Origin of the sequence: Roseovarius sp. MMSF_3350 (assembly GCF_030733425.1) — a bacterium.
Taxonomy (GTDB): domain Bacteria; phylum Pseudomonadota; class Alphaproteobacteria; order Rhodobacterales; family Rhodobacteraceae; genus Roseovarius.
The window spans coordinates 53,685-166,533 of record NZ_JASHIZ010000002.1 but is presented as its reverse complement, the minus strand read 5'-3'; the positions used below and the strand labels follow the sequence as shown (position 1 = coordinate 166,533).

At 64.1% G+C, this 112,849-nt stretch carries 107 protein-coding genes, 1 tRNA gene and 2 pseudogenes (2 of these 110 only partly in view); 53 read left to right on the top strand and 57 right to left on the bottom strand.

Translation table 11 applies throughout. The features are described from left to right. From RBB31_RS03385 to RBB31_RS03370, 4 genes are all read left to right on the top strand, one after another. Window positions 1–781, top strand: the 3' portion of a protein-coding gene (locus RBB31_RS03385; protein ID WP_306127840.1) for an ABC transporter permease. The gene continues 140 nt to the left of window position 1, outside the view; only the last 781 of its 921 coding nucleotides appear in the window; its start codon lies off the left edge, out of view; its stop codon occupies window positions 779–781. Between the two features lie 28 nt (window positions 782–809). After that, window positions 810–1,883, top strand: coding sequence for a BMP family ABC transporter substrate-binding protein (locus tag RBB31_RS03380; RefSeq protein ID WP_306127839.1), 1,074 nt, complete (start codon window positions 810–812; stop codon window positions 1,881–1,883). 177 nt (window positions 1,884–2,060) lie between these two features. Beyond that, window positions 2,061–2,720, top strand: a complete 660-nt coding sequence (locus RBB31_RS03375; RefSeq protein ID WP_306127838.1) for a DUF938 domain-containing protein — start codon at window positions 2,061–2,063, stop codon at window positions 2,718–2,720. Beyond that, window positions 2,717–3,463, top strand: a complete 747-nt coding sequence (locus RBB31_RS03370; RefSeq protein ID WP_306127837.1) for a GH25 family lysozyme — start codon at window positions 2,717–2,719, stop codon at window positions 3,461–3,463. Before RBB31_RS03375 ends, RBB31_RS03370 begins: the two co-directional genes overlap by 4 nt. A gap of 174 nt (window positions 3,464–3,637) precedes the next feature. Here the strand turns inward: RBB31_RS03370 and RBB31_RS03365 are convergent, their stop codons facing one another. The 4 genes from RBB31_RS03365 to RBB31_RS03350 all read right to left on the bottom strand — a co-directional run bounded on the left by RBB31_RS03365 (window position 3,638) and on the right by RBB31_RS03350 (window position 10,893). Continuing rightward, the gene (locus RBB31_RS03365) at window positions 3,638–6,145 is read right to left on the bottom strand and encodes an FAD-dependent oxidoreductase (protein ID WP_306127836.1); all 2,508 of its coding nucleotides are present in this window, start codon (window positions 6,143–6,145) and stop codon (window positions 3,638–3,640) included. A 152-nt stretch (window positions 6,146–6,297) separates the two neighbouring features. Further along, window positions 6,298–8,004 carry a hypothetical protein gene (locus tag RBB31_RS03360; RefSeq protein WP_306127835.1) on the bottom strand — a complete coding sequence of 569 codons (1,707 nt, stop codon included), beginning with the start codon at window positions 8,002–8,004 and terminating at the stop codon, window positions 6,298–6,300. An 88-nt stretch (window positions 8,005–8,092) separates the two neighbouring features. Continuing rightward, window positions 8,093–9,871, bottom strand: a complete 1,779-nt coding sequence (ggt, locus tag RBB31_RS03355) for a gamma-glutamyltransferase (RefSeq protein ID WP_306127834.1) — start codon at window positions 9,869–9,871, stop codon at window positions 8,093–8,095. Window positions 9,872–9,906: 35 nt separating this feature from the next. Continuing rightward, complete coding sequence (locus tag RBB31_RS03350; RefSeq protein ID WP_306127833.1) at window positions 9,907–10,893, bottom strand: D-glycerate dehydrogenase; 987 nt, start codon at window positions 10,891–10,893, stop codon at window positions 9,907–9,909. Window positions 10,894–10,998: 105 nt separating this feature from the next. Between RBB31_RS03350 and RBB31_RS03345 the strand changes: the two genes are divergently transcribed. The 7 genes and pseudogenes from RBB31_RS03345 (at window position 10,999) to RBB31_RS03315 (ending at window position 17,369) form a co-directional block, all read left to right on the top strand. Beyond that, window positions 10,999–11,502 (top strand): SH3 domain-containing protein, encoded by a 504-nt coding sequence (locus tag RBB31_RS03345; RefSeq protein WP_371931287.1) that lies wholly within the window; start codon window positions 10,999–11,001, stop codon window positions 11,500–11,502. Between the two features lie 95 nt (window positions 11,503–11,597). Further along, a tRNA-Gln gene (locus RBB31_RS03340) sits at window positions 11,598–11,672 on the top strand. Then, window positions 11,672–12,142 (top strand): hypothetical protein, encoded by a 471-nt coding sequence (locus tag RBB31_RS03335; protein WP_306127832.1) that lies wholly within the window; start codon window positions 11,672–11,674, stop codon window positions 12,140–12,142. Before RBB31_RS03340 ends, RBB31_RS03335 begins: the two co-directional genes overlap by 1 nt. A 391-nt stretch (window positions 12,143–12,533) precedes the next feature. Further along, complete coding sequence (locus RBB31_RS03330) at window positions 12,534–12,947, top strand: hypothetical protein (RefSeq protein ID WP_306127831.1); 414 nt, start codon at window positions 12,534–12,536, stop codon at window positions 12,945–12,947. A 28-nt stretch (window positions 12,948–12,975) separates the two neighbouring features. Further along, a complete protein-coding gene (locus RBB31_RS03325; protein WP_306127830.1) occupies window positions 12,976–14,187 on the top strand; it encodes a tyrosine-type recombinase/integrase in 1,212 nt (403 codons plus the stop codon). 62 nt (window positions 14,188–14,249) lie between these two features. Beyond that, a pseudogene (gene istA, locus RBB31_RS03320) lies at window positions 14,250–14,952 on the top strand (IS21 family transposase); the annotation flags it as partial. Window positions 14,953–15,920: 968 nt separating this feature from the next. Beyond that, entirely contained in the window at window positions 15,921–17,369 is a 1,449-nt protein-coding gene (locus tag RBB31_RS03315) for a fused MFS/spermidine synthase (protein ID WP_306127984.1), read from the top strand. Between the two features lie 361 nt (window positions 17,370–17,730). Here the strand turns inward: RBB31_RS03315 and RBB31_RS03310 are convergent, their stop codons facing one another. Beyond that, the gene (locus tag RBB31_RS03310) at window positions 17,731–18,606 is read right to left on the bottom strand and encodes a bile acid:sodium symporter family protein (RefSeq protein ID WP_306127829.1); all 876 of its coding nucleotides are present in this window, start codon (window positions 18,604–18,606) and stop codon (window positions 17,731–17,733) included. Window positions 18,607–18,739: 133 nt separating this feature from the next. Between RBB31_RS03310 and RBB31_RS03305 the strand changes: the two genes are divergently transcribed. The 15 genes and pseudogenes from RBB31_RS03305 (at window position 18,740) to RBB31_RS03235 (ending at window position 32,095) form a co-directional block, all read left to right on the top strand. Further along, window positions 18,740–19,288 (top strand): carboxymuconolactone decarboxylase family protein, encoded by a 549-nt coding sequence (locus RBB31_RS03305; RefSeq protein WP_306127828.1) that lies wholly within the window; start codon window positions 18,740–18,742, stop codon window positions 19,286–19,288. An 87-nt stretch (window positions 19,289–19,375) separates the two neighbouring features. Further along, entirely contained in the window at window positions 19,376–19,789 is a 414-nt protein-coding gene (locus tag RBB31_RS03300) for a nuclear transport factor 2 family protein (RefSeq protein ID WP_306127827.1), read from the top strand. Window positions 19,790–19,891: 102 nt separating this feature from the next. After that, window positions 19,892–20,869 (top strand): AraC family transcriptional regulator, encoded by a 978-nt coding sequence (locus RBB31_RS03295; RefSeq protein ID WP_306127826.1) that lies wholly within the window; start codon window positions 19,892–19,894, stop codon window positions 20,867–20,869. Window positions 20,870–21,694: 825 nt separating this feature from the next. Next, window positions 21,695–22,564 carry a cysteine hydrolase gene (locus RBB31_RS03290; protein ID WP_306127825.1) on the top strand — a complete coding sequence of 290 codons (870 nt, stop codon included), beginning with the start codon at window positions 21,695–21,697 and terminating at the stop codon, window positions 22,562–22,564. Window positions 22,565–22,611: 47 nt separating this feature from the next. Beyond that, complete coding sequence (locus RBB31_RS03285; RefSeq protein WP_306127823.1) at window positions 22,612–23,091, top strand: YHS domain-containing (seleno)protein; 480 nt, start codon at window positions 22,612–22,614, stop codon at window positions 23,089–23,091. An 81-nt stretch (window positions 23,092–23,172) separates the two neighbouring features. Then, window positions 23,173–23,880 carry an FMN-dependent NADH-azoreductase gene (locus RBB31_RS03280; RefSeq protein ID WP_306127822.1) on the top strand — a complete coding sequence of 236 codons (708 nt, stop codon included), beginning with the start codon at window positions 23,173–23,175 and terminating at the stop codon, window positions 23,878–23,880. Then, window positions 23,877–24,005 (top strand): hypothetical protein, encoded by a 129-nt coding sequence (locus RBB31_RS03275; RefSeq protein ID WP_306127821.1) that lies wholly within the window; start codon window positions 23,877–23,879, stop codon window positions 24,003–24,005. Before RBB31_RS03280 ends, RBB31_RS03275 begins: the two co-directional genes overlap by 4 nt. Before the next feature lie 36 nt (window positions 24,006–24,041). After that, complete coding sequence (locus tag RBB31_RS03270; protein ID WP_306127820.1) at window positions 24,042–24,230, top strand: hypothetical protein; 189 nt, start codon at window positions 24,042–24,044, stop codon at window positions 24,228–24,230. 618 nt (window positions 24,231–24,848) lie between these two features. Next, window positions 24,849–25,871 carry a glycosyltransferase family 2 protein gene (locus RBB31_RS03265; RefSeq protein WP_306127819.1) on the top strand — a complete coding sequence of 341 codons (1,023 nt, stop codon included), beginning with the start codon at window positions 24,849–24,851 and terminating at the stop codon, window positions 25,869–25,871. After that, window positions 25,855–26,592, top strand: a complete 738-nt coding sequence (locus RBB31_RS03260; RefSeq protein WP_306127818.1) for a class I SAM-dependent methyltransferase — start codon at window positions 25,855–25,857, stop codon at window positions 26,590–26,592. Before RBB31_RS03265 ends, RBB31_RS03260 begins: the two co-directional genes overlap by 17 nt. Further along, window positions 26,589–27,524, top strand: a complete 936-nt coding sequence (locus RBB31_RS03255) for a hypothetical protein (RefSeq protein WP_306127817.1) — start codon at window positions 26,589–26,591, stop codon at window positions 27,522–27,524. The genes RBB31_RS03260 and RBB31_RS03255 overlap by 4 nt, the downstream gene beginning before the upstream one ends. 4 nt (window positions 27,525–27,528) lie before the next feature. Next, entirely contained in the window at window positions 27,529–29,124 is a 1,596-nt protein-coding gene (locus RBB31_RS03250; protein WP_306127816.1) for a hypothetical protein, read from the top strand. A 612-nt stretch (window positions 29,125–29,736) separates the two neighbouring features. After that, a complete protein-coding gene (locus RBB31_RS03245) occupies window positions 29,737–31,293 on the top strand; it encodes a trimethylamine methyltransferase family protein (RefSeq protein WP_306127815.1) in 1,557 nt (518 codons plus the stop codon). 66 nt (window positions 31,294–31,359) lie between these two features. Then, window positions 31,360–31,632 (top strand): annotated as a pseudogene (locus RBB31_RS03240) (SDR family NAD(P)-dependent oxidoreductase); the annotation flags it as partial. A 55-nt stretch (window positions 31,633–31,687) separates the two neighbouring features. Next, on the top strand, window positions 31,688–32,095 hold the full coding sequence (locus RBB31_RS03235; protein WP_306127814.1) for an SDR family NAD(P)-dependent oxidoreductase: 408 nt from the start codon (window positions 31,688–31,690) through the stop codon (window positions 32,093–32,095). 28 nt (window positions 32,096–32,123) lie between these two features. Here RBB31_RS03235 and RBB31_RS03230 read toward each other — a convergent pair whose 3' ends face one another. Genes RBB31_RS03230 through RBB31_RS03215 form a run of 4 tightly spaced genes read right to left on the bottom strand, consistent with a single transcriptional unit; the run spans window position 32,124 to window position 36,595 of the window. Further along, a complete protein-coding gene (locus RBB31_RS03230) occupies window positions 32,124–33,464 on the bottom strand; it encodes an FAD-binding oxidoreductase (RefSeq protein ID WP_306127813.1) in 1,341 nt (446 codons plus the stop codon). Continuing rightward, window positions 33,461–34,957, bottom strand: coding sequence for an aldehyde dehydrogenase (locus RBB31_RS03225; RefSeq protein WP_306127812.1), 1,497 nt, complete (start codon window positions 34,955–34,957; stop codon window positions 33,461–33,463). Before RBB31_RS03225 ends, RBB31_RS03230 begins: the two co-directional genes overlap by 4 nt. After that, on the bottom strand, window positions 34,954–35,877 hold the full coding sequence (locus tag RBB31_RS03220; RefSeq protein ID WP_306127811.1) for a dihydrodipicolinate synthase family protein: 924 nt from the start codon (window positions 35,875–35,877) through the stop codon (window positions 34,954–34,956). The genes RBB31_RS03225 and RBB31_RS03220 overlap by 4 nt, the downstream gene beginning before the upstream one ends. Before the next feature lie 7 nt (window positions 35,878–35,884). Then, complete coding sequence (locus RBB31_RS03215; protein WP_306127810.1) at window positions 35,885–36,595, bottom strand: GntR family transcriptional regulator; 711 nt, start codon at window positions 36,593–36,595, stop codon at window positions 35,885–35,887. Between the two features lie 202 nt (window positions 36,596–36,797). Here RBB31_RS03215 and RBB31_RS03210 point away from each other — a divergent pair, with 202 nt between their 5' ends. Then, on the top strand, window positions 36,798–37,745 hold the full coding sequence (locus RBB31_RS03210; protein ID WP_306127809.1) for a GlxA family transcriptional regulator: 948 nt from the start codon (window positions 36,798–36,800) through the stop codon (window positions 37,743–37,745). A gap of 254 nt (window positions 37,746–37,999) precedes the next feature. Here RBB31_RS03210 and RBB31_RS03205 read toward each other — a convergent pair whose 3' ends face one another. The 3 genes from RBB31_RS03205 to RBB31_RS03195 form a co-directional block, all read right to left on the bottom strand. Beyond that, window positions 38,000–38,191, bottom strand: a complete 192-nt coding sequence (locus RBB31_RS03205; RefSeq protein ID WP_306127807.1) for a hypothetical protein — start codon at window positions 38,189–38,191, stop codon at window positions 38,000–38,002. A 96-nt stretch (window positions 38,192–38,287) separates the two neighbouring features. Further along, complete coding sequence (locus tag RBB31_RS03200; RefSeq protein ID WP_306127806.1) at window positions 38,288–38,752, bottom strand: nuclear transport factor 2 family protein; 465 nt, start codon at window positions 38,750–38,752, stop codon at window positions 38,288–38,290. Between the two features lie 86 nt (window positions 38,753–38,838). Further along, entirely contained in the window at window positions 38,839–39,387 is a 549-nt protein-coding gene (locus RBB31_RS03195) for a carboxymuconolactone decarboxylase family protein (protein WP_306127805.1), read from the bottom strand. A 173-nt stretch (window positions 39,388–39,560) separates the two neighbouring features. Here RBB31_RS03195 and RBB31_RS03190 point away from each other — a divergent pair, with 173 nt between their 5' ends. The 4 genes from RBB31_RS03190 to RBB31_RS03175 all read left to right on the top strand — a co-directional run bounded on the left by RBB31_RS03190 (window position 39,561) and on the right by RBB31_RS03175 (window position 41,374). Next, window positions 39,561–40,145: a TetR/AcrR family transcriptional regulator gene (locus RBB31_RS03190; RefSeq protein WP_306127804.1), complete on the top strand. Its 585-nt coding sequence runs from the start codon at window positions 39,561–39,563 to the stop codon at window positions 40,143–40,145. Between the two features lie 310 nt (window positions 40,146–40,455). Beyond that, on the top strand, window positions 40,456–40,662 hold the full coding sequence (locus tag RBB31_RS03185; protein ID WP_306127803.1) for a cold-shock protein: 207 nt from the start codon (window positions 40,456–40,458) through the stop codon (window positions 40,660–40,662). Continuing rightward, the gene (locus RBB31_RS03180) at window positions 40,659–40,895 is read left to right on the top strand and encodes a hypothetical protein (RefSeq protein ID WP_306127802.1); all 237 of its coding nucleotides are present in this window, start codon (window positions 40,659–40,661) and stop codon (window positions 40,893–40,895) included. Before RBB31_RS03185 ends, RBB31_RS03180 begins: the two co-directional genes overlap by 4 nt. Before the next feature lie 317 nt (window positions 40,896–41,212). Next, window positions 41,213–41,374, top strand: a complete 162-nt coding sequence (locus RBB31_RS03175) for a hypothetical protein (RefSeq protein ID WP_306127801.1) — start codon at window positions 41,213–41,215, stop codon at window positions 41,372–41,374. Window positions 41,375–41,714: 340 nt separating this feature from the next. Here the strand turns inward: RBB31_RS03175 and RBB31_RS03170 are convergent, their stop codons facing one another. After that, a complete protein-coding gene (locus tag RBB31_RS03170) occupies window positions 41,715–42,608 on the bottom strand; it encodes a LysR family transcriptional regulator (protein WP_306127800.1) in 894 nt (297 codons plus the stop codon). A gap of 97 nt (window positions 42,609–42,705) precedes the next feature. Between RBB31_RS03170 and RBB31_RS03165 the strand changes: the two genes are divergently transcribed. Continuing rightward, window positions 42,706–43,431 (top strand): NAD(P)H-dependent oxidoreductase, encoded by a 726-nt coding sequence (locus RBB31_RS03165; protein WP_306127799.1) that lies wholly within the window; start codon window positions 42,706–42,708, stop codon window positions 43,429–43,431. Window positions 43,432–43,610: 179 nt separating this feature from the next. On the opposite strand, the gene RBB31_RS03160 is transcribed toward RBB31_RS03165, so the two are convergent. From RBB31_RS03160 to RBB31_RS03125, 8 genes are all read right to left on the bottom strand, one after another. Then, window positions 43,611–44,168 (bottom strand): DUF5946 family protein, encoded by a 558-nt coding sequence (locus tag RBB31_RS03160; protein ID WP_306127798.1) that lies wholly within the window; start codon window positions 44,166–44,168, stop codon window positions 43,611–43,613. 12 nt (window positions 44,169–44,180) lie between these two features. Then, window positions 44,181–44,441, bottom strand: coding sequence for a PhzF family phenazine biosynthesis protein (locus RBB31_RS03155; protein WP_306127797.1), 261 nt, complete (start codon window positions 44,439–44,441; stop codon window positions 44,181–44,183). A gap of 40 nt (window positions 44,442–44,481) precedes the next feature. Continuing rightward, window positions 44,482–44,799, bottom strand: coding sequence for a hypothetical protein (locus tag RBB31_RS03150; protein WP_306127796.1), 318 nt, complete (start codon window positions 44,797–44,799; stop codon window positions 44,482–44,484). A 93-nt stretch (window positions 44,800–44,892) separates the two neighbouring features. Continuing rightward, window positions 44,893–45,570, bottom strand: a complete 678-nt coding sequence (locus RBB31_RS03145; protein ID WP_306127795.1) for a GNAT family N-acetyltransferase — start codon at window positions 45,568–45,570, stop codon at window positions 44,893–44,895. An 8-nt stretch (window positions 45,571–45,578) separates the two neighbouring features. Continuing rightward, complete coding sequence (locus RBB31_RS03140) at window positions 45,579–46,100, bottom strand: GNAT family N-acetyltransferase (RefSeq protein WP_306127794.1); 522 nt, start codon at window positions 46,098–46,100, stop codon at window positions 45,579–45,581. 189 nt (window positions 46,101–46,289) lie between these two features. Beyond that, window positions 46,290–46,874 (bottom strand): GNAT family N-acetyltransferase, encoded by a 585-nt coding sequence (locus RBB31_RS03135; RefSeq protein WP_306127793.1) that lies wholly within the window; start codon window positions 46,872–46,874, stop codon window positions 46,290–46,292. A 102-nt stretch (window positions 46,875–46,976) separates the two neighbouring features. Further along, window positions 46,977–47,885 carry a homocysteine S-methyltransferase family protein gene (locus RBB31_RS03130; RefSeq protein ID WP_306127792.1) on the bottom strand — a complete coding sequence of 303 codons (909 nt, stop codon included), beginning with the start codon at window positions 47,883–47,885 and terminating at the stop codon, window positions 46,977–46,979. A gap of 47 nt (window positions 47,886–47,932) precedes the next feature. Then, window positions 47,933–48,097 (bottom strand): hypothetical protein, encoded by a 165-nt coding sequence (locus RBB31_RS03125; RefSeq protein WP_306127791.1) that lies wholly within the window; start codon window positions 48,095–48,097, stop codon window positions 47,933–47,935. Between the two features lie 91 nt (window positions 48,098–48,188). On the opposite strand from RBB31_RS03125, the gene RBB31_RS03120 reads away from it, so the two are divergent. Further along, window positions 48,189–51,785, top strand: a complete 3,597-nt coding sequence (locus RBB31_RS03120; RefSeq protein WP_306127790.1) for an AAA family ATPase — start codon at window positions 48,189–48,191, stop codon at window positions 51,783–51,785. A gap of 290 nt (window positions 51,786–52,075) precedes the next feature. Further along, window positions 52,076–52,519, top strand: a complete 444-nt coding sequence (locus RBB31_RS03115) for an ASCH domain-containing protein (RefSeq protein ID WP_306127789.1) — start codon at window positions 52,076–52,078, stop codon at window positions 52,517–52,519. A 168-nt stretch (window positions 52,520–52,687) separates the two neighbouring features. Here RBB31_RS03115 and RBB31_RS03110 read toward each other — a convergent pair whose 3' ends face one another. Further along, a complete protein-coding gene (locus tag RBB31_RS03110; RefSeq protein ID WP_306127788.1) occupies window positions 52,688–53,155 on the bottom strand; it encodes a hypothetical protein in 468 nt (155 codons plus the stop codon). A 216-nt stretch (window positions 53,156–53,371) separates the two neighbouring features. Continuing rightward, window positions 53,372–53,659 (bottom strand): hypothetical protein, encoded by a 288-nt coding sequence (locus RBB31_RS03105; RefSeq protein ID WP_306127787.1) that lies wholly within the window; start codon window positions 53,657–53,659, stop codon window positions 53,372–53,374. 503 nt (window positions 53,660–54,162) lie between these two features. On the opposite strand from RBB31_RS03105, the gene RBB31_RS03100 reads away from it, so the two are divergent. Further along, a complete protein-coding gene (locus RBB31_RS03100; protein WP_306127786.1) occupies window positions 54,163–55,530 on the top strand; it encodes an FAD-containing oxidoreductase in 1,368 nt (455 codons plus the stop codon). A gap of 79 nt (window positions 55,531–55,609) precedes the next feature. Here RBB31_RS03100 and RBB31_RS03095 read toward each other — a convergent pair whose 3' ends face one another. The 4 genes from RBB31_RS03095 to RBB31_RS03080 form a co-directional block, all read right to left on the bottom strand. Further along, window positions 55,610–57,895, bottom strand: coding sequence for a xanthine dehydrogenase family protein molybdopterin-binding subunit (locus RBB31_RS03095; RefSeq protein WP_306127785.1), 2,286 nt, complete (start codon window positions 57,893–57,895; stop codon window positions 55,610–55,612). Beyond that, a complete protein-coding gene (locus tag RBB31_RS03090; RefSeq protein ID WP_306127784.1) occupies window positions 57,895–58,353 on the bottom strand; it encodes a (2Fe-2S)-binding protein in 459 nt (152 codons plus the stop codon). The genes RBB31_RS03095 and RBB31_RS03090 overlap by 1 nt, the downstream gene beginning before the upstream one ends. A 552-nt stretch (window positions 58,354–58,905) precedes the next feature. Beyond that, entirely contained in the window at window positions 58,906–59,346 is a 441-nt protein-coding gene (locus tag RBB31_RS03085; RefSeq protein ID WP_306127783.1) for a hypothetical protein, read from the bottom strand. 130 nt (window positions 59,347–59,476) lie between these two features. After that, entirely contained in the window at window positions 59,477–61,135 is a 1,659-nt protein-coding gene (locus RBB31_RS03080) for an NAD+ synthase (RefSeq protein ID WP_306127782.1), read from the bottom strand. A 161-nt stretch (window positions 61,136–61,296) separates the two neighbouring features. On the opposite strand from RBB31_RS03080, the gene RBB31_RS03075 reads away from it, so the two are divergent. After that, window positions 61,297–62,919 carry a 2-isopropylmalate synthase gene (locus RBB31_RS03075; RefSeq protein ID WP_371931283.1) on the top strand — a complete coding sequence of 541 codons (1,623 nt, stop codon included), beginning with the start codon at window positions 61,297–61,299 and terminating at the stop codon, window positions 62,917–62,919. Window positions 62,920–63,348: 429 nt separating this feature from the next. Here RBB31_RS03075 and RBB31_RS03070 read toward each other — a convergent pair whose 3' ends face one another. Continuing rightward, window positions 63,349–64,878 carry a cryptochrome/photolyase family protein gene (locus RBB31_RS03070; RefSeq protein ID WP_306127781.1) on the bottom strand — a complete coding sequence of 510 codons (1,530 nt, stop codon included), beginning with the start codon at window positions 64,876–64,878 and terminating at the stop codon, window positions 63,349–63,351. Then, window positions 64,872–65,537: an SDR family NAD(P)-dependent oxidoreductase gene (locus RBB31_RS03065; RefSeq protein WP_306127780.1), complete on the bottom strand. Its 666-nt coding sequence runs from the start codon at window positions 65,535–65,537 to the stop codon at window positions 64,872–64,874. Before RBB31_RS03065 ends, RBB31_RS03070 begins: the two co-directional genes overlap by 7 nt. Before the next feature lie 266 nt (window positions 65,538–65,803). On the opposite strand from RBB31_RS03065, the gene RBB31_RS03060 reads away from it, so the two are divergent. Beyond that, window positions 65,804–67,369, top strand: coding sequence for a 2-isopropylmalate synthase (locus RBB31_RS03060; protein ID WP_306127779.1), 1,566 nt, complete (start codon window positions 65,804–65,806; stop codon window positions 67,367–67,369). Window positions 67,370–67,524: 155 nt separating this feature from the next. Here the strand turns inward: RBB31_RS03060 and RBB31_RS03055 are convergent, their stop codons facing one another. Continuing rightward, the gene (locus RBB31_RS03055; protein WP_306127778.1) at window positions 67,525–68,547 is read right to left on the bottom strand and encodes a Fe(3+) ABC transporter substrate-binding protein; all 1,023 of its coding nucleotides are present in this window, start codon (window positions 68,545–68,547) and stop codon (window positions 67,525–67,527) included. 199 nt (window positions 68,548–68,746) lie between these two features. Here RBB31_RS03055 and RBB31_RS03050 point away from each other — a divergent pair, with 199 nt between their 5' ends. Beyond that, complete coding sequence (locus tag RBB31_RS03050) at window positions 68,747–70,645, top strand: acyl-CoA synthetase (protein ID WP_306127777.1); 1,899 nt, start codon at window positions 68,747–68,749, stop codon at window positions 70,643–70,645. A gap of 9 nt (window positions 70,646–70,654) precedes the next feature. Here RBB31_RS03050 and RBB31_RS03045 read toward each other — a convergent pair whose 3' ends face one another. The 7 genes from RBB31_RS03045 to RBB31_RS03015 all read right to left on the bottom strand — a co-directional run bounded on the left by RBB31_RS03045 (window position 70,655) and on the right by RBB31_RS03015 (window position 77,041). Beyond that, window positions 70,655–71,329, bottom strand: a complete 675-nt coding sequence (locus tag RBB31_RS03045) for a nitroreductase (RefSeq protein WP_306127776.1) — start codon at window positions 71,327–71,329, stop codon at window positions 70,655–70,657. After that, on the bottom strand, window positions 71,326–72,429 hold the full coding sequence (locus tag RBB31_RS03040; protein ID WP_306127775.1) for a TFIIB-type zinc finger domain-containing protein: 1,104 nt from the start codon (window positions 72,427–72,429) through the stop codon (window positions 71,326–71,328). The genes RBB31_RS03045 and RBB31_RS03040 overlap by 4 nt, the downstream gene beginning before the upstream one ends. A gap of 82 nt (window positions 72,430–72,511) precedes the next feature. Next, window positions 72,512–73,642, bottom strand: coding sequence for an SPFH domain-containing protein (locus RBB31_RS03035; protein WP_306127774.1), 1,131 nt, complete (start codon window positions 73,640–73,642; stop codon window positions 72,512–72,514). A gap of 98 nt (window positions 73,643–73,740) precedes the next feature. Further along, complete coding sequence (locus RBB31_RS03030; protein ID WP_306127773.1) at window positions 73,741–74,682, bottom strand: DUF2927 domain-containing protein; 942 nt, start codon at window positions 74,680–74,682, stop codon at window positions 73,741–73,743. 24 nt (window positions 74,683–74,706) lie between these two features. Further along, entirely contained in the window at window positions 74,707–75,903 is a 1,197-nt protein-coding gene (locus RBB31_RS03025; RefSeq protein ID WP_306127772.1) for a toxic anion resistance protein, read from the bottom strand. Window positions 75,904–75,905: 2 nt separating this feature from the next. Continuing rightward, window positions 75,906–76,820, bottom strand: coding sequence for a 5-bromo-4-chloroindolyl phosphate hydrolysis family protein (locus RBB31_RS03020; protein ID WP_306127771.1), 915 nt, complete (start codon window positions 76,818–76,820; stop codon window positions 75,906–75,908). Between the two features lie 5 nt (window positions 76,821–76,825). After that, complete coding sequence (locus RBB31_RS03015; protein ID WP_306127770.1) at window positions 76,826–77,041, bottom strand: hypothetical protein; 216 nt, start codon at window positions 77,039–77,041, stop codon at window positions 76,826–76,828. A gap of 263 nt (window positions 77,042–77,304) precedes the next feature. Between RBB31_RS03015 and RBB31_RS03010 the strand changes: the two genes are divergently transcribed. Further along, window positions 77,305–79,269: a cache domain-containing protein gene (locus tag RBB31_RS03010; RefSeq protein ID WP_306127769.1), complete on the top strand. Its 1,965-nt coding sequence runs from the start codon at window positions 77,305–77,307 to the stop codon at window positions 79,267–79,269. A gap of 21 nt (window positions 79,270–79,290) precedes the next feature. Here the strand turns inward: RBB31_RS03010 and RBB31_RS03005 are convergent, their stop codons facing one another. From RBB31_RS03005 to RBB31_RS02960, 10 genes are all read right to left on the bottom strand, one after another. Next, window positions 79,291–80,673 (bottom strand): sigma-54 dependent transcriptional regulator, encoded by a 1,383-nt coding sequence (locus tag RBB31_RS03005; protein ID WP_306127768.1) that lies wholly within the window; start codon window positions 80,671–80,673, stop codon window positions 79,291–79,293. 3 nt (window positions 80,674–80,676) lie between these two features. Further along, on the bottom strand, window positions 80,677–80,808 hold the full coding sequence (locus RBB31_RS03000; protein ID WP_306127767.1) for a hypothetical protein: 132 nt from the start codon (window positions 80,806–80,808) through the stop codon (window positions 80,677–80,679). 28 nt (window positions 80,809–80,836) lie between these two features. Further along, window positions 80,837–82,129, bottom strand: coding sequence for a c-type cytochrome (locus RBB31_RS02995; RefSeq protein WP_306127766.1), 1,293 nt, complete (start codon window positions 82,127–82,129; stop codon window positions 80,837–80,839). Then, window positions 82,130–83,362 (bottom strand): formate dehydrogenase subunit gamma, encoded by a 1,233-nt coding sequence (locus tag RBB31_RS02990; protein ID WP_306127765.1) that lies wholly within the window; start codon window positions 83,360–83,362, stop codon window positions 82,130–82,132. It abuts the gene before it with no gap. Between the two features lie 211 nt (window positions 83,363–83,573). Continuing rightward, window positions 83,574–84,167: a formate dehydrogenase FDH3 subunit beta gene (gene fdh3B / locus RBB31_RS02985; RefSeq protein ID WP_103762212.1), complete on the bottom strand. Its 594-nt coding sequence runs from the start codon at window positions 84,165–84,167 to the stop codon at window positions 83,574–83,576. A 12-nt stretch (window positions 84,168–84,179) separates the two neighbouring features. Beyond that, window positions 84,180–87,284, bottom strand: a complete 3,105-nt coding sequence (locus RBB31_RS02980; RefSeq protein WP_306127764.1) for a formate dehydrogenase subunit alpha — start codon at window positions 87,282–87,284, stop codon at window positions 84,180–84,182. A 112-nt stretch (window positions 87,285–87,396) separates the two neighbouring features. Next, on the bottom strand, window positions 87,397–87,585 hold the full coding sequence (locus RBB31_RS02975) for a ubiquinol-cytochrome c reductase iron-sulfur subunit N-terminal domain-containing protein (RefSeq protein WP_057795128.1): 189 nt from the start codon (window positions 87,583–87,585) through the stop codon (window positions 87,397–87,399). Between the two features lie 41 nt (window positions 87,586–87,626). Then, window positions 87,627–88,244 carry a molecular chaperone gene (locus RBB31_RS02970; protein ID WP_306127763.1) on the bottom strand — a complete coding sequence of 206 codons (618 nt, stop codon included), beginning with the start codon at window positions 88,242–88,244 and terminating at the stop codon, window positions 87,627–87,629. A 17-nt stretch (window positions 88,245–88,261) separates the two neighbouring features. Then, entirely contained in the window at window positions 88,262–88,894 is a 633-nt protein-coding gene (locus RBB31_RS02965) for a DUF3306 domain-containing protein (protein ID WP_306127762.1), read from the bottom strand. After that, entirely contained in the window at window positions 88,891–89,457 is a 567-nt protein-coding gene (locus RBB31_RS02960) for a DUF3305 domain-containing protein (protein WP_306127761.1), read from the bottom strand. The genes RBB31_RS02965 and RBB31_RS02960 overlap by 4 nt, the downstream gene beginning before the upstream one ends. Window positions 89,458–89,599: 142 nt before the next feature. On the opposite strand from RBB31_RS02960, the gene RBB31_RS02955 reads away from it, so the two are divergent. Next, window positions 89,600–89,821, top strand: a complete 222-nt coding sequence (locus tag RBB31_RS02955; protein WP_306127760.1) for a hypothetical protein — start codon at window positions 89,600–89,602, stop codon at window positions 89,819–89,821. Continuing rightward, the gene (locus RBB31_RS02950; protein ID WP_306127759.1) at window positions 89,814–91,772 is read left to right on the top strand and encodes a 4Fe-4S binding protein; all 1,959 of its coding nucleotides are present in this window, start codon (window positions 89,814–89,816) and stop codon (window positions 91,770–91,772) included. Before RBB31_RS02955 ends, RBB31_RS02950 begins: the two co-directional genes overlap by 8 nt. Here RBB31_RS02950 and RBB31_RS02945 read toward each other — a convergent pair. Further along, window positions 91,766–92,518, bottom strand: coding sequence for a hypothetical protein (locus tag RBB31_RS02945; protein WP_306127758.1), 753 nt, complete (start codon window positions 92,516–92,518; stop codon window positions 91,766–91,768). The two genes, RBB31_RS02950 and RBB31_RS02945, sit on opposite strands and share 7 nt — an antisense overlap. Before the next feature lie 72 nt (window positions 92,519–92,590). On the opposite strand from RBB31_RS02945, the gene RBB31_RS02940 reads away from it, so the two are divergent. The 4 genes from RBB31_RS02940 to RBB31_RS02925 are packed head-to-tail and all read left to right on the top strand — an operon-like array spanning window position 92,591 to window position 95,035. Then, window positions 92,591–92,782, top strand: a complete 192-nt coding sequence (locus RBB31_RS02940) for a DUF6494 family protein (protein WP_306127757.1) — start codon at window positions 92,591–92,593, stop codon at window positions 92,780–92,782. A 2-nt stretch (window positions 92,783–92,784) separates the two neighbouring features. Continuing rightward, the gene (apbC, locus tag RBB31_RS02935; protein WP_306127756.1) at window positions 92,785–93,852 is read left to right on the top strand and encodes an iron-sulfur cluster carrier protein ApbC; all 1,068 of its coding nucleotides are present in this window, start codon (window positions 92,785–92,787) and stop codon (window positions 93,850–93,852) included. Next, complete coding sequence (locus RBB31_RS02930) at window positions 93,849–94,559, top strand: biotin/lipoate--protein ligase family protein (RefSeq protein ID WP_306127755.1); 711 nt, start codon at window positions 93,849–93,851, stop codon at window positions 94,557–94,559. Before apbC ends, RBB31_RS02930 begins: the two co-directional genes overlap by 4 nt. Beyond that, window positions 94,556–95,035 carry a DUF6505 family protein gene (locus RBB31_RS02925; protein WP_306127754.1) on the top strand — a complete coding sequence of 160 codons (480 nt, stop codon included), beginning with the start codon at window positions 94,556–94,558 and terminating at the stop codon, window positions 95,033–95,035. Before RBB31_RS02930 ends, RBB31_RS02925 begins: the two co-directional genes overlap by 4 nt. 162 nt (window positions 95,036–95,197) lie before the next feature. On the opposite strand, the gene RBB31_RS02920 is transcribed toward RBB31_RS02925, so the two are convergent. Together RBB31_RS02920 and RBB31_RS02915 are read right to left on the bottom strand one after the other, a co-directional pair. Then, window positions 95,198–96,628: an FAD-binding oxidoreductase gene (locus RBB31_RS02920; RefSeq protein WP_306127753.1), complete on the bottom strand. Its 1,431-nt coding sequence runs from the start codon at window positions 96,626–96,628 to the stop codon at window positions 95,198–95,200. A 31-nt stretch (window positions 96,629–96,659) separates the two neighbouring features. Beyond that, the gene (locus RBB31_RS02915) at window positions 96,660–98,624 is read right to left on the bottom strand and encodes an AsmA family protein (RefSeq protein ID WP_306127752.1); all 1,965 of its coding nucleotides are present in this window, start codon (window positions 98,622–98,624) and stop codon (window positions 96,660–96,662) included. Between the two features lie 101 nt (window positions 98,625–98,725). Here RBB31_RS02915 and rimO point away from each other — a divergent pair, with 101 nt between their 5' ends. The 4 genes from rimO (at window position 98,726) to RBB31_RS02895 (ending at window position 102,971) form a co-directional block, all read left to right on the top strand. After that, a complete protein-coding gene (gene rimO, locus RBB31_RS02910; RefSeq protein WP_306127751.1) occupies window positions 98,726–100,114 on the top strand; it encodes a 30S ribosomal protein S12 methylthiotransferase RimO in 1,389 nt (462 codons plus the stop codon). Next, the gene (locus RBB31_RS02905) at window positions 100,111–101,469 is read left to right on the top strand and encodes a biosynthetic peptidoglycan transglycosylase (RefSeq protein WP_306127750.1); all 1,359 of its coding nucleotides are present in this window, start codon (window positions 100,111–100,113) and stop codon (window positions 101,467–101,469) included. Before rimO ends, RBB31_RS02905 begins: the two co-directional genes overlap by 4 nt. A 171-nt stretch (window positions 101,470–101,640) precedes the next feature. Continuing rightward, window positions 101,641–102,147, top strand: coding sequence for a hypothetical protein (locus RBB31_RS02900; protein WP_306127749.1), 507 nt, complete (start codon window positions 101,641–101,643; stop codon window positions 102,145–102,147). Between the two features lie 125 nt (window positions 102,148–102,272). After that, window positions 102,273–102,971, top strand: a complete 699-nt coding sequence (locus tag RBB31_RS02895) for a hemolysin III family protein (RefSeq protein WP_306127748.1) — start codon at window positions 102,273–102,275, stop codon at window positions 102,969–102,971. A gap of 94 nt (window positions 102,972–103,065) precedes the next feature. On the opposite strand, the gene RBB31_RS02890 is transcribed toward RBB31_RS02895, so the two are convergent. From RBB31_RS02890 to RBB31_RS02880, 3 genes are all read right to left on the bottom strand, one after another. Beyond that, complete coding sequence (locus RBB31_RS02890) at window positions 103,066–103,332, bottom strand: DUF6455 family protein (protein WP_306127747.1); 267 nt, start codon at window positions 103,330–103,332, stop codon at window positions 103,066–103,068. Between the two features lie 115 nt (window positions 103,333–103,447). Continuing rightward, window positions 103,448–103,807: a YigZ family protein gene (locus RBB31_RS02885; protein ID WP_306127746.1), complete on the bottom strand. Its 360-nt coding sequence runs from the start codon at window positions 103,805–103,807 to the stop codon at window positions 103,448–103,450. 9 nt (window positions 103,808–103,816) lie between these two features. Further along, a complete protein-coding gene (locus RBB31_RS02880; RefSeq protein WP_306127745.1) occupies window positions 103,817–104,527 on the bottom strand; it encodes a M48 family metalloprotease in 711 nt (236 codons plus the stop codon). Between the two features lie 128 nt (window positions 104,528–104,655). On the opposite strand from RBB31_RS02880, the gene RBB31_RS02875 reads away from it, so the two are divergent. The 3 genes from RBB31_RS02875 (at window position 104,656) to RBB31_RS02865 (ending at window position 106,305) form a co-directional block, all read left to right on the top strand. Then, window positions 104,656–104,895, top strand: a complete 240-nt coding sequence (locus tag RBB31_RS02875; RefSeq protein ID WP_306127744.1) for a hypothetical protein — start codon at window positions 104,656–104,658, stop codon at window positions 104,893–104,895. A gap of 139 nt (window positions 104,896–105,034) precedes the next feature. Continuing rightward, window positions 105,035–105,613: a nitroreductase family protein gene (locus tag RBB31_RS02870; RefSeq protein WP_306127743.1), complete on the top strand. Its 579-nt coding sequence runs from the start codon at window positions 105,035–105,037 to the stop codon at window positions 105,611–105,613. After that, on the top strand, window positions 105,610–106,305 hold the full coding sequence (locus tag RBB31_RS02865; protein WP_306127742.1) for an EI24 domain-containing protein: 696 nt from the start codon (window positions 105,610–105,612) through the stop codon (window positions 106,303–106,305). The genes RBB31_RS02870 and RBB31_RS02865 overlap by 4 nt, the downstream gene beginning before the upstream one ends. A gap of 11 nt (window positions 106,306–106,316) precedes the next feature. Here the strand turns inward: RBB31_RS02865 and RBB31_RS02860 are convergent, their stop codons facing one another. The 4 genes from RBB31_RS02860 to RBB31_RS02845 all read right to left on the bottom strand — a co-directional run bounded on the left by RBB31_RS02860 (window position 106,317) and on the right by RBB31_RS02845 (window position 112,034). Next, a complete protein-coding gene (locus tag RBB31_RS02860; RefSeq protein ID WP_306127741.1) occupies window positions 106,317–106,889 on the bottom strand; it encodes a hypothetical protein in 573 nt (190 codons plus the stop codon). Window positions 106,890–106,990: 101 nt separating this feature from the next. Continuing rightward, window positions 106,991–110,062, bottom strand: a complete 3,072-nt coding sequence (locus RBB31_RS02855) for an efflux RND transporter permease subunit (protein WP_306127740.1) — start codon at window positions 110,060–110,062, stop codon at window positions 106,991–106,993. Continuing rightward, window positions 110,059–111,177 carry an efflux RND transporter periplasmic adaptor subunit gene (locus RBB31_RS02850; RefSeq protein ID WP_306127739.1) on the bottom strand — a complete coding sequence of 373 codons (1,119 nt, stop codon included), beginning with the start codon at window positions 111,175–111,177 and terminating at the stop codon, window positions 110,059–110,061. Before RBB31_RS02850 ends, RBB31_RS02855 begins: the two co-directional genes overlap by 4 nt. A gap of 233 nt (window positions 111,178–111,410) precedes the next feature. Next, window positions 111,411–112,034: a helix-turn-helix domain-containing protein gene (locus RBB31_RS02845; protein WP_306127738.1), complete on the bottom strand. Its 624-nt coding sequence runs from the start codon at window positions 112,032–112,034 to the stop codon at window positions 111,411–111,413. Between the two features lie 67 nt (window positions 112,035–112,101). On the opposite strand from RBB31_RS02845, the gene RBB31_RS02840 reads away from it, so the two are divergent. Then, window positions 112,102–112,849, top strand: partial view of a class I adenylate-forming enzyme family protein gene (locus tag RBB31_RS02840; RefSeq protein ID WP_306127982.1) — the start only. 779 nt of this gene lie beyond the right edge of the window; 748 of the gene's 1,527 nt are visible here — the first part of the coding sequence; the start codon lies at window positions 112,102–112,104; the stop codon falls past the right edge of the window.

The following is a 112,849-nucleotide window of genomic DNA, read 5'->3' as shown; positions in this document are numbered from 1 at the left end:
CACCGGCGCGATCTGCGGTTTCGCCATCGCGGTCAACACCGGCTCGCCATTCGTGGGCTTCGTGGCAGCCGCCCTTGGCGGGGCGGTGCTGGCGCTGCTCTTCGGCTTTCTGACCCAGTTCGCCCTGGCCAACCAGGTCGCCTCGGGCCTTGCCCTCACGCTTTTCGGCCTCGGGCTCAGCGCTCTGCTGGGCCAGGGCTACCAGGGCATCAAGCCGCCGCCCACGCGCGCGCTCGATATCCCCGTCCTGTCGGACCTGCCCATCGTCGGCCCCATCCTCTTTTCCCACGACCTCATGGTCTATCTCGCCCTCGCCCTTGTGGCGGCCGTCTGGGCGATGCTGAAATACACGAGGCTGGGCCTGATCCTGCGCGCGGTGGGCGAGAACCACGACGCCGCCCACGCGCTGGGCTACAAGGTCGTGCGCGTCCGCCTGCTGGCGATCCTTTTCGGCGGCGCCTGCGCGGGGCTGGGCGGCGCCTACCTCTCCCTCGTGCGCGTGCCGCAATGGACCGAAGGCATGACCGCCGGATACGGCTGGATCGCGCTGGCCCTCGTCGTCTTCGCCAGTTGGAAGGCCGGCCGCGTCCTATTAGGTGCCTGGCTCTTCGGCGGCATTTCGGTGCTGCAACTCAACCTTCAGCCCACCGGCATCCCGATCCCGGCGGAATACCTTTCCATGTCGCCCTACTTGATCACCATTCTCGTGCTGGTCATCATGTCGGGCGACAAATCCCGCGCGCCCGGCTCGCTGGGCCGCATGTTCCATGCCTCCGAGTGAGGCCAACCACACCAACAGGGAGATCTCAATGACCCTCACCCGCATCCTCGGCGCCGCCGCCCTGACGCTCGGCCTCGCCCTGCCCGCGCTGGCGCAGGACAAGACCAAGGTCGGCTTCATCTACGTCGGCCCCGTCGGCGACGGCGGCTGGACCTATGAACACGACCAGGGCCGCCTCGCGGTCGAGGAACACTTCGGCGACCAGGTCGAAACCGTGTTCCGCGAAAGCGTGCCCGAAGGCGCCGATGCCGAGCGGGCCATCACCCAGATGGCCCTGCAGGGCGCGGACCTGATCTTCACCACCTCCTTCGGCTTCATGGACGCCACCATGGCCGTCGCGCAGAAATTCCCGGACGTGAAGTTCGAGCACGCCACCGGCTTCAAGACCGCAGACAACGTCTCGGTCTACTCCGCCCGCTTCTACGAGGGCCGCGCGATCCAGGGCCATATCGCCGGCAAGATGACGGAGTCGAACATCATCGGCTACATCGCCTCCTTCCCCATCCCCGAGGTGATCCGCGGCATCAACGCCGCCTATATCCACGCGCGCAAGGTGAACCCGGAGGTCGAGTTCAAGGTGATCTGGGCCTACACCTGGTTCGACCCCCCGAAAGAGGCCGACGCGGCCACCGCCCTCATCGACCAGGGCGCCGACGTGATCCTGCAACATACCGACTCGACCGCACCGCAGGCCGCGGCGGAAAAGGCCGGTGACGTCATCACCTTCGGTCAGGCCTCCGACATGGCCGAGTACAAGCCCACGCCGCGCGTCAGTTCCATCATCGACAACTGGGCGCCCTACTACATCGCCCGCACCCAGGCCGTGATCGACGGCACCTGGGAAAGCACCGAGACATGGGACGGCATCGCCCCCGGCATGGTCGAGATCGGCGAGATCACCGACGCGGTGCCGGCGGACGTGAGAGAAGAGGCGCTGGCGATGATAGAGGCCATCGCGGCGGGCGAATACCACCCCTTCACCGGCCCGCTGAACAAGCAGGACGGCACGCCCTGGCTGGCCGATGGCGAAGTGGCCGATGACGCCACGCTGCTGGGCATGGATTTCTTCGTCGAAGGTCTCACCGCCGAGATCCCGAACTAAACGTCAAAGCCCCGCCCTACCCGGCGGGGCGTCTCAAAGGGTGGGTGAAACCCACGCGCCTTGCCGTCTGCAGACACCGGCGATCATTCCGCGCCGACCCGTCCCGGGCCTGACCCGGGACCTCTGGCTGTCGGAATCCCCCTTGCACCCCGCACCGATCCCGTCCCAACTGTCATTATGACCGACACGCCGCCCCGCATCTCCGTCGCCCACCAGGGGACAGGCGCACGCCTGCACGCCCCCGCCGCCGAACGCAACGCCGACGCGATCCTCGACCTGTTGCGCTCCCATGCTCCCGCCTCTGGCACCGCGCTGGAAATCGCCTCCGGCACCGGCCAGCACGTCACCCATTTCGCAACCCATCTGCCCGGCCTCATCTGGCAGCCGACCGAGATCGTCGAAGAACGCCGCGCCTCCATCGCCGCATGGTCCACCGACGCACCCGAGGGCACCATACGGCCGCCTGTCCACCTCGACGCCACCCAACCCGGCTGGTCCGCCACCCACAACGGCTTTGACCTCATCCTGCTGGTCAACCTCCTGCACCTGGTCTCGACCTCCGCCGCCCGAACTCTCATCGCCGAGGCATCCCGCGCCCTCTCCCCAACGGGCCGTTTCATCGTCTACGGCCCGTTCCTGCGCAACGGCCGGGCCACGTCCGAAGGCGATGCGCGTTTCGATGCCGCCATCCGCGCCGATCACCCGGAAGCGGGCTACAAGAACGACACCGACATGTTACGTTGGGCGCACGAGTCAGGGCTGGCCGTCGCCGCACGCACCGAAATGCCGGCCAACAACCTGGCCCTTGTAATGGTACGATCACAGGAGACGTCATGATCCGGTTTCTCGTCGCGGCGCTGGCCTTTTGCATCCTCACCCTGACAGCCGCCTGCGCCGGGCCGCGCTTCGGCGACAACGACCCCGTTGAGTGGGATGGCCCGCCGCCCTGGAACTACGACATTCACGGCATAGACGTCTCCCGCTTCCAGAACGATATCGACTGGGCCAGCGTCCGCCAGTCCGGCATCGAATTCGCCTTCATCAAGGCCACCGAGGGCGGCGACCGCCTCGACCCCAAGTTCGCCCAAAACTGGAGCGGCGCGGCCCGGGCCGGCGTCGCCCGCGGCGCCTATCACTTCTACTATTTCTGCACCCCGCCCGAGGTGCAGGCCCGCTGGTTCATCCGCAACGTCCCGAATGAGGGGGGCGCCCTGCCCCCGGTGATCGACCTGGAATGGAACCCCTATTCACCGACCTGCACCACCCGCCCGCCGGGGGCCGAGGTCCGCCGCCAGGCCCGCGTCTTCATGGACATCCTCGAGCGGCACTACGGCCAGCGCCCGATCATCTACACCACGCTCGAATTCTACCGCCAGACCGGCATCGGCCAGCTGAACGAGGAGTTCTGGCTGCGCTCCACCGCCCGCACGCTCGCCACCACCTATCCCGGCCAAAGCTGGAGCTTTTGGCAATATACCGGCACCGGCGTGGTGCCGGGCGTCGGCGGCGGCGTCGACATCAACGTCTTCGCCGGCAACCGCGCCACCTGGCAGCGCTGGCTTCGGGCGCGCACCCGCTGACGGCCTACCCCGTCCCGGGCCTGACCCGGGACCTCCAGGGCGAAATCCACCGGTCCGTCCCGAACGCTCCATTAAGAAACGCGCCGGCGCGAAAGGCACCGACGCGTTACCACTGAAATACCGACGTGATACCGACACGGGTTTCAGCCGTTAACACCCCGGGTCGCGCACCCCTCACCCATCCTTGCGGATGGTCTCGTTCTTCGGATCGTAGGGGCTGTCGCAGGTCACGGTCGCGTCCCACAGCTTGTCGAACATCTTGACCTTCAGCCTGGTGCCCTCCACCGCCAGATCAGGCGTGACATATCCCATCCCGATCGACTTGCCGAAATGCACCGAATACCCGCCCGAGGTCAGCCGCCCGACCCGCGTGCCGTCCTCGGTATAGAGCACCTCGCGACCCCACGGATCGGCATCCTGCGGCCCGTCGATCAGCAGAGTGCAGCACTTCGAGCGGACACCCGTCTCCTGCAATTTATCCTTGCCGTGGAAGTCCTTGTCCAGATCGACAAAGCGCGGCAGATCGGCCTCCAGCGGGGTCGCATCGCGGCCCAGCTCGTTGCCGAAGGCGCGATAGGATTTCTCCTGCCGCAGCCAGTTCTGCGCGCGGGCACCGACCAGCTTCATCCCGTGTTTCTCGCCCGCCTTTTCCAGCAGGTCGAACAGGTAGTTCTGCATCTCCATCGGATGATGCAGCTCCCATCCCAGCTCGCCGGTATAGGCCACGCGGATCGCCTTCACCGGACACATGCCCAGCTCGATCTCGCGGCACGACAGCCACGGAAAACGCTTGTTGTTCAAGGCCGTAGCCGGATCGGCGTCCTTGATGACCTCGTTCAGCACATCGCGCGATTTCGGCCCCGCGATGGCGAACACACCCCATTGGCTGGTGACGTCCTGGATCTCGATATACCCGAACTCCTCGGCCTTCTCTTCGGCCGCCTTGCGCAGGTAATCGGCGTCGTATTCCGTCCAGGCCCCTGCCGAGACACAATAATACGCATTCTCACCGGTTCGGACGATGGTGTATTCCGTGCGCGTCGTGCCATGATCGGTCAGCGCATAGGTCAGGTTGATGCGGCCCACCTTGGGCAGCTTGTTGCAGGTGAACCAATCGAGGAATGCCGTCGCTCCGGGCCCCTTCACCACGTGCTTGGTAAATGCCGTCGCATCGATCAGGCCCACACCATTTCGCACCGCCTCTGCCTCGGCCTTGGTGTGCTCCCACCAGCCGCCGCGACGGAAGGACCGCGCATCGTGGTCAAAGCTGTCCGGCGCATCCAAGGGCCCGAAATAGTTGGGTCTTTCCCAGCCGTTGACGAACCCGAACTGCGCGCCGCGTGCCTTTTGCCGGTCATAGGCGGGCGCCGTGCGCAGCGGGCGGCAAGCGGGCCGCTCCTCGTCCGGATGGTGCAGGATATAGACGTGCTCGTAGGCTTCCTCGTTCTTGCGCGCGGCGAACTCGGTCGTCATCCAGCCCGAGGAATACCGCTTGGGATCAAGGCTCGCCATGTCGATCTCGGCCTCGCCCTCGACCATCAGCTGCGCCAGGTAATACCCGGTGCCGCCCGCGGCGGTGATGCCAAAGCTGAAGCCCTCGGCCAGCCACATGTTGCGAAGCCCCGGCGCGGGACCGACCAGCGGGTTGCCATCGGGTGTATAGCAGATCGGGCCGTTGTAATCGTCTTTCAAACCAACGGTTTCCGTCGACGGGATCCGGTGGATCATCGACATGTATTCTTCCTCGATCCGCTCCAGATCCAGCGGGAAGAGGTCGGCGCGGAACGTGTCCGGCACCGAATATTCGAACCGTGCCGGCGCGTTCAGCTCGTAAGGGCCAAGGATCCAGCCGCCACGCTCTTCGCGGACGTACCACTTGGCGTCGGCATCGCGCAGAACCGGGTGCTCTTCGCCGCCGTCCTGGCGGTACTTGACCAGTTCGGCATCAGGCTCCGTGACGATGAACTGGTGTTCCACCGGGATTGCCGGCATCTTGATGCCCAGCATCCGCGCGGTGCGCTGCGCGTGGTTGCCGCTGGCGGTCACAACATGCTCTGCCGACACGACAATCTGCTCTTCCGAGGGCACCAGGTTGCCGCCCTTCTCGATCATCTTGGTTAGCGTGACATCCCAGTGATCGCCCTTCCATTCAAAGCCGTCGGCCTGCCACTTGCGCTCGATCATCACGCCGCGCTGACGCGCGCCCTTGGCCATCGCCATGGTGACGTCCGCGGGGTTGATGTAGCCATCGGTCGGGTGATAGATCGCACCTTCCAGATCGTCGGTATTGACCAGCGGCCAGCGCTCCTTGATCTGCGCGGGCGTCATCCACTCATAGGGCACGCCACAGGTCTCGGCGGTCGAGGCGTAAAGCATATATTCATCCATACGCTCTTTGCTCTGCGCCATGCGCAAGTTGCCCACGACCGAGAACCCGGCGTTCAGTCCGGTCTCTTCTTCCAGCGTCTTGTAGAACTTGATCGAGTAGTCATGAATATGCGTCGTCGCATAGGACATGTTGAAATAGGGCAAGAGGCCCGCGGCGTGCCAGGTCGAGCCGGAGGTCAACTCGTCGCGCTCGATCAGCATGACGTCTTCCCAGCCTGCGCGGGCCAGATGATAGGCAATCGAGGTTCCGACGGCTCCGCCGCCGACGATCAGTGCTTTGACTTGGGTCTTCATGCCATCCGACTCCCTTGGCAGGTCTGCTGGCGTGCGTTTTATCACGCCTGTAAACGTGCGGCGGGTCCATCCGACATGTCACGGAACAAAAACGACGCACCGCCCCCATCCTCGGGTACGGTGCGTTCAGGTTTCGTTAAGACAGGTCGGATTTAGTCGCAGAAGCTTCCGACGCAGCGCTGCCCGGAACCGGCCTTGCCGTTCGACAGCTCCAGCCGCTTGGGCTTGACCGCCGGTTCTTCGCGTTGTGGGACCGGCGATGCGCCTTCCTCACCGCCTGTGACCTCGCTGATCAGCTTGGACAGCAGGCCGTTGGGTTGCACCCCCTTCGACGTGTCGCATTCCAGCCGCAGCGCGCCCATGTCGAAGCTGCAACTGCCCTGCGGCAGATCGTGCTTGCTCTCGAACCCCGAAGCAGCGATCGCCATTCCCGCCTCCATCTCCTCGTCCGTGGCGTTGCGGGCCGACCGGAACGACTCGAACGCGACAAGATCGATAGCTTTCGAGAAAATCTTGCCCGCCTCGCGGTCGCTTTGCGCTTCGTCGACCTGCATCAGGATCTTGCCGCCGGCCGAGGCTTCCATATCCCGCGCCCGGTTGGCGGCGGCAATCGCCGCCGTGTCGGGTGCATCTGACGATTGTCCGGGCGTGGCCGGCATGGTTGCGGCACCGCCCAGCGCGGCAAGCTCGGCCTGCAGTTCGGGCGACATTTCCGGTTCGGGTGCGTTGGCGGCGCGGGCGGCGGCGGCGGCGGTCTCGGCATCCGCCACCATCATCACGGTGTCGACCATCTGCGTGACCTCGTCCTGCACCTCCTCGGCGGATTTGCCCGCCATGACGGCCTCGCGCCCACGATAAAACCCCAGCTCGATCAGTCCGCTCAGGTCCGTGACCTTGCCCCCGGTGATATCGACAGCCCCGTCAGCACCTCCAAGACGCATCGAATAGGCGTTCAGAACCAAGGCGCCCGTGTCAATGTTCTCGATCTTGTATTGCGCCTCCCGCGCCCGCAGCCCCAGGAAATCCGATTTCAGGCGGTGCAGTTCCAAGCTCAGTGCGACCGGGTCGATATCTTCCGGCAAAGCGACATCGTTCCCGACGCTGGGCACTGGGCGCGGCAGCAGGTTGTTCAGGCCATCATAGTCGATCCGGCTCAGGATTTCCTCGGTCGCTTCGCTCGACGCGTTGGCGTGAACCCTCAGGTGAACCTCATGGCCGAACCCGATCGACCCTTCGAGGTAGCGGAAGTGATAGGGCCGCTTGCCGTCATGTCCCAGCTTCTCGGTCAGTCCGAAACCACCGTTGACACCATAACCCACGTTGCGTTCGAAGGCATCCATCATGACGCCGTCCATTGCGCTGGCCACGATACCGATAAGGGAATTCGAGCTGGGCCGCTCCACCAGCCGCACCTCGACGAACACGGTTTCCGTGCCGCGTTGGTAGATCCAGGATTGCTCGGCGCGCTCCTTCAGTTGCTTGACGTGGTCGCGGGCGTTCATTTGCTGAAGAAAACCCTTGCCGGTAGAGCTGCTCATCGCTCCGTCCAGCCCGGCCTCCGGCGGCAGGATCGCGCTGTCGTCCCCCTCCAGCAGGGCACGCCGTTCCCATCCCTCGGGCGCGGCGGGCAGGTAGACCTGCCCCCCCTGGCGCCAGCGGCTCTTGCGCTCTCGTTCGGCCTGTTCGGCCAGTTTCTCTTCCTTTGCTGAGGTGAACCTGTTCGGGATCGTTTCGATATAGGCGCCGGGCGTCATCTGCCCCAGCGAAAAGCCGGCTTTGTTGGACTGGTCGTAGTAATCGACACCGGCCAGGATGGTGCCGGCAGTCAGAACGAACCCGATGGAATAAGCGTTGATCATAACCTGCTCCGCAAAGTGTTTTGCAGGTGGTCATGCCAGCCAATTCGGGCAGGATTGGGATGGCTGCGGGGCGATTTCCCGGCGCGATCTATTCGCCCAGGGCAATACCTTCGCGCCGCGGATCGGCCCCGCCTTGCAAGCTGTCCCCGATGGAGATCGCGTGCAGGCCCGAGACAAGGACCTGAGGCGCCATTTCGAACCCCAGCGCCTCAAGCCCCGGCAACAGTTCCATCGCCGGCGTGCCCGCCTCGATGTCATAGGTGCCGAACCTGTTGACAAGATGGGGCAAATCTATCGCCGCCTGCACGTCGAGACCCCAGTCCAGATGCGCGATGATCGTCTTGGCGACGTAGCCGATAATGCGGCTGCCGCCGGGGCTGCCCACGGCCAGCACGGGCGCGCCATCCTCCATCACGATGGTCGGCGCCATGGACGAGCGCGGCCGCTTCCCCGGTTCGACGCGGTTCGCGATCGGCCTCCCGTTCTCATGACTTTCAAAGGAGAAATCCGTCAACTCGTTGTTAAGCAGGAACCCCCGCACCATCAGGCGCGAGCCAAAAGCGTTCTCGATCGTCGTGGTCATCGAGGCCACGTTGCCGAAGCGGTCTACGATCGAGACGTGCGAGGTAGACGGAAGCTCGATCGAGACATCATCCGCGAAATCGAGCGCATGATCGAACTCCGGCTCCCCGGGCACGACCTCTTGCAACGCCGTGTCGCGCTCCAGAAGTTCGGCACGATCCGCCAGGTAACCTGCGTCCAGCAACCCCTTCACCGGAACCGGCACGTAATCGCTGTCGGCCATGTAGCGGCCCCGGTCGGCAAAGGCGAGGCGGCTGGCATCACCTATGAGCCGCCAGGCCTCGACGCTGCCCGGCCCGAGCGCCCCGATGTCGAATGGCTCCAGCAACCCCAGTATCTGCCCGACGGTCAACGCGCCCGAGGATGGCGGCCCCATCCCGCAGACATCGAAGCCACGGTAAGGCGCGCAGACCGCCGGACGCTCCTTTACGCGGTAGATCGCAAGGTCGACCGCCGACATCACGCCGGGATTGCCTTGCGCATTGGCGACGGTGGCGACGATGTCGGCCGCGATGTCGCCCGTGTAAAACGGCGCTGCGCCCTCTTCGGCAAAGCGTCGCAAGCTGTCGGCATAAGCCTGGTTCTTCAATAGGTCACCGGGTTGTACGCGCTGTCCATCGGGGAAGAAATAGTCGCGCGTCGCCTCGAACCTGAAAAGGCGAATGGCGTCCTGGGCCACCATCGCGGCCAGCCGCGGCGATACCTCGAACCCGTCCTCGGCCAGCGCGATGGCTTCCGTAAACAGGCTTTCCCACGCGGCGTTTCCCCATTTGGCATGCGCCTCGGAAAGAAGTGCAGGCGTACCCGGAACACCCACCGACCGGCCCCCCACGACCGCATCGTAGAACGAAAGCGGCTCGCCCGCCTCATCCTGGAACAGTGTCGGTGTCGCAGCCAGGGGTGCAGTTTCCCGGCCGTCGAGCGTTGTCAGTCCGCCGCTTTGTGCATCGTACCAAACCAGGAACGCCCCGCCGCCCAGGCCGGAACTTTGCGGTTCCACAAGGCCCAACACCAGTTGCACCGCCACCAGCGCATCCGCCGCAGTGCCGCCCTCGCGCAATACCCGCGCTCCGGCCTCGACCGCCAGCGGGTTGGCCGCGGCCACCATCCACTCCTGCGCCTCGACCGGGCGCCCGGCTTCTTTCGCCTCCAGCGCCGCCGCTCCGGTATCGGAGGTTACGACCGCGCCCACGCCTTCGCCCTCGGGCTGGAATGCGTCGGCGGCCTGCTGGGCCGCCGCCATCCCGGCGAGACACAAGGCAAGACTGACAAGAAGCAGGCGCATGGACACTCTCCGGAGTTTCCGGCCCCAGCGGGGCCCTACAGCATCGACGGCACAACCTGGTCGGGCGGGCGGTGGCCGTCGTCGAAAGTCTTGATGTTCAGCAGAACCTTCTCGCCCATCTCCAGCCGTCCTTCGACCGTGGCCGATCCCATATGCGGCAACAGGACCACGTTCTTCAGCTCTCGCAGGCGCGGATTGATCGCGCTTGCGTTCTCGTACACGTCCAGACCCGCGCCCGCGATCTCTCCGGCACGCAGCATCCGCGTCAGGGCGTTCTCGTCCACTACTTCTCCCCGGCTGGTATTGACCAGAACCGCGTCCGGCTTCATCAATTTCAGCCGCCGCGCGTTCATCAGGTGAAAGGTCGACGGCGTATGCGGGCAGTTGACGCTGAGCACGTCCATGCGAGCCACCATCTGATCGAGGCTTTCCCAGTAGGTCGCACCAAGCTCGTCCTCGATCTCGGACCGCAGGCGATGCCGGTTGTGATAATGCACCTGCATGCCGAATGCCGCGGCCCGCCGCGCCACCGCCTGCCCGATCCGCCCCATGCCCAGGATACCCAGGCGTCGTCCGGCGATGCGCCCGCCCAGCATGGCGGTCGGGGACCAGCCGGGCCAGTCCTCTTTCTGCATCATCGACAGCCCTTCGGGAATGCGCCGCGTCACGCTCAGGATCAGCGCCATGGTCATGTCGGCAGTGTCATCGGTCAGAACGCCGGGCGTGTTCGACACGAGGATGCCCCGCTGGCGCGCGGTATGAACATCGATGTGGTCGACCCCCGCGCCGTAATTCGCAATCAGCTTCAACCGCTCGCCCGCCTGACCGATCAGCCCGCCGTCGATCTGATCGCTCAGCGTCGGCACCAGCACATCCGCCTTCCGGACCGCCTCGACGAGAGCCTCGCGGCTCATCGGCGTGTCATCCTCGCGCAGCGTGACGTCGAACAGTTCCTGCATGCGTCGCTCTACGACTTCCGGCAGGCGTCGCGTAACGACAACACTCAGTCGACCAGATGGCATGTAGCGTCTCCCCCGTCTTCCAATACGCGCTTTCTTCTGTACAGTGACGCAGGACGCCTCGGGGCACAAGAACCCCGGGTCAGATGAGTGAGCAGTATTGACACCATGAAACGGTTTTCCGCCTTGATCGGTGCCGCCATGATCGCGGCGCTGGGAGTGCCCGCCGTCGCTCAGGAAACAGAGCGCGGGCCTGTGACCAACCTACCCCTGCCGCGCTTCGTGTCGATGAAGGCCGCCGAAGGCAACGTGCGCCGCGGCCCCAGCCTGACGCACCGTATCGACTGGGTGTTCAAGCGCAGGGATCTGCCACTTGAAATCACCGCCGAACATGGCCACTGGCGCCGCGTGCGCGACCGCGACGGCCAGGGTGGCTGGATCCACTATTCGCTTTTGTCGGGCACCCGCACCGTGATCGTCGAGGACGAACTGGTCGATCTTCAATCCAAGCCCGATCCGGACGCGATGACCGTGGCGCAGCTGGAAATGGGCGTGGTGGCGCGCATAGATCGTTGCGCGATCGACTGGTGCAGGCTGATGGCCGGCGGCTACCGCGGCTGGGCCCGCAAGTCGGCCCTCTGGGGCGTGGAGCCGGATGAAATTCTGGAGTGAGTCCGCAAGATCGGACAATCCCTGTCAAGCCGCCAAATAAATTCAACTCGGGCCTTGAACCACGCGAAAGAGCAGAGTAATTAGCGCGGCACTGTTGGGGTGTAGCCAAGTGGTAAGGCAGCGGTTTTTGGTACCGTGTACCGTAGGTTCGAATCCTACCACCCCAGCCATGAACCAGAAAAAACCCAACGAAATCAACGCTTCTCGCACGCCCTGTACGTGCAATCTCGCTTCCCCGCCCGAGCCATTGGTTTTTCGCATCTCGAAAAATCCGCCGAGGTCCGCAGCATGCGTGAACCCGGCCCTGCATTCCGTAGCGTCACCTACCATCGAAACGGACAACCGTAGCACCGAATTTTCTTCAGTTTTTCTTTCTTCGGTTTTTCCGTCCCGGAACGTGCATAGCCATGTCCTGCCCGATCCGGCGTCGGAGCCCCTGCCCGCCGCCGCCACGGACAGGGAGACAGGCATGCAGAACATCATCGACGCAACGCAGTTGAGCGACCGCGAACAGGCGCAAGTCCTACGCGAGATCGTGCGCCTCGATATCTCGCGCATGGTTCGGGATACGGCTGATCCCGACATCGACATCGAAGCCCGCATTGATGCGCTTGAGGCCGGATGCGCGAGCCTGCGCTAGGCCATGCGGACCCATGATTTTTCGGAAGCACGTTGCGCCGTCAAAGACGCTGCCAATCAGCTGAACCTGATCCTTCGCTTTCCCTTGGCACCCGCCTTCGCCCGAACCGTCTGCGCGACACGACGCAGCCTTATGAAGCTCGAGATCGAGGTCTTCGAGGATGGCAAGGGTCCCCTCGAAGGCGCCACCGACGGGCGAGGCCGCCACGACATCACGGTCAAAAACGGAAAGATCCCCAGCGCGGTGCGGATATCCGATGCACTGGCCGGCGCGCTCAGGTCGCGGCCGGAGGAAATGGGTCGCAAGCTCACAGTTACGGCCGAGTTGCTAATCGCTTACGCTGCGATATCCGGCTCGAACGGCTGCCAGCACTCATCGACTCATTTCTGGTGTGGCTCAGCCGCCTGCCGGCGATGCACGGCCGGGCGCACGGCAAGAACCGCTATACGAAAAGCACTTCCGAAAAACCCTTCTGTCGAAACAGGAGGAGATCGACGCAGCCGACCAGGCCGATGCCCGCCTCTACGAGTCCTACGCGGCACGCGACGACATCTCGCAGGCACAGAAACGCGCCGAGTTGAGCGACAAGTTGGAGCCGCGCGTGACGCACACGAATCTCGAGCGCCACCTCGACCGTATCCACCAGCTTCTCGACAGCGCGCGCGAGCAGTGTGGCTATGTTGGCGAAGTTCGTGTCACCACGTACCCAAAACTTACCAAGCTCATGAAAAAGGACAGCGAAAGACGCAAGGACCTGAACCCGCTCTACATTCGCAAAACGCGTCCAAAGATTCGGCTCCGCTAGTCCCGGGCAGCGGATCAAGACATTGCTGATGTCGCCGCTGTACCGGGGATGCATGAGCCGGACGTCATGTAGTCGGTCTGGCCGCTACATCTATCGCGACGGGCTCTACTGGATCCCGCTCATCTTGTTGACCATGGGCACACGCCCCTCGGAAGTCCTGCAGCTCAAAAAGTGCGACCTGGTCCAGCGCGAGGTCTGGTGCCTCCGTCTCTGCTGGTCCGACGAACAGTACGGGAAGACCGTCGAAAGCCAGCGCATCGTGCCGGTGCCACAGGTCCTCATCGACCCCGGGTTCATCGACTGGATCGTGGCTCTTGAAAAACCAACGGACCTGCTTTTCCCAGAAATGTGCGAGAGCATGACGAAACCGCAGGAGATCCTGTCAAAGCGCATGTTGGCGATCCGCAAGCGCCTTGGGATCGCGAGTTACAACGAAGATCTCTACGCACTTCGCAGAACCCTTTCCTCGGCGCTCTGGGTTGGCGGTGTTCCCCTCGCCGATCGACAGATGATCATCGGTCACGTCTCATCGACGATGATCGGGAAGCACTACACTGAAGCCAACATGTCGGAACTCAAGGAACACCTTGATCGGGCGGATCACAAGATCGTTGTCGGTTACTCCGCCCCTCATCGTCGCCCGGTGATCGAGGACTGCCAGCTCGTTGCCGGTCGGCTCGCCAGAACCGAGGTCGTGTTCGACGACGATGGTGTGCTGGGCGCCCTACGGATCCTGCGCGACAGCGATGGGGCGCAGATCGAGGCAATCGCGATCGCGGGCGCAGAAATGCCTGCGCGACCGAACTTGCGGAATCTGAAGACGCTTGATTGGGCAAACGCGCCCAATGCCGTTGCGGACGTGCTTTCGGAGTACAACATCATCCCGAACGAGAACGAAGAGGCGCGTTTGGCGTTCGAGCACCTCCTGGCGTTATCCACGGCGACGAGCGAAACGAAGCTTTCCGATCAGCCAGGCAAGGCGAAAAAGCGACTAAGTCGCAAGTCGACCGACAAATCTGCCCCCCCTCTCGCATCGAAAACCTCAAACAGGCAAGGACGGTGGAACACGCGAGCGCGTGATCAACAACTGGCCCACAAGCCGAAGCCGGAGCTTTGCGGCAAGCCGTATCAGCCCAGTTACTGCTCATCTGCATCGACTGAATACCCTGCCGCACGACAGCCTCTTGAAAAATGTTTCGTCAGCAGCGAGCCGGATCAATGTCCTGTTGGATGTCACTGAGAACTGACCCATGTGAACCATGCCCTCGACGGGATTTGTCGGGGTTTTTCGGAGTGATCGACATGGGATTATTGAGCGTCATTCGACGTTGGGCATTGCGAGACAAGATGCCGATCCGCGAGATTGCGCGGCGCACTGGGCTGTCTCGCAACACCATCAAGAAGTATTTGCGGGCGAGGACTGTTGAAGCCCAGTTCCAGAAACCGGCGCGGCCGAGCAAGCTGGACCCGTATGCCGAGAAGCTGGCTGATGACCGAGCAGCGCAAGTCGCGCAAGGACCGGCGCACCGCCAAGCAGATGCACGCTGATCTGGTTCAATTTGGCTATGACGGCTCGTATGAGAGGGTCGCAGCCTTTGTGCGGAGTTGGAAAGGAGACCGGCAACGCGCGCAGCTGACGACGGATCGCGGGACATTCGTGCCGCGGGTGTTCCAGCCTGGCGAGGCGTTCCAGTTCGATTGGAGCGAGGGCTGGGCCCAGGTCGGCGGCGAGCGCATCAAGTTGCAGGTGGCTCACATCAAGCTGTCGCACAGCCGGGAATTTCTGGTCAGGGCCTATTTGTTGCAGACGCATGAGATGCTGTTCGACGCGCACTGGCACGCCTTCCGGGTCTTTGAAGGCGTGCCTGGCCGCGGGATCTACGATAACATAAAGACGGCGGTGGATCGTGTGGGCGCTGGCAAGAAGCGCGATGTGAATGTGCGGTTCCTCTCCATGACCAGCCACTATGTCTTCGAGCCTGAGTTCTGCAATCCAGCTTCGGGATGATCAGGATTTTCGCGTTTCTGCGGCGCAGGAAAGATCTTGGCCAGTTTGCGGAGGTTCTGGGCAGTGGCGGCGAGGAGGAATTCGTCATTTGCGCCGCATGGGCCACGTAATCGGACCCTGTCACAAGTCTGAGCGCTTGTCGGTGCGAGTCAAACGTGTCGCAGCCTTCGGAAGGAAAAAAGGGATGACCCGTGAGCCATCCCTTTCGCACCCTCAAGGGCATGATTGCAAGGCGGCTGGTTACCCAGACCTGTCCTGACCCCTTACGGGGGCTGATCACCTGAAGTTGCGCCGCTAAGCGACGATCCAAGCCAAAGGCTCCATGCCTTGTTTTTCAGCCGCCTATGCGGCGGCTACCTGTGCCGGAGCCCTGAAGGGGAGATAGGATCGGGCGGCGTGCCGCCAAAACCCATCTCCGCAACCGCCTGTGCGGCGGCTCAAGTGACCCCTCTCGGAGCCTGATCAGAAGATGAGTGCGATCCGCGCGGGGCGGAAACCCGATCTTCCCTCCGCCTGTTCGGCGGATAGAACCTTCAGCGTGTCGCTGTCGGCTTCGTCTTTTCAGCCGCCGACTCGGCGGCTACCTGGGCCGGAGCCCTGAGAGGAAGATGGGATCGGGCAGCGTGCCGCCAAAACGACTTCCGGTATTCTACGTCCGTGCGTGAGCATGGTGTTCAAGATCAAGGACGTGCGGCGCGAAATTCTCAGCTTGCGATTTGGAATCAGCCATTCTGCGGTGATCTGTCGGCTTGCGCGTACTAAGACGGCCCTGAGCAGTCATTGGCAGGCTCGAGACGCCATGTCCGCTGTGCTGATCAGAAATGCGTCGCTGCATCCTGGTCGCTTACAATGAGACCGTGATCGACACCAACTTCACGGGGGCCTTGCCCTATGTGTATGACACACAGTACCCGTCCACCTGGACGACAGACTGAGCCCGCACCACATCGCCCCCGGAGGCCACCATCCGTTTCTCCATCACCATCCTTCTGATCCTCGTCCTGTCCGCCGTCGGCCTGACATACGAGATCGCCGCCGGTCGTGTCCTCGCGCCCTTCTTCGGAACCTCGCTCCTGACCTGGACCACTGTCATCGCCACGGTGCTTGGCGGCTTCTCTCTCGGCAGCGCCCTGGGCGGCTTCGTGGCAGAACGTCCCCGGGCCGTTGCAATTGGGAATGTCCGCGCCGCGCTGATCGCAACGGCGGTTCTCATGGCCGTGTCGCCGACGCTGCTCAGTGCATTCCATGCCTCCGGCGCGCGGGGCACCTGGGGGATGATCATCACCGTGCTCGTTGTCTTCTTCCCGGCCTCGGTCGCCGTGACCCTGCCGTCACCGCTGCTGGCCAAGTTCGCCATCGAGGCGCGGCCGGGCCGCGAGGGCTCGTCGCTGGGCATCGTCATGGCCGCCGGATCGGTCGGCGCGATCTTTGGTGCCATCCTCGCCGGCTTCGTCACGCTTCCGCTGATCGGCTCGACCATGACCTTCGCCGCCTGCGGTGCGGCGGCGCTCCTCTGCCTGCCGTTCCTTCGTGGAGGGAAGCCGGGCGACAAGGGCATCACCGTAGCCGCCGTCGGGTTCGTCGCCTTCGCGGGGATTGCAGCCCCCCCGTCATGCCAGTTCGAGTCCGGTCTGTCCTGCCTCCATGTGGAAAAGCGCGGGCCGGAGGTGCGGCTGATCTCGGACGGCATCATGCAAGCCTCCGAACGGCGCGTGCCGCCCGGCGCCGCGGACAATACCGTCGGACTCGGGCTCAGATACACCGAGTGGCTCTGGTCCCGGATGCAGCGCGACCTCGGCACCGCACCGTCGGTTCTGTTCATCGGTGGCGGGGGCTACACGCTCCCCACGAAGCTACTGGAGACACGCCCGGATGCGACCGCCGTGGCCGTCGAAATTGACCCACTGGTGACCGAGGTCGTGCGAACGCACATGCCCCGCGCCAGCGAGATGATTGCCCGGGCCGGTTACGATGCTTCCGGTTCCGCCGAAGCCACCAACGGGCGCCTCGGCCTCGTGCATGCCGATGGCCGAGTCTACCTGAACGAGACGGAACGACGCTTCGACGCCGTGGTGATGGACGCGTTCTCCTCGAACTCCGTTCCCGCGCACCTGGTCACCTTGGAGACCTTCGCCCGCCTGCGCGACATTGTCGACGGGCCAATATATGTGAACTTGATCGATACCGAGGACGGCCCGCTGGCGCGTGGGGTCAACGCGATCCTGCGGGACCTTTTCCCCCATGTGGAGGTCGTCAACGGTGCGTTGAACCAGCGCGATCGGGGGAACATCTTGTTCGTTGCGTCTGACACGCCGGTGCGCCCCTTGGCGGGGCTCCCGGAAGGATACAGGCGAACGACCATTTCGGACGCCCGGGCGTTCACCGACGACCGAGGGTGGACTGGGCATCGTTAAAGACGGTTTACCTAAAGTGATCAGATAGATACCGGATTCGTCCACGGAAGCAGCGAAAGTCGGGAATCCACCCTCCTGGCGGATCGAACGGCCCTGACCTGCCGTTCATGGACCGTCTTTACGCCGCGGCGCAGCCTTGGCATTGCTGCCATTGGTGCGTCGCGCAGCATTATTACGTGTTCGATGGCGGGACCGCGGACTTTCATGAAGTTCGCCGCAGTCGCTCGACCCGCACTGCAAACGCGAAGCCGTTCGGAAGCAAGGGCGGGCAATAGACCTTCTCTGCGACCTGATCCAATTACCGCTGCTTTTCTCGGAAGTCGACTCTTGACCGGATAGCCACTCGTTCGATGTTCCGCCCTCAAACGCGCTGCCATGCGCGCGAGAGCAGGATGACCACCGGAAAGGTCATTGCATAGGTCAGCGCGCCATAGACCACCGAAGGTGTCGAGAAGAGCGGAAAACCCGCCGTATCGCCCCACAGCATCGCCCCTGCGGCAAGCCCCAGCCCGCTGTTCTGCACACCTGTCTCGACGGCGATGGTTGTCCGTTGCGGCTCGGACAGACCGCCGACCTGCCCAACGGCGAGACCAAGGCCCAGAAGGAGGAAGGTCAGAAGCGCAAGCTGCCACCCGATCAGGATCAGGCCGGATTGCAACGTGTCGGCGACTTCCATGAAGGACCAGCCGATGATCGCGATGAACACGGCGAAGCAGATGCGGAAGATGGCAGGCTCGTGCGGTTCGACGACGCGGGGCGCGAGGTGGCGTATCGCCATGCCCAGAAGGACGGGAACCGTGACGACCGCCACGACGCGCAACGTGAGATCCCCGAATTCGACCCCGAGCGCCTCTATGCCAAGGAAATGACCCGCCGCCAGCAGGGACAGCCCCGGCAGGGTCGCCGCCGCAAGGAAGTTGCTGACCGCCGTAAGAGAAACGGACAGGGCCACATCACCGCCGGCGATCCGCGTCAGCAGGTTGCTCATCGCGGCGCCGGGGCAGAGCGTGAGGAGCACGATGCCAAGGGCGAGGTCCGCATCCTGTTGCTGCGCCGAGACGAACAGGAAACCCACCACAGGAACCAGAACGATCTGACTCGCCACCCCGAGAAAGAGTGCCTTCGGCCGTTTCAAAGAGGACCGGAAGTCGGCGACCGTCAGGCCGAGGCCAAGCGCGAACATCATCACGAAGACCGCGATGGGAACAGCTACATCGATGATCGTGTCGGTCGTCACGGCTTTGGCCCTCAATGCGTGCATATCACAGCCGGCGTGGCAGATCGAGCCAAACGCTTGGCAGAGCATGCCAATACGATGGCGAGGTCCATCCTTACATTCGGGACATTGAACCAAATGGAGAAACCCCAGCATGTCCCGCATCCAGCTTCCCGCCTCGATCGACGCCGCGCCAGCCGCCGCCCAACCCCTCCTCGAGGGGGTCAGGAAGATGCTCGGCAGTGTCCCGAACCTGTTCCGCCTCACCGCGAACAGCCCCGCCGCGCTCGAGGGCTATCTCGGGCTGAGCGGTGCGCTCGCGAAGGGCATCCTGACACCGCAGACCCGTGAGCGGATCGCGCTGGCGGTCGCAGAGATCAACGGCTGCGACTACTGCCTGTCGGCGCACACCTACCTTGCAAAGACCCTAGCAAAGCTCGACGAAGCAGAGATCGCCGCGAACCGCGCCGGCGGCTCCTCGGACGCGAAGGCCGATGCGGCCGTACGCTTCGCGGCCAAACTTGTGCGCGAACGCGGACAGGTCTCCGACGCCGACGTCTCGGCGGTGAAGATGGCGGGCTACAGCGACGCCGAGATCGTCGAGATCGTCGCACATGTCGCGCTCAATACCCTCACCAATTACCTCAATGAGGCGTTCGACACGCCCATCGACTTCCCGGTCGTCAGCGCCACGGCGGCGTGACGCCGCGGACGCCCCGGTCGCACTTCCCCCGCTCCCCCCGCCCCCGCGACCGGGGCGCACTCTGCTCTCCAACAGAAGGTCTTACGGATGACACGCCCCCCGTTGCCGCCTTTCGACGACGTCTCGGCCCGGATCAAGGTGCGGCTGGCCGAAGACGCCTGGAACAGCCGCGAACCCGAACCTGTGTCGCTCGCCTACACGCCTGACAGCCAGTGGCGGAACCGGGCGGAGATATTCGCGGGGCGCGACCTGATCGTCGAATTTCTGACCCGCAAATGGCCGCTCGAGTTGGAGTGCCGCCTAATTAAGGAACTCTGGGCTTATCGCGGCAACCTGATCGCCGTGCGATTCGCCTACAAGTATCGCGACGACAGCGGCGTCTGGTTCCGCGCCTACGGCAACGAGAACTGGGAGTTCAACATCGACGGTCTGATGCGGCGGCGTGTTGCGTCGATCAACGATATTCCCAAAGGCCTCCCCGAGCGTGAATTAAGTGCCTGAATGAAGCGGTGGTTTGTCAGGCATCATGGAAAGACTGGTTTTCACGACGCTTTCGGCTTAGCTTTGGCCATGCCGAGCGTGACAGCCGCATTTGCGCGCGCGATGGCCCAAGCGGCCGGGATGACGCTGAGAGATGACGGGGCTCTTGTCTCCGGCGGAGTGGTCGTGCGCCGTTTGCCGCAGCCGACGGACGGCAGGCTTGCAGATACTGACTATTTCGATCTTCTGGATTGGATCCGTCGTCAGCATGAAGACGAGGTCGCGCTGCTCGAAGCCTATGCCAAGGTAATCCGCGTCGACGATATCGGCGTGCTCGGGCTGTCGATGAAGACGGCGCCGACGCTGCGCGCCTCGCTGGAACGCGTGGAACGTTACTGGCGGGTGGTTACCGACACCGCGGTCTACCGCCTGGACGACTCCGGCGACCCAGCATGTCTCCTCTTCGAGGCGCGCACGGGGCATCACCCGGTGCTCGAATTTCGCAACGAAGGCGCATTGGCCGGATCTGCGCACAACATGCGCCAGATCGTGGAAGGCCAATTGGTCCTCGAACATGTCTCGTTCCGCCACGCGTGCCGCAGCGATCCGGATCGCTATGCCGCGCATTTCGGTTGCCCTGTCCACTTCGAGGCGGATCGTAACGCCATAGCCTTCAAGCCCGAAATGCTCGACCTGCCGAATCGGCTGGGCGATGCGGCGGTGTCGGACTTCCTGACCGCCCATCTCGAGACGGAGATCGGCTCGCTCAGGGGCGACCCCTCGCTCCGGGCGGCCCTTCTACGTCGCCTGACACCGGCGCTCAGCAACGGCGTCCCGCAGGCGGGGGAGGTCGCGCGCGACATGGGGCTGAGCGAACGCACGCTCTACCGTCGCCTCGCCGAAGAGGGGCTGACCTTCCGTGACGTGCTCATCGAGGCGCAATCCTCGCTCGCCCAGGAGCTTCTGAGGGACAGCACGAGTTCCATCGCCGAGATTGCGTTCCTCACCGGATTTTCCGAGCAAAGCACATTCAGCCGAGCGTTCAAGCGCTGGGTCGGACAGGCCCCCGCGCAGTTCCGGCAGCAGTTCCCGGTTCCTTAGCGCCATCCGGCCGCTTCGGTCCTTGCGGGATTGGGCATGACATTGGCGGAGCCGGCCTCGATCAAGACCGGTGCCCAGGCGCGCCCGAGCCTCCCGCCTCCGCCGACATCCGGGAAACTTGCATGACAGAGCGCAACGACCAAAGCCCGCGCCGCGCGGTCGAGGATAGGGTCACGCCCGCCCCCGTCCGGATGGCCGCCGCCAAGGACGAGGCTGAGCGGTCAAATCGCATTGGCAGACCCGGCCATGCGCTTGGCAGGGTCGGCCAATACCGGATGCGCCCAATTCCCTTACGTAAGGCCATCGAACTTGGATAGGTCGGGACCCGGCACCCCCGGCTCCTCCTCTGCGTCAACCGAGAGGCCATTGCCATGACTGACATTAAAAGTACGACCCATACTCTGGCAACGCTGCGTGACAATCGCCGGTCTGCAGTTCGTTCAAAGCGCCCAAGCGGCACAGGCGAAATGACACACATGGTGCTGATCACAATCGCCACCGGCCTTCTGACCGGCGTCCTGACCTTCCCGATAACGATGCCGGGCAGGACCTTTGCGAAACCGTTGACCGACATCGACACGACCAATGTCGGCCCCGCCTTCGAGCCACCGGACTGTCACCCTCCCGGCCTCGAAGCGACCGGCCTATCGGCTTGGATCTCAGGCGTGCCGCCCCACAGAGCGACACGGTGCCTGCCCGGACACGGCCGGTTCCCGGCCACGAGACGCAAGACCGCCCCTGGCGCGGAACGCCTCGACCCTACCACCCCAAGCGGGGCGCCCACTGGCGCGCCGTCAACACCCACCACCAGAATGGAGCCTTGAAATGGACCACGATCACTCTCATGACCAGACCCACGTCTGCGGCTGCGATGTAACCCCCGAGCGGGTAGACATGGCACGCAGGCGCCTTATCGCCGGGGCCGCGGGCGGGGCCGCTGCCGGGGCCGCCGCCGCTATCGGCGCTTCGGCCAGTGCCGCAACGCCGGAGGCACGTGCGCACTACGCCGATCCTGACGAGCCAGGTCTGCCGCAAGTCGACATGGACATCGCTCCGGGCCGAACTGCCCTCGTTGTCACCGATCCCCAGATTGATTTCCTGTCCGAGGACGGCGTCACATGGGGCGTCGTCGGCGAAAGCGTGACAGAACAGGGCACGGTCGACAATATCGAACGGCTGTTCGCGGCCGCCAAGACCGCCGGGATGCCGGTCTTCATCTCGCCGCATTACTACTACCCGCACGACCACAAGTGGCAGTTCGAGGGAACCCTGGAAAAGACCATGCACTCCATTGGCATGTTCGACCGGCTCGGCCCCCTGAATCTCGACAATTTCGAAGGCTCCGGCGCCGACTGGATGCCACAGTACAAAAAGTACATCGAGGACGGCGAGACCATCGTCTGCTCGCCGCACAAGGTTTACAGCCCCGCTCAGAACGACCTGAACTTGCAGTTGCGCAAGCGCGGGATCGACAAGGTGATCCTTGCGGGCATGTCCGCGAACCTCTGCACCCAGGCGCATCTTTACGAGCTGCTGGAGCTCGGCTTTGAGGTCGCCGTCGTGCGCGATGCCACGGCCGGCGCCAAGGTGCCCGAAGGCGATGGCTACCTCGCCGCGATCATCAACTTCCGGATGGTGGCGAACGGTGTCTGGTGGACCGACGAGGCCGTCGAACGCATCGGCAACTCCGCCTGATGCACCCCGAACAAGAACCCTACCTTCCCTCAGAAAGGATCTTTTCCATGAGACCCTCCTTTTTCCTCAAGGCTTTGTCCTTGTCCATCGCGATTTCGACCGCCGCCCTCGCGGCAGATGAAGCCAACGTCGGCAATGGCTTGACACTCAACGGCAATCCGCTCGGCATGCACGGGGTCGATCCCGTGTCCATGTTCGAAAGCAGCGCTCCGACACAAGGAAACGCTGTCCATACGTCGACCTATGACGGCGTGGACTACTACTTCACGTCCGCGGAGGCCAAAGCAAGTTTCGATGCTGCGCCGGAGCGATATCTTCCCCAGTTCGGCGGCTTCTGCGCCTTCGGTGTCCAAGTCGGCAAGAAGCTCGACGGCGACGTTCGTTACGCGGATATCGTCGAGGGGAAGCTTTATCTCTTCGTGAACGCCGCGACCCTCGAGAAATACCTCGAAGATCCGGAGGCGGTTATCGCCGGCGCCAACGCCAAATGGCCCGGTATTGTGAATACGCCTGTGAGCGATCTCTGATCCAGGCAACCCGAAAAACCTGGCGGCTCGCGCAGATGCCCGGGCCGTCCCCTCTCTTCTCGGAAACTTCAGGAGAACGCGATGACAACCCTGCTTCGCATCGATGCCAGCGCACAACGGCAAGACCGTTCGCTGACGCGTATGCTGACAAATCTATTCACGACCGAATTCTTGCATGCCAATCCGGACGCAGAGGTGATCGCCCGTGATATCGGACAGGATCCGGTTCCAGCGATTGATTACCGATTCATCCACGCAGCCTTCACCCCGCCCGAGGCCCGCGAAGACTGGATGACCGAGCGGCTGGCCCTTTCAGATGCCCTGATCGACGAGGTGGTGGCTGCGGATATCATCGTTCTGGGGGTGCCCATGTACAATTACGGGATGCCCGCCGCGCTGAAAGGCTGGATTGACCACGTTGCACGGATCGGTCGAACCTTCTCGTTCGATCTGGGACGTGGCGACTTCCCCATCGAACCGATCCTGAAGGACAAGCAGCTCGTCGTGCTGTCGTCCCGGGGCGAGTTCGGTTTTGAGCCCGGCGGGTCACGGGCGCACCTGAACGCACTGGATCCCGCCATTGCTGCCTGCGCGCATTACTTTGGTGTCGACGTCGCAGACATCCAAACCGTTGCCATTGAATATCAGGAGTTCAAGGACGCACGGCATGACCGTTCGGTCAGCGCTGCCAAAGAAGCGACGCGTGCACTTGCACAGCAGTTTGGCAGACCTGCCAAAGAAACGACGTTTCACCCGACTGACCAACCCAGAAAAAGGGCGAACCAATGACAGGCATTCCTACCCACACGATCGCGTCCGCTCCTGCAGAGGCAAAACCGATCCTGCAGGCTGCGCTGAACGGGTACGGCTTCGTGCCCAACCTCTACGCCACCATGGCGGAGGCTCCGGCATAAAATGCGTTTGTCAACCAGGACATTTCGAGTCGCTTATTGTTTCTTGACTACTTCGAAGATGGGTTGCCGGCCTTCGAGGACATCGCGAACGATGTCGGGCGCAAGGAACGCGAGACCGATCAGTTGCTGTATGCGGCGGTTCGAGGTGTCCTCGCTGGCTGCGATCTCGGAGAAAGTCTCTCCGGCCTTGATCCGGCAGAAGAACTGTGCCGGACTTTTCAATGACGTGTTCGGAAGCGGACCCTGGGTTAAAATCACTTTGCTGGGTCTGATTTGGCAATCGTCAAAGCTCTCGCAACAAGGATGCTCTCGGAACTCAGCTGATTATTGCCTGTGCAGGTGAACGCCCAAATGCGCCCAAGTGGGAAAGCACCTCTGCTTCGAACCTTCGAAGGCAACGGTACTTCGTCCTTGTGCCAGATACGCCGACTTTTGACAGCTCGGGGAAAATCCCCAACAATTCTGAGCGAGACGCGCGAGCCATGCTGCTCAAAGCGACATCTCCGGGATGAAGACGTTCAGTCAGGATCCCGTTCGATCTGACAACCTCATAACCACCTAGCAAGAAATGCCAATACTCAACGCGTGCGTTGCACCCGCATCACGCGCCTCACGTTCAGGTACATGAGAACCTCAACGGCTGTTGCTCCAGGGCGCATTCCAAGAAATCGTTAGCGGTCGTATTTGAAACACCTCGCAGACAAAAGGTGTTCACAATTCCCGGGTACTTTGGAAACAGTAAAGAATTAGGGAGACGACCGTGGTCAATGCTCAACCCAATGCCCACTCAAAATGGTTCTGCGCCTGGTCGCAGTCACTTCCGACCGTCGGAGGCGCGGCGCAATGAACGCAACTTTCGTACCGAGCCTGCTGGGTGAGGACGCGCGCAGGCGCGTGATCAGCGTCGTGGTCCCGTTCCTAAACGAGCGCGACACGCTCAAGACACTCGTTGCCCGTGTATCAGATGTGCTCCGGACCCAAGGCGAGGCATTCGAGATTATCCTCGTCGATGACGGAAGTACCGACGGCAGCGGGGTTGAGGCTGCGGACTTGGAGCGGCGGTGCCCGCCCGTTTGCCTGATCACGCTGAAACGGAATTTCGGCAAGGCAGCCGCGCTGTCGGCCGGGCTGTCGGCGGCTCGCGGAGACGTTATCGTGACTATGGACGCGGACCTGCAGGACCTGCCCGAGGAACTGCCCGGCTTCCTCGCGGAAATCGACGCAGGCTTCGACGTGGTCAGCGGCTGGAAGCGCAAGCGCCATGATCCGCTCTCCAAGACCTTGCCTTCCAAAGTCTTCAACTTCGTGCTGTCCAGAGCCTTCTCGCTGCGGCTGCATGACTTCAACTGCGGCTTCAAAGCATACACGCGCGAGGCGGCGAATTATCTGCAACGTCGCTTATATGGCGATCTGCATCGCTTCACCCCAGCGCTACTGCACAGCGCGGGCTTCCGTATCACAGAGCTTCCGGTCAAGCACGAGCCCCGGCGGTTCGGCCACTCGAAGTTCGGCTCGGGGCGGCTGATGCGAGGGCTGCTCGACCTGCTTACGGTGGTCCTGCTTACGCGCTACCGCTCGCGTCCGCTGCATTTCTTCGGCGGGATTGGTTTGGGTTTCGGCGCCCTAGGCGTTCTGGGCCTCGTCTATTTGACGGCGCTGTGGTTCCTCGGGCTGGGGCCGATCGGGGATAGGCCTCTCTTGCTGTTCAGTATCCTTTCGACGCTGGCGGGGCTTCAATTGATCGGGGTCGGCCTCATTGGCGAGCTGGTCGTTGTCTCCAAAGGGCATCAGGACGCCCCCTACGTGCTCGACGAACGCCGCGCAGTCGCCCATCGGGAAGAAGAGAACAATGCAACTGCTTGCTGAAGCCTACACGCACACGCTCCACAGTGCGCGGCCCCTCGCCGAGAGGCTTGGGCTCCTCAATTGGCTCGAGGCTCGTGGTCGAGAGCATCAGCGCGCGCTCTGGCTGAGGACGCTGTTCGAAATCTACCGGGTCGAGGGTCTCGTCGCTTTGGATTTGTGCTGGTGGACGTTCGCTGCTCAGGACGCCGTTGCAGCCCATCTGGCTGCACGGCCACGAGCTCGGGTGTTCGAGTATGGCAGCGGCGCAAGCACCGTCTGGCTCGCGCGGCGTGCCGCCGAGGTTCATTCAGTCGAGCACGACCCGTCCTGGGCTGAGGTTATGCGCATGCAGTTGGCCGACGTTCCCAATGTTCGCCTCCGCGCCATCCCGCCGACGCCGCGCCACGCCGCGATCGCCGAGGCGCCTTCCGGTCGCCGCGGCTATGCCGCCGTGGACTTTGCCGACTACGTCCGCGAAATAGACGAGGTGACTGGGACATTCGACCTTATCGTGATCGACGGTCGCAGCCGGGCGGCCTGCCTCGACCATGCCCACGATCGCCTAGCACCTGATGGCCTCATCGTGTTCGACGACCCACACCGCGCCCGGTACCGCGCCGCGCTCGCGTCTTGCAACCTCGACGTTAGGCATCTGCGCGGCCTGAAGCCGTGCCTGCCCTATCGCGATGACACCGCTCTCCTGTGCCGTCCCGGGCAAGCAAACCACAGGTTCGCCGCATGAGCATGCGGACGTGGCTTCGCTGGCTCGGCGCAGGGCTGGTCGTGCTTTCTTTCTGCCTTCTGCTGCGGGAACTGATGCTGTTCGGCCCGGAAGCCCTGCAAATCGCGGCCGAGCCAGGCCAGCTGGCGCTCGCGCTTGGCGCATCCCTCGGCTATGCCGTCCTTCTGACTCTGCCGGCCGCAGCGTGGAGCTGTGTGCTTCGCGAGGGTGACGACGCAGCGTTCGTCTCCAGGGCGGCCGTGATCATCTACGCCCGTTGCAACGTCCTGAAATACCTGCCTGGAAACGTCTTCCACTTCGGCGGGCGGCAGTTGATGGCGCGCCGGGCGGGATGGAGCCATCGCAGCGCCCTTGTGGCTACGGCGGTGGAGATTGTGGCGCTGCCGCTAGCGGCTGGGGGCGTCGCCCTGATCGCCTTAGCGCTGTCGGGCCCGTATGGGTCCGGCGACCTCTCCCGCGACCTATTCGGCGCGCTTGGAACTGTCGAATTGACGCCAGCCGCAGCGGCGCTGGGGCTCATCCTCGCCGGCTTTGCGGCGGCGGTGATCGTGGCGGTGGCCCGTCGTCTGGGCGTTGCGGCGACGTCGCTCACTGCGATGGCCGCGCTCGAAATCGCATTCTTCGCGGCGAGCGCTGCCCTGGTCGCTGGGATAGCGGCGGCGATGAACGCCACCGGGCCGGCCGACCTGCCCGTTATCGCCGCAGCCTACCTCGTGGGCTGGATCGCCGGCTTCTTGGTTCCCGGCGCCCCCGGCGGAATCGGCGTGCGCGAAGCAGTTTTTCTGTATCTCGTGGCTGCAACGGTTGCGGCACCAACCGCCCTGGCCCTCGCGCTTCTCACGCGTCTGGTGACCACGCTAGGTGATCTGTGGTTCTCTCTTCTGGCGAATGCATCGGACCTGCCTGGCACCGCGATCCGGAATGGAGGATAGATCGATGAACGTGTCCGAAACATTCCGCGTCGGCCCTGGAGGCTACATGCCCGCGATGCTCGTATCCGCTTGGATCCGGCCGATCTTTCTGCTCGCCGTACTGGGTGCGGCGCTGTCGCCGATGCTTCTGTACCCGCTGGGCATTTCCGGCGATTACCCAAACCATCTGGCGCGCGTTTACATCGAGCACCGCCTCGCCGGATCTGCGGCCTTGCAGGAGCATTTCACGGTCGAATGGGGCATCTATCCGGATCTGGCTATGGATCTGTTCATGCGCCCCCTCATGGCGGTGATGGATCCCTATTCTGCGGGAGCGCTGTTCAACGTCCTGTCCGTAGCGATGCTGCCGCTCGGTGTGGCGCTCCTTTCGTTAGTGACTACGGGACGCGTCGGCCTTCCCGTGGCAGCAGCTGTCCTGCTGATCTACGGCAAACCGCTGGCGTGGGGCTTCATCAACTTCGTCTTTTCGTCCGGGCTGGCCCTTTGCCTGCTCGCCCTGTGGATCTGGCTGCGCCCGGGATGGCGCCGCACCGCGCTATTCGTGCTCCTGATGCCCGTGCTTTTCTTCAGCCATATCCTTGGCTTCTTGCTGTTCGGCTTCCTGATGCTGGCCTATGAAATTGGCCAGTTCGCGGCCAGCGCGCGCGGGCGACTTCCGCAGTTCGCCACCCGCTTGATCTTGCGCGACGGGCTGATCGCCGTTGTACCGCTCGTGCTGTTCGCGGCGAGCTTTCCGGACCGGCTGACGGGCCTGGACACGGAGATCGCCGGCTTCGGTGGCTTGCAGAGTCGCCTGGAGGCATTCGTGGCGCCTTTCGATTACGACAGCTCGCATGTCTCGGTCGAGGGGAAATCGCTGTTCGTCTGCGTCGGCCTGCTGCTGGTGATTGCGTTCCGCCGTGGCTGGATGACGTTGGCGCCCTCGCTGCGGCCTGTCTTCCTTGCAAGCGTCCTGCTCGTCTTGGCAGTCCCTGCGGCCTTTCTGGGGATCTCGTTCCTGCATATCCGATTCGGGGCAATTCCGGTGGCGATCCTGCTGGCCGGCGCTTCCCTGACCCCGGCTGGACGGTCTCGCGCGGTCCCCTTGTGCGCGGCCTTCTTGGGCCTCTTTGCGCTCCAGCAAGTCTTCGTCCATGACAGAATGGCTGATCTCGACCGCACGCAAGGAGAGATCCGGGCGGCGGTTGCCGAACTGCCGGAGGGCGCGCGCGTGCTCATCGGAAGGGATTCCTTAACGCGGGACGTCTATCGCCTGCAGCATGCGCCAGCCTTAGTCGTGATCGAGACCGATGGTTACGTAGCGAACCTGTTCACCAACACCTCGCCTGTCGGCGTCAACGCGCGCACGATGCCGCCGCACCGACCCCAAGCCTGGCCGCTCGACCGAAACCAGCTTGTGCACGGGGCTCGCCACGATCCGCCGACGACCGCCACGTCGGATGGCATCCAAGATGACTTCTACCACGGGTGGCCGCAGAAATTCGACGCGCTGCTCTGGTTCACGGAACCGGGCGGACCAGGGCCGGGTTTCCCGCAGTTGAACCTGGTTGCCAGCAATAAGATGTTCCGCCTTTTCGAGATCCCATCGGGCGATTGGTAGAGACCGTCGAGAACGCGGTGGTAACGGGGCGGGCCGTCAGAACGGAATTTGCAAGCGCCGCGCCTAAGCGGTCTCAGCGTCGCGAGAACTGACCAATGTGACCAATTCCGGCATGATCCCAGTCGGGAACTGGTGATTACTACAAAAGCGCCAAGTGCGATGAAGACTAGTTTCGGGTGCGACATGAATAGGTCCGAGTGTATGGCCGGTACGCGGCGCGCGGGTCGATCTCGAAGAGATGGTCATGGGGATATGACGACCCAGAAAGCGAAGTCATTAACGCAGGTAGCGTAGCTTTAAGTTCCACAACAACCGCGACGCGTGCGCGAATAGGGACTGCGAGCGAGGGCACTACCGCTCGAAACGGAAAGCAAGTCCAGTGGATTGTCGGACGAAGACGGGCGCAGTTCGCGGGCGCAGCGAAGAGCACCTAGGGCGGTGTCCGGACTTTCTCTGCGCTTGGTTCGAACGTCCGATCTTTGCGTATCGTCGAAATCTTGTCCGCCGGCTTCGTGCAGTGCGAGCATGTCGTTTCTCGCACCGACATTTCGGAATCGTCCGCAACTCGCCGCTGGAGGTGAGTCAGTGTCTCTCCAACGAGGAGGCACAGCCATGAACATAGAATCCACCAGGACCCGTTTCCGCGCTGGGGGGCGCTCCGCCAGGCGCACACTGCGTGCGACACGCGATCTTGCGATGCTTCCGGGGCTGACCAACCGGCTTCCGCAATGCGAGGTGATGGACCCAGAGCATGTCGAGAAGATCGATAATGCTTCCATGGACATCTTGGAGACGGTCGGCGTCGTGTTCCGCGATGACATCGCGCTCCGAGACTGGAAGGAGGTGGGCGCCAGGGTCGACGGCGAGCGCGTCTACCTCGACCGCGGACTGGTTCGAGAGCTGATAGCGTCGATCCCCTCGGAATTCACCTATCATGCCCGCAATCCTGCGCACAACGTGCGTCTTGGCGGGCGCCACTCGGTGTTCGTGCCGATGACAGGGGCGCCCTACTTGCGGGACCTGGACGATGTCCGGCGGAACCCGACGCTCGACGATCTCGCCATGTTTCACAAGCTCAGCCACATGAGCCCGGCGCTGCATTCGACCGCGCATCATATCGTGGAGCCCTACGACCATCCGATCAGCCAGCGGCACCTGCGCATCACCTATTCGTCGATGAAGCATTCGGACAAGATGTTCATGGGCATGACGACATCGCCCAGAAACGCCGAGGACGTCATGGAGATGTGCGCGATCCTCTTTGGCGAGGAGTTCATGGACACCCATCCTGTCACCACCGGCAACTGCAACGGCAATTCTCCCCTCGTCTGGGACGAGACGATGCTCGGCGCGATGCGGGCCTTCTGCCGGCGCAAACAACCAGTGCTCTGCTCGCCCTTCGTACTGGTCGGCGCCAATACACCGGCCTCGGTGGCTGCTTCGGTGGCGCAACTCAACGCAGAGGCGCTCAGCGCGCTGGCCTACACCCAGGTCATCCGCAAGGGCGCACCGGCGATCTATGGGCATTACCTGTCGACGGTGTCGATGAAGTCTGGCGCACCGATGGCCGGCACGCCCGAGATCAGCCTCATGAACTTCATGATCGGCCAGATGGCCCGGTTCTACGGTGTGCCATGGCGGACCTCGAGCAACCTCGGCGGAGCGAAGACCTTCGACGCCCAAGCGGGTTACGAGAGCGCCACGACGCTGTCGGCGGTGATGCACGCGGGCGCGAACTACATCTGGCACAGCGCGGGCTGGAACGAGGCGGGCATGCATTGCTCGGTCGCCAAGTTCGTGGTGGATGCCGAACAATGCGCGATGGCCTACCGGATGGCCGAAGGGCCGAAGTGGGACGATTTCGACCAGGCGCTGGCAGCCATTCCGGATGTCGGCCCCGGCGGGCACTACCTCGGTCATCCGCATACGCAGGAGAACTTCCAGACGGCCTATTTCATGCCGGAGTTGTTCGACAACAACTCGATCGAGCAGTGGGTGGCCGACGGCTCGAAGGAGATCACACAGCGCGCCCTTGAATTCGCCCTGAAACTGCTGAGCGAATATCAGGAGCCTGCGTTGGACGAAGCGAAAAACGAAGCCCTGCTCGATTACATCGCACGACGCGAGCGCGAGATACCCGCGGTCGATGCGCTCAACCAGGAGTACTGAAAGGTTGCGGTCAAAGACGGCAAACAGGCCTTGCGGGCCTTGGATGATGCCGGGCATACCGACAGCATGAAACGTTTCGAGGAGAAGGTCACGCTGGTTACCGGCGGGCGCAGTGGTATCGGGCAGGCCATCGCCCGGCGCCTGGCCGAGGAAGGCGCAAAAGTCTTCACGGCACAACGGCGCGACGATCCTGAGTTCGACTCTGTCGCGATGGACCTTCTGGACCCGCAAGGCCCGGCCGCGGCGGTCGAAGAGGTAATAGCGCGCGCAGGGCGCCTCGACGTGCTGGTCAACAGCGCCGGCATGATGCAAGAGGCGCGGGTCGAGGATATGACTGTCGAGGACTGGCAGCGCACCCTCACGGTCAACCTGACCGCACCCTTCGTGACGATCCGTGCCCGCGCTTCCACATCTTCGGTCGACCCGTGGCACCATCGTCAATGTCGGTTCCATCGAGGGGCTGGGGAGCAACCCGAACCACGCCGCCTATTCCGCCTCCAAGGCCGGGCTGCACGGACTGACCCGGTCTGTCGCTGTGGATCACGGGGCCGAGGGCATCCGCTGCAACGCCGTGGCCCCGGGCTGGATCGAGACGGAGCTGAATGCGGGGATGGTCGGTGCCGCCGGCGATGCGGAGGCCTTCCGTGCGGGGCTGGGGCGCATCCATCCCGTGGGACGGACGGGGCGTCCCGAGGAGGTTGCCGCCCTTGTCGCCTTCCTTGCAGCAGAGGAAAGCGGGTTCATCACTGGGCAGGTCTACACGGTGGACGGGGGACGAATGGTGCAGTTGTGTCTGCCGTGAATCCGTTAAACGGTGGGTAGCATAGCCTTCACTCCTCCCGCGCGCGCCACTCCTTCAGCCGCAGCACCGCGTTCGCCCCGATCTGCCGAAACGGCTGTGGGGGGAGGCGTCTCGGCCGCTCCTCGGCTCCGAAATGCTCGGTGACAAAGCTTGTCTGCCCCACAGACATTTCTGCCGCTGCAATGCCGGTAAGGGTGCCGCGGGTCGTGCCAAGGCCATTCTGGACACAGCCCGAGTAGATGCCGTCATCGAGCTGCCGCGTCACCGAGACGCCGTTCAGGGTAAGGCAGAGATGTCCGGCCCAGGCGTGCTCCATCTCCATCCCGGCGAGTTGCGGAAACCGCTGATCGAACTTGCGGCGCATGGCCCGGGCGGCATGGGCGAGGTCGGCGCTTGTCGGTCGCATGTTCGGGCGCAGCGTCGCGCAGGTGCGCACAACCAGCCTGTTGCCGCCCTGTCCGCTGTCGATCCGGCGCACCGTCGTGCCCATCGGGTCTGCCGGCGTGATCCCCCATCTTGGCTTCCCGCCAAGTCGCTTCAGCGCCGCTTCATCCAGCTCCGGGGTCATCACGGCGTAGAGGAAGAGCTGCATGAGCCGTCCCGTCTCGAACCCGAAGCTTTCGAGGTGGCCGTTGACTGTCAGGATGACCCGCGGCGTGGTGATCGTGCCGCGGGGTGTCTGCACCTGCCAGTCTGACCCGACGCGCTCGAACCCGGTGCCCGGCGTTTCTTCGCAGATGTCCACGCCCTGTTCACGCAAGCCCGCCACCAGGCCGCGGATGTAGCCGGCGGGTTGGAGCATTACCGTGCCGGGCGAATAGAGGCCGGAGCGGTAGTGGCCGGACCCGGTCATCTCGCGCATGGCTTGTGCGTCGAGCATCTCGCAGCTTTCGCCGAGCGTGCGGAGATGGCTTTCATAGCTGGCGTTATGGGCTTCGGCGGCCGCGCTCACCGCGCCGTTCACCTTCCCTGCCCGGTCAAAGAAGTTCCGGTCGATCCCGTATTCCTCGACCGCCTCGCCCGCGAACCGGATCGCGTGACGGTTGAGGTCGATCATAACCCGGTCATCTCCCTCGCCCGCGTAGTCATCGGACTGCAGGTCATGCGGCAGGTCGATCATGAAGCCGGAGTTCCGGCCCGCAGCACCTTCGGCAACGCGCCCGGCTTCGAGCATCACGATCCGCGCACCGGGTTGAAGCTGCAAGAGGCGCCGTGCCGCCGAAAGACCGGCGAAGCCTGCGCCGACCACGACGAAATCCGCGGTGCGGTCGCCCTCCAGCATACGCGCCGGGGGCTGCGGCCCGAGGATCGTGTTCCACGCCGCCGGCCCGAGTTGGACTGGCAGACGCCGGGCACGATGGGCGATCAATCGACGGCCTCGTCTTCGTCGTCGGAGAGGTCGATCCAGATCGTTTTCAGTTGCGTGTACTGGTCGTGCGCGTGAATGGAGTTGTCCCGCCCGCCGAAGCCCGACTGCTTGTAGCCGCCGAAGGGGGTGGAGATGTCGCCCTCGCCGAAGCTGTTCACGGTCACGGTCCCGGCCCGCAGCATCCGTGCCCCCCGGATCGCCCGCTTTGCATTGGCCGTGAAGAGCGAGGCCGCCAGTCCGAAGTCGGTATCGTTGGCCACCCGGATCGCCTCGTCGAAGCTGCCGACGGTGATGACCGAAAGGACCGGCCCGAAGATCTCCTCGCGGGCCAGCGCGTCGTCGCTGGACGCCACCTCGACCACGGTTGCCTCGACAAAGCCGTTTTCCGCCTTTCCGCCGAGCACCACCGTCTCGGCCTGTTCAAGATATCCGCAGACCTTCCTGAAATGCGCCTGTGAGACGAGCGCGCCCAGCCGGACTTCCGGATCCAGCGGATCGCCGGTGTTCCACTGCCTGGCGTGGTGCGCGATGCGATCCAGAAGCTCCGCCTTGATGTCCGCGTGCACGATCAGGCGGGAGGCGGCCGAGCAGTTCTCGCCCATGTTCCAGAAGGCGCCGTTGACCACATGCGCGGCCACCCGGTCCAGATTGTCGGCATCCTCCATCACGACCGCGGGATTCTTGCCGCCCATCTCGAGCACGACTTCATTGGCGTTGCTTTCCGCGGAATAGCCGAGGAAGCGCTTGCCGGTGACCGTCGAGCCGGTGAAGGAGACCATGTCGATGTCCATGTTCCGCCCGATCGGCTCGCCCACCTCCGCGCCGCCGCCCGGCAGGACGTTGAGCACCCCGCGCGGCAGCCCCGCCTCGGCCGCCAGTTCGGCGAGCCGCAGCGCGGTGAGCGGCGTTTCCTCGGCAGGCTTCAGCACGATGGAACAGCCGGCCGCCAGTGCGGGCGCGATCTTCCACGCCATCATCAGCAGCGGGAAGTTCCACGGCAGGACAAGGCCCACCACACCGATCGGTTCCCGCACGACCAGGGCGATGTGATCGTCCGAGGCCGGGGCGACCTGATCGTAGATCTTATCAATCAGCTCCGCGTGCCACTTGATGCAGTGGATGGTCTCGGGCACATCCACGGTCTCGCAGTCGTAGATGGTCTTTCCGCTGTCGAGGCTCTCCATCACCGCCAGTTCGCGGGCATTTCTGGTCATCAGCTTCGCGAGCCGGATCAGCACGTCCTTGCGTTCCGACGGGTGCAGCCGCGACCAGCGGCCATCCTCGAAGGCCTCGCGCGCCTTCGCGACGGCGAAATCCACGTCTTCAGCGCCACAGGACGCGACCTGCGCAAGCTCCTCGCCCGTCGCCGGATTCACCGTGGCGAAGACCCGGCCCGAGATCGCGGAACGGTAACCACCATCGATGAACGCCATGCTCGGCAGGTCGAGGCCCGCGGCGATCGCCTGGTATTCGTCTTTCGTCAGCAAGCTCATGTCGTGCCCTCCGCTCGGATGTCGGCGATCGTCCTTTTCAGCACGCGGGTCACCTGTTCCAGCGCGCGTTTGTCGTCCTTGTTCAATCCCTTCAGCGGCGGGCGCACGACCGAACAGTCGATGCCGGTCATCGTCACGCCGTGCTTGATCGTCTGGATGAACTTCCCGCCCTGCTCGAGCACCCGCATCAGCGGCATCATCGCCGACATGATCCGCCGCCCCTTGGCGAAGTCGCCCTCGACCACGCAGGCCTCGTAAAGTGCGATGTGTTCTGCCGGCAGGAAGTTTGACCCGCCGCAGACCCAGAAGGGTGCACCCCAGGCGAAGAATTCCAGCGCCTGGTCATCCATGCCGCAGCCCAGTTGAATATGCGGGTAATCCCGCGCCAGCAGGTGCACGCGATTGATGTCGCCGGAGCTTTCCTTGATGCCGCAGAAGTTGCGGGAGCGGCCGACGCGGTCGAGAAACTCCTCGCCCATCATGGTGCCGGTGCGGTGCGGGTAGTTGTAGAGCATGATCGGCAGATCCGCCGCCTTGTCGATCGCCAGCGCATTCAGTGCGTTCTCTCGGTCGGTGGGCACGGAATAGGGCGGCGATGCCAGCAGGATCGCATCCGCCCCCATCCCGCGCGTGGCCTGGGCCAGTGCGATGGAGTCCGAGGTCAGCATCGCCCCGGTTCCGACGATCACCGGCACCCGGCCCGCAGCCCTTTCAACGGTGAATTTCGCGATCTCGATCCGCTCCGCCACGGTCTGGGCGTAGTTCTCGCCCGTGGAGCCGCCGGTGATGAGGCCGTGCACGCCCTGGGAAATCAGCCACTCGATGACGTCGGCGAGTGCGTCCCAGCGAACGGACCTGTCCTCAGCGAAGGGTGTGACGACGGGCGTGTAGATGCCGTCAAATCTGAATATTGCAGTCATGTCTGCATCATCCGGTTGTCGTCCGCGGCAGATCTCCGAGCGGGATGTCGAGGCTGCCGGGCATCACGAAAAGCTCGATCTGCCCGCGCGACAGGCTCCAATGTTCGTCCGCCAGCCGACCGGCCCGCTCCTCGTCTCGCGCCTCGATGGCGTCGATGATCTCGTCATGCTGCTGACAGGCCTTGTCGAGGTCCCCGGCCATCTCGTTGGATTGCGGCCGGTAGAATGTCGTGCCGATCCGGGCATGGTCGATCAGAAGCCGATGAAAGGACGGCAGCAGGTAGATATTGCCCGCCATCTCGCCGGTGATCTCGTGAAATCGGTTGTTTGCCAGGGCGCGGTCGACGGCAGTGCCCTTGCGCAAGGACCGGCGAAACTCGTCCTGCGCCTGCTTCAGCGCCTCGATCTGCGCAGGTTGGGCGTTCTGGGCCGCCAGCCGCAAAACGGCACCGTAGATCATGGGCGCTGTCACGAAGAAATCCCGCAGGGTCGAGAAGGACATGTCGGTCACGCGGGCAGAACGATTTTCGCGCAGCATAACGAGACCTTCCCCCGCGAGCTGCCGCAGCGTTTCGCGCAGGGGCGTGCGCGACAGCGAAAATTTCGCGGAAAGCTTGGCTTCATCGATGTCCGCACCGGGCGCGATTCGCGTGGAGAGGATCTCGGTGCGAAGGTACTCGTAGAGCATGGCTTTCGTCGATTTGATGTCGGGTGTCACTGTCCTTCTCCTTCGTTCCCGATGTTCGCCGGTCCCGGACCGACGCCAACGTCGCAATCAAGCTATACTGATCGTATAATCATTGTATAAAGTAAAGCGACATACATGATACAAAATCGACGGCCCGTCCTTGGGATAGATTATGCCGAAAGTAGGGCGGGTGCCGTTTCAGCCCGTAACATCACGCTTCAAGGGACCAGCCATGGGCGCGCAACACTTCGTCTTTCTCCTCGTCGAGAAACATACGCACCTGACACTCGCCTGCGCGATTGAACCTCTTCGCATCGCGAACATGATCCGCGGTGAAACCCTTTACTCTTGGTCCTATGCCTCTGAGGACGGCGTCTCGTCCCAGGCGTCCAACGGCTCCGTGACCCTCGTTCAGCATTCGTTCCGAAACCTTCCGAAATGCGACCGGCTGTTCGTGATCCCGGGGCTCGGCATGACCGAGTTCATCACGCCGGCACTGTTGACAAGTCTGCGCAAGGCCCGCTCCACCGGGGTCCGGGTCGGTGCGCTGTGTTCGGGCGCATGGATCTTGGCCGAGGCCGGGTTCCTGAACGGAATGAAGGCGGCCATCCATTGGGAGTACCACGACGCCTTCACCGAAAAATTCCCTGACGTCGCACTTGTCCGCAGCGTCTTCGTAGCCGACGAGAAACACGTGACGGCATCTGGCGGCACGGCAACTGCGGACCTCATGTTGAACCTGATTGACCAGGATCATGGCTATGACCTGTCGGTCGCCGTGTCGGACATGATGGTCTACGCAGGGGCTCGGGAGGCGTCCGTCGATCAGAGGATTTCCCTCCAGTCGCGCATCGGAATGCGCAACCCCCACGTCGCCCGCGCCGTCGAGATCATGCGCGCCGCCTTGGAGGAGCCGGTCTCGCCCGTGGCAATAGCGGAGGATCTCGACATTTCCGTCCGGCAACTGGAGCGCCTCTTCGGGCGGTACTTCAACACCAGCCCCAGCCGCTACTACATGGAGTTGCGGCTTGATCGCGCCCGCAACCTGCTATTGCAGACGGAGATGTCGATCTCCGAAATCGCGATCGCCAGCGGCTTCCAGAGCGTCGGCCACTTCACTCGTCTCTACCGCAGGTCCTTCGGCTCCACCCCAAGCGCCCAAAGAGGGCGGATGGCATGAAAACGGCCTGCTCCGACACTCACGCGCTGTAGAACGCGACATTCGGCATCAAGCACTGGCCCTCCTACGTGAGACGCGATGAGGTTACGCATCGGGTCTGCTGGAATCAGGAAGATTTCGGGCAACGAGGAAAGCCTCTGTCGCGTCAAAAGACACAGATCAGCCGTTCACGGCACGGGGGTCACGCCGCGTAGGAGAGTGCGATGTCCGCGTTCCTTGGGTCCAATTGGCAAGGGGGCGCTGCCGGAAACGGGTCAATCGGTCGGAAAATCGGCCAATGACAGCGCGCAGGCAGCTCTCATGGTCTCGGGGCTATCGGCGACGGTTTGGGCGGCGCGTTCCACGAGGGCCGGACCGGCCTCGGTGAGGGCTGGCGAGACCGCAAGGCTGCTGGCGGCAATCGCCAGAGCCAGGGTGGAAATGCGAAGCATGTAAGTGGTTTTCATTCTACTAAGACCTTCTGGCTGAAAATAATGGTTGCGGCCGGGCGTGGCCCGGCTGGCGCGCCGATGCCGTGAAAAACGCATGGCACCGCGCTTGTCTCAGAGTCCCAGGTCCGAAAGACCCGGATGATCGTCGGGCCGCCGTCCGAGCGGCCAGTGAAACAGCCGTGCGTCCTCGGTGATGGGCAATTCGTTGATCGAGGCGATGCGCCGTTGCATCAGGCCGTCCGGAGCGAAGTCCCAGTTCTCGTTGCCATAGGCGCGGAACCATGATCCGCTGTCATCGCGGTATTCATAGGCGAAGCGTACGGCGATCCGGTTGCCCTGATGGGCCCAGAGTTCCTTGATCAGCCGATACCCCAGTTCGCTTGCCCATTTGCGGGTCAGAAACTCCGTGATGCGCTCGCGGCCCTGAAAGATCTCGGCACGGTTGCGCCATTGACAGTCGGGCGTGTAGGCCAGCGCGACCTTTTCCGGGTCGCGGCTGTTCCAGCCATCTTCGGCCATGCGGACCTTGGTGATGGCGGCGCTTTCGTCGAAGGGCGGAAAAGGAGGACGTGTCATGGACTAACTCCGTTACGATGGAATTCTGGTGCCCCGGCAGGGGACAGGTTGGGATCCGTGGGAAGGATGCCGGGGCGCCTCCGGGGTCAGGCCACCTTGGCGTTGACGACCGGGAAGTCGATCGGCGTGTCGAGCGCCGAATTCAGGTAATTGGTCAGCGTGTTGAGCGCGACATGAGCCACGATCTCGACGATTTCAGCCTCCGAGTATCCCGCGGCCTTGATGGCCGAGACATCGTTCTCGGACACATGGCCGCGCGCGTTCACGAGGGCGGTGGCAAAGCGGATGGCGGCATCTGCCTTTTCATCCTCAGACCCGCCGCCCCGGTTCGCGGCGATCTCCGCCTCGTCGAGCTTGGCCACGTGAGTGGCGAGATAGGTATGGGCGGCAAGGCAGTAGTCGCAGCCGTTGATCTGCGCCACGGCCAGCGCGATACCCTCGCGGGTTCGGGCATCGAGGCTGCCCTTGGCGAGCGCGCCGTTGAGGCCGAGATAGCCTTCGAGCGCGGCAGGGCTGTTGGCGGTAATGCGGAACAGGTTCGGCACGCTGCCGAGCATTTTCTTGACGGCTTCGAGAAGGGGTTGTGCTGCGGCCGGAGCGGTTTCGATCGAAGCGGGAAGTGCGATACGGGTCATGTGGTTGTCTCACTCTATTCTGGTTCGAATGTTCAAATTACATACAGACAGGTCTGTTTATTGCAAGTCTCGAAATAGCGTCGGATTTGTCGGCGCGTCACCGCTCCAAGACTTGTAAAACACAGGAATCCCTGCCACATATATACAGAACAGTCTGAATATGTTAGGTTATAATGCCAAAGTCTCGTCGCGACGATCTTGTAGAAACCGCCCTGAAACTTTTTTACGCGGGCGGCTTCAATGCCACCGGGATCGACAAGATCCTGGAGGAATCCGGCGTCGCGAAGATGACGCTGTACAACCATTTCCGATCCAAGGACGAACTGATTCTCGCGGTTTTGCACCGGCGTGACGAACAGTTTCGCAATTGGCTGATGGGCGAGATGGAAAAGGCCTCGCCCGAGCCGCGCGCGCGTCTGCTGGCAATGTTCGACGCGTTGGAGACCTGGTTCGAGGGACGCGCGTTCAGGGGGATGGGATTTCACGGCTGCGCCTTCATCAACGTATCCGGCGAATTCAGCGACCAGTCACATCCCGCCCATCGCGTCGCCGCCGAGCACAAGCGCAGCATCCTGGAATATCTCGAACGGCAGTGTGCCAGCGCCGGAGCCCCGGACCCGGTAAAGCTGGCCGAGCAATTGGCCCTGCTCAAGGAGGGTGCCATCGCCACCGCCCATGTGCGCGGCATGCCCGACGCGGCGCAGATCGCCAAGGAAATGGCCGCGCGGATGATCGATGCAGCCCTCGCCGAGGCATAGTTGCCGCCAGTGAAGGCAGCCCTGGCTTTTAGATTTCTACACTTTCAAAGATTTCCAGAGCGTCCTCGAGCTCACCCCGAGATACTGGTCGCTGACCGCAATACCCAAGATGGCAGCATCAACTGGCGAATAGAGGGTCGCCCAGCCCAATGCGGCTTGTATTTCGTGCGTCGCAGGCTTACTTGTAAGATGCTTATGTTGTTCTCTCGAACCGCTGCTTCCGTTTACCCGGCTCTCAGTTGATCGATTCAGTCTGACTATGCCGGGCTGCCGCATCCTGTGGGCAGCACCCAAACAGGAGTACACGGATATGGCCAATGGCACCGTGAAATGGTTCAACTCAACCAAAGGTTTCGGATTCATTCAGCCGGAGAGCGGCGGCAAGGATGTGTTCGTTCACATCTCCGAGCTGGAGCGCGCTGGCATCCGCGGTCTGGATGACGGCCAGAAGGTCAAGTTCGAGACCGAGACCGGCCGTGACGGGCGCGAGTCCGCCAGCGCGCTGGAAATCGCATGAGCTTTTCCCTCGAGGACGTCTTCAAAGAGGTCCCGCCGCAAACCGGCAATGGCGGGCGGCACCTGACGCCTTCCAGCGTTTTCAAGAACGCGCCAGTTGCGCCAGTCACCCGGCTGGACAAGACCACAGCGGCGGCCAGAGAGATACTGGAAGCCGAGGCCAACGAACGGGTGGAAAAGAGCGCCAAGCTCAAACTAGCCCGAGAGGCACGCGACGCAGGGCTTTCCCGGTAAGGGATCGCCCGCGGTCGCGCGTCCCCTGATCGTGCCAAAAACGCTTCCGACCGGCTCACGCGATGGTCGGGAGCGGCGAACACACCGCAATCGGAGCAGCCTCTGCTACTGACAACGCACCGGCTGCTGGTTTGGGCCTCACCGAGACCTTTGCCGAAGACCGGGATCACGGCCCCGACGCGGGGCGTGATCGGGACGCGTGGTCAGAAAATTCGACAAAACGCGCCGCACGCTGCGCCGCGATGACCAGGCACGGCAGCTCCGGTTCCCGTGCGAACCCGGGCAGCTTCAACACATTCAAATGAAAGTGGAAAAAAATGGGATATTCGACCCCGAAGAAACAACTGGACCTGAAGGAATTTCTGAGCGAGCCGGCCAAGAAGTTGCCTTTCCGAAAGTTCGGCATGCGCAGCGCGCCGTTCAAGCCCGGAACAGGGTCCAAAAGCCGCGCGGCGCAGACCGACTCCACCGAAAGCTGAGCCCGGCAGGCCTAGCGTTAGCGGCAGCGGCTGGCGCATTTCCGCGTTCATCAAGGAGTTCTGACAGCGATGCAGGACAACCGTCGCGACGGACAGAGCCCGGTGTTTTTGCGCGCCTTTACCTCGGTCTCGGTTCAAACGCTTCCCACCGCTTAGACCCGAGAAAAGCTGCCAATGCAGCAATGCAGGCTGCGACTGAAGCATCTTGATGATAGAGCGAAGGTCCGGAATGGGCCCTGAGCGACGTCCGCTGCTGCCTGCCGGATGTCCGACCTGCTGCGACGCCGCATGACGGCTTTGAGCCCCTCTTGCAAATTACCTGGACAGCAGGGAACGGCCGCTACTCGGAGCCGTCAATCGTTTCAACCAACTCTGCCCGTGCGGTGCCGAAGAAATCGAGCACGGCGCGAATGCGGGCGGTATAGCGAAGGTCGGGATGGGTCAGCATCCAAAGGTCCGCGGCGAGGTCTTCGACCTCCATAAGGCGTTGCAGGTCAGCATCCGGTTCGGCCAGATAGCACGGTAGAAGCGCGACGCCGATGCCGGCACGGACCGCAGCATGCATACCCAGGACGCTATCCATCCTGCAGATGCAAGATCGTTCACACCCGCGCTTTCGCATCCATAGGTGAAGCTGAGGATAGGCCATCGACGTGCTCGGGCCGATCCAAGGCAGGCCTGACAATTCCCGTCGATCGACCTCGCCGAGGCCAAGCGACCGCGCCCCGTAGATGGCTTGCCGGATTCGGCCGAGGCGGCGTCCGACCAAGTGCTCCTCGGGCGACGCCGCGGGCCGGATTGCAATATCCGCCTCCCGAACGGAGAGATCGGCAATCTCGTTCGATACAGCGACCTCGAGCACGATCTCGGGTTCCGAATGCCGCAAACGGGCAATCTGAGGTGCCAGCAGGCCGTGTAGAAGCGTGTCGGTCGTCGCCAGGCGCACGATACCCGAGGGCCTCAGATCGCGGCCCGCCACGCGACGTTCGGTCACGATGGCGAGGTCTTCCATCTCGCGCGCGGTCTTCGCGACTTCTTCCCCTGCGGCCGTCAGGCGATACCCCGTGCGAAATCGCTCGAAGAGCCGCACGCCAAGCTTCTCCTCGACCGCGTTGATCCTGCGGAACATGGTCGGATGGCTCGACCCGGCAAGATGCGCCGCGCCTGAAAGCGAGCCCGCTTCCGCGATCCGAAGAACGGTCTGGTAGTCGTTCCAGTCGAGCCGGTTGTTCATCTGTGAAATCCCGATATGCAATATTTTTAGGCGACATAACACGAATGAAAGCCCAGTGTCAGGTCAAGCTCCGTAAAGGATCAAGGAAGACACCCAGATGCACACCCATATCGTTCATGCTCATCCCGAGCCGGCCTCATACAACGGCGCCCTCACGCGAGCGGCCGAGACCACGCTCGAGCATCAGGGCGCCACCGTCACGACAAGTGACCTTTACGGATCGGGCTTCGACCCGGTCGAGAGCGCGCAGCACTACGCGGACCGCGTGCAGTCGGACCGGTTCGCGCCCCTTGCCGAGCAACGCCACGCCTGGCACGCCGACAGCTTGCCCGAAGATGTCCTGAAGGAGATCGGCCATCTCGAACGCGCGGATCTCGTCATCCTTCAGTTCCCGCTCTGGTGGCATGGCCCGCCTGCGATCCTCAAAGGGTGGATGGACCGCGTCTTCGTGAGTGGAGGGCTCTACACCAGCCGGATGCGCTACGGCACGGGCTACTTCAAGGGACGACGCGCCCTCGTATCCGTGACCACCGGCGCGCCGCGCGCCGCCTTCGGCCCAGCAAGCCGGGGCGGAGATTTCGAAACGATGCTCTGGCCAGTACAGTATTCGTTGCACTACATGGGCTTCTCGGTTCTGCCGCCGTTCATTTCCTATGGAGTGCAGGGGCATGGCTACAGCTACGAAGACCAAAGCAGCCTGGAAGAGAGGCTGAGGGGAAACCTCGCAGCCTGGTCTTCACACCTCACAGATCTGGGGGACGTCGAACCGCTTTGGTTCCCTGACTGGCCCGACTGGAACGAGGACGGCAGCGCAACCGGTTAGGGGCGCCCATCGCCGGGTCCGTAGGCTGGGAGCGATTTCAATCAAATCCGCGTATCGGTTCATGCCACCACTTTCCGCGCAGACACATAACACGGCGATGTCCCGCGTATGGTTCAGGCGCTGATTCCAAAGCGCCAGCTCTTCTTCGAAGAATCTACGATGACCTTCCTCGAATGGCGTCAGTTCTTCCGTCGCGTCGAGGGCAGACGCTTGGCCCGAGGCTTCAAATCCCCTCTTCTCTCGGCAATCCATTCTCGAATGTACGCGTGGTGCCCGGCCCAGTCGTTCCACGTCGCGGCAGCCCAATCGCGGACCTTCCCGGCGTGATGCGCTGAGCCGGCGAATGGCGCAACATCCGCAGCGGTCACGGTGAAGCGCGCCGGCGGCTGCAGTTGTTTCAGGGTCTCCTTGTACTTCGAGAGGCCGAGCATCACGTCGTTCGTCTCACGAGGGGGGCGCGGATCAGCGAGTTGCAGGCACAGACGTGCAAGGTGCAGACCGACGGATTGGATCCGGCGTCTGTCACTGCCCTCTCCCGGGTGCTGAACCGCGTAGGTATCGACGGTCAGGCGATGCGTGTCACGAAGTGACGGCTGGCTATACTCCGGCGCAAGAATGCGGTTGAACCGTTCGAAACAGGCCGGCGAGGATGTCATGTAGGCATGAACCGGGCCATCGCTGTCCCTGAGGACTGCGCCGCAACCGGCGCATCGGGAGGTGTCGGTGTGCCTGCTCATCTCGGCCGCCTTTCAGGGAAACTCGGCCTCGGGCGAGAAGTAGCGCACCCTCCACGGGCCGTCGCTCTGCTGGGCGGCAAAGACGGTTTCGGAGTAGCCGACCTGGGCCGCGAGATGCTGCATTTCGGCAACCGCGGGCAATGCGTCCGCGATCATCACGCCGGCGGGGTTGCCACCGGTTTCACCAAGAGAGAATGCCGCATAACGCCTGATCGCGGAAAGCGGGTCGAACTGGCCGTCGGAGGCGTCGATCGTTTTTTCAGTAAGCTTCATAGAAATCGTTCCTTTGTGAGTGTGTCGAAAAGCCGGGATGTCAATCGGATGCGCATGCCTGTTCTCTTCGCGAAAGACGCCATCCCCAAATGCCGGTCACGAAAATTCCGACATTTCCCGCAAGGTCCAAAAGCATCCAAGTGTTCAGAACCGGCTCGATCAGCCAGAACCAGATATTGAAGGCAAAGAAGGGGACCGAACCGACCAGCCCGAAGACGAGGAAAGTCGTGGGAGTAAATCGGGCGGTGGCAATGATCGTGCCGCACAGCACCGCCTGCGCGCCGAAACAGCCCATCAGGAAACGGGCTCGTTCGGTCGCGGTCGCGAGCTCGGGGCGGAAGGTGACGCGCACCACCATACCCGGAAACAAAAGGCACCACGCGCCCAGGAAAAGAAAAATCGCGGCAAGACAGATTTGCAGCGTTCCGGAGGTCATCGGGTTATTCCTTGTTCAGTCTTCGGCGGTAATTTGTGTGTCGGTGCTGCCGACATGACTGTCGGCCACGGCGCGGCGACGAACCGACATACCCTCGGCTCGCTCCCCTGTGATGCTTCGGGTCATGAGAAGCGCGTCACCTTCCGCGTAGTGCAAATCCGGGTGCGGAACGATGGGCCGCCGATCCGCGACGCGGAAACCGACGCGCTGATAAAAGTCGACTGCGCGCGTGTTTCGCTCGAAGCAGATGAGTGACAGGCGCGGCAGGGCGCGGGTGAAAGCCAAGGCCTCGACACAGTCGAGAAGCGCGACTCCGATCCCGTGAGATCGGAACGGAGCGTGCACGGCAAGGCCGGAAATGTAGAGAGAGCCCGGATCTTCCAGCGCCGCGTAGGGAGCGAGCACCGGGTCCGTTTCCGGTTCCTCTGCGTCCGTTTCCGGCATCTCGAAGGCGTGGACCATTCCGACGATCTGTTCGCCCAAAGTCGCAAGCAGGCAGTTCTGATAGGAAAAGGTGGTTCCGGTACGGGCATAGCGGGCGGCACCGACCGCTTCGAGCGTCGTGCCTTTTCCGGCCAGCCTGCGCCAGATATATGTCGCCAGCCCGTCCGACGAGATGAGAAAGAGCCGGGCGATCTCGGCGGCATCGCGTTGTTCGGCCTGCCGGATCTCGAATTGCGTGTTTGTCTCCATGAGTCTGCCTAACCTTGATCCCGTGACCGCGATGGCGATGGTATGTCGCGCGACACTCTGATGCGCATGTGAAAATTGTGGATCCGGGAGCCGCCAATCTCGTGCTCTTGGCGTGAGACGCAGGTGAAGCCGGCCTTCTCGAACACGGGACGCGCCAATTCGCTGGCGTCGGAAAACACGTTGGGAATTCCGGCCTCCCGTGCGTGTTTCAACAGCGTTGCGACAAGCGCAGAGCCGATGCCGCGACCCGCGTGATCAGGATCCATATATAGAAACCGGATGTGGCCGGTGTCGGCCAGGTCTCCGAACCCGATCGGCTCATTCGCCCCATCGGCCGCGACAACGGCGTGCCGACCGTCGGTGTAGAGCTGGTGCAACGTAATGGCGTCCGGCGCGATGGACAGCCATGCCGCGACCTGGTCAACCCCATAGGCACGCGGTCCCAGGTGAAGCACGGCCTTGCAATAGATTGCGGCGAGGGCTTCCGCGTCGGAGCTTTCGTAGGGCCGCAGCGTCAGTCCTGATGTCATCGCGGTTGCCTCACCGCCGGGTGGATCGGCGGACACCCCGCCAGGGGGCCCGTGCCGGCGTTCCGGCTCTCAGGAACGCGCCCGGGCGCGATCGGCCAGCAGCCCCTTCGTGGCAGGCGAGGCCTGTCACGGTGGCCCGCCCGGCCAAGATACTGTAGAGCGTGTAAGACGGTCATGGCAGTGCTCCTTCTACCGGGGTTTGCGGACCATCGTTGTCAGCGGTGGGCAATCGACTATCCTGATTTCTGCCGTCGCCTCGAACCCGTGGCGGGCATAGAGTGCGCGATTGCGCTCGGTCGTCGCCTCGAGATAGGCAGGCACGCCGGTGCGGTCGCAGACCTCGAGCACGGGACGCAGTAGCGCCGTGCCATGCCCCCTGCCCTGCATCTCGGGTCGCGTGCCGAAGACGGGCAGATACCAGTGCGGCTCTTCCGGATGATGTGCGCCCATTTCCTCGATCACGGCGAAAACGTCTGCTTGACGATGCGCCGGAATGGATCGTTCGACAAGCGCGCCCAAGGCTGCCTCGTCCGGTTCGGAGCCGGGCCGAACCCAAAGCGCCGCGGCGGCCGTGTTGAGGGTCAAGGTTCCCTCCGCGAAGGCGGGCGCGCCAAGGGCGGCGGCGAAGTCGGGAAAGTATCGCTGGTAATCCGCGTCATCCGGGTAGAGCCATCGCACAGGCGGGTCCTGTTCAAATGCGCTACGGATGATGGAAAGCGCTTGGTCGCCGGGCGTGGCCGAGATGGCGTGCGGCGCCAGTGTCGTCTGTATCATTGTCCTGTCCTTTGACCGGCCCTTTGCGGTTGAAGGTGCCGGCAGGTGCCGGCACCCCATATCATCAGAGGCGGTTCAGGGTGAAGCGCGGTCAGGTTCGGGTCAGGCGGCGTGGATCCCCACGCAGCAATCGGCCATCGCCTCGACATGACGGTGATCGGTCCCGCAGCAGCCGCCCAGAACCGTGAGGTTGGGCAGCAGGCGACGCAGCCGGGCATAGTCGCGGCCCAGCTCGGCCGGATTCCCGGCGTCGAGTTCCTCGGCCTCGTCCAGCTCCGCATGGCTAAGGCGAGAGGCGTTGGCGCGCACGCCACCGATCCGCTTCAGCCAGCCGGAGCCGGCCTCCAGCGCCCCGCGGAAATGGTCGGGATGGGCGCAGTTGACCATGAAGTAGGCGGCGGCGCAGTCGGTGCGCGCATCCGTTTCCTCGAAGGCGCGGCCCAACGGGGTGCCGTCGGGCAGACGGCCGTCGGTCTCCACCGTATAGGCCACGACCACCGGCAGCCCGGCCTTCTTCGCGGCCCGGGTCACGCCGATGCCTTCGGCGACCGTCGATAGTGTCACGGCGGTCACCATGTCCGCGTCGGTCTGGGCGAACCAGCCGATCTGTTCGGCGTGGTAGTCCTCGGCCTCGGCAGCGGTCATGGCGGTGTCGGGCCGGTAGCCGTCGCCGCGCGGGCCGATGTTGCCCGAGATCACCATCGGCCGGACCGACCCGCAGGCTCCGCGCAGATCGGACAGCAAGCCGATCGCCGCACGGTTGATCCGCGCAAGGTCCTCGGGGCTGTGCCCCAGCTGCGCACCCCAGTCGCGGCTGGCGCGCCAGGTCGGAGCCTCCAGCAGGAAGCCGGTGCCGTGGTCCGCGGCGATTGCGATGTGGCGGCGGTAGTAACGCTCCAGCGTCTCACGCCCCTCGGCCGTCTCCATCAGCGGGTAGGCGGCGAAGGCCGGCAGATCGAGGCCATCATGGAAGATCAGCGTCGTTTCCAGGCCGGAATCGGTCAGCAGCATAGTATTATTCAGCTGAGGAAGATTATTGCGATGGGTGGTCATGTGGGTCAACATAGGTTCGAATTTTGAGGAAGCGGCGGAAGACCGGTCGTCTCGTCGAGGGGGTCGATCCGCGGCAGCCCGAACATGCGTGTGATCAGGTCGATGAAAAACTTTGGCTTTTCTGTTCCGGGCGTAATTTCGGATCTTCGGGTTGCAGTGAATTTTGTCATGAGTCGGTTCTTTCAAATTTTCTGATGAGACGGCTTTTGCCCGGTCTGCGTGAATTCAACCGGGGGGCTGGCCGTGAAAGGTGCGTGAAAAATGAGTCTCCGGCTCGAATGTCTGGGCGGTTTCGCGATGACGCGGGACGGTGCGAAGGTACCGCTGAGCGCCCGCAAGCCCCGTATGCTGGCCGGGTTACTGGCGGTTGCGCGGCACCGGACAATGACGCGGCAGCGGCTGGCCGCCTTGTTGTGGGAGGACAGTGACGCCGAACAGGCGCGGGTCAGCCTGCGCCAGGCACTGGCGCAGATCCGCCGTGCCGGGGGCGATGGCTGGATCGAGACGGAGGCCGAGGAGTTGCGCCTTGGTTCGGGCGTGTCATCCGACCTCGACGCGTTTCAGGAGGCACTGGCGCGCGATGATATGGCAGAGGCGGCGCGCCTCTATCGCGGGCCGTTTCTGGAAGGCCTCGACGCGACTGCCTCGGACCTTGCGCAGGCCATCGCGGAGCATCGCGCGAGGCTCGCGACCCTCGCCACGGAGGCGCTGTCACGAGAACTCGATCGCGCGGGCGACGGACCGGAGGCCGCGGCGCTGGCGCATCGGCTGCTGGGACTGGATCCGCTCGACGAGGCGGCACATCGGCGGCTGATGCAACTGGATGCGGCGCGCGGCATGCGCGGGGCAGTGCGGACACGGTATGAAACCTTGGAAGCCGCGCTGCGGCGCGATCTTGGCGCGGCGCCGGCGGCGGAGACCCGCGCCCTCTATGATCGGCTGCGTCGGGGCGCTGGCGCTGCGCCCAGCTCGCCGGGCCCGGATACAACGATCGACACGACGGATACCGCCCCGCCCGGCACGACCTTCCTGCTGATCTGCATGGAGGCGGAGAGCGCGGCCGATCTTGCCCGGCTGCGCGCCAGGGCGGAAGCCGACGGTGCGGTGGAATTGGAGTCCGGGCCGGGCGAGGTGGCGCTCCTCTTCACCGACCGGGCCTTGCGCGACGTGTCGAACACGGCGCTGCAACTGGCTGCCAGCGCGGGCCAGGCGCTGTCCTTCGGGCTCATCGCTCAGGACGCTGCCGCACAGGCAACGCCCCGGTCCCATGCCCGGGCGCGGCGGCTCGCGGCGACGGCGGAGCCCGGTGAGGTTCTCGTGACTGCGGACCTGGCACCGCGTCTTGGCCTGGCAGTCGAGGCGGGCCAGCGCGCCGTCGCCCTGCGCCCGGGCGCGATGCGCAAACGCCCTGACCTGCCGATCGTAGGGCGGGAGACGGAACTGGCGCAGATCGAGGCCGCGATCGCATCGGCCCAGACGGCGAAGACCGGCCTGACAATCCACCTGGCCGGGGAGGCCGGGATCGGCAAGAGTCGCCTGACCACGGAAATCGCCCGCAGCGTCGGCCAGTCCGGGATGCCAGTCACATCCGCCGGGTTCGAGGCGTTCTCTGCCGGATCGCGCCACCTGGCGCAGCGGATAATGGCGGGCCTGCGGGACCTTGCGAAGCCGGTTGACGCGTCCTCGATTGATCAGGCGGTCTGGTCGTGGCTGCACGATGCGGACCCATGCAACGAGGTGGAATTGCGGATGAGCGCGCTCGCGCCCGAGGTGCAGCAAGCGCGGATCGTCGAGGTTCTGGCCGCCGCGCTGACCCGCGCGGCGCAGCCCTCGGGTCTGCTTGTCGTGATCGAGGATTGTCATTGGCGGCCCATGGGCGCGGGCGATTTCATACTCGACCTGATCAGGCAGCTTCAGGACAGTCGCACCGTCGTTCTTCTGACCGAACGGCCGGGACCACGCAGCCTTGACCGGAGGCTGGCGGTCCGCGCGCGGTCGGGGCTGGTGCGGGTCACCTTGCCACCGCTACCAAAGGCGACGGCCCGCGACCTCGTCCGTGCCGTTGCGCCCGACATCGCCGCTCCAGAAGCGGCTATCGAAAGGGCCGCAGGGCATCCGCTGTTCCTGATCCGCCTGCTCGAGGCGAAGTGGAGCGACGGCGCGCTCCCCGCCAGTGTCACCGAACTGGTGCAGGAACAGGTCGAACGCCTGCCCGAGGCCGAGCGGGACGGATTGCGGCAGGCGGCGATCCTCGGCGTCAATTTCGACCCGGCGGATGCCGCCGCGATTTTTCCCGCCACTGCACTGCTGCGATCCAGCGGGGACCTGTTGCACGAGACCGAAACCGGATTGGCCTTCGGTCACGACCTCATCCATCTGGCGATCTACGAGTCCATTCCCGAGCAGACGCGCGGGGATTGGCACGAGCGGGCGGCGGCCCATTTCCGGGGGGCAGCACCGTTCAGCTGGGCCAATCACGCATTGCGGGCGACGGACGACATCGATGCGGGCCACGCGGCCGTGGCAGCCGCGAACGCCATGGTCGCAGCGCGCCGCTTTTCGGCCGCCATCCCCTATATCGAGTCCGGCCTCGCGCGCGACTGCGATCCCGAATCCCGGGCCGAGCTGCATTCCTGCCGCGCCAGCATCCGTCGCATCCGGGGCGACATGGCCGGGGCGCTGGAGGATTACCGCACCGCCCATGCATTCGCCACCCGGGCCGAGACCCATGTGGCCATGCTGACCCGCCAGGCGCTGGTCCTGCATCGCGTGGGCCGTGGGGAAGAGGCAGACCTCGCCCTCGACGCGGCGGAGGAGATCGCCGATGCCAGCGGGCTTGCCGGCGCGGCCCGGGCGGAGATTCACGAACAGCGCGGCAACCGCGCCTTCGTGCGTGGCGATCATGTTGCCTGTCGGACGCATCACGCCGCCGCCCTGGCCGTGGCCGAAGCGGCGGGCGATCCGCGCGGCATCGCCCGCGGCCACGGCGGGCTCGGCGACGCGGCCTATGCCTCGGGCCGGTTCGCCGAGGCCTATCATCACTTCTCCAGGGTCATCGAAACAGCCGAAAGCGCCGGGCTCGGGCTGGTGCGCGAGGAATACCTGTTCATGCGCGGCTTTGCCCGGTTCTTTGCCGACCCCGGCCCGCATGCCTTTCTTCTAGCGGATGTCGCCGTCGACAGCGCCATCCAGTGCGGGGCCGCCCGCACCCAGTCCGTCGCTCGCGAGGTCCGGGCCGAGATGCGGTTGGTCGCCGGAAATCTGGACGGCATGCAGGACGACATCGACGCCATCGACAAGCTGATTTCGGTCCGCAAGGAAAGCCGCATCTCGGCTGATGTCGACATCCTGCGCGTCCAGCTGGCCCTGCGACGGGGCGATCCGTCCACCGCCCGGCGCCTGCTCGCGCCGCTGCTGGTGGGGGCGGAGACCAATGCCGACATCGGCGCGACGGCTTTCGGGCTGAGCGCGCTTCTGGCCCGGACGCGAAAGGAACGCGACGCCGCTCTGGCCCTCGGCCGGACGTGCAGCGCGCACTACGCGCTGTCCCATTCCTTCGTCTGGTTTCACGCCTCGGCGCTGGAATGCGCCGTCCTCGACCGGGATCAGGCGTTGGCCAGGCGGCATATGGATGCGCTGACCGCATTCGCAGGCGACGCCCCCGGCAGCCTGATGGAGGCCTATGTGCGAACCGCCGAACTGGCGCTTTGGCCCGCCACCGCCAGCGATCGCCGCGCCCATGCCGACTGGCTGCGGGAGCGCTGCCTTTCCGGCATCGCCGAGGTCCTGCTGGAGGCCGAGCCCCGCCCCCTGCCCGGGATCGAGACCGAACCGCCGCCTCCGGCCGGCGCACCGTGACGGCATGGTCTGGAAGTCTTGCCTCGACAGGGAAACCGCAGCGCCCGATCGGCATGCCGTTCGGGCCGGCGAGTACGTCAGCCACGTCGCAGTCGATCGCTTCGCCGACAACAGGCTGATCGGTCATGAAGTTTATCGCCACCGTCACCCGGCACGCGGCGGAACCGACAGGAAATCAGCAGTGACCACGCCAAGGCAGGGCGTTGTAGCGTTGCACGACGAACATCATTGTGATCGAGAGGAACGAGGTGCCCCCGGTGGGGCGCGATTGCCCTGAAAGGCGTTACGAGATGGAAAAGAAAGTCGAGGAGTTCTGGCACCGCTTTCTGGCGAGTGACGCGGCAGCCGGTTTCGACAACCCGGTTTTGTATGACGTGATGCGGATAGGTTCCTCCGCCGCCTCGGCCGAGCACGGGGCTTCGGTCGTCCTTTCTGGCCAGAAGACAGCAACCTCTTCGCCGCCCAGCGAATACCCGTCCCGCGAGGCATGGCCGTACGTGGGGGCCTTGAGCGTGCTCCTGCGAGGGGACTCCGCGCCGGTCGCCGTCATCAAGACGACGGAGGTCGTGCTGCGCCGGCTCGGCGATCTGGACAACGACTTTGCGCAGGATTACGGGGAATGGGACGGCACCGCGAAAACCCTGCGAAAGAACCTCGCCGAATTCTACGAATGCGACGAGAACCAGGATCTGATCTGCGAACGCTTTAGGGTCGTCTTCCGGACAGATACATGAGGCGAGAAGAGGTCCCTAGCAGACCTCCGCAACGGACGTCCCGTCCTCCGCTTGCTTGACGACGAGCGCTTTCTGCGAGCCCGTGAACTTCGACGCATTATGCGGTTCCGCTTATCTCCCAGGCGGAAACAGCGCGGCAAGGAAAGACAAGAACATGTTCGATCTAGGTCATCCAGGCCTTCCGAGCCCTTCGATCATGTGAGTGACGCACGCCTCGATCGGCAGGAGGGCGGTCGCGTAGCCCTCTTGCGCGACGATGCGATCTGCCGACTTGGTCAGGACGGCGGCTTCATCGGGGGCTTGATCTTGCAGGCGCGACGCCATTTCACGCAGGAGCTTCATCCGTATCAAAGGCAAGTCCACCGCGTCTGCTTCGGCGAGAACCTTCCGGAGGATCGCAATTGATCCGGCGTCATGGTGGGGCGCTGCGCAGGCGAGCGCGGCTCGCGCACTGATCTTAGCTATGGTTGCAAGCCTTTGTTCCTCAGACTGCAGGAGTCGTTGCAACGTCTTGGCGGCCGGTTCCGGGTTTTCGGAGTTCAACGCAAGTTCGGCCAATTCTGCCTCGGTCCATGCAATGAAGGCAGGCAATTCGGCTTTTTTGGCGATTGCGTGCGCCGTTGTAGACGCCTGCATCGCCTTTCGGTATCGCCGACCATCGCACAGACCGCCGCGACCGCGCGGCAGGCAATCATGCGGTCTACGAGGTGGGGTTTTCCCATCGCGGTCGTAGCGCAGCTTTCGACATGGGCCCAAGCGGCCGCCCCGTTCCCAAGGGCCGCGTGGATGCGCGCAAGGTGGAACTGAAGCATCACGAAACGCGTATGGATCATCCCGTCGAGGGCGTGCCGCCTATCGTCCCAGGCGTCGAGGTGTTCGACAATAGCTGTCCTGGCCGCCCACATCTTGCCCTGTAGCAGAATGGATATAGGCGCGGTGGATCGAGATATGCGCAAGCCGCAGGTCATTGCCCAGTTTCCGCGCGATCGTCTCGGCCTGTTCGAGGCCAGCCACCATCCGTTTCTTCTGCGCCAAGCGCCACAACAGCGCCCGCCGCCATGTCAGAATGTCGGCCTCAAGCCTCAACACGTCATCGCTTGACGGAGAACCCGATATGGCGCGCAGCGCGATGTCCGTCATCCGGTTTGCCAGCGCGTAGGAGGATCGTTCAGCAGCAGACCTTGCGGCGCGCATCGCGAACTCTATTGCGCGATCCGGGAGCTGCCCGCATTCCGCGTGGCGTGCGAGAACCGCGTCGTCGAGACCTCTCGCGCTGCTCCCCTCGTCGTGGATTCGCACGATCCCCGCGTGAAGCGCCACGCGGCGACTTTGTGGAATGCCGATCAGCCAGACGCTGGGTGCGGTGCGGCTGCAGGCCGGTGACGAGACGGGGGCGATCCGACGCCATGGAAGGGCAATGCTCCCCACCTATTGGCGCTTCGCCGATTCGGCTCTATCGTGCCACGGCGCAACTTGCCGAAATAGGAGTTGAACGATGCGGCGCGTCTCCCGTTTCAGCCAGGCGGCCGAACTGCATCGGGCGCCTGCTACAGTGCGGCACCCGCAGTTGCCGAGCGACCGGTCCGATCTGTTGGTCGAACTCGTCAGGACGATCCCTGCTGCTTTGGCCGGGCGGTGACGGTGTGACCCGTTCATTCGATGCCGTGATCGTCGGCTCCGGCCAGGCGGGCCCGCCTCTTGCAGCGCGTCTGACGGCAGCCGGAATGAGCGTCGCGCTGATCGAGCGAAAGCGCGTCGGCGGCACATGTGTGAATGCCGGATGTACGCCGACCAAGACCCTCGTGGCCTCCGCGCGTACCGCGCATGTGGTTCGGCGGGCAGCGGAGTTTGGCATCGGCACCACGCCGCCGCAGGTCGACATGCACCAGGTTCGGGCGCGGATGCGCAGCGTCGTCGGGGCCTCGCGCGACGGACTCGAGTCCTGGTTGACCGGAATGGAGGGCCTGACGCTGTTCCGAGGACAGGCTCGGTTTGTGGCGCCGGGGTCGGTCGAGGTGGATGGCGAGATCCTGAACGCACCCCGGATATTTCTCAATGTCGGCGCCCGTCCCTCCCGGCCGGATATACCCGGCATGAACGAGTTGCCGCACCTCACCAGCACCACGATCCTCGAACTCGACCGCGTGCCCAAGCACCTGGTGATTGTCGGCGGAAGTTACATCGGTCTCGAATTCGCGCAGATGTATCGCCGCTTCGGCGCCGAGGTGACGGTCGTCGAGCGCGCACCGGCACTGATCCCGCGCGAAGATCCGGAAGTGTCGGAAGCGATACGGGGCATACTGGAGGCAGAGGGCATCCAGGTACGGCTTGACGCGGACTGCATAAAACTCGCTCCGGGCCCCGAGGGTGTCTGCGTTCACATAGGCTGTGCCGAGGGTGCGCCCGAGGTGCACGGGACGGATGTGCTGCTCGCGGTCGGCCGGACGCCCAACACCGACGACCTCGGCCTGGACGCCGCGGGCCTTTCCACCGATGCGCGCGGCTTCGTGCCGGTGAACGAGCGGCTGGAAACCGCGGTGTCCGGCATCTGGGCGCTCGGCGATTGCAATGGCCGGGGCGCCTTCACGCATACCAGTTGGAACGACTATGAAATCGTCGCTGCGAACCTCCTCGAGGGTGCCGACCGCAAGGTCTCGGACCGGGTGCCGGGTTACGCCCTTTACATCGACCCGCCGCTCGGGCGGGCGGGCCTGACCGAGGCGCAGGCGCGTTCCGCCGGACACAGGGTTCGGACCGCCACCCGCCCGATGACCCGCGTTGGCCGCGCCGTCGAAAAGGGCGAGACGCAGGGGTTGATGAAAGCGGTCGTCGACGCTGATACGGGCGCGATACTCGGCGCCGCGATACTCGGCCCCGGCGGTGACGAGGCGATCCACGGGGTTCTCGACCTGATGACCGCCGGCATTCCGGCGGACAGCCTGGTGCGGGCGGTGCCGATCCACCCCACTGTCTCCGAACTCCTGCCGACGCTGTTTGGAGATCTGAACTGACGTCGACTGTCGCCTTTCGCCCGTAAACGCCGAAGACTTTGAAAATCGTGGTTTTCAATCCATTTTCCGCATCGCCACCTCAACTGCGGAGTTGATCGGCCACCGGCAGGCGGCGGATGCGATGCCCGGTGGCGGCGAAAATGGCATTTGTGATGGCCGGGACCACTGGAGGCAAGCCCGGTTCGCCCACACCCCCCAGGGGCTGATCGTAGCCGCCCGAGGACGCCAGATGCACGTTTATCTCGCGTGGCGCGACCTCCATGCGCGGGATCAGATAGCTGTCGAAATTGCCTTGCTGCGCACGCCCGTCATGAAATGTCATTTCGGTCGTGAGGGCCTGACCCACACCCATGACCACCGCGCCTTCCATCTGCGAGCGGATGCGGTCGGGGTTTACATTTGCGCCGCAGTCGATGGCGATCTCGACCCGCGGTATATGCACCTCGCCGTCCTTGACATCGACCTCGGCTGCCACGGCGACATGGCTGGCGAAGCTGTAATGCGCCGCCAGTCCCAAGCCCCGGCCCGAACGCATCTCGCGGCCCCATCCGATTGCCTCTGCCACCGTCTCGGTCACCTTGCGCAGGCGACCCGTGTCGATGGGATAGCGGTCGGGGTTCTCGCCATAGTTCCAGACATCGCCGATCTCGCTCGGGTCGATCAGGCGGGCGGGCCCGATCACCTCGAGCAGATAGTCGCGAGGATCGCGGCCCGCCGCATCGGCCAATTCCGCGATAAACGACTGGATGGCAAAGGCATGCGGGATGTTGGACACCGACCGATACCATCCGATCCGCACGTGGGCCGGGGCCTGCGGGTTTTCGGCCCGGACATTGGGGATGTCCAGCGGCATGTTGGTCAGGCCCATTCCCAGCTCAAAGGGCAACTTCTCCTTCGGATCGGGGGCGAAGATCGACCCGATCGTGGGGGCGGCGGTGCGGTGCAGCCAAGCGACGGCCTTGCCGGCATGGTCCAGCCCCGCTTCCAGCCGCTCGACCGAAACGGTGTGATAGTAGCTGTGATGCAGATCGTCCTCGCGCGTCCAGGTCAGTTTGACCGGGGTCCCCATCTCGCGGCTGAGGATCGCGGCCTCCAGCACGAAATCGGGCTTGGACTTGCGCCCGAAACCGCCGCCCAGCAGCGTGACGTTCACCGTCACGTCCTCCTCGGGCAACTCCATCTGTTCCGCCAGACGTAGACGCGTGACCTGGGGAGCCTGCACGCAGGCCCAGACCTCGCAGGTTCCGTCACGGACATCGGCCACGGCGGCGGGCGGCTCCATCGGCGCCTGCGCCAGATGGGGGATGTAGTATTCCGCCACCACCCGGGTCGGCGCCGCGGTCAGCGCGGTCTCGACATCGCCCCGGTTCAGGATCAGCTTGCCGTCGCTGGTCTGCACCGCCGCCTCAAGCTCGGTTTTATACTCTTCCGAGGAATAGCTGCCATGGGGCCCGTCATCCCATTCGATGACCAGTGCCTCGCGGCCCTTGATCGCGGCCCAGGTGCTGCGGGCGATGACCGCCACGCCACCCAGCGGCCGGAACTCGGCGGGGATTGCGGGCGGGTCCAGACGGACGACCCGTTCGACTCCGGCCACCTGCAGGGCGGCGCTTTCATCCACGCTGGAGATGCGACCGCCAAAGACCGGCGGGCGGGCGATGACCGCATAGAGCATCCCCTCGCGGCGGACATCGATCCCGTAGGTCGCCGTACCGCGCGTTATGTCATTGTTGTCGACCAGCCCGATGTCGCCTTTCCCAACATAGTGGAAGGTTGCCGGATCCTTCAGGCGCACCCCCTCGCGGTCGGGAACTGGCAGGGCGGCGGCGGCGGCGGCCAGTTCGCCATAGCCCATGCGGCGGTCCGATCCCTCGTGGCGCACAAAGTGCCCCTCGGCGCGCACCTCGGCCACGGGCACATCCCAGGCATCGGCAGCGGCCTGTTCCAGCATTGCACGGGCCGAGGCCCCGGCACGGCGCATGGGATCGAAGAAATGGCGCAGGCTGCGCGATCCGTCGGTGTCCTGGTTGCCAAAGCGCGACTCGTCGCCCGGGGCCTGGGTCACGCGGACTTTGTCCCAGTCCGCCTCCAACTCCTCGGCCACGACCATGGCAATCGAGGTACGCACCCCCTGTCCCATTTCGGCGCGGTGGATGGTCACGGTGACGATGCCGGCCTCGTCGATCGAGACAAAGACGTTGGGGTCGTCGCGCCATCCGTTCGGCATCGCATCGGCGCCGAACTCGGCAGACGCCTCCTGCGCGAGACCGCGGGCGGCCAGGCCCACGGCCAGAACAAGACTGCCGGCACCCAGGCCCAGCAACAAAGAACGGCGGCTGACATTCGCAATGCGGGTTGTTTGCATCATTTTGTCCTCGCCTGTGCGGCCTGCTTGATCGCGGCCCGTATGCGCGGATAAGTGCCGCAGCGGCAGAGGTTCGCGCTCATCACCGCGTCAATGTCTTCGTCAGTCGGCTCGGGCGTGGAATCGACCAGCGCCGCCGCCTGCATGATCTGCCCGGCTTGGCAGTATCCGCATTGCGACACGTTCAGATCGCGCCAGGCCACCTGCACCGGATGATCGCCGTTCTCGGTCAGACCCTCGATGGTGCTCACGTCGGAACCTTCGGCCATCGAGATGGGAGTGATGCAGGCGAAGGTCGCATAGCCGTCCAGATGGATCGTGCAGGCGCCGCATTGGGCCATGCCGCAGCCGAACTTGGTACCGGTCAGTCCCAGTTCGTCGCGCAGATACCACAGCAATGGCATTTCGCGGTCGCCATCGAAACTGTGCTCCGTTCCGTTCACGGTAAGGGTGATCATTATGCTTTCCTCGCTTTCAGGATGCGTGTCGTTGCCGGGCCGCCAGGCTGACCGCAATCGCCGGTGAGGCAACAGCCGCGGGTGCGTCAATCGCCAAGGCGCCGCGAAGTACGGTTGGGTATTCGACGCCGAGGATGGAGTGTCGTTGCCGATTGTCGGCTGGCGCAGTTCACTCACCCTAGCTGGCGCGCTCGAGGCCTGCGTCGCAGGACTTGCTGCGCAAGCGCCGATATTGCGGTGTTCATGCTGCAAACCCGGATCATCGGGCAAGAATTAACGACAATGGCAATGTCAGGGGCACCGACGTTGCATCCCGCGATGTGCGTCTCGGCGAAGCGTGCCAGCCTCAGCGACAATCTTTCCCAAGTCGGCAACCAGATCCCAGGAAGCGCCGCTCGTTGACATGCTGGCAGCAATGGCGGGTTCCCGGCCGTGGTTCGCAGCCAACCACCCCATCGCCGGCCTGACCCAGTTCTCGAGGCACGGCCTCCGATGGCGCCAGCGCCCTCGGCTCCCAGGCCAAACCGCTCATGAGCAGGCCACCGTCGCCCCTCACTCCAGCGGTGCCAGCGCCACTTCGTAGCGGATCGTCGCCGCCACCGGCGCCGCCCCGTCGGCCACGCGCGGCTCGTCCGTATAGCCCGTAAGCCGCAGGAAACTGCCCTCGACAGTCGCCGTCACAACGTTGTCCCCGGTCATCTCGTGAGCGGTCAGCGTGCCGTCGCCGCCATCAGCCCCCATCGCCAACGGCGCGTCATAGCCCTGGTCGTCAAAGATCTCCGCCGAAAGCAACCGCATCTCGCCGCCCTGCTCCAGCAGCGTGACCTGCACCATCGGGCGTCCGGGCGTGCCGTCCTCGTCGACCATGCGCCCCACGGCATTGATCGACAGCGACGCGCCCACAATCATCCGCTGCTTCGCATAAGCCCGCTCGCGCTCGACGTCATAGGGAATGACCACCTCCATCGTCTCGCCATCCAGCGTGACAGTCATGTTTCCGATCGTCTCTTAGTCGTCGCCCAGCTCCGCCGCGGGTGAAAAAACGTGTCAAATCAAGGTCCCGCGCAAAAGAACAATGCGCGGGCCGTAACAGACACCTCTGGACCACGCGAAACCGGCGGCGTCAGCCCCCGTCCCGCCACCGGTTCACGATAGGATAACGCCGGTCCAGCCAGAACGCCCGCTTCGACAGCCGCGTGCCCGGCGCCGACTGGAACCGCTTGTACTCGCTGATGTAGATCAGGTGCTCCACCCGCGCCGCATCGTCGCGGTCGAACCCCGCCTTGACGCAATCCTCGATCGACCCGTCCTCGTCCACCAGGATCTGCAATATCCCGTCCAGAACCGGGTAGTCCGGCAGGCTGTCACTGTCCTTCTGGTCCTCGCGCAGCTCCGCACTGGGCGGCTTGGTGATGATGTTGCCGGGGATAACCTCGCCCGCGGGTCCCATCATCCAGTCCCGGTGATTGGCGTTCCGCCACCGGCACACATCGAACACCCGCGTCTTGTACAGATCCTTGATCGGGTTGTACCCGCCCGCCATGTCGCCATAGATCGTGGCATAGCCGACCGCCACCTCCGACTTGTTGCCGGTGGTCAACAGCATCTCTCCGAACTTGTTGGAAAGCGCCATCAACAACAGCCCGCGAAGCCGCGACTGGATGTTCTCCTCGGTGATCCCGGCGTCGGTCCCCTGAAAGAGCGGCGCCAGCGTGTTCGTGATCGCCGCCCGCCCCTCGGCGATAGGCACGAAATCATACCGCGCGCCCAGCGCCTCTGCGCACGCCTTGGCATCGTCGAGCGAGCCTTGCGAGGTATATTCCGACGGCAGCATCACGCAGCGAACGTTCTCCGCCCCCAGCGCATCCACCGCGATGGTCGCGACAATCGCACTGTCCACGCCCCCCGACAGGCCCAGCAGCACCTTGCCGAACCCCGTCTTGCGCATGTAATCCCGCAGGGCCAGCACCATCGCGTGGTAATCCGTCTCCAGCGTGTCGGGTATATGCGCCAGCGCCCCCGTCTCGATCCGCCAGCCGTCGTCGCCCCGCACCAGGTCGATATGCGCGATATCCTCCTGCATCAGCGGCATCTGCACCGCCAGCCCCCCTCCGGGGTTCAGCGCGAACGTACCGCCATCGAAAACTTGGTCGTCCTGTGCGCCCACCAGGTTCAGGTAGATCAGCGGCAACCCGGTCTCCACCACCCGGTTCACCATCAACATGTGCCGAAGCTCCAGCTTGCCGCGGTAGTAGGGCGACCCGTTGGGGATCAGCAGAAACTCCGCCCCCGTCTCGGCCAGCGTCTCGGGCACGTCCTCGTGCCAGCTGTCCTCGCAGATGGGGCTGCCGATGCGCACGCCGTTCACCGCATAGGGCCCCATCACGTCGCCCTGCGCATACAGCCTCACCTCGTCGAACACAGTCTCGTTGGGCAGGTGATGCTTCAGCACGCAGGCGGTGATACTGCCGCCCTTCAGGATGTAATAGGCATTGTAAAGCTCCGCGCCTTCCAGCGCAGGACCGCCGATTGCCAGCGCGGGGCCGACGGCGCACTCCTGCGCCAACGCCTCGATCGTGGCGATCGCCGCCTGGTGAAACACCGGCTTCTTGATCAGGTCCTGCGTGTTGTAGCCGGTGATGAACATCTCGGGCAGCGCCACAAGGTCGGCCCCGGCGTCGCGGCCCGCCTCCCACGCCTTGCGCGCCAGCGCGGCGTTGCCCTCAAGGTCGCCCACCGTGGCGTTCAGCTGTGCCAATGTCACGCGAAACCGATCCGCCATGCGCCTCAAACCCTCGCAATTCATCGCTCCCTCTCGATTTAACAGAGTGACGCGCGAGGGAAAGCCGAAACCGGGAAAAGCCGTTGTCAGCCCTGCCCGCGTCAATTACGTTCTCTTGGACCCATTGGGGGGTTGTCTCGAACCGGGGTGAGTGGGCAGACATGCAAAGCAGAACCGTCACATCTATCGTCCTCGCCGCGATGCTGGGGCTGTCCGGCCCCGCCCTCGCGCAGGAGGACGACGTCCAGACCAAGCAGTATGACGATGGCGGCATCTACGAGGGCACGTTCCGCAACGGGCTTCAGCACGGCACCGGCACCTATACGCTTCCCAACGGCTATGAATATTCCGGCGAGTGGGTCGATGGCGAGATCCGCGGCACCGGCACCGCCCGCTTCCCCAATGGCTCGGTCTACGAGGGCGAGTTCGCCAAGGGCAAGCCCGAGGGCGTGGGCAAGATCACCTTCTCAGACGGCGGCACATACGAGGGCACCTGGGAAGACGGCAAGATCACCGGCGAGGGCGTGGCGGTCTATGCCAACGGCGTCCGCTACGAGGGCGGCTTCCGCAACGCCCAGCACCACGGCCGCGGCCGCATGGAAAGCCCCGGCGGCTATATCTACGACGGAGACTGGGTCAACGGCGTCAAGGAAGGCACGGCGACCATCACCTACCCCGACGGTGCAGTCTATGAAGGCGAGGTCAAGCGCGGCGCCCGCGACGGCGAAGGCACGCTGACCATGCCCGACGGGCTGATCTACGAAGGCACCTGGTCCGAAGGGCAGATCAACGGCACCGGCAAGCTCACCCAGCCCAACGGCGATGTCTACGAAGGCGATCTCGTTGCCGGCCGCCGCGAGGGCCAGGGCCGCGTGGTCTACAACAACGGCGATGTCTACGAGGGCGAGTTTGCCGATGACAGCCGCCACGGACAGGGCACCTTCACAGGCTCCGACGGCTACCGCTACGAAGGCTCCTGGGTTGCCGGCAAGATCTCTGGCGAAGGCACCGTCACCTATCCCGACGGCTCGGTGTATGAAGGTCAGTTTCGCGACGACCTCGCCAATGGCGTGGGCAAGGTCACCTATCCCGACGGCTCCACCTACGAGGGCGAGTGGTCCGGTGGCGTGATCGACGGCACGGGCAAGGCGACCTACCCCAACGGTCTCGTCTACGAGGGCGAGTTCGAGAATGCCAAGAACCACGGCCAGGGCGTGATGACCTATCCTGACGGCTACCGCTACGAAGGCGCTTGGCAGGATGGCCAGCGGCATGGTCAGGGCACCGCCACCTATGCCGACGGCACGGTCTACGTAGGCGAGTTCCGCGAGGGCCAGCGCCACGGCACCGGCAAGATCACCATGCCCGACGGCTTCGTCTACGAAGGCGAGTGGCGGAACGGCGAGATCTCGGGCCAGGGCGTGGCGACCTACACCAACGGCGACGTCTACGAGGGGACGTTCGAGAACGGCAAACGGCAGGGCACCGGCACCATGCGCTACGCCACGGGCGAAGAGGCGACCGGCGAATGGTCCGACGGTGCGCTGGCCGAGCAAACCACCATCGTGACCGATGAGGAGGCCGCGGCCGAGCCGCCCGCCACCGAGGCCACACCCGAGGCCTCCGGCGAAGAAACCGGCCCAACGTCATCCGATGTCGCCGACCCCACCCCCGAGACACAGACAGAGGCGGAGACGGAGACGGAGTCAGAGGCCACGACCGACACGGAACCCGAGCCCGAGACCGAAGGCACCGACGACGAGACCACCGGAGAGAACAACTGACCCCGCGCGCCCGTCCCGGACTTGATCCGGGACCTCCACGCCGCGCGCGACACAGCCCCAAGTGATCCCGGCTCAAGCCCGGGATGCCGCGATGTCCCCCGACTAATAAACCGCAAACTCCGCACGCCCCGTTAACCCACCAAACCACAAGGCTCGCACCGCCGCTGTACCCCCGGGATACCGGCACGCGAACCCACGCGCCGTTTCCCCCGCCCCGGTTCCCGTCCATATCCCGATCAAAGGTCAAGCGCCGGCGTAGGGTGGGTGAAAACCCACGCGTCACCCGGTTAACAAACCACAAACACCGCGCGCCCCGTTAACCCGCCAAATCGCGGAAATACGCACCGTCGCCATACCACCCGAATACCGACGCAATACCGACGTCCGGTTCGCCCGGAACTCCGCCCCGTTAACCCGTGATTCGCCCCCTCACACCACCTCGCCCGCATCCAGCCGGTCCAGGATCCGTTTCGCCCCCTTCAGGACAGCCTCCTTGCGGTCATCCTTCATCCGGTCCCAGGTGGCATACATCTGCGCCATCCGCGGATTGCTGGCGAACTTCTCCCGGTGGCGCACAAGAAAGTCCCAATACAACAGGTTGAAAGGACACGCTTTTTCGCCCGTCCTTTCCTTCACCGAATAGGCACAGGATCCGCAATAATCCGACATCTTGTCGATGTAATTGCCCGAACTGACATAAGGCTTCGACGCGATGATGCCGTCATCCGCGAACTGGCTCATCCCGATCGTGTTCGGCGCCTCCACCCATTCATAGGCATCATGGTAAACCGCCAGGTACCATTCATGCACCTGGTACGGGTCCACCCCTGCCAACAAGGCAAAATTGCCTGTCACCATCAGCCTTTGAATGTGATGCGCATAGGCCGATTCCCGTGTCTGATCAACGGCATGGCCGACACAGTTCATATGCGTCTCGCCCCCCCAATACATCCACGGCAAGTCCCTCGAATGCCCCAACGCATTGCGCGTCACATAGTCCGGACCCTCCCGAAAATAGATCCCCCGCACGTATTCCCGCCATCCGATGATCTGCCGGATGAACCCCTCCGCGGCGTTGATCGGCACATTCCCGGCTTTCCATTCCTCTTCCACACGGGTGCAGATTTCCACAGGATCCAGCAATCCGATGTTCAAATACTGAGATAACAGCGAATGGTGCAGGAACCGGTCGTCCTGCAGCATCGCGTCCTGGTAATCGCCGAAACAGTCCAGCAGGTTCTTGGCGAAATGGTCCAGCGCCCGCAGCGCCTGGCTGCGGGTCACTGCATAAGTAAAAGGGCGCAATACACCGAAATTGCTGCCGAATTTCTCCTCGACCAGATCGAGCACCTCCTCGGTGACCTCGTCCGGCGTAAACGCCATAGGCTTCGAGCGCAGCATGTCCCCCGAGGCCGGCTTGCGGTTCTCGTGGTCGTAATTCCATTTCTCTCCTGCCGGCTCATCCCCTTCCATCATCAGCCCCGTCTTTCGGCGCATTTCGCGATAAAAATACTCCATCCTCAAAGACTTGCGGCCCTCAGCCCAAGAATTGAATTCGCCCAGCGAGGCCACGAAACGGTCGTCCGGCAGCACCGTGACCTTCAACGGCGCATTCTGCAGCGCCTCGACCAGCCGCCACTCCCCCGGCTGGGTGGCGATCACCTCGGTCGTGTCATGCTCTTGCCCGCGCCGCATCAACTCGCCGACGATGGACTTCGACGTGCCTTCTTGGCCCAGCCGTGCATAGGCAACGTGCCAGCCATCCTCCTGAAGTTCCTCGGCAAAATGGCGCATGGCCGAGAAGATCAGCGCGATCTTCTTAGGGTGATGCCCGACGTAGCTGGCCTCGTCCGCGACCTCCGCCATGACCACGAGGTCGCTCTCCTTGTCCGCCTCGCGCAGCGCCGACAGCCTCTGGCTCAGCTGGTCCCCCAGCACCAGGATCAGCCGCTTCACCACGGCACCGCCTCCCCGGCCCAGTCATAGAATTGCCCTGTATTCTCGGGCGTTAGCCGCGCCAGCACATCCAAAAGGTTCTTCGCCGCCTCCTCGGGCGTCACCGTATTATGTCCCACCGCGAACTTCTCGGTCAGCGCCGTCTCAACGGTTCCGGGATGCAACGCCACGCAGATCGACTGCTTGTGCGTCCGCGCCAGTTCGATCGCCCCACCGTGGATCATCTGGTTCACCGCCGCCTTGGCGGTGCGATAGCTGTACCACCCGCCAAGGCCGTTATCCCCGATCGACCCCACCCGCGCCGACAATGCGGCAAACCGGCATTCCCGGTCGCGCGGCAATAGCCTTACCGCATGCTTCAGCACCAGCGCCGGGCCTACGCAGTTCACCCGAAACTGCGCCTCCATCGCCTCTGCGGTCAATTCTTTCAATGACTTCTCCGGCCCGCGCCCGTCCAATTCCAGAGCGCCTGTGGCGACAAAAACGAGGTCGAACTCTTCCTCGAGCGCCCCCAGATGCGCTTCGACAGATGCCTCGTCCGTCACGTCCAGACTATCGCCAGACCGTGACAGCCCGGTCACCCGCACGTCGCGCTTTTCCAACTCCAACACCAGCGCGGATCCGATCCCGCCCGAAGCGCCTATCACCAATGCATCTTTCATGACGCCAAGAGCTAGCGGGCGGCTGAGACCCTTCAAGGCGCAAATCACCGTCAGATCGGGGGTTTTCAACGTCGCTCATCGTGCCTATGCTCTGCGTCATGTCTACGCGCCGCCATATCCTCGGCCCCGCAAGCCCCGCCCCGGCGGCTTGCCTTTCCGCGCGTCTGCTCCTAAGCCGCCTCTGAGCGTGCCCTGATCCGGCGCGACCGCTCAGAGGAGTAGCCTTTCGCGCCACACAGGCTTAGGAAAAACACACGAGACATGACATGACCAACTCCGAACAGAACCGCGTGGTGATCTTCGACACCACCCTGCGCGACGGCGAACAATCCCCCGGCGCCACCATGACCCATGCCGAAAAGCTGGAGATCGCCGGCCTGCTGGACGAGATGGGCGTCGACATCATCGAGGCCGGCTTTCCCATCGCGTCCGAGGGCGACTTCAGGGCCGTCTCAGAGATCGCCAAGAATGCGAAGAACAGCGTGATCTGCGGCCTCGCGCGCGCCAACCTCAAGGATATCGACCGCTGCTGGGACGCGGTGAGGCACGCCAGCCAGCCCCGGATCCATACTTTCATCGGCACCTCGCCCCTGCACCGCGCCATCCCGAACCTCAACAAGGACGAAATGGCCGAGCGCATCCACGAGACGGTCACCCACGCCCGCAACCTCTGCGACAACGTGCAATGGTCCCCGATGGATGCGACGCGGACGGAATGGGATTACCTCGCCCGCGTGGTCGAGATCGCCATCAATGCCGGGGCCACCACGATCAACATCCCCGATACCGTGGGCTACACCGCGCCCGTCGAAAGCGCCGATCTGATCCGCCGCCTGATCGCCGAGGTGCCGGGCGCAGACGAGGTGATTTTCGCAACCCATTGCCACAACGATCTCGGGATGGCTACGGCCAATTCGCTGGCCGCCGTCGAGGGCGGCGCGCGCCAAATCGAGTGCACGATCAACGGGTTGGGCGAACGCGCGGGCAACACCGCGCTGGAAGAAGTGGTGATGGCGATGAAGGTCCGCAACGACATCATCCCTTACCACACCCGCATCGACAGCACGAAGATCATGCACCTGTCGCGCCGGGTCGCCACCGTGTCGGGGTTCCAGGTCCAGCCCAACAAGGCCATCGTCGGCAAGAACGCCTTTGCCCACGAATCCGGCATCCACCAGGACGGCATGCTCAAGAACGCCGAGACGTTCGAGATCATGCGACCTGAGGATGTGGGCCTGACCGAGACCAATATCGTCATGGGCAAGCATTCCGGCCGCGCCGCCCTGCGCTCGAAGCTCAAGAACCTCGGGATCGACCTGGCCGAGAACCAGCTTGGCGATGTCTTTGTCCGGTTCAAGGAACTGGCCGACCGCAAGAAAGAGGTGTTCGACGAAGATCTGATCGCGCTGGTCACCGCCGGTGAGGATGCCGAGAACGACCGCCTCGTGCTGAAATCCCTGCGCGTCGTGTGCGGCACCGGGGGACAGGCCGAGGCCGAGATGGTCATGTCCATCGACGGCAAAGAGAAATCCGCGACGCAACAGGGCGACGGCCCCGTCGATGCCACCTTCAAGGCCGTGCGCGAGTTGCACCCCAATGACGCGCACTTGTCGCTCTATCAGGTTCACGCCGTGACCGAAGGCACCGACGCGCAGGCCACGGTCTCGGTCCGGCTTGAGGAAGGCGGCAATATCGCCACGGGCCAGTCGGCCGATACCGACACCGTCGTCGCCAGTGCCAAGGCCTACATCAACGCCCTCAACCGCCTGTTGACCCGTCGTGCGAAACTTGGCGAGGACGAAAAGGAAGTCAGCTACAAGGACGTCAGCTGACCAAGGCGCCTCGCCCGGATCAGACCCGGGCGAGGATGCGACGACGCAAGGATCTGGCGAAGGTCTCCCCGCTGGTATCGATCAACCAGTGTTCCGCCAAAGCAGAACGGCGCCCCCTCTTGGGGACGCCGCCTTAACAACACTGCTCGAAAATATCAGTCCCAGCCGACTTCGTTAAACAGTTCCTGCGCCTTGGCCGCGTTTCGGCTGAAGGCCGCGGTGGGCGTGGTTTCGTCTGCCTTGAACTCGCCCAGGCGCTCGGTCGTGGGGGTGCCCGGCGCGTCCTCGACTGCAGGGTATTCGTGGTTGCCCGTGGCAAGGTTGGTCTGCGCCGTATCGCTGGTGAAGAATTCCATCAGCTTCAATGCGTTTTCCGGGTTCGGCGCTGTCTTCAGCATCGCCGCCGTGGACAGGTTCACGTGCGTGCCGCGATCGTCCTGGTTAGGCCAGACCCAGCCGATATTGTCGATGCCGTCGCTCAGGCCCTCGACGTCGGATTCGAAACCGCGCACGAAGTAATAGTGGTTGCCCACCGCCACTTCGCACTCGCCCGACACGATGCCGCGCAGCTGGTCGGTGTCGCCGCCTTGCGGCTCGCGCGCCATGTTGTTGACGATGCCCTGCGCCCATTCCTTGGCCGCTTCCTCGCCCTGCGTTTCGATGATCGAGGCCATCAGCGACTGGTTGTAAATGTTCGAGGAGGACCGGATGCAGATCTTGCCTTCCCACGCGGGATCGGCCAGCTCTTCATAGGTCTGCGGCGGGTTTTCCACCTTTTCCTTGTCGTAATAGATGATCCGCGCGCGCTGCGCGATCCCGTACCACAGGTTCTCGGGATGCTCGAGGTGATCGGGAATGCGGTCTTCGATGGTCTGCGATTCGTAGGCCGCCAGCAAGTCCAGTTCCTCGGCGCGCGCCATGCGGCCCGCGTCCACGGTGATCAGCACGTCGGCGGGGCTGTTCTCGCCTTCCGCTTCCAGCCGCGCGATCAGTTCGTCGGCATCGGCCTCGATCCGGTTCACGGTGATGCCGGTCTCCTCGGTGAACGCGTCATAGAGCGCTTCGTCGGTGTCGTAGTGGCGCGAGGAATACACGTTGACCTCCTGCGCGAGGGCGGGCGCTGTCACGCCTGTCAGGGCCAGCGCGGCAACGAGTGAACGGGATGTCAGATAAGCCATCGAGAAACAGCCTTTCTTTTTCTGAGTGAATTTGTAGGCAATTGATGAATATTCCGACAAAAAGAGTCAAGACATGTTTTTTACGCGGCGACGAAGCGCCAACCAAACGCAGCGTAAAACTTGCACGTCCCGCAATTCGTGATCATGCTGCCCGGATGGGAGAAACGGCGCAACCAGATGCGCCGCGGGAGGAGACAACATGACATTTTCCACACGTCAGGACGTGATTGGTATTCAGGAAGAAATGCCGTGGGAGGCACGCGATGTGCCCAAGACGGTGTACCGGATGCTGGCCGATACCGCGACGGCATTTCCAGATCGGCCGGCCGTCAGTTACCAGCTTCTGTCGGGTCCGACTGACAAGGCGCAAACCCTCACTTGGTCAGAGTTCCATGGGCGTGTCTGCCAGGCCGCCAACCTGTTTCGCAGCCTGAAGATCTCGGAAAATGACGTGATCGCCCTCGTCATGCCCAACTGCCTTGAGACTGCCATCGCCACGATCGGCGCCATGGTCGCGGGCATCGCCAACCCGATCAACCCTCTCCTGGAGCCCGAACAGATCGGTGCCATCCTGCGCGAGACCGACGCCCGTGTCGTCGTGACCCTGCGGTCCTTCCCGAAAACCGACGTCGCCCAGAAAATGGCCGAGGCGGTGCGTAACGCGCCCCGTGTGCACACGGTGCTGGAGGTCGACCTCCTCAGCTATCTGACGCCACCCAAAAGCTGGATCGTCCCGCTGATCCGGCCCAAGAACCCGGAAAACCACCACGCCGACGTCAAGAATTTCAACGCCGAGGCGCGCAAGCACGGCAAGACTTTGTCGTTCGAGGACAAGCAGGCCGACCGCGTCGCCGCCTATTTCCACACCGGCGGCACCACCGGCATGCCCAAGGTCGCGCAGCACAAGTATTCCGGCATGGTCTATAACGGCTGGCTGGGCCATCGCCTGCTCTTTGACGAGCATGACAGCATCATGTGCCCGCTGCCGCTCTTTCACGTCTTCGCCTGCCACGTGATCCTGATGGCGATGATCAAGTCCGGCGCACACGTGGTCTTCCCCACGCCCGCCGGCTATCGCGGCGACGGCGTGTTCGACAACTTCTGGAAGCTTTTGGAGCGCTGGGGCACGACCTTTGTCATCACCGTGCCCACCGCCACTGCAGCGCTGATGCAGCGCAAGGTGAACGCCGACATCTCGAAGGTGAAGAACGCCTTCTCCGGCTCGGCCCCCATGCCGCTGGAACTCTTCAAACGGTTCGAATCCGCCACCGGAATGACCGTGATCGAAGGCTATGGGCTGACCGAGGCCACCTGCCTTGTCTCTTGCAACCCGCCCACGGGCGAGAAGAAGGTCGGCAGCGTCGGCGTCCCGCTGCCCTATACCGACGTCAAGATCTACAAGACCGACGGCGCCGAATGCGGCCCTGACGAGGTGGGTGAGATCTGCATCGCCAACCCCGGCGTCTTCGCCGGCAACACCTATACCGAGGCCGCCAAGAACAAGGACCTCTACCATCACGAGGTCTACCTTCGCACCGGCGACCTTGGCCGGATCGACGCAGACGGTTATCTATGGATCACCGGCCGCGCCAAGGACCTGATAATTCGCGGCGGCCACAACATCGACCCCGCCGATATCGAAGAGGCGCTGATGGCCCATGCCGAGGTTGCCGGCGCAGGCGCCATCGGCCAGCCAGACGCGCATTCCGGCGAGCTGCCCTGCGCCTATGTCGAACTGGTCGAGGGCGGCACCGTCGATTCCGCTGCTCTGCTGGAACATTGCAAGCGTCACGTCCACGAACGTGCCGCCATTCCGAAATATGTCGAGGTTCTGGACGAACTGCCCAAGACCGCGGTGGGCAAGGTCTTCAAGCCCGACCTGCGCAAGCGCGCCATCACCCGCGTCTACAACGCCGCACTGGCCGAGGCGGGCCTCAAGGCCGAGGTGACCGAGGTGATCGACGACAAGAAGCGCGGATTGGTGGCCCGCCTGTCGAAAACCGGAGACGTCGACGAGGCGGCCATTTCCCAATGCCTTGGCGAATTTACCCGCCCCTGGGAGTGGGCTGAGGCAAAGACCAAGGCGGACGCCGCCTGAGGCCCGGCTTCAGACCTTGAACGACAGTATCGTACCGACGTCTTCCCGCTCGGTACGATACTGGTTGACGGGATGCGTATCGTCGGAGTAACCGAAAGAAATCGCACAGAGGATCGCTTGGTCCTCCGGCAGGTCGAAATGCCGGCGGATCACCTGCGGATAGGCCGCGACCGCCGCCTGCGCGATGGTGCCCAGCCCCTCTGCCGTGGCCGCCAGCATAAAGGCCGTCAGAAACCCGCCCGCGTCCAGCGCGCCGTAGGGCCCCAGCACCCGCGGAATGTGCAGGATGGCGACATGCGGCGCATCGAACAGCTCGAAATTCCGCATCGACTGCCGCGCCCGCGCCTCGCGGTCCTCCCGCGCGATGCCCACCGCGTTGTAAAGCGCATAGCCACAGGTCCGCCGCCGCTCTCCCAAGGCACCGGGATAGCTTTCGGGCCAGTCCATGTCCGGCCCCGGTTTGCCCGTCTGCACCTCGCTCAGCAAGGCCTGTCGGAACGCCTCCGTCTCCGTGCCCCGCGTCACCAGCAATCCCCAGGGCTGCGTGTTGTTCCAACTGGCGGTGTGTCGCGCCGTGTCGACGATCCGCTCGATCACCGCCTCCGCCACCTGCTCTGGCCGGAAGGCCCGGCACGAATACCGCGCCTGCATCAGACGCTTCAGGGCCTCGCCATCCGCGCTCATTGGCTCATCGCCACGCCATAGCCCACCGCCGCAGCGACGATCACGCCGATCACCACGGCAATCGCGATCTTGATCGCCGAATAGGGCCGCTCGCCCTGCACCTTGCCATCGCGCCCGTTGACCACGAAGCGATAAGTTTCGCCGCGGTACTTGTAGGCCGCCAGCCACACCGGCAGCAGGACGTGCTTGAAGGTCACGTCGCTGACATTCGTGTCGATCGAATGGATGCGCTGCCGGTCGCCCCCGATGTCGAACCGGACATCCCGCGCAATCCGCGCATCCATGATCTGGCGCGCCTGCACGAAACCGTCCTCCAACGTCACCTGATACCCCTCGGCGCGGAAACCGGCGAGGAACTCGGGGCTGTAGGGCTGCAACTCGCCCAGTTCCCAAGGCTCCAGCGCATCGGTATACCGCTTTGGCAGGGTTTTCGACGCCAGCACCAGTACATCGTCGAAGAACCGCGCCACCCGGCCCCGCACCGGGGTCCAGCGCACCTTGGGGACCTGCACCTGCTGGCGCTTGCCGTCGCGCATCACCGTCCGCGTTTCGTAATAGACCGTGCCACGCTCGCCGGTATAGCTGGATTTCGTATCCGCGTCATAGGTCCAGTAGGGCACGTAGATACCCTGCATCTTCCGCCCCTTCCGGGCGTATTCCTGCAAGCCATTGGGCGCGAACCAAAGCCGCCCCAGCCAATCGGTCATTGCGTCTCGCGCCGCCGCCTCATCTACCTTGAAGGGCAAGACCCCGCGCGGCTTGATGTGCCGGTGGGTGCCGGTATCGGTTACAACCGGCGTGGCGCAGAACGGACATTCCTTGGCGTGCACAGTCTCGTCGAACTCTACTTGCGCCGCGCAGTTGGGGCAGGTCACGACGCGCGTTTCCTCGATTTCCGAGGCGTCAAGGTCACCCTTCACCGCCGCGCGGAAATCCAGCTCTTTCAGCGGGGCGGCCCACGGCCCGCCCTGCTCCAATTCGGCCTCGTTGCCGCAATGGTCACAGATCAGCTTGCCCGCCTGCGGATCGTACCGGAAATCCGCCCCGCAATTGTCGCAGGGGAAACGGTGTTCATCTTGGACAGTGGGGGAATCGAGCATAATGCCTGCGGGTCCTTGTTGAACAGTCTCGGGATGGCGGGATGCGCCAGTGTAAAGGGCCAGCCGTTCGCCAGGTCCGGCGTCAGGCCCCAGGTGGCGGCGGCGGCAGAATGGTGAAAAGCTGCGCCAGTTCCTGCACGTCGCCGGCCTTCAGCCAACCATCCTGCCCAGCGGTCCAGACATGGCTGTCCCGCGTCAGCTTGCCCTCGCTCGCCATCCGGCCCAGGGCAGCCTTGGAATAGGGACCGTGGGTCTGTCCGTTCTCGGCGATGTGCCAGACATGCTCAACCGGCGGCGGGGGCGGTGCGGGCGAGGCAGTGGGTGACGGCTGATGAGCACCCTGGCCCCACGGCCCGCCCTGCCCGGCCATCTGGCCCGCCATCGCCATGCCAAGCCCCGCGCCGATCCCGGCCCCCATGCCGCCCCCGGCGCCGCCGGGGTTCTTGGCCGCCGCCGTCATCGCCTCGGCGGCTGAGTATTGCGTGAACTTGCCCAAATCTCCGGCCAGCCCCATCGACGTGCGCTTGTCCAGCGCCTCTTCCACCGCGGGCGGCAGCGAGATGTTCTCGATATAGAATTCCGGAATGGTCAGCCCGTACTCCGCCACCACGGCGGAAATCTCGGCCGCCACCAGCTTGCCCAAATCGGCGGTGTTGGCCGCCATGTCCAGCACCGGAATACCGCTGCCCGCGATGATCCGACTGAAGCTCTGCACGATGATGTTACGGACCTGATAGCTGATCTCGTCCATCGTGAATTCGCCATCGGTGCCCACGATCTCGGTCAGGAACTTCGCCGGATCCGTCACCCGCGTGCTGTAGGTGCCAAACGCGCGGATGCGCGTCGGCCCGAACTCCGGGTCGCGCAGCATGATCGGGTTCTTCGTACCCCACTTGAGATCCGTGAACCGCGTCGTGTTGATGAAATAGATTTCGGACTTGAACGGGCTTTTAAACCCGTGATCCCAATGCTGCAACGTCGTCATGATCGGCATGTTGTTGGTCTCGAGCATGTAGAGACCCGGCGTGAAAACATCCGCCAGTTGCCCCTCGTGCACGAAGACCGCCGCCTGTCCTTCGCGCACGGTCAGCTTGGCACCGTACTTGATCTCGTGCCCATGGCGCTCGAACCGCCAGACCATCGTGTCGCGGGTATCGTCCACCCAGTGGATGACATCGATGAATTCACCTGAAAGAAAATCGAAAATGCCCATGGTAATCTCCGTGCGCTAGGTCTTGTCCGGCAAGCGGACATTCGCGGGTATCATAAACTCAATTTCAGGTGCTGCCACATATCTTGTCGCGACCGCGCTCACGACTCGCCCTTCTCGAACAGCCGCCGCAGGATCGGCCGCGCCTCCTCCAGCCCCATCCCGGGGTTCAGCGCGGGATTGTACAGCGCCTCCAGCAGCATCTCGTCATGGGTCGTCAAAAGCGCGAATTCCTCGTCATCGTTAAAGATCGACGGGCGCGCCCGCGGGCTGTCATTGGTCAGGCCAAGGCCTTGCGCGATTTCCTCATGGATGCAGGCCAGCCGTTGCAGGTCGGTCAGTTCGGTCCGGATATAAGCCAGCGCGACGCCAAGTTCGTTTTCGCTCCGGGTGCCTGCCGAGATCACGAAACACTGGGTCGATCGCGGCAGGTTGGTGATGATCGCCAGGTTGGACTTCGCAATCGCCGGGATCACTTCCAGCGCCCGCGCGCGCGATTGTGCGCCATCGTCATTGCTCATGAACAACACGACGAAATTGGGCGAGGCGTCGCTCAGCGAAATTGGGTGCCCCGTAACCCGTTCCAGACGGTTGGCATAGGCCGCCACCCGGGCCCGCTCTGCCGATCTGATCTCGTCCGGCACATTGCGCCCGAACTCGACACCGATCCGCACAGGCCCGGTCCATTTCTTGATCGCCACGGGGCCGCTTTGCGACGGCAAAAGGCCCTTGTCGCGCTGGTATTCCTCGAAGAACCCGATCTGCACGAAATTCCGCAAAAGATCGTTGTCTGTGAACGGCGTGTCGACGCCGCCGCCGTCGCGCCGCATCAGCCCCTGCGCGACAAGGTCGTTCTCAAGCCGCGTGTAATAGCGCGCCAGGTCCCGGCTGGCCTCCGACGGGCCACTGGGCTGCGGCGCGCGCACCATCGCGTTGGGTCGCGCCTGTGGATTGGTCGGGGGCGCCTCGGGCGCAACGTCATCGCAACCAGCCAGCGCGAGTGCACCGGCCAGCGCCACAACGACCGGAAAGAATCTGTACAATTTACGCAAGACAACCCCACCCGTTCATGCAGGGACCGAGCCGCCGGTATTCTCGCCCACACCATCGCGGCGAGACTTGGCCGCGGCCAGCGTATCGCGCAACTCCTTTTCCATCGATTGCAGGTCCTGCTCGGCCTTGGCCCGGCGCGCCTTGCCCTCGTCGGCGATCTGCAGGCTTTCCTCGATCGTGCCGATCAGGTCCGCGTTGGCCTGCTTGACAGCCTCGATGTCAAAGACCCCGCGCTCCATCTCCTGGCGGATCGTCTTGTTGGCGTCCCGCAGGTTCTTGGCATTGGCGGTCAGCAACTCGTTGGTCAGATCGTTGGCCTCGTGCACGGCCGCCGCGGCCTCGGCACTGCGCTGGATTGTGACCGCCTGCGCCAGCTGCGTCTCCCAAAGCGGCACGGTGTTGACCAGGGTCGAGTTGATCTTGGTCACCAGGCTCTTGTCGTTCTCCTGCACCAGCCGGATCGACGGCAGCGACTGCATCGTCACCTGTCGCGTCAGCTTCAGGTCGTGCACACGGCGCTCCAGGTCGTCGCGCGCGGCGCGCAGGTCGCGCAGTTCCTGCGCCTTCATCACCTGGTCGTCCTCGGGGGCGGCATCGATTTCGGCCTCCTTGGCCGGGATATCCTTTTCGTCGAGCTCTTTCAGCTTCTCCTCGCCCGCCGCGATGTAAAGTGCCAGCTCGTCGTAGAACTGCAGCGTCTTCTCATAGAGAAGGTCCAGTGACTTGATATCCTTCAACAGCACGTGCTCGTGCTTCAGCAGGTCATCGGTGATCTTGTCGATCTGGCCCTGCACGTCCTCGAACCGCGCGGTGAACTTGGCAAAGGGCGCCGCCCGTCCGATCAGCTTTTCCCACCAGGACCGCTCGCGCCGCACGTCCAGTTCGCTGACCGAGAAGCCGCGGATCGTGGTTACGATCCCGCGCAGGCTGTCGCCTGCCGGACCCACATCCTTGTTGCGCACGCCCTGCAGCATGGATTGCGAGATTTCCTGCAATTCCGCCTGCGCCGCCGATCCGAACGAGACGATCGAATTGGTGTCCGCCATGTCGATCTCGTCCATCCGCTGCCGGATCTCGGCGCCCACAGCGGGCTCCGCCTCGGACAGCGGCACCACGGCGCCGGCCTCCTTCGGCTCGGGCAGCACCACCCGGTTCACTTCCTCAACCTCCGCCAGGGCAGCCTCGGCCTTCGTGCGTGTGTCTTCCGACATGATCAACGTCCTTCCTGAAATTCCCGGGTCGTGTCGTATCTGATGCCCTCGCGCGCCAGCCGGTCGCGCAGCACCTCGATCTCGATCTCAAGATCGCTGTTGTTGTCGGCCAGAAGCGTCTTGGTCTTCGCCTCGAAGTTCGCCTCCAGGTCGCCCAGCAGGTCAAGGTAATCCGCCTTCGCCTTGGGGTCCGGGGCCCGCGACTGGATATCGGCGAACTTCACCGTCGCGTCGCGCGCGCCCATCAGGTAGACGCCCAGGTATTTCCGCGTCGCCGTCAGGTCACGCGGGTCGTCCTCGACGGTGCGCAACATGTCGCGGACGCTGACCTGGAACCGCTCCAGCCGCGCTTCCGCCGTGCGGTCCCCGGCCCGGCGGATCGCATCGGACATCGCACTCAGGTACGTCTCGGCCTGATCCACCACCCGCGCCACGCGGTCGGTCTGCAACCTGTCGACGCCTTCCATGCCCTTGTCCTTCATCGGGTCCATCCCGAACGAAAATACATGCAACGCCGTCGTCACCACGCCGAATATCACCGGCGCGACCAGCCCCGGCTCGACTTTGTAGGCCGCCACGGCAATCCCCAGCCCCGCCAGTACAGACGAGAAAAGCTTGCGCGGGATGCCCGGCCGCCGCGCCACCTTGCGCGTGTTATAGGCCGCCTCCGCCTTCAACCCATCGCGCAACAGCCACGCCGACAGCGCCAGAACCGCGGCGGACACGACCCCAAGCGCCAGACCGGTCGCCCCCGAAGTCAGCGAGGTGAACAGAACCACCGCGGCCGGCACGAACATCAGGTTCGCCCGCGCGCCCGCGGGTGCCACCGTGGCCCCGCGATAGGAAGACGTCTCGCGCGCCTTCACCTCCGAGCCGCCACCATCCGGGCTGTATTTGCCGCCGAACTTCCGTGCCATGCGCCTCACAACCCTCCGAGCAGGCCGCTGGTGACGCCCAGCATCACGATGAACAGGGCCGCGTAGGCGATTTTCTGCATGCTTGCTCCCCTCGTGCTGACCGCGATGTCCCGCCCGGCCGCGCCGGCATCACGCGCCGCGCGCATCACGGCGGACATCGCCACCGCGGCCAATGCAACCGCGGCAACAATCAAGAATACCAGCATGATAAGCCGCGTCATGCCGTGCCGTCTCCCGTGTACGGTGTCGCATTACTTACCCGAAACTTAGGTTAACGCTCCGGGGGTTGCTAGGGGAAACATCGCAACCGCTTCCCGTGTTCCGGACCGCCCTGCTCCTTTCGGGACGGGACGAAAGCTTTATCAAAGCTTTTGACAAATCTTTTGCGACAAAAGATTTGCGCCGCCGTCACAGCCACCGGAATGGACGCCCCCCGCCCCATCGCCTAAAGTTTTCCGCACAACGAGAAAGGGCCCGCCCCGGCATGACATCGGTCCGTCTGCGCCTTCTGATCCTGGCACTTTTGCCGCTCGTGGTCCTGCTGCCGCTGCTGTTGTGGCTCGCGGTCGGACGCTGGGCCGCCAATTACGACAACCTGTTGATTGCCAATGTCGAAAGCGACCTGCGTATCGCCGAGCAGTATCTCGACCAGATCCTCGCAACCACCGGCGGCGACGTCGCCGCGCTGGCCCGCTCCACCCGCTTTCGAGAGGCCATTGCCGGCCCCGAGTCTCGCCTGGCCCGGTTCCTCGACGCCGAGCGCACCGCTCTGGGACTCGATTTCCTCTATTTCCTGCCGGAAACCGCCGCAGGCGCCGCTGCCCGAAAGTGGCCGGTCATCGCCACGGCCCGGCAGGGCGGCAGCGCCACCGAAATCGATATCCTGTCCGGCAACGAGCTTGCCGCGATCGACCCGGGCCTGGCCATGCGCGCGCGGCTGCCCCTGATTCCTACCGAGGCCGCGGTCCCCACCGACCGCGTGGTCGAGGACCGCGGCATGGTCGTACACACCGCAACCGATCTCGGCGCGGCAGGCCGCTCCGGTGTCCTGGTCGGGGGCATCCTGCTCAACCGGAACCTAGACTTCATCGACACGATCAACGCCCTCGTCTACCAGTCCGAGGATGCCACCGATGTCGAGCGCCAAGGCACCGCGACGCTGTTTCTCGAAGACGTGCGCGTCTCGACCAACGTGCGTCTCTTCGAAGGCGAGCGCGCGCTCGGCACCCGCGTCTCGGCGGTGGTGCGCAACCGGGTGCTTGGCGAAGGTCGCACCTGGCTCGACCGCGCCTTTGTGGTGAACGACTGGTATATCTCGGGCTACCTGCCCCTGACCGACAGCTTTTCGCGCCGCGTCGGCATGCTCTACGTGGGCTTTCTCGAAGCGCCCTTCGTCGCGGAAAAGCGCAGCGCCTTCATCCTCGTCTTCTCGGCCTTCGTCGCCGTTCTGCTGCTGACCATCCCGTTGTTCCTGCGCATGGCCGGGGGCATCTTCTCGCCGCTCGAACGCATGAACCACACCATGAAACGAGTCGAGGGCGGCCAGCTCGACGCGCGCATCGGCCCGGTATCCTCGCGCGACGAGATCGGCGAGGTGGCCGCGCATCTCGACGAATTGCTCGACCAGGTGCAGGAACGCGACCGCGCGCTGCGCTCCTGGGCGGACGAGCTGAACACCCGGGTCGAGGACCGTACCGCCGAGCTGCGCGCCGCCAACGAAAAGCTCGAAACCACCTACCAGCAACTCGTCATGAGCGAAAAACTGGCCTCAATCGGCGAGATCACGGCCGGCGTCGCGCACGAAATCAACAACCCGGTCGCGGTGATCCAAGGCAATATCGACGTCATCCGCGAAACCCTGGGCGACGATGCCACACCGCTGATGACCGAACTCAACCTGATCGACCGCCAGATCGCCCGGATCAACGCCATCGTCGGCAAGCTGCTGCAATTCGCCCGCCCCAGCGAATTCAACGCCTTTTCCGAGCATGTCGATGTCGGCACCGTGCTGGACGACTGCCTTGTGCTGGTCGATCACGTGATCTCGCGCCGCAACGTGACCGTCACGACGCATCGCGGCGACGATGTCCCGCAGGTCCGCATCAACCCCGGAGAATTGCAGCAGGTCATTATCAATCTGGTCGTCAACGCGGTGCAGGCCATGGACGGCCCGGGCGAGCTGTCGCTGTCGATCCGGGCCGAAGGGCGCGACGGACGGTCCGGCACGGCGCTCGTCGTGGCCGATACCGGCCCCGGCATTGCAAGCGAGCGGTTGAACACCGTGTTCGACCCGTTCTACACAACCAAGCCGGGCGAAGGCACCGGCCTTGGCCTTTCGGTCAGCCAGACCCTGATACGCCAGGCCGGCGGCCTTATCACCGTGCGCAACCGCGAGCCAGGCGGCGCGGAATTCACCGTCTGGCTACCCGAAGACCGCGACGAGTCGTGACCGGCACCGCGCCCGGTCCGCTCAAATACCCCAGGACGCGCATTTGCGATCGACCGTCTTGCGGCTGACCCCCAGACGCCGCGCCGCCTCGGCTCGGTTGCCATTGCAGGCGTCCAGCACGCTCATGATGTGCCGCTGCTCCACCAGCGCCAAGGTCTCGATCGCCTCCTGCCCCGTCACCGTGCCGTGGCCCGCGAATTCTTCCGGAAACTGGCCAAGGATCACCGACCGCTCAACCAGATTGCGCAGCTCGCGCACGTTCCCGGGCCAGTCATAGCGGCTCAGTTTGAGCAGGATTTCCTCGTTCAGGTCCAGCGCCGGCAACGCCAGCGCGCGGGAAAACTCGCTCATGAACAGCGCCGCAAGTTCCACGATATCCTCGCTGCGGTCGGCCAGCGACGGCATGTCCACGTTCACCACGTTGATGCGGTGATACAGGTCCGCGCGGAACCGCCCCGCATCGACCTCGGCCTGCAGATCGGCGTTGGTGGCAAAGAAAAAACGCAGGTTCAGCGGGATCTCGCGCTCGGCCCCGAGTGGCCGGATCTTGCGATCTTCCAGCACACGCAACAGACCCGCCTGCACCTGTTCGGGCAGTTGCGCCACCTCATCCAGGAACAGCGTGCCGCCATCTGCATGCAAGAACAGGCCGTCGCGGGTGCGGTCGCGCCCCTCGACCACGCCGAACAGTTCCTCGGCGATGTGATCGGGCGAGACCGCGGCACAATTGACAGCCACGAACGGCTCTCCGGCGCGGTCCGACATGGCGTGCAGGGTCCGCGCGGCAATCTCCTTGCCCGTGCCGCTGGCTCCTGTGAACAGGACCGAGGCCGGCGTCGGCGCCAGCTTGGCCAGAACGTCGCGCACCCGCTGGATCGCCGGCGAATTGCCCAGAAGACGCCCACGCGCGGCCTGTCCGCCTTCGCTCAACTCGTGCTTCAGAAGAAAATTCTCGCGTCGCAAGTACTTGCGGTCCAGCGCGCGGGCCACCGCGTTCAGAATCTGGTTGGCGCGGAACGGCTTCAGCACGAAATCCGCCACGCCCGTCCGCAGCGCCCGGATCGCCGTATCCAGATCGGCATAGGCCGTGATCATGATCGTGTCGGCGAACAGCCCCACGCGCCGCTGTTCCGTCAGCCAGTCCAGCCCGGTCTTGCCCGGCATCACGTTGTCGAGGATCACAAGGTCGAAATGCGCTAGGTCAAGGATTTCCGCCGCCTGTTCGGCCGACCGCGCCTGTTCCACCCGCTTGACCCGCGGCTCCAGGATCTTGGTCAGAAAGTTGCGCATCCCCGGTTCGTCGTCGATTACCAGCACCGAAGCGAATTGCAGGTTCTCGCCATAATCGTCCCGCGCCTTCTCGGCCGGGTCTGCTTGCTGTTGCGCGACCGCGGGCTTTGACATGCCTCAGCCGTCTCCCAGCCGCACCGACTCCCCGGAATTGCGGTCCCCGGCGGAAAAGCCCGCCTCGTGCAGCCCGTACCACGCGACCACGGCGATGATGGCCGTGGCGGCAAACGCGGAAAGCATGGCTTTCATCTCTCAGTTCTCCCTTTCATGGCGCGTCTCAGGGCCCGGTGGCCTCGCGCAGATATTCGATCAGGTCCTGCCGGTCCTGCCCGGCGGTGATGCGCTGCATCGGCATCTTCGAGCCGGGAATATAATGGTCCGGGCCGATGTCGAAAAGCGCATCTATGGTCTCTTCGCTCCAGACGATATCAGACCCGTCCAGGATATCGGAATAAGGATATCCCGGCACCGTGCCCGCCTTGCGCCCGAAAAGACCGTGCAGCGACGGCCCCGCCTTGCGCGACGGCGGCGGGGTCAGGGCGTGGCAGATGGAACATTTGCGCATGAACTGCCGCTCGCCGTTGGGCATCGCCTCGGGGTCGCGCAGAAATGTGCGCTGGTCACTGCCCGCGGGATCGAACGCGTCGAGATCCGCCACGGGCCAGCCATAGGCCACGTCCTCGATTCCGCCGGCATAGATCATCGTGCCGTCGGGCGAGAATTCGAGCGCCCAGACCGGCCCCTGCCGCATGGCACGGAAATCCCTCACGATCTGCCACGCTTCGGTGTCGATCATCATGATGAACCCGTGCCCGTCGCCCACCGCCAACTGCCCGCTGGCCGCGTGATAGGCCATCGACAGGATCGGCCGCCGGTCGAGCGAGAAGTCCCGGATCGTCTCACCCGACATCGGGTCGACCACGCGCGTCACGCCATCCACCGCGCCATAGGCCAGCCACTGGTCGTCCGGGTCGAGGATCAGGCGGTTCACGCCGAACCCCGCGTTCACCACGACGCGCGGCGCCCCGTCCCCGTTCACCTGCCACAATCGGATCGTCCCGTCGGCGGAGGCCGAGTACAACCGCGCGCCGTCCGCGCTGAAGGCAACATCGCTGACCGACGCATTGTGCCCCTTGAGGAAACGCGCCGCGCCGCCGTCGCGCGGCCACAGCCCGATCGAGCCGTCCCAACTCGCCGTCGCGAGCGTCGTGCCATCCGGCGACAGCGCGATATCGGCAACCTTGCCCTGATGCCCCTCCAGCCGCGTCGCCGTTCCGTCGGGCAAGGACCACAGGATCACGTCGAAATCATCGCTGCCCGACGCTGCGGTCGTTTCGTCGAGAAACCGCACCGTGATCACCGCCGCGTCATGCCCCTCCAGCCAGCGCGGCGTGCGCCCCTCCCACAGCCCCACGGAATTGTCGAAACTCGCCGTGGCGACGTGGCCGGTTTCGGGGTTCACGTCGATCCCCATGACCGGGCCGCCATGCCCTTTCAGCGTGGTGAATTCCTGCGCCGCCGGCGCACCGGCGGCCAGCAGGCCCGCGCATGCCAGCACGAAGGCGCGCATCTATTCCGCGGGCGTCGTCGCGGCGTTGGCCGGTTTCGGCTCGCCCTCGCGCTGCTGCACTTCGTCGAGCCACAGACTATGGTGCTCGCGCGCCCACTGTTCCTCGACCTGGCCAGAGCCCATCGCGTCATACGCACCTTCCATCCCGACCGAGCCGATGTAGATATGCGCGATCACGATAGCCATCAGCACGAAGCTGACAATCGCGTGCCACAGCTGCGCGTATTGCATCTCTTCATGCGGGGCGAGCTGTTCCGGCAAGGCCCCGAAACCCAGAAGCTGCGGTACCCCCATGTCGTTCAGGATCACGAAGGTCTTCGCGAACATCGGCAACTCAAACGGAAACAGCAGCGACAGGCCGGACGCAGAGATCGACGCGCCCAGGATCATAACCGACCAGAAGATCAGCTTCTGGCCGGCGTTGAACTTCTTGGCCGCGGGGTGCACGCCCTTCTTGAACATGCCGCCGCCGACGGCGATCCATTTCAGGTCGGTCTTGTTGGGGATATTGTGCGCCACCCAAAAGATGAAGGCCAGGATCAGGCCCAGCATGAAGGCCCAACTGACGTTGTTGTGTATCCATTTCGAGGCGACGGCGGCGGTCGCGAACGCCTCGTGCCCAAAGGCAGGTATGATGAACTTGCGTCCCATCAAGACCAAGAGTCCGGTCAGGCCCAGCAGAATGAAGGACCCCGCCATCAGCCAATGTGCAAAGCGTTCGATGAACTTGAAACGGGTCACGGTGCGCCCCGTCTTTTCGCCGTCGATGCGGATGCGCCCCCGGAACAGAAAGAACAGCGCCAGCAGCGCGATCGTGCCCAGCAGCAGCCAGCCGCCATACTTGATCAGCGGCCCCTGCCGGAAATTCAGCCACCACATCCCGTTATCCTGGATCAGAACACGGGCCGGTGCGCCGCCCGACGACACGGTCACGTCAGCGGTACCATAGCGCAACGCGCTCCAGACATCGGAATCCGATGACCCGCCAAACGCACCGAGCTGACCCACCATTGCGCCGGCACTGTCGGGGTCTTCGCCCGCGCGTGCACGGTTGGGTACCTGCTCGCCACGCTGCCGGGCCAGGATGTCCTCCAGCGTCTGCGCGCCTCCCGTGGCCGAACGGTCGGTCTGCGTGGCCTCGGGCGCGGTCAACTCGCCCGCCTCCTGCGCCTGCGCGCCCGGTGCGGCCAGCATCGTCAAGCTCAGAAGACAAATCAGAAACAGCCTGTGCATGTCTTTTCCTTTCTACCCTGCCCGGCTTCGCGGGCCTCACCTCTACGGGGTGTATCGCGAATATTCTGGGAAACGGACTTTGCGGCGTGCCGCCACGTGATCGAAAGTGCGTTTCTCAAGATACTCTCAGTGTCCCCTTTGCCGAGACGGGGAGAAAGAGGCGGGACAATCCCGCCTCTTTCGATGCCGTTGTCACGACCGTGCCGGGCGATCAGCCGCCCTTCTGGTCATAGGCCGTGCCCCAACCCCAGGCGCCCGAGCCGAAGCCACGGGAAACGACGCGTTCGCGATAGATATTCGCGACCACGTCTCCGTCGCCGGCCAGCAGCGCCTTGGTCGAACACATCTCGGCGCAGATCGGCAGCTTGCCTTCCGCGATCCGGTTGCGCCCGTACTTGTTGAACTCGGCCTGGCTGTTGTTCTCTTCGGGGCCGCCGGCGCAGAAGGTACACTTGTCCATCTTGCCGCGCGATCCGAAGTTGCCGGCCTGCGGGAATTGCGGCGCGCCGAACGGGCACGCGTAGAAGCAATAGCCGCAACCGATACACAGGTCCTTGGAGTGAAGGACGACGCCTTCCTCGCTCTGGTAGAAACAGTCTACCGGACAGACCGCCATGCACGGCGCATCGGAACAATGCATGCAGGCCACCGAGATCGAGCGTTCACCGGGGTTACCATCCTCGATGGTCACCACGCGGCGACGGTTGATGCCCCACGGCACCTCATGCTCGTTCTTACACGCGGTCACGCAGGCGTTGCACTCGATGCAGCGTTCGGCGTCACACAGGAATTTAGCTCTAGCCATTCCATCTTCTCCTTATGCTGCTGAGATCTTGCAGAGAGTCGCCTTCGTCTCCTGCATCTGGGTTACGGAGTCGTAGCCATATGTCTGGGCGGTGTTGGTGGATTCACCCAGAACATAGGGATCGGCACCATCGGGATACTTGCTCCGCTGGTCCTCCCCCTGGAAGTGACCGCCGAAGTGGAACGGCATGAAGGCAACGCCTTCGCCCACCCGGTTTGTCACCATGGCCATGACCTTGACCTTGCCGCCCTCGGGCCCTTCGACCCAGACCTGCTCGCCATCCCGCACACCAAGGTTGTTGGCGTCGCGCGGGTTGATCTCCACGAACATGTCCTGCTGCAGTTCGGCCAGCCACGGGTTCGACCGCGTCTCGTCACCGCCGCCCTCGTACTCGACCAGACGACCGGATGTCAGGACAATCGGGAAGTCCTTCGAAAAATCGTTCTTCTGGATCGAGGCATAAAGCGTCGGCAGGCGGTACGCATGCCGGTCCTCGTAGGTCGGATAGTCCGCGACCAGGTCGCGCCGCGAGGTGTAAAGCGGCTCGCGGTGCAGCGGCACCGGGTCGGGGAAGGTCCACACCACGGCACGGGCCTTGGCGTTGCCGAACGGCGCACAGCCATGCTTGATCGCGACCCGCTGGATACCGCCCGACAGGTCGGTCTTCCAGTTGACGGCCGAGACCTTCTCGTTGAAGTCGGATGGGAACGGCGACATCGCCTGCTCGCCCACTTCTTCGTCGGCCCCCTGCTCGCCATTGGGCTGCGCCAGGTTCTGGGCCTCGGCGGTGTCCTGCACCTCCTCGGTCTGGCCGCCTTCGGTCGCGTTCTGCGCTTCCTCGCCGTCGTCCTGGTTGCCCACCGACGCGTCTTCGTCGATGCCCTCGACACCGGCCACCCGGCCCATGACGCGCTTTTCTTCCTCGGTCAGGTCACTGTCCCAACCCAGGTCGACAAGCATCTGATAGGTGAACTCGGGGTACCCGTCCTGGATCTCCGATCCGACGCTGTAGACGCCTTCGGCCAGCAGGTTGTCACCGTCCCGCTCCACGCCGAAACGCGCGCGGAAGGTCAAGCCACCCTCGGCCACCGGCTTGGACATGTCATAGAGGTTCGGCGTACCGGGGTGCTTCATCTCCGGCGTGCCCCAGCTTGGCCACGGTAGACCGTAATAGTCTCCGTCAGCCGGACCGCCATTCGCCTTCAGCGTGGTACGGTCGAACGTGTGCTGGTTCTCCATGTGCATCTTCAGCCGTTCCGGGCTTTGACCCGTGTAGCCGATCGTCCACATGCCGCGGTTGATCTCGCGCAGCGTGTCCTCGATGTTCGGCGTCACGCCGTCATCCTCGATGCCGATATTGCGGAACATCCGGTCGTGGAAACCGAACTTCTGCGCGAACAGACCGATGATCTCATGGTCCGACTTCGACTCGAACAGCGGATCGACGACCTTTTCCCGCCACTGCAGCGACCGGTTGGACGCGGTGACCGAGCCATAGGTCTCGAACTGCGTACAGGCCGGCAGCAGGTAGACGCCATCGGTCCGGTCATGCAGCACGGCCGAAACGGTCGGATACGGGTCGACCACGACCAGCATGTCCAGCTGCTCCATCGCCGTCTTCATTTCCGTCATCCGGGTCTGGCTGTTCGGCGCGTGACCCCACAGGACCATGGCACGCACCTTGTTGGGGTTGTCCATGTTCTCGGGATCTTCAAGCACACCGTCGATCCAGCGGCTGACGGGGATGCCCGACAGGTTCTGCAGGCTGGTGTCCTTGCCATCCTTGGTCTTGGTCGTGACGAAACGTCCGCCCAGCCATTCGGGGTCTTCGCCCCAGACACGGGCCCAGTGGCCCCATGCCCCCGCCGACAGGCCGTAGTAGCCCGGCAGCGTGTGGCTCAGAACACCAAGGTCCGTCGCGCCCTGCACGTTGTCGTGCCCGCGGAAGATGTTGGTGCCGCCGCCCGACGTGCCCATGTTGCCAAGGGCCAGCTGCAGGATGCAGTAGGCGCGGGTGTTGTTGTTGCCGTTGGTATGCTGGGTGCCGCCCATGCACCAGATCACGGTGCCGGGACGGTTGTTGGCCAGCGTCCGTGCAACCCGCTCAAGCTGGCTGCCGGGTGTGCCGGTCACACGTTCCACTTCCTCGGGCGTCCACTTGGACACTTCGTCCTTGATCTGGTCCATCCCCCAGACACGGGTGCGGATGAACTCCTTGTCCTCCCAGCCGTTCTCGAAGATGTGCCACAGGATGCCCCAGACCAGCGCCACGTCCGTGCCCGGGCGGAACCGCACATACTCGTCCGCGTGGGCGGCCGTGCGCGTGAAGCGCGGGTCGCACACGATCAGCGGTGCGTTGTTCTGTTCCTTGGCCTTCAGCACGTGCAGCAGGCTGACGGGGTGTGCTTCCGCCGGGTTGCCGCCGATGATGAAGATCGCCTGGGAATTGTGGATGTCGTTGTAGCTGTTGGTCATCGCACCGTAGCCCCAGGTGTTGGCAACACCTGCAACGGTCGTCGAGTGACAGATACGGGCCTGGTGGTCCACGTTGTTCGTGCCCCAGTAGGCGGCGAACTTGCGGAACAGGTAGGCCTGTTCGTTGTTATGCTTGGCAGAGCCCAGCCAATAGACGCTGTCCGGGCCACTTTCTTCCCGGATGTTCATCATGCCGTCGCCGATCTCGTTGATCGCCTGTTCCCAGCTGATGCGCTTCCACTCGCCACCCTCTTTCTTCATCGGGTATTTCAGGCGGCGCTCGCCATGGGCGTGCTCGCGCACCGATGCGCCCTTGGCGCAGTGGGCGCCCAGGTTGAACGGGCTGTCCCAGCCGGGCTCCTGGCCCACCCAGACGCCGTCGCTCACCTCGGCCACGACCGTGCAGCCGACCGAGCAGTGCGTGCAAACCGATTTCACCGTGTTGACAGCCGCGTTAGCGGCGGCCGCCGCGTTGGCCCGAGTGACAGTGCCCCCCGTTGCCCCAATCGCGGCCAGGCCACCGATGGCCAGGCCAGAGCCGCGCAGGAACGCGCGGCGGTCGATGGTCTTTCCCCCGACCTCAGACAGGATACTTGTCCGCTGGGGGCGTCGCGCAACCCCGTTGGTCTTTTTCCTAAGCATGTTTCTCTCTCCTCCCGAGCTCTCCCGATCGGGATTGCTGGGTACTAAGGTTATCCACCGACAGTCGGGCGTCCCGCAACCAGTCGCCGGCAGGTCAAGTGATCACGTCCGGTCAGAACCGGGCGCTATCGAAGTATGCGCGCGTGTGCGCGGTGTCCTGCATCTTGTCCGATGACAGGTCCGGTTCCGCCGCTTCGGCGGTGCCGGTGCTGGCTGCCGTTGCGACCGCGACCGCGGGCGCGCCTGCGGCGGCCATCTTCAGAAAATCGCGCCGGCTGTTGCCTTGCGTTTTCTCGCTCATGAGAGTCCTCCTCTCTGGTGATGACAGGTCGCCCTGCCGGTTCATGCGGATCCCTCCGCGCTCATCCGGAAACCTTCCGCCTCGATATCCATGAACACCCGGCCGACAGCGCCGACCGAGGCATAGAGAACCGAGTTCTTCGCAGCCTCCAAATCCGTGAAAAAGTGCCCGGCCCAGGGGCCGATATGCGTATTGAAGAACGTCTTCTGATTGGCCAGCGTCGCGGGCTTGCCGAACCGCCCGGTGATCAGCCCGCCCATCATCTCCATCAGCGACGCTATGTTGTCCTCGGGCTCATAGACGTTCTGCGCCCGGGTCATGCCCCGCGCCGCCATGTCGCGCCGCAGGCTCGCCAGCGGCTTCTCGTTCAGGAATCCGGTCAGGTAATAGCTGGCATAGGGCAAAAGCTCGCCGCGCCCCAGGCCAATGAACAGCGCGTTGAACTCGCGTTCGACCGCCTGCGGCTTAGTGTGCCTGGCGATGCGCGACAGGGCCGCTATCGCGACGCCAAGGTCGGTCTCATTGTCGCCCGACAGCCCGGCGGTCTGCGCCAGCAGCGCCTCGGACGGGGGCCCGGCCAGCAGCACGCCCAGAAAATCGTAAAGATCGGCACGCAGCCGGTCTTCCTCGGCAATCTGGGACCGGATGTCTGTCGTCATGACCGCCTCCTGGTTGCTCATGTCGTGCTCTCGCTTGCATCGTCGAAGGTGAAGTGCATCCGCCGGCGCGGCGGCGGTGCCCATGTGTCCGCCTCTGCCGCGGCAGGCTCGTAAGTGTAGCTGTAGGCCGGCTCGACCTCGGCCATCTCGACCGTTTCTTCGGTATCGACTTCGGGCTCCGGCGCGCCGGCTTCGTCTTCGGCCTCACCCTCGGCATCGCGCTCGGCCATGGCCGTCAGGGCCTCCGCCTCGCGGGCCAGTTTCTGCACATGGGTCAACATGCCCTTGCCCACCTGATAGGCGGTCTGCATGTTCTCGATGACCATCGCCTTGTCGGTGAAATCCTCGCCGTAATCCAGCAGCCCATCCAGGTTGGCCAATGCCGGGTTCGTGCCCCACAGCCGCCGCAGCGCCCAGCGGCGAATGCGGTCCGGCACCGCCTCGGCCATGAAAGCGCTGAAATCGTCGCCCTTGTTCATTGTTTCGGGATCGGGCAGGCCCAGCAGTTCTAGCACCTCGGCGTCGCTTTTCTCCTCAAGCGTTGCACGCGCCTCGGCCCGCTTCGCCTCTTCGCGCGCCTCGACCTCGGCGGCATCCTCCGCCGCCACCCGCGCCTTGCGGCGCGACCAGAAATCTTCGCGTGCGCTCATTGCATCCGCCCTTTCCGCCGCAGCGTGGGCGAGCGGTAGATGTCGCGTTGCTGAACGATCCGCGGGTCGCCGATACCGTCCACATGCGCATCCACCTTCACCCGGTCGCGCCGGCGTTTCTTGAATTCCTCTTCGGTGTGGTAGGTCTCGGCAAAGTCCCGGACCCAGGCGATCAGCCCCTCGGGCATCGGGATCTTCTCGACGATGTCCTCGCCATTATCTTCGTAATCCTGCGCCTCGTAGGGCGAGGCGGTCACCAGCACCGCCTCCAACGGGCACTTGCCGCCCCCCTCGCGAAAGACCGCGTAGACCGACGGCACCTGCGCCGACAGGCCATGCAGATAGCTTTCGGTCTCCGCCCCGTGCAGTTCCAGCGTCATCGTCGCGGCGTGGTATTCGGTGACATCGCCCTCTTCGCGCAGCACCCGCCACGCGGCAGGACCGGCCCCGGGCAGAACCGCCACGGCCTTCCACGCCCACGCAGCCCAGCGCGTCACGCCCGGCGTACGGCGCATGACGATCCCCAAAGGCATAGTGGCGTACATGTCCGGATTGTGGATCATGTGTGGCTGGTATCCTCCCGTCACTTCACCTTGTGCCAACTGTCGCGGCGTCTCAAAGGAAAAAAGCATGCAATCGTGGACAGATCGCAAATCTGGACATTTTGGGCAGTGATGACGCTGATTTCTCAAGGGCGCGGACAGAATGACCGTACAAGAAAAATGCTCAGGTTTCCTGCTTGCAACGGCGACGGGAAGGGCAGAAGAATCGCAGGCCAAGCAGCCGTCATTCCTGACCCTTGTTGTCGGAAAAGGGGGCGCAAGGCCCGTGCAGATTTATGAGGAGAGATCTGCATTGCAATCCATCAGCTCGTCGCGCCGGACCAAGGCGCGACCGCCAGTGAAAGCCGGGGCAAACCATGACTAAGCAACTGATTCTGTGCAATTGTGCGGGCTCTCAAGCGCTCGATAAGGACGCGCTCGAGGCTGCGACCGGCCTCACCTGCAGCGTGGTTCATTCCGGCCTCTGCACCACCCAGACCGACACCACCGCCCAGGCCATCGCATCGGGTGACGCCATCCTGTGCTGTCGGCAGGAACAACGTCTGTTCGCGGAACTCGCCGCCGAGATGGACCTGCCCGAGCCACCTGTCACCGACCTGCGCGATCGGGCCGGATGGTCCGACGACCCCGCCGGCAAACTGCCCAAAATGGCCGCCCTCCTGGCCGAGGCCACGCTGGACGTGCCGTCGGGCAAATCGCTCGACATCATGTCCGAGGGTCTGTGCCTTGTCATCGGCGCCTCGGGCGCCGCCCTGCCCGCCGCAGACAAGCTCAAGGACATCCTCGGTGTGACCGTCCTTCTGACCGACGACGCCGACGCCCCCGACCCCGCGGGCTTCGACGTGATCCGCGGCAAGCTGAAGCGCGCCACCGGCGCATTGGGCGGCTTTTCGGTCCAGATCGACGCGTTGCAACAGGTCGACCCGTCAGGCAGGGGCGCCCTGACATGGTCCGCCCGGCGTGACGGCGCCCGCACCGAATGCGACATCATCCTCGACCTGACCGGCGGCACGCCGCTCTTCCCCGCCCCACAAAAACGCGAAGGCTACCTGCGCGCCGATCCCGGCAGCATACCGGCTGTGGCCGACGCGATCCTGAACGCCAGCCAGCTGATCGGCACCTTCGAGAAACCGCTCTACGTCGCGGTCCAACCCCTGCTTTGCGCCCATTCCCGCGCGCAGCAGGTAGGGTGCACCAACTGCCTCGACGTCTGCCCCACCGGCGCGATTTCCCCGGCAGGCGAGCATGTCACCGTCGACCCGATGATCTGCGCGGGCTGCGGCGCGTGTTCGGCGCTCTGCCCCTCCGGCGCCATCTCCTACGACGCGCCCGCGCCCGCCACGCTCTTCCGCCGCATCCAGACGCTGGCCTCGACCTACCGCAAGGCCGGCGGCACCGCCCCGCGCCTGCTGGTCTGCGACGACAGCCACGGCCAGCAGATGATCAGCCTCGCCGCCCGCTATTCGCGCGGCCTGCCCGCCGACGTGATCCCGCTGGAAGTGCCCGCGCTCTCGGGCTTCGGCCATGCCGAGATGCTGGCCGCGCTGGCATCTGGGTTCACAGACGTGACGATCCTGCTGTCGCCCACCACCGAACGCGACGCGCTCGACCGCGAGGTCCCGCTGGCCCGCGCCATCGCCGGGGAGGGCCGCATCGCCCTGCTTGACGTGGCCGAGCCCGACGCACTCTGCGACGCGCTCTACACCGACGACGCCCGCCCCGATCCGGTGGCCGAGCCCGTCCTGCCCATGGGCAGCCGCCGGCAGGTCGCGCGCCTTGCCGCCAAGGCCCTGCATGGCGACGACACCATCCTGCCCCTGCCCGACGACGCGCCCTATGGCGCCGTTCTGGTCGACACGGACGCCTGCACGCTCTGCCTTTCCTGCGTCTCGCTCTGCCCATCCGGCGCGCTCGTCGAAAACCCCGACAAGCCCGAGCTGCGCTTCCAGGAAGACGCCTGCCTGCAATGCGGCCTCTGCGCCAACATCTGCCCCGAGGACGCCATCGCCTACGAACCGCGTCTCAACCTGCGCGACGAGGCGATGGGCCAGGTCGTACTCAATGAGGAAGAACCGGCCGAATGCATCGAATGCGGCGTGCCCTTCGGCGTGAAATCCACGATCGACCGGATCACCGAGAAGCTCGCCGGCAAGCACTCCATGTTCGGCTCGGATTCGGCGGCACGGCTCATCCAGATGTGCGACGACTGCCGGGTGAAGGCGCAGTTCCACTCAAAGGACAATCCCTTCGCGGGCGGCGAGCGCCCGCAGGTCCGCACCACCGACGACTATTTCTCGAAACGCAGGGATCATTGATGCTCGATCGGTGCCCCGAGGTCGGCGGGCTCCACGCCGGACACGTAGGCCAGGATGGCCTGCAAGTCGTCTATCGTGATCTCCATGGGGGCGATCGGCGATGGGCGGTTGATGGGGAACGGCTCGGTCACGTCCTCGATCTGGGTAAACGCCGGGTGCGGGTTCAGGATATAGAAGGTCTGGAAACGCCGGTCCCAGTCCGCCATCGCCCGCAGCACGGCGAAACTGGGGGTCGAAGCCATGGCATTCATACGCGTGGCCTCGCTCACCGCGTGACACCGCGCACAATGGGTTACCGACAGATCATGCCCAAGGCCCGCATCACCGTCGAAACTGACCTCGGCCACCTCGGCCTCTTCCTCCTTGGGCAGACCGAACGGTGCCGCGCCCTCGACCTCATAGCTTGTTACCGTCCGTTGGCCGATCTCGGAGGTCAGCCAATCTGCAAACGCGATCGCGCCCTCGTGGCTGGGCGTATTGATCTGCATCCGCCACTTCGTGTGCGGTCCGTCGAATACGCGCGGCCCTTCGGCATCGGGGGCCAGCAAGATATCGGCACCCTCGTCCAGGTCCACAACGTCGACCCGGATCCCCGTCTTCAGCGAGAATCGCGGCAACACGTAGTCCAGAAGCCCGCTTTCGGTCAGCGGTGGCGGCGCCCCAAGGCGAAAATCCTCCGCCGCACGCCCTTCTGAGGTGGACATCCCGAGACAGACCACCACAATCACGCCGATAAGGGTTAACATTTGCCCGCGCATGGCCCAAGCCTAGGAAGCACGCGGGCCACGCGTCAACACTCTTGGAAAAAGGAGAGTAAAATGAGCGACGATTTCAACATGTCCATGCGCAAGTTCCTTAAGCAGGTCGGCGTCACCTCGCAGCAGGCCATCGAGGACGCCATGCGCAACACCGAGGGCACCGAGGGCAAGACGTTCGAGGCCAAGGTCGTGCTGACCGTGGACGGTCTCGATGTCGAACACGTGGTCACCGGCACGATCAAGGGCGGTTGAACGTGACGGCAACAAGGGAAAGCGTGCTCGCCGCGCTGAAAAACGTGAAAGACCCAGGTACGGGCGACGACATCGTGTCGGCGGGCGTGACCCGTGGCCTCAATGTCGAGGGCGGCACCGTCCGCTTCGTGCTCGAAATCGACCCCGCGAAGTCAAAAGCCTACGAGCCCGTGCTGGCCGAGGCGCAGGAAGCCGTGCGCGGCGTGGAGGGCGTGACCGACGTGTCCGCGGTGCTGACCGCGCATTCCGCCAAGGCGCCGCCGGACCTCCAGACGAAACGCAAACCCGCGGAACCGCAGGGCCCGCAACGCGTGCCCGGCGTCGACCACATCATCGCCATCGCCTCCGGCAAGGGCGGCGTGGGCAAATCCACCGTGTCGGCCAACCTCGCTTGTGCGCTGGCCGCCGAAGGCCGCCGCGTGGGCCTCTTGGATGCCGATGTCTATGGACCCTCGCAACCCCGGATGCTGGGCGTCTCCGGCCGGCCGGCCTCGCCCGATGGCAAGACGATCCTGCCGATGCGCAACCACGGCGTCACCATGATGTCGTTGGGCCTGATGACCAACGAGGACCAGGCCGTGGTCTGGCGCGGCCCGATGCTGATGGGAGCCCTGCAACAGATGCTGATGCAGGTGCAATGGGGCGCGCTCGATGTTCTGATCGTCGACCTGCCGCCCGGCACCGGCGACGTGCAGATGACACTGGCGCAAAAGGCGCACGTGGACGGTGCGATCATCGTCTCCACCCCACAGGACGTTGCCCTTCTCGACGCCCGCAAGGGGATAGACATGTTCAACCAGCTCAAGGTGCCGACCCTCGGGATGATCGAGAACATGTCCACGCATATCTGCTCCAACTGCGGGCACGAGGAACATGTCTTCGGCCATGGCGGCGTCGCCGCCGAAGCGCGGAAGATGGGCGTGCCCCTGCTGGCCGAGGTGCCCTTGCATATCGACATCCGCATGGCCTCTGACGGCGGCGCGCCCATCGTGGTGTCCAAGCCCGACGCGCCACAGTCGCAGGCCTTCCGCGACATCGCACGGGCGCTGGTGGCACAGGGCGTGGCATGACGCGCGACCCGGCCTTCCCGCCCCTGATGCAGGGCCACGCCGTGGACGCGGGCATCGACCCGTTCGAGAAGGCCTGCGCAATGGCGGCCCTTGGCTGCGACGCCGGCACCATCGTGCACAACGTGGGCGCCAACCGGTTTGCCGCGGCGCTGATCATGGCCCCCGAGGTGCCGCTGGAACAGGCCATGGCCATGTTGCCCACCAGCGGCGTCGGTTTTCAGAACGCGCTCGGGGCCATCGCCCCGCCCGAGGTGGCGGTGCATCTGGAATGGACAGGCGGCCTGCGTGTCAACGGCGCTTCCTGCGGCCGCCTGCGCACGATGGCCGGCACGACCGATCCCGCCGCCATGCCCGGCTGGCTGGTGGTTGGGCTGGAATTGCCGTTGATGCTGACAGACGCCGTGCCGGGCGACGCCCCCGACCGCACCGCTCTTTACGAGGAAGGCTGCGCCGACGTGGACCCTGTCGCCCTGCTGGAAGGCTGGGCACGCCATACGCTGGTCTGGATCACCCGCTGGGAAGACGATGGCCCCCGCGCCTTGCATGCCGAATGGCGCGGCCTCGCGCACGGCATCGGCGAAGACATCACCATCGACGGCCAGACAGGCACCTTCATGGGCGTTGACGAAAATTTCGGAATGCTGTTGCGGACGGGCGGCGAGACCCGACTCATCCCGCTCAGCACCGTGCTGGAGGCAGAAACATGAAACTCGCCCGCGCCATCCACTTCGACGAGAGCGACACCCGCGTATATCCCTCGCCCGCCCGCACCGGCGAATGGTGTATCTCGGGCGGATTCGAGTTTTCCAACTGGTCCGAGGCCGACCTCAGCGGCAAACAGCGCCAGGCGTTCTCCAACGGCTGGCTCGGGCTAGAAACCTTCGGCCGCGTGACATTTGTTGCGGTCACGCAGATCGAAGAGCCCGAACGCGCCGCCCTGACCGACGCGCTGGCACGGCACTATGTGTCGGTCTACGGCGCACCTGATATCGACGCCGCCCGCCCCGTGGCCGCCGACGAGATCGCCCAGATGATCGAGATGTGCGAAGACCACGACCCCAACACGCTCCTGACCGTTGCGCGAGAGCTGACCGAGGCCGGCGTGCGCGAAACCTACCGCGCCATCGCCGCACAGGATGCCGGGCTGGAACAGTTCGCCATCCACGGCAGCCTCGACGAGTGATCCGGCAGAGCGCCTACGGCGCAACCGATATCTCGTCGTCCTGACGTCCTCCTCGGGGAAGCGTTGCATCGTGACGCACTGAACCTTGCGGCAGTACCTGTCGAACCGTGGCTTTTGAGTATTGAAGCAAAAGCGGCCCGGCTTTCACTGTTCCAAAAATACTCACTGTCGATCCGATGAAGCCTTTAGGATCGCGCCGGGATTCATGATGCCTTCGGGATCCAACGCCCCCTTGATCGCGCGCATCGCCGCAAGCTTTGCCGGATCGCCATAGCGTTGCAGATCGTCGACCTTCAGCCGTCCGATCCCATGCTCGGCCGACACCGATCCGTCCATCTCGTGCACCAGGTCATGCACCAGCCACTTGATGGCGTCGCGTTGGCCCGTATAGCCGTCGCGCGTCTCACCCTTGGGCGGAAACACGTTGTAATGCAGGTTCCCGTCGCCCAGATGCCCGAAGCAGTTGATCCGGAACGGACCCAACTCCTTCAGCGCCGCGTTGCCGGTCTCGATGAAGCCCGCCACGGCGCTCAGCGGCAGGGAGATATCATGACTGCTGATCGAACCGACCAGCCTGTTCGCCTCGGGGATCGTCTCACGAACCTCCCAGAAGTCACGCCGCTGTGCCTCCGATTGCGCGATCATGCCGTCGCTCACCAGCCCGGCCTCCGCCGCCTCGACGAACAGCGCCTCGAGCGCCTCTGCCGGATCAAGACCCTTGGCCAGCCCGATATCGATCAACACGAACCATTCGGGCGGATCGGTGAAAGGCAGCCGCATGTCCGGCATGGTCTCTGCCAGAAAATCCAGTCCCGCGCGATGCATCAACTCGAACGCCGACACCCCCTCGCCCATGTGGTCGCGCGCCATCGACAAAAGGCTCAGCGCCGCCTCGGGGCTCTCCACAAACATCAGCGCCGTGCCTTCTCCGGCGGGCTTGGAAAACAGTTTCAGCGCCGCGGCGGTGATCACGCCCAGCGTGCCTTCGGACCCGATCAGCAGGTTGCGCAAGTCATAGCCGGTGTTGTCCTTCCTCAGCCGCTTCAGCCCGTGCCAGATCGTCCCGTCCGGCAGCACCGCCTCCAGCCCCAGGCACAGGTCCCGCGCATTGCCATAGCGCAGCACGTTCACCCCGCCCGCGTTGGTGGCAAGGTTGCCGCCGATCCGCGCGCTGCCCTTGGCGGCCAGCGACAGCGGAAACAGCCGGTCCACCGCCTCCGCCTCGGCATGGATGTCCTGAAGGATGGCGCCCGCCTCGACCACCATCACGTTTTCCTCGGGCCAGACCCCGCGCACGGCCCGCATCCGCTCCAGGCTCAGCAGCACCGGCACCGGCCCCTCGGGCGACAACTGCCCGCCGACCAACCCGGTGCCGCCGCCATAGGGCACCACCGGCACACACGCCTCGGCACAGGTACGCACCACGGCCGCGACCTCCTCGGTGCTGGCGGGGGCGACCAGCACGCCCGCCCGCCCCTGCCAACGCCCGCGCGGCTCTTCCAGGTAGGCCGGCATCACATCTCGGAACGCCGCCATTGGCAGCACGCCGCGCAGGCGCTCTAGGAAATCTGGGGTTACCGGGTTGAGTGTCATGTGTCGTACCTTTGTCGCGCCATCGACGCCATCAATCGAACAGCTTCAGCAGGCCGCGCTCCAGTTCCTTCTCCAGCGCGTCCTTCGCCGCATCCTCCAGCGACTGGCCTTCCTGCCGCTCGATGCCCAGCTGTTTCTCGACCTCGCGCTCGATCTCCTGCCGGGCCTGGCGTTCCAGCTCCTTTTTCTCTTCCTCGAAGTTCAGGTCGATCGCCGCTTCCAGGTCCGGCGTGATCTTCGGATTGGCCCACGGCCCCCGGATTTTCACCGGAATCGCCAGCCCGTCGCGGCTTCCGCCGTCCAGCAGGCGCGGCGTGAAGAGGTAATCGATGTCCCGCGCCCCCAGCCCCACGCGCCCCTCGCCCACCGCACTCGCCTGCGGCAGTTTCAGCGTCAGGTCGTCGTTGAACAGGTTGCCGTCTTCCATCGTGAAAGTGGCAGAAAGCGTATCGAAAACCGTCGTGCCCCCGGTGCCGCTGCCCGACCGCATCAGCCGGTCCAGATCGAAACCCGCGATCACGCCGCGCCCGGTCTTGAACGCGCCACCGCCGCTCAGCGAATTCATGATCGCATGCACGCTTTCACCGACGCCGAGGAAATCCACCTCGCCATCGGCCTTCGCCTCGAAGCGCGAGATCTCCATCGCGTCGTCCAGAAATGTCTTCAGGTATATACCCGTGGCGATCATGTCGCCCCCCACCGACAGGCCGGAACGGTTGTTCATCACGAACTGCCCGGTGATCAGCCCGTCATAGGCGCGCACCTCGCGCAGCTCGAATACCAGCCTCGAACGATCCAGCGTGGCCAGGGTACGCGTCGTGCCAAGACTGAAATTCCCAAGGTCGATGCTGTCGGCCACCAGCGCGAATTCCCCGTTCACCGCCTCCAGTCCGGACGCGTTGATCGGCGCTTTCGACCAGCCGTCGCTGACCGCACCACCGCGGCCGCGCTCGCTCTCGCTCTCTGTCTCGCCACTTTCGGCGCTCAGTCCAGACAGGTCCAGCGCGCCGGCGTTCAGCTGCACGTTCAACCGCGGCCGGTCCTCGCCCAGATCGACATCCGCCGCGCCCGTCAGGCGGTTGCCATCCAGCCCCAGCGCCGCATTGCGCAGCGACAGCCGGTCGTCCTTGAAGATCACGTCCGTTTCCAGCGTCGCGGCGCGGCCCAGCCCCTCTGGGATATCCATCGGCCCCTGCCCGATCAGGGCCATGAATTCCGACGTGTTTTGCAGGTCCGCACTCAGCCGGCCCGCCAGTTCCGGCGCCGATCCCGCGCGTCCGGCAAAACTGGCCGCGCCCGCCTTGGTGGAAATCTGGGCCTGCACGTCCGAGACGCCGCCATCAATGAAATGCCCCACGCGGTCCAGCGTGCCGGCAATCTGCACAACCTCGCCACCGGGGCGCAGGGTCAGGTCGAAATCCGCGGCACCCTCGTAATCCGGCCAGCGCAGGTCGAAATCCACGCCCGACTGACGCACCGTGGTTCCGTCGACCTCGTCGATGTAAACCAGCGACGCATTCTCGATCAGCGCCCGGTCCAACGTCAGTGCCAGCCGGTTCGACCGCGCCGGTGCACCGCCGCTCTCACCCTGTCCGGACGGCGCCACCCCTTCGACGTTCAACTCCCAGTTGACCCGGCCGTCCTTGGCCCGGCGCAAGTTGATCTGCGGTCCCACGGCCTCCAGCCCGGTAATGCGGATATCACCGCCGAACAGCGCTTGCGGCTCCACTCCGATCTTCAGGCTCTCCGCCTGGAACATCGGCGCATCCCCGGCCCAGTCGGCATTGGCGACCGTGACGGCACCGGTGCTGACGCCAAGGATGGGCCAAAAGCTGATGGTGGTCTCGCCGCTCATCGTCACCTGGCGGCCGGTCATCCGGCTCAACTGGTCCGCCGCGATACCCGCGATCCGCTCGCCGGGCAGGAAAAATACCGCCGCGACGACCAGCACCGCCGACACCAGCACGATCATGAAAATGCGAATGAGCCACCGCATCCTGCGCTCCAACGTTTTCTTTTCAGACTAGGCGCAGGCCTTGCGCCCAACAACAGCTTTTCCGCTTTATCGGGGGGGCCTGGGGGACTATATCGCGCGGCATGAGCACCAACCCACCCGATCTGCGCCCCGACCTCGCGCGCGCCCGCGTCACCGAGACGCCCCGCAAGGGCCAGCCCGTGATCGGCATGGTGTCTCTGGGCTGCCCCAAGGCGCTGGTCGACAGCGAGCGCATCCTGACGCGCCTGCGGGCCGAGGGCTATGGCATCTCGCCCGACTATTCCGGCGCCGACGCGGTGATCGTGAACACCTGCGGCTTTCTCGACAGTGCCAAGGCCGAAAGCCTCGACGCCATCGGCGAGGCACTTGCCGAGAACGGCCGCGTCATCGTCACAGGCTGCCTCGGCGCCGAACCCGAATACATCACAGGCACCCACCCCCGCGTTCTGGCCGTCACCGGCCCGCACCAATACGAACAGGTGCTCGACGCGGTCCACACCGCCGTGCCTCCTGCTCCAGATCCCTTCATCGACCTTCTGCCAGAGGCGGGCGTCAAGCTGACGCCGCGCCACTATAGTTACCTCAAGATTTCAGAGGGCTGTAACCACAAGTGCAAGTTCTGCATCATCCCCGACATGCGCGGCCGCCTCGCCTCGCGCCCCGGCCACGCAATTCTGCGCGAGGCCGAAAAGCTGGTCGAGAGCGGCGTGCGGGAACTTCTGGTTATCTCCCAGGATACAAGCGCTTACGGGCTGGACCGAAAGTATGACGTGAACCCGTGGAAGGATGGCGACCTGCGCAGCCATGTCGTCGATCTGTCCAGGGCACTCGGAGAACTCGGCGCGTGGGTCCGGCTGCATTACGTCTACCCCTACCCCCATGTGCGCGAGCTCATCCCGCTCATGGCCGACCCCGACAGCGGCGTGCTGCCCTATCTCGACATCCCGTTCCAACACGCTCATCCAGACGTTCTGAAACGCATGGCCCGCCCCGCCGCCGGGGCGAAAACCCTCGATGAAATCGTCGCTTGGCGCGCGATCTGCCCCGACCTGACCCTGCGCTCGACCTTCATCGTCGGATATCCCGGCGAAACCGAGGCCGAATTCCAGACCCTGCTCGACTGGCTCGACGAGGCACAGCTCGACCGCGTTGGCTGCTTCAAATACGAGAATGTCGAGGGCGCGCGGTCCAACGACCTGCCCGACCATGTGCCCGAAGAAGTCAAGCAAGACCGCTGGGATCGCTTCATGGAAAAGGCACAGTCCATTTCTGTGGATAAGCTGGCCGCCAAGGTCGGATCCGTGCAAGAGGTGATCGTCGACGATATCGACGAAGACGGCATCGCCACCTGCCGCACCAAGGCCGACGCGCCCGAAATCGACGGCTGTCTCTTCATCGACGAGAACACCGAGGGCCTGACCGTGGGCGAGATCGTCACGGTCGAGGTGGACGAGGCCGGGGAGTATGACCTGTGGGGTCAGATCAAATGAGCGACCAGATCGAGCGCTATTTCCCTCAACACAAGCTTACAACTGAAATTGGTTTAGCTGAGTATAACTTTGCAGTCCAAATGCTTGCGTCTGTAGACAGAGCAGTGACGTGGACAACAAGTGTTCTCACGACAATAGCGACTCTTCTTGGGTTCGGATCTTTCAAAATAAGCGAATTGGCAGGCGGTATATCGAACAGCGGCGTCGAAGCCGATGATATAAGAGCTTTTTTCCTAGTAGTAATTTTGATTTTCTCTTGGTTCGCAATTGTCCACTTGGCAAATTTGAGAAAGTCACAAACATTCTCTGAAAGAAAGATCATAGTGCTCCGAAGAATGCTCGGCGTTAGCTATGGGACAAACACGTTGGTTTTACCGAACTGGCGCATAGAGGGAGCGGATGACCCATTTTCGATACACCTAAGACCAACGCTTTTCTCTTACAGGTCGATGCCGGTACTATTTATTATTTTGGCATCGCTAGTCAGTATTTTCCTGCTTGGGCCGTCGGTCATGGATATGACACGAGTGGCCATCAACCTGCCGCACTTGTCTATTAGTTACCTTTGGGTCACGTTCGCGACTTGGATATTACTATGTCTTTTAACATATTATCAGCAGCTGAATGAGGCTAACGAGAATTGGCGGCTATGGTTCGCAAGATTTTTGGCCGCTTTTTCGCGAGTGCCGTTGGTCAAGAATTTTGAGCAGACAATTTATCATATCAAACTGGCAAAGGCGGAAATCGAGCGACTCAAGACCGATTTATCTTCAACGCGGCGGATCGCTATTGCCGTTGAAGATAAAGGCTTCTTTGAACATAGCGGAATAAGCTGGCGAGGTCTGATGAGAGCTTTTTGGCAGTTTCTTTGGCGAGGAAAGAGGTCTGGAGGCAGTTCGATTACTCAACAGTTTTGCCGTTCCAACTTTATTACCAGATTGCGGCCAACTATCCGAAGAAAGCTTGTCGAAATGGCATTGGCTAAATGGATAGAGTCCGTATGGGACAAGAACGAAATATTGGATGCTTACTTAGCCAGCGTTCGCTTTGAAGCTGGGGTCTACGGCGTGCATAATGCATACAGGCACTTCTTTAACGACAAAGCGAACGCGATATCCAACTGGGAAGCTTTCATTCTTGTAGAAAGACTCGCGAACACGCGAAGATACTTTCTTGGTCATCGTGTCCAGGCCCTTTTGATACAGCTGATTGAAGAAAACATTTTATCTTTGGATGATGCGCGATCGGCTTTAGGTTACTATGAAGGGTTTATTGAGCATCATTTTCTTCTCAGAGAAGGTGAACTTGAGCCCGACGAGGTTCGATCAAACCTGAGTTCGCGTTTTGGTGGGTAAAGCTTCGGTATTACCCCAGCTCTAACACCCCCGTGAAATTCTGAAATATTTCAACACTCACAGATATTTACACCAATCCGTGCGCTCACGGTCCTGTCAGTTGATTGTCATATCGGTCCGCCGCAGCTTGGCCGCACCAACGCAACCCACACCTGACAAGGACCCCCGACCATGACCTCCCTCACCACCGATCCCGCCCGCACCCTTCCCGCCATGTCCCTCGATACGGCGCTGCTCATCCTGCTGTCCGGCGCCGCCGGCACCGTGGCCTTCGACATCTTCGGCCAGGCGCTTTCACCGATTCTCGGCTTTGCCAACCTTGCTCCCGTCGGCCTCGCCCGCAGCCTGCTGGGCTCGCTGGGCCTGCCCAACGCCGCGCCTTACGGCCACCTCATGCACCTCTTCTTCGTCGGCCTTCTCGCCTATCCCATCGGCTGGCTCTTCATTGCGCGCCCAGTCATGAAGCGCATCACCCCCGGCCTGCACTGGCTGCCCGCCTCGGCCATTTACGGCGTCGCGCTGTGGGTCTTCGCCATTGGCGGCATCACCAGCATCGCCGGCCTTCCGTTCTTCCTGAACTTCACCGGCATCACCTGGGTGGCGCTGGTGGGCCATGTGATCTACGCAATTGCCGCAGCGTCAACCGTTGTCTATCTCGAGCGGCTTCAAAACCGCTAAGCCCTTGTAAAGGCGACGAACAGGGGCCCGGCCGGGCCTTTGTTTCCAATTTGGTTACGGTCTTGTCACATAATTTTTGAACGAACATCCCTAAAACTGAAACATAATCGAGACATCTCAATGTCATGATCGACATGAAACCACAGAACGCCCAAAGGACAGAGGACCGCGATATGTCCTATCCAAGCTACACACGCGCCGAACGGATCGCCGATGCCGCCGTGCATGTGCTCGGGGTCGGCAGCGCCTTTGTCGCGGTCGCGTTCCTGATCTTCGCCAATGCCGGTCAGCTGAGCCCGGGGGCGATGACGGCGGCCGTCGTCTACGGAATTGCCATGATCCTGATGCTCAGCGCCTCGGCGGCCTATCACCTGGCCGCGCACACGTCCTTGCGCCCACTTTTGCGCCGGATCGACCACGCCGCCATCTACGTCAAGATCGCGGGCACGATCACGCCGCTCGCGGTGCTGCTGAACACGCCCTTCGCCTATACCGTGCTGACGCTGGTGTGGTTCCTCGCGCTCTCGGGTGCGGTACGCAAGCTGCTGGCCGCGCGCGGAAAAATGAGCACGCACTGGCTTCCGCAGGTGGCGCTCGGCTGGCTGGGTCTGATCATCATCGTCCCGCTCTGGCCGTCGCTGCCGGCCAACAGCCTGACGCTGATCTTCGCGGGCGGAATAATCTATTCCGGCGCGGTGGTGTTCTACTGCTGGGACACGCTGAAATTCAGCAACGCCATCTGGCACGCCTGCGTGCTGATCGCCACGGCCTGCTGTTTCTTCGGCATCTTCGGCGCCATGGCTCATACGATTGCTGCGCTCTAAGCCGGTCCGGCCCCTGTCGGCCTTTTCACAGCAAAGATGGTTCGGAAACGGCCCCGCACGTCCCACACGATCACTTCGGCTCACCAGGCCTTTTTCAGATCCGCCGCCCTGCCTTCAGCGCAGCGAAGACCTCGCCGTTGCGGCACTCGATCGGCGTCGCGTCCACCGGAGCGACCTGGGCGGCCATCCACGCCTCGCACCCGTCGGGATCGCTGCACCCCGTACAACGCAGAACCGAATCGCACAGCGTTTCCGGGTCCAGTTGCCCGGCATAGACCGCATCTTCCAGGTCCAGGCCCAAGGTGCGGGCCATACGGTGCACCAGTTCGGTGTGGCGTCTGATCGTCTTCGTCTGCGGCATCGCGGCTCTCCTGTCGATCGGCGCAGCCTGCCGGCCCGGCCTCATTGCCGCGCGCCGGTGGGGCACCTCTGCCGCCGACACTGGCGCAGCCGGACCAAAGACGCCTTGATCTGCATCAAGAGGCCTCCAGCGCCTCCAAGTAGGCACTGACGCAGTCCTGCACGTGCCGAAACCGGTCACCGCCCAGATGCTTGCCGCCGAACCAGCGCGTGACCACGATCACGTGTTCGCGCAAATCCGCGCGTTCCAGCATCCGCACGATCACCATGCCCGCTCCGGCCTCTCCGTCGTCCGACTTCAGCGCGGTGCCCTCGGCATCCAGCATCGCCCAGGTGTTGTGCGTGGCCTTGGCGAATTTCTTGTCGCGTTTCAATTCCTTGAGCAAGGCATCCACCGCCGCGCGGTCCCGGGCCGCGCCGCCCGACACGGCGTATTTCGACCCCCGGTCGGAAATCACGCCGGTCAGTTGCAGCATGTCACCTCGTCAGAATTGCGCATTCACGCGGCGCACGGTCTCGATCCGCTGCGCGTTGGGCGGGTGCGAGCCCAGGAACCGGTTGCCCGGATCGGGGATGCGGGTGAAATACTCCGCGCCCCGGATCGGGTTGTAGCCCGATTTCTTGGCGATGATCGTGCCCAGAGCATCGGCCTCCAGCTCGAACTCCTTGGAATAACTGCGCGCGCCCACCGAGGCCCCCACGTTCGTCGCGGCATCCACCGCGCCCGTTCCGGCGCCTGCCAGCGTCGCCAGACCTCCCAGCAGGATGGCTCCCGCCGCGGCGCTTTGCTGCTGGCGCGGGATGTGCCGCCGGATATGGTGCGACGCCTCATGCGCGAAGATGAAGGCCAGTTCGTCCTCGTTGCGCACATCCGCGATCAGCGCCGCGGTAAAGGCCAGGATCGGACGGCCGCTGCGGTCCAGCGTCTGGAACGCGTTGGGCGGACGCCCCGGCCGATCATCCAGCACCACGTTGAAGTCGCAGTTCACGTTTCCGCCCCGCGCCTGGCATTCTCGCTCGGCCACCGGCTCGACCCGCGCCACGACCTGCCGGAACCGCGCCAGTTGCGTGCTCGAGGGCGCCTTGACCGATTGTTGCTGCTGGCCCGTGGGCCGGGGCTGCGGCGCCTCGCCGCCCGTGGTCGTCACCTCGCAACCGGCCAGGAAAACCGCACAAATCAGAACCTTCCACCGCATCTGTCTCACCTGCAATTGCTCCCTTTGCCCTAGTTCTAGCAGGCTTTGCGCCGAGGGCCAGTCCCCCTCACGCGCACGTGCGGAGCAAAGCCGATTGCGCTTTGCGGGTCATGCGCTACTGTGACCCCATGTTTTCGATAGAGCACGAATTCGACGCCACCGTTGTTACCCTGATCGACGAGGGCAGCGCGCCCTTGCAGGAGGACGTCACCATCAACGCGTTCGAGGAATGCGTGACCATCGAACAGCTCGACCCACGCACCGACCGGGTGCAGAAGGTGACGCTGTCCATGACCCAGTTGCAGGATCTCGGCGCCGCGCTGAACCTGCCAGAAGGCGTCTATACCCTGTCGCGCGATAACAAATAGCTGGCCACTGCAAGCCGCTCGGGGCAACGACGCACACCCCGGTTTGCTTTGCGCCTGACGGTCCCCGCCAAAAGGGTTGACGCCCGCACTCCACCGCCCGACATATGCCGCCACAGACAAGACGCAACGAAAGACCCTCATGCCCGATCCCAATCCCGCCGCGATGGAGTTCCTGCTGACGCGCCGCTCGCGCCCGGCCAAGACGCTGACCGGCCCGGCGCCCTCGCGCGACGACCTGCTGCCAATTCTTCAGGCCGCCGCCCGCTCGCCCGACCATGGCAAGCTGGAACCCTGGCGCTTCATCGTTCTGGACTGCGCCGCCATGCCGCGTCTCGCCGCGCTGGTCCGTGACCGTGGGACCGCACTGGGCAAGTCGGAAGAGGATATCGCCAAGGCCGCCAAGCAATACGAGGACGGCCAGCTTGCCGTCGCCGTGGTCGAGGTGCGCAAACCGTCCGACAAGATCCCGGCCATCGAACAGACCTATTCCGCCGGGGCCGTCTGCCTCGCGCTCCTGAACGCCGCGCTGGCCTCGGGCTGGGGTGCAAACTGGCTCACCGGCTGGGCGACCCACGACCGTGATTTCCTCACGCAAGGCTTCGGCCTGGCCGACAACGAAAGCATCGCCGGCCTGATCTTCCTCGGCACCGAGTCATCCGCCCCGCCCGACCGGCCCCGCCCGGATATCCACGCCATCACCACCTGGGTCACCGAATGATCTTCACCGCCTTCTTCAAGGCCCTGGGCCAGTTGGGCGATCCGCGCTTCCGCAAGGTCTTCTGGCTGGGCGTCGCGCTCTCGTTCCTGCTGCTCGTGGCCGCGACCGCCGCTTTCCTGATGGTCATCCAGTGGGCCACCGGCGACAGCACCACCCTGCCCGTCATCGGCGAGGTGAACTGGATCGACGACCTGCTCGGCTGGTCCGGATTCTTCCTGATGCTGATCCTGTCGGTCTTCCTGATGGTGCCTGTCGCCTCGGCCATCACCTCGCTGTTTCTCGACACCGTCGCGCAGGCGGTCGAGGACCGGCACTATCCCACGCTGCCCGCCGTCCCGCCGGTGCCCTTCTTCGACGGGCTCAAGGACAGCGTGAACTTCCTCGGCGTCATCATCGCGGCCAACATTCTGGCCTTCATCCTCTACGCGCTCTTCCCACCCGCCACGCCGTTCATCTTTTGGGGCGTGAACGGCTATCTGCTGGGGATGGAGTATTTCCAGCTGGCGGCCATGCGCCGCGTCGGCCGCGCCAACGCCAAGGTGTTGCGCAAGCAGCATCGCGGCACGATCTGGATGGCCGGCACGCTCATGGCCCTGCCGCTGTCGATCCCGCTGGTGAACCTCGTGATCCCGATCCTGGGCGCGGCGACCTTCACCCACATCTATCACCGCGTGGCCAAATCAGCCGGCTGATCGGGGCGCGGTCAACCGGCGCCGTCGCCCAAATCCAGCCACAGCTTGCCGTGTGTATACCCGCCCCTTATCAGCCGGCCAGGCTCTCCCGCTTCGGGAAATTCCGCCTCCCAGTCCCGGAACCGGTCGTTGGTGACGACCCGCGCCTTCAGATCGCGCGCGGCTGTCAGGATCGTCGGATCGGCCGGCTGCCCCTTGGGCACGACCATGATGCGCCTCACCGGCAGGCCCCTCCGTGCCGCCAGCGCTCTGTCGCCCAGGAACCTGTCTCCGACCTTGTAGCCCACGTTGGCATCGAACACGACGCCCGGCGTGAAACCCTCGGATGACAGGTGATCGACCACTTCGCGCACCGTATCCAGATCCGGCGACCTGTCCTTCCAGTGCATGACGTTCGAGCCGTCCAGCACGACCCAATTCTTGCCCCGTTCCGTGCGCCGTCTCAGCGCCCCCACGATCAGCAAGAGAGCGCTGGCAACCGCACACGGTCCGGCCAGCAGGATCACATCGCTCCACCCAGCCACCATCGCCGACAGGAAAATGCCGCCGATGGACAGTAACAACAGCAAGAATGGTACGATCATCGAAACACCAGCCGAACGCGCGACCTACCATGTGACGCACCCGCCAGTAGGACCGAAATCGCGGTACGGCACAACCCGCCTCTGACCGCTCGGATTGCGCCCTATTCCGCCGGCTGCGCGCCCGCCCCCTCCGGCGCATCCGCCTTTTCGCGGTCTTTCTGCAACAGGTCATACAGCACCGGCGTCAGGAACAGCGTCAGTACCGAGGCCGACATGAACCCGCCGATGATCACGATCCCGATGGAGAACCGGCTGGCCGCCCCCGCGCCCGTCGACAGCACCAGCGGCACGGCCCCCAGCACGGTCGACATCACCGTCATCAGGATCGGTCGCAGCCGCACCGCCGATGCCTCGATCACCGCCTCGCGCACGTTGCGGCCTTCCTCGCGCAGCTGGTTGGCGAATTCCACGATCAGGATGCCGTTCTTGGCCATCAGCCCGATCAGCATGACCATCCCCACCTGCGTGTAGATGTTGATCGCCTCGCCCAGCACGAAAAGCGTCAGCAGCGCCCCCGCCACGGCCAAGGGCACGGATAGCAGGATCACCACCGGCTGGATAAAGCTCTCGAACTGCGCCGCCAGTACCAAGAACACGATCAGAAGCGCCAGCGCGAATGTCAGCGCGATTCCCCCCGACGTCTCCTGGTAACTTTCGGCCTGCCCCGAATAGCTGATCTGCATGGCCGAGGGCATATCCGCGGCAATCTCCTCGACCGTCGCGATGGCCGAGCCGAGGTCCACGCCTTCGGCCAGAGACGCGCTGATCTCGACCGAAGGCTGCCGGTTGTACCGGTTGTACGCCCGCACCGACGCGCGCCGCTCCAGCCTCACCAGACCGTCCAATGGCACCAACTCGCCGGTTTCGGTCCGCACGTTCACGCCGGTCAGATCGGCGGTGTTGGTCCGCCGCCCGTCCGGTGCCTGCAAGATCACCGGGTACTGCCGGTCGCGCGAGATGAACTCGGTCACCTCTGCCGAGGCAAAGAAGGTGCGCACCGCGTCCGAGATATCCCGCGCCTCGACCCCGATCTGCCGCGCCATGGCGCGGTTCACACTGATGTCGAACCCCGGTGTGTTGACCTCGTAATCCCGCCGCACCCCGGTCAGGTCGGGGCTGGCGCGCATCGCCTCTTCCATCTGCCGCGAGAACTCGGCGGCATCCTCGAAACTCGGTCCCGTCACGATCACTTCCAGCCCCGATCCGCTCCCGGCATCCAGGCCCGAGGGCGCGAAGGCGCGCACGCTCGCCCGCGTTATCTTGGCAAACTCGGGCCGTAACTCGGCCAACACATCGCGTGGCCCCATCTCGCGGTCGCCCCACGGCGACATCACCGCCACCACGAACGCCCGTCCCGACTCGCCGTATTGCCCGACAATGGCGATGGTGTCCTCGACCACGCCATCTTCGCGGTAGGGCGCGATCAGGTCCTCGACCTGGCTCACCGCGTCGTCGGTCAGCGGCAAGGCCGATCCCGGGGGCGCCTGGATCGACACGAAAAAGATGCCCCTATCCGAATCCGGTGTCAGCTGCGACGGCAATTGCTGGTAAAGTGTCCAGGACATCCCCGTCAGCACCGCCGCCACCGCCAGCACCACCAGCGGCGCCTTGATCGCCCGCGTCAAGAGCTTGCGATAGCCCTCCGAGGTGCTTTTCGTGACCCGCTTCACGCCGCGTGCGAACCACGTGTCGTTCATGCCCTTCTTCAGCAGCTTGCTGGCGATCACCGGACACAGCGTCAGCGCCACGAAGGTCGACAGCGCAACGGCAATGGCCAGCGTCACGCCGAATTCCCGGAACAGTTTGCCCAGCTCGCCTTCCAGCAGTGACAGCGGCACGAAAACCGAGATCAGCACCGCCGAGGTCGACACCACGGCAAAGAACACCTGGTTCGCGCCCGTGCGCGCCGCTTGCCTGGGGTCCTCGCCTTCCTCGACCTTGCGCTCGATATTCTCCAGCACCACGATGGCGTCATCCACCACCAGCCCGATGGCCAGGATCAGCGCAAAGAGCGTCAGGATGTTGATCGAAAACCCGGCCAGCGCGATCCCCGCACAGGCGCCCAACAGCGCGATGGGGATGGTCACCGCCGGGATCACCGTCGTCCGGATCGAGGTCAGGAACACGTAGATCACCGCCACCACGATTCCCACGGCGATGGCCAGCGTGGTCAAGACCTGCCGGATCGAATTCGAGATGAAATCCGCGTCGTCCGACGTGATCTGCAATCGCGTCCCGCCCGGCAAATCCGCCGCGATCCGCTCCACTTCCTCGCTGACCGCCGCCGAGATCGACAGCGTGTTGGCCGAGGATTGCCGCAGCACGCCCAGCCCCAGCGCCGTCTCGCCATTGGCGCGGAATTCGCTGTCGTCGCTTTCGACCCCCAGCTCGATCCGCGTCACGTCGCCCAAAAGCACACGACCATTTTCGTCCGAGCGCACGATCAGATCCTCGAACGCCTCCACGCTCGACAGCCGCGTCTCGGTGCGCAGCAGGTACGTCCGCGCCTCGTTCTCGATCGTGCCCGCTGGCAGTTCCAGGTTATTGGCCCGCAACGCGTCGGCAATCTCGTTCGCGGTCACGCCCCGCGCCGCCATCGCCTGCGGGTCCAGCCAGACGCGCATCGCATAGGCCCGGTCGCCATAGATCTGCACCGCCGCGACACCGCTCAGTGTTTCCAGCCGGTCGGTGATGAACCGGTCGGCATAATCCGTCAGTTCCGACGCCGACAGTGTGTCAGAGGTCAGCGTCATCCACAGGATCGGGTCGCCCTGGCTGTCATTCTTCTCGACCTGCGGCTCTTCGGCTTCCTCCGGTAGGTCGCCGGCCACGGATTCGACCGCCGCCCGCACATCCGCCGCCGCCTGATCGATATCCCGGTCCTGTCCAAAGGTGATGACGGTCCGTAGACCGCCCAGCTCGGATTCGGTGTTCATGCTGTCGATGCCGGATACCGTCGACAGCGCCCCTTCGATCACCGTGGCCAACTCGCTGTCCACCACGCCGGGACCGGCGCCGATATAGGGCACGCTGACCGTGACCTCGGCGGTGGTGGTGTCGGGCAATTCCCGCACCGGCATCCGGGTCAGCCCGGCAATGCCCACCACGATGATCAGGATCGACATGACCGTGGCCAGCACAGGCCGCTTGATGCACAGGTCGGGCAGCGTCATTGCGTCGTGCCCTCCGCGCCTTCATCCTGCGCCGCCGCGTCCTCCTGCTGGTCCACATCCTCGGCCACCTCGACCGAAGCCCCGTCCGACAGGTTGTCCCAGCCCGCGACGACCACCCGGTCCTCAAGGCCCAGCCCGTCGCGCACCTCGGTCATCACGCCCAACGACTGGCCCGGGTCGATCTCGGTCCGCACGGCGGCCCCGTCGGCGACAGTATAGACATAGCTCGCCAGCCCTTCACTGATGATCGCGTCATCGGCAATGGCAAGCCCTTCATACGTGTCCAGCACGATCTCGGCATCCGCGAACATGCCGCCCACCAGCCGGCCGTTGGCATTGTCGATCTCGGCCCGGATGTTGAAGCTGCGCGTCTCCAGGCTCACCTCCGGCGCCCGCACCGTAACCTCGCCTTCGAATTGCGTGTCCGGATACGCCGGCGTCGTCACGTTCACCGACTGCCCGACCTCGATCCGGTCGAAATACCGTTCGGGCAGCGACACGGTCAGCTCCATCGTGGTGATGTCCGACAACCGCGTGACGGCCATGCCTTCGCCCAGGAACGTTCCCGCCTCGATGTCGATCAGCCCCAGCACTCCGTCGAACGGGGCCACCAGCGTCCGGTCTTCCAGATCGGCCCGCGCCATCATCAGCGCGGCCTCCGCCCGGCGATAGACCGCCCTCGCCTCTTCCAGCCGCGCTTCGGCGGCGGTGTTGCTGTCGGTCAGTTCCTCGACCCGGCGGAACGCGTCCTCCGCCTCGGCAAAAGTCGCTTCAGCCTCGGCCAGCGACGCACGCGCCGCGCGGTCGTCCAGCTGCAGAATTATTTCACCCTCGCTCACCTCTTCGCCCGACGAAACCGGCACGTCCGTCACACGCCCCGCCGCTGCCGGGACCAATTCGACCGACCGCACCGGGATCAGCGTGCCAACCCCGCCAACCCGGTCCTCGATCTGCCGCGTCTCGGGTCGTGTCAGCGCCACGCGCACCGCGGGCGGCGCCGACGCCGCCTCGCCCGAGCCGCCCTGCGACAGGATCTGCTGCGTGCCCCACAGCCCTGCCGCGGCACAGGCCGCGACGACGCACAGACCAATCAAGACCTTGAAAACCTTTCCCAACCTGACCACCTCCAAACGGCCGCACACCGATCACGGGCCGCGTGCCAAAGCACGGGGCCGTTTGATCGGATCAACTGTGCGAGATAGAGCAGCCGGACCCCACGAACAGCCCGCAGGTCGTTTGGCCACGGGCAATTACGTCCGCGCTGCGATCACAAAACCGCGAGAAACAGCCGCGGAGGGTGGGCGAAAGCCGACGCGTCACTCCGCCCGCGCCCCACGCACCCATGCCATCACCCCAGCGACGTCACCCACAGGATTGTCGCATCCTCTTCGCTGACCGACACCACGTTGTGGCCCATGCTGGCATCGTAATAGGCGCTGTCGCCCCGGCGCATCTCGATCGGCTCGTAGAACTCGGTATAAAGCCGGACAACGCCCGTCAGGACGTACATGAACTCCTCGCCGTCATGACGCACCCAGCCGTCGAACTCCTCGACCGACCGTGCCCGGATACGCGCGCGATATGGCAGCATCCGCTTTTTCAACAGCGCATCGCCCAGCAACTCATGCTCATACGTCGTGGTCGCCTGCGCCGTGCCCTGCCCGGCCCGCGTCACCGCCATCCGCCCGCTCACCTGTTCCCGCTGCGGCGGCGTGAACAGCTGCGGGATCGAGATCTCCAGCCCCACCGCCAGCTTCTTCAAGGCATCGTAAGTGGGCGACATCACCCCGTTCTCGATCTTCGACAGGGTCGACCGCGCGAGCCCCGCCTGCCTTGCGGCCTGTTCCAGCGTCCAGCCCCGCGACTTGCGCAATTCGCGCACCCGTTCGGCAAGGTTCAGCGGCTGGGCCGCGTCCTCTTCCCCGCTCTCGCGGGCCAGCCTGATCAGGCTCACGGGCGATCTGTCTTCCATGTCCTACGCTATACGCAGCGCCGCCATGGCTTGCAACTTCGCCGTGGCGGTCCTAATCCTCCGCGCCATGCGCTCCACGACCGACACGACCGCCTTTCCGCCCTGCCCCGCGCCCTTCAACCTGGCCGCGCACGTACTGCGCCATGCCGACGACCTGCCCGACAAGGTGGCGCTGGCCATCCTCGGGCTCTCCGGCTCCGAACGTTACAGCTTCGCGCGCCTGAAATCCGCCGTCCTGGGCACCGGCGCGGGCCTTTTGGGGCACGGCCTCTCCCCCGGCGACCGGGTCCTCATGCGCCTCGGCAACACCGTCGACTTCCCCATCGCCTATCTCGGCGCCATCGCCGTGGGCCTCGTGCCCATCCCCACCTCCTCGCAACTGACCGAGCGCGAGGTCGCCGGCATCCTCAAGACCACCGAACCCAAAACCATCCTGCGCGACGCCGACATCCCCTGCCCCGACACGGACATCCCCGTCATCGGCACCGACACCCTGCGCGCCATGCACGACAATGCCCCGGCAGACTTCGACATGGGCGATCCCGACCGGCTGGCCTATATCATCTATACCTCCGGCACCTCCGGCACGCCCCGCGCGGTCTGCCATGCCCACCGCGCCATCTGGGCGCGGCAGATGATGGTCGACGGCTGGTATGGCCTGCGGCAGGATGACCGCCTGATGCATGCGGGCGCCTTCAACTGGACCTACACGCTCGGCACCGGCCTGATGGACCCGTGGACGGCAGGCGCAACCGCCCTCATCCCGGCCACCTCCGTCACGCACGACCAGCTGCACCTGCTGATGAAGCGCCACG

Bases quoted from the DNA above. Each gene is read 5' to 3' on its own strand.
- RBB31_RS03380 (WP_306127839.1), top strand. From the start codon at position 810: ATGACCCTCACCCGCATCCTCGGCGCCGCCGCCCTGACGCTCGGCCTC.
- RBB31_RS03375 (WP_306127838.1), top strand. From the start codon at position 2,061: ATGACCGACACGCCGCCCCGCATCTCCGTCGCCCACCAGGGGACAGGC.
- RBB31_RS03370 (WP_306127837.1), top strand. From the start codon at position 2,717: ATGATCCGGTTTCTCGTCGCGGCGCTGGCCTTTTGCATCCTCACCCTG.
- RBB31_RS03365 (WP_306127836.1), bottom strand. From the start codon at position 6,145: ATGAAGACCCAAGTCAAAGCACTGATCGTCGGCGGCGGAGCCGTCGGA.
- RBB31_RS03360 (WP_306127835.1), bottom strand. From the start codon at position 8,004: ATGATCAACGCTTATTCCATCGGGTTCGTTCTGACTGCCGGCACCATC.
- ggt (WP_306127834.1), bottom strand. From the start codon at position 9,871: ATGCGCCTGCTTCTTGTCAGTCTTGCCTTGTGTCTCGCCGGGATGGCG.
- RBB31_RS03350 (WP_306127833.1), bottom strand. From the start codon at position 10,893: ATGCCATCTGGTCGACTGAGTGTTGTCGTTACGCGACGCCTGCCGGAA.
- RBB31_RS03345 (WP_371931287.1), top strand. From the start codon at position 10,999: ATGAAACGGTTTTCCGCCTTGATCGGTGCCGCCATGATCGCGGCGCTG.
- RBB31_RS03335 (WP_306127832.1), top strand. From the start codon at position 11,672: ATGAACCAGAAAAAACCCAACGAAATCAACGCTTCTCGCACGCCCTGT.
- RBB31_RS03325 (WP_306127830.1), top strand. From the start codon at position 12,976: ATGTCGCCGCTGTACCGGGGATGCATGAGCCGGACGTCATGTAGTCGG.
- RBB31_RS03305 (WP_306127828.1), top strand. From the start codon at position 18,740: ATGTCCCGCATCCAGCTTCCCGCCTCGATCGACGCCGCGCCAGCCGCC.
- RBB31_RS03300 (WP_306127827.1), top strand. From the start codon at position 19,376: ATGACACGCCCCCCGTTGCCGCCTTTCGACGACGTCTCGGCCCGGATC.
- RBB31_RS03295 (WP_306127826.1), top strand. From the start codon at position 19,892: ATGGCCCAAGCGGCCGGGATGACGCTGAGAGATGACGGGGCTCTTGTC.
- RBB31_RS03290 (WP_306127825.1), top strand. From the start codon at position 21,695: ATGGACCACGATCACTCTCATGACCAGACCCACGTCTGCGGCTGCGAT.
- RBB31_RS03285 (WP_306127823.1), top strand. From the start codon at position 22,612: ATGAGACCCTCCTTTTTCCTCAAGGCTTTGTCCTTGTCCATCGCGATT.
- RBB31_RS03280 (WP_306127822.1), top strand. From the start codon at position 23,173: ATGACAACCCTGCTTCGCATCGATGCCAGCGCACAACGGCAAGACCGT.
- RBB31_RS03275 (WP_306127821.1), top strand. From the start codon at position 23,877: ATGACAGGCATTCCTACCCACACGATCGCGTCCGCTCCTGCAGAGGCA.
- RBB31_RS03265 (WP_306127819.1), top strand. From the start codon at position 24,849: ATGAACGCAACTTTCGTACCGAGCCTGCTGGGTGAGGACGCGCGCAGG.
- RBB31_RS03260 (WP_306127818.1), top strand. From the start codon at position 25,855: ATGCAACTGCTTGCTGAAGCCTACACGCACACGCTCCACAGTGCGCGG.
- RBB31_RS03255 (WP_306127817.1), top strand. From the start codon at position 26,589: ATGAGCATGCGGACGTGGCTTCGCTGGCTCGGCGCAGGGCTGGTCGTG.
- RBB31_RS03250 (WP_306127816.1), top strand. From the start codon at position 27,529: ATGAACGTGTCCGAAACATTCCGCGTCGGCCCTGGAGGCTACATGCCC.
- RBB31_RS03245 (WP_306127815.1), top strand. From the start codon at position 29,737: ATGAACATAGAATCCACCAGGACCCGTTTCCGCGCTGGGGGGCGCTCC.
- RBB31_RS03225 (WP_306127812.1), bottom strand. From the start codon at position 34,957: ATGAGCTTGCTGACGAAAGACGAATACCAGGCGATCGCCGCGGGCCTC.
- RBB31_RS03220 (WP_306127811.1), bottom strand. From the start codon at position 35,877: ATGACTGCAATATTCAGATTTGACGGCATCTACACGCCCGTCGTCACA.
- RBB31_RS03210 (WP_306127809.1), top strand. From the start codon at position 36,798: ATGGGCGCGCAACACTTCGTCTTTCTCCTCGTCGAGAAACATACGCAC.
- RBB31_RS03205 (WP_306127807.1), bottom strand. From the start codon at position 38,191: ATGAAAACCACTTACATGCTTCGCATTTCCACCCTGGCTCTGGCGATT.
- RBB31_RS03200 (WP_306127806.1), bottom strand. From the start codon at position 38,752: ATGACACGTCCTCCTTTTCCGCCCTTCGACGAAAGCGCCGCCATCACC.
- RBB31_RS03195 (WP_306127805.1), bottom strand. From the start codon at position 39,387: ATGACCCGTATCGCACTTCCCGCTTCGATCGAAACCGCTCCGGCCGCA.
- RBB31_RS03190 (WP_306127804.1), top strand. From the start codon at position 39,561: ATGCCAAAGTCTCGTCGCGACGATCTTGTAGAAACCGCCCTGAAACTT.
- RBB31_RS03185 (WP_306127803.1), top strand. From the start codon at position 40,456: ATGGCCAATGGCACCGTGAAATGGTTCAACTCAACCAAAGGTTTCGGA.
- RBB31_RS03180 (WP_306127802.1), top strand. From the start codon at position 40,659: ATGAGCTTTTCCCTCGAGGACGTCTTCAAAGAGGTCCCGCCGCAAACC.
- RBB31_RS03175 (WP_306127801.1), top strand. From the start codon at position 41,213: ATGGGATATTCGACCCCGAAGAAACAACTGGACCTGAAGGAATTTCTG.
- RBB31_RS03170 (WP_306127800.1), bottom strand. From the start codon at position 42,608: ATGAACAACCGGCTCGACTGGAACGACTACCAGACCGTTCTTCGGATC.
- RBB31_RS03165 (WP_306127799.1), top strand. From the start codon at position 42,706: ATGCACACCCATATCGTTCATGCTCATCCCGAGCCGGCCTCATACAAC.
- RBB31_RS03160 (WP_306127798.1), bottom strand. From the start codon at position 44,168: ATGAGCAGGCACACCGACACCTCCCGATGCGCCGGTTGCGGCGCAGTC.
- RBB31_RS03155 (WP_306127797.1), bottom strand. From the start codon at position 44,441: ATGAAGCTTACTGAAAAAACGATCGACGCCTCCGACGGCCAGTTCGAC.
- RBB31_RS03150 (WP_306127796.1), bottom strand. From the start codon at position 44,799: ATGGTGGTGCGCGTCACCTTCCGCCCCGAGCTCGCGACCGCGACCGAA.
- RBB31_RS03145 (WP_306127795.1), bottom strand. From the start codon at position 45,570: ATGGAGACAAACACGCAATTCGAGATCCGGCAGGCCGAACAACGCGAT.
- RBB31_RS03140 (WP_306127794.1), bottom strand. From the start codon at position 46,100: ATGACATCAGGACTGACGCTGCGGCCCTACGAAAGCTCCGACGCGGAA.
- RBB31_RS03135 (WP_306127793.1), bottom strand. From the start codon at position 46,874: ATGATACAGACGACACTGGCGCCGCACGCCATCTCGGCCACGCCCGGC.
- RBB31_RS03130 (WP_306127792.1), bottom strand. From the start codon at position 47,885: ATGCTGCTGACCGATTCCGGCCTGGAAACGACGCTGATCTTCCATGAT.
- RBB31_RS03125 (WP_306127791.1), bottom strand. From the start codon at position 48,097: ATGACAAAATTCACTGCAACCCGAAGATCCGAAATTACGCCCGGAACA.
- RBB31_RS03120 (WP_306127790.1), top strand. From the start codon at position 48,189: ATGAGTCTCCGGCTCGAATGTCTGGGCGGTTTCGCGATGACGCGGGAC.
- RBB31_RS03115 (WP_306127789.1), top strand. From the start codon at position 52,076: ATGGAAAAGAAAGTCGAGGAGTTCTGGCACCGCTTTCTGGCGAGTGAC.
- RBB31_RS03110 (WP_306127788.1), bottom strand. From the start codon at position 53,155: ATGCAGGCGTCTACAACGGCGCACGCAATCGCCAAAAAAGCCGAATTG.
- RBB31_RS03105 (WP_306127787.1), bottom strand. From the start codon at position 53,659: ATGACGGACATCGCGCTGCGCGCCATATCGGGTTCTCCGTCAAGCGAT.
- RBB31_RS03095 (WP_306127785.1), bottom strand. From the start codon at position 57,895: ATGCAAACAACCCGCATTGCGAATGTCAGCCGCCGTTCTTTGTTGCTG.
- RBB31_RS03090 (WP_306127784.1), bottom strand. From the start codon at position 58,353: ATGATCACCCTTACCGTGAACGGAACGGAGCACAGTTTCGATGGCGAC.
- RBB31_RS03085 (WP_306127783.1), bottom strand. From the start codon at position 59,346: ATGACTGTCACGCTGGATGGCGAGACGATGGAGGTGGTCATTCCCTAT.
- RBB31_RS03080 (WP_306127782.1), bottom strand. From the start codon at position 61,135: ATGGCGGATCGGTTTCGCGTGACATTGGCACAGCTGAACGCCACGGTG.
- RBB31_RS03075 (WP_371931283.1), top strand. From the start codon at position 61,297: ATGCAAAGCAGAACCGTCACATCTATCGTCCTCGCCGCGATGCTGGGG.
- RBB31_RS03065 (WP_306127780.1), bottom strand. From the start codon at position 65,537: ATGAAAGATGCATTGGTGATAGGCGCTTCGGGCGGGATCGGATCCGCG.
- RBB31_RS03060 (WP_306127779.1), top strand. From the start codon at position 65,804: ATGACCAACTCCGAACAGAACCGCGTGGTGATCTTCGACACCACCCTG.
- RBB31_RS03055 (WP_306127778.1), bottom strand. From the start codon at position 68,547: ATGGCTTATCTGACATCCCGTTCACTCGTTGCCGCGCTGGCCCTGACA.
- RBB31_RS03050 (WP_306127777.1), top strand. From the start codon at position 68,747: ATGACATTTTCCACACGTCAGGACGTGATTGGTATTCAGGAAGAAATG.
- RBB31_RS03045 (WP_306127776.1), bottom strand. From the start codon at position 71,329: ATGAGCGCGGATGGCGAGGCCCTGAAGCGTCTGATGCAGGCGCGGTAT.
- RBB31_RS03040 (WP_306127775.1), bottom strand. From the start codon at position 72,429: ATGCTCGATTCCCCCACTGTCCAAGATGAACACCGTTTCCCCTGCGAC.
- RBB31_RS03035 (WP_306127774.1), bottom strand. From the start codon at position 73,642: ATGGGCATTTTCGATTTTCTTTCAGGTGAATTCATCGATGTCATCCAC.
- RBB31_RS03025 (WP_306127772.1), bottom strand. From the start codon at position 75,903: ATGTCGGAAGACACACGCACGAAGGCCGAGGCTGCCCTGGCGGAGGTT.
- RBB31_RS03020 (WP_306127771.1), bottom strand. From the start codon at position 76,820: ATGGCACGGAAGTTCGGCGGCAAATACAGCCCGGATGGTGGCGGCTCG.
- RBB31_RS03015 (WP_306127770.1), bottom strand. From the start codon at position 77,041: ATGACGCGGCTTATCATGCTGGTATTCTTGATTGTTGCCGCGGTTGCA.
- RBB31_RS03010 (WP_306127769.1), top strand. From the start codon at position 77,305: ATGACATCGGTCCGTCTGCGCCTTCTGATCCTGGCACTTTTGCCGCTC.
- RBB31_RS03005 (WP_306127768.1), bottom strand. From the start codon at position 80,673: ATGTCAAAGCCCGCGGTCGCGCAACAGCAAGCAGACCCGGCCGAGAAG.
- RBB31_RS03000 (WP_306127767.1), bottom strand. From the start codon at position 80,808: ATGAAAGCCATGCTTTCCGCGTTTGCCGCCACGGCCATCATCGCCGTG.
- RBB31_RS02995 (WP_306127766.1), bottom strand. From the start codon at position 82,129: ATGCGCGCCTTCGTGCTGGCATGCGCGGGCCTGCTGGCCGCCGGTGCG.
- RBB31_RS02990 (WP_306127765.1), bottom strand. From the start codon at position 83,362: ATGCACAGGCTGTTTCTGATTTGTCTTCTGAGCTTGACGATGCTGGCC.
- fdh3B (WP_103762212.1), bottom strand. From the start codon at position 84,167: ATGGCTAGAGCTAAATTCCTGTGTGACGCCGAACGCTGCATCGAGTGC.
- RBB31_RS02980 (WP_306127764.1), bottom strand. From the start codon at position 87,284: ATGCTTAGGAAAAAGACCAACGGGGTTGCGCGACGCCCCCAGCGGACA.
- RBB31_RS02975 (WP_057795128.1), bottom strand. From the start codon at position 87,585: ATGAGCGAGAAAACGCAAGGCAACAGCCGGCGCGATTTTCTGAAGATG.
- RBB31_RS02970 (WP_306127763.1), bottom strand. From the start codon at position 88,244: ATGACGACAGACATCCGGTCCCAGATTGCCGAGGAAGACCGGCTGCGT.
- RBB31_RS02965 (WP_306127762.1), bottom strand. From the start codon at position 88,894: ATGAGCGCACGCGAAGATTTCTGGTCGCGCCGCAAGGCGCGGGTGGCG.
- RBB31_RS02960 (WP_306127761.1), bottom strand. From the start codon at position 89,457: ATGATCCACAATCCGGACATGTACGCCACTATGCCTTTGGGGATCGTC.
- RBB31_RS02955 (WP_306127760.1), top strand. From the start codon at position 89,600: ATGACCGTACAAGAAAAATGCTCAGGTTTCCTGCTTGCAACGGCGACG.
- RBB31_RS02950 (WP_306127759.1), top strand. From the start codon at position 89,814: ATGACTAAGCAACTGATTCTGTGCAATTGTGCGGGCTCTCAAGCGCTC.
- RBB31_RS02945 (WP_306127758.1), bottom strand. From the start codon at position 92,518: ATGTTAACCCTTATCGGCGTGATTGTGGTGGTCTGTCTCGGGATGTCC.
- RBB31_RS02940 (WP_306127757.1), top strand. From the start codon at position 92,591: ATGAGCGACGATTTCAACATGTCCATGCGCAAGTTCCTTAAGCAGGTC.
- RBB31_RS02930 (WP_306127755.1), top strand. From the start codon at position 93,849: ATGACGCGCGACCCGGCCTTCCCGCCCCTGATGCAGGGCCACGCCGTG.
- RBB31_RS02925 (WP_306127754.1), top strand. From the start codon at position 94,556: ATGAAACTCGCCCGCGCCATCCACTTCGACGAGAGCGACACCCGCGTA.
- RBB31_RS02920 (WP_306127753.1), bottom strand. From the start codon at position 96,628: ATGACACTCAACCCGGTAACCCCAGATTTCCTAGAGCGCCTGCGCGGC.
- RBB31_RS02915 (WP_306127752.1), bottom strand. From the start codon at position 98,624: ATGCGGTGGCTCATTCGCATTTTCATGATCGTGCTGGTGTCGGCGGTG.
- rimO (WP_306127751.1), top strand. From the start codon at position 98,726: ATGAGCACCAACCCACCCGATCTGCGCCCCGACCTCGCGCGCGCCCGC.
- RBB31_RS02905 (WP_306127750.1), top strand. From the start codon at position 100,111: ATGAGCGACCAGATCGAGCGCTATTTCCCTCAACACAAGCTTACAACT.
- RBB31_RS02900 (WP_306127749.1), top strand. From the start codon at position 101,641: ATGACCTCCCTCACCACCGATCCCGCCCGCACCCTTCCCGCCATGTCC.
- RBB31_RS02895 (WP_306127748.1), top strand. From the start codon at position 102,273: ATGATCGACATGAAACCACAGAACGCCCAAAGGACAGAGGACCGCGAT.
- RBB31_RS02890 (WP_306127747.1), bottom strand. From the start codon at position 103,332: ATGCCGCAGACGAAGACGATCAGACGCCACACCGAACTGGTGCACCGT.
- RBB31_RS02885 (WP_306127746.1), bottom strand. From the start codon at position 103,807: ATGCTGCAACTGACCGGCGTGATTTCCGACCGGGGGTCGAAATACGCC.
- RBB31_RS02880 (WP_306127745.1), bottom strand. From the start codon at position 104,527: ATGCGGTGGAAGGTTCTGATTTGTGCGGTTTTCCTGGCCGGTTGCGAG.
- RBB31_RS02875 (WP_306127744.1), top strand. From the start codon at position 104,656: ATGTTTTCGATAGAGCACGAATTCGACGCCACCGTTGTTACCCTGATC.
- RBB31_RS02870 (WP_306127743.1), top strand. From the start codon at position 105,035: ATGCCCGATCCCAATCCCGCCGCGATGGAGTTCCTGCTGACGCGCCGC.
- RBB31_RS02865 (WP_306127742.1), top strand. From the start codon at position 105,610: ATGATCTTCACCGCCTTCTTCAAGGCCCTGGGCCAGTTGGGCGATCCG.
- RBB31_RS02860 (WP_306127741.1), bottom strand. From the start codon at position 106,889: ATGATCGTACCATTCTTGCTGTTGTTACTGTCCATCGGCGGCATTTTC.
- RBB31_RS02855 (WP_306127740.1), bottom strand. From the start codon at position 110,062: ATGACGCTGCCCGACCTGTGCATCAAGCGGCCTGTGCTGGCCACGGTC.
- RBB31_RS02845 (WP_306127738.1), bottom strand. From the start codon at position 112,034: ATGGAAGACAGATCGCCCGTGAGCCTGATCAGGCTGGCCCGCGAGAGC.